This is a genomic window from Tropicibacter alexandrii (assembly GCF_003667315.2).
Taxonomy (GTDB): domain Bacteria; phylum Pseudomonadota; class Alphaproteobacteria; order Rhodobacterales; family Rhodobacteraceae; genus Tropicibacter; species Tropicibacter alexandrii.
This window is the reverse complement of record NZ_RCTZ02000013.1, coordinates 54380-143755: the sequence shown is the minus strand read 5'-3', so window position 1 is coordinate 143755 and position 89376 is coordinate 54380. Positions and strand designations below refer to the sequence as shown.

The following is an 89376-nucleotide window of genomic DNA, read 5'->3' as shown; positions in this document are numbered from 1 at the left end:
TTACAACGAAGAGCTCACGGCTAAAATAGCCGCTGAGTGACGAACTCCAACGTCTCCGGTAAACCCGGACTGGTTCAAAATCTAGCTCGTGCGCACGTTGAACAATTAGGCGCATTCAAGGCGCTCAGCACCGGTAGGCAAGCGTGGATGCCTTTTCCAGTGGCCCGAAGAGACTTTTAGCCCGGCGGGTTTTCCCGCCGGGCCCGAGGAGGAGACCCCGTTCCTCAGAACGGGATCTCGTCGTCGCGGTCGACCAGCTCGGGGTTTTCATTCTCGGCCGACTTCGGGCGGCTCAGGAAGTCGACCTTCTCGGCGATGATTTCGCAGCCGTAGCGGTCGTTCCCCATGCTGTCGATCCACTTGGTGTAGTGGATGCGACCGTGGACGAGGACCTTCATGCCCTTTTCGCAGTGCTCCGCGACCGTCTTGCCGAGACCGTTGAAGCAGGTGATGCGGTGCCATTCGGTGTCCATGACCCGGTAGCCGTTCTCGTCGCGCATCACACGGCCTTCCGAGAGGCGGGGGCGCGAGGTGGCGAGGCTGAAGTTGGTGATCTTGGTGCCGCTCTGGGTGGTGCGGACTTCGGGGGTCTGACCGATGTTGCCGGCGAGGATGACGATGTTCTGCATGATAAGCTCCTGTGTTTCCTGTCTTCGGGACCGTCCCTTCGACAAGACCCTGAAAAAGCCCGTCGGGTGATGCGTGCACGGTGGACAGTATGGACACCGGACACCCCCAGAGGACCGGGGTGGAGCGGGCAGGACGCCAAAGGCGGCCAACACGGCCCGGACTGACGCGGGGTTGCGCGCAGGAGACCGAACGGGATTAGGGGATTGTCAGTCGAAGGGATGGCCCAGGAGACAGAGAGATGCGGGGAGCCCATGCCAGACCATGTCCCCTTGCCAATCGGACTGTTTGACCCAAAGCCAAGCATCCCACCAGCGGCCAAAGTGGCGATCACCAGTTCTCGTCCCACTGCCCTTGCCTGCTGGGAAATGCAGGGCCCTGCCGCGACATGCTAGCGATACCGGAACATCCAGGACCCGGCACGCATCAATGGCTTATTACGATCTCGAGGCACTGTCGCTCGGCGAGCTGACGAAAATTCAGGAGGACGTCGCCAAGGCGATCTCCACATTCGAGGATCGTCAGAAGGCGGAGGCCCGCGCCAAGGCGGAAGCTTTCGCCCAACCCTCTAAGCGAGAGCGCCGAAGTCATCTTGCGACCGCACCGTAGCGATGGGGCAGAAGAGCCATTTGCCGTCGGTCGTGCGAGGAGCAATGTCAGGCTTGGTGCAAGCGCAAGCGACGGTTTGCCTACCGATGCAACTGCGCCGCAAATACCCTCGATAGCCGCAGCGATGGTTTCGAGACACGCACCGAACCGCCTCCCCTTCATCGCGAAGGGTAATCCGGCCACGTTCGATCACTCTGGCGTCGCGCCCGACTCTTCAGGGCCATGCGCCGCGGCATTGGCGCCCGTGGTTGGCTGTCGGCGAAAACCGTGACGAAAACCTGTTCCGCAATTGGTATTTTGGCATATTTACATCAAGTTACCTCTTTGGCACGCTCTGTCTGCGGTCGACGACCGAGGCAACGCGGGAGCGAACATTGGATTTCACCACCAGAGGAACTAATCCACAATTTCTCCCTGATGGCATCGAAATCCTCCTTGTTGATCATCTGCGGAAGATTTTCCGAGAGGATGAACGAGAACTCGAATCTCTTAACAAGCGCCTGGAGCAGGCTCGACAAGATGCCGAACGACTGAAGTCAAAGGCCAAAGACGCCGCCGATTTGCGGCTCCTAAAACTTCAAGCCTGCCTGGTTAAAGCCAACACCACCTGTGACCACGTCGCGGCGGAGCTAAGGAGCTTCGAGGGCAACCGGGAAAAGTGCCAAGACTTGATTTTAAGGGCGCGCGAGGGGAGGTGGTCGAAGACAGAAAATGCGATAGCGAAGGAATTTGCCGACGATGCGCTGTCAGATCTGAAGCAGGAGATCGCGCGAGCCGAGACGCAGATCGAGGATTTACGGAAACGACATGACGAGACGTCACAAGAGACACAGTTCCTGACGGAAGCGAAGAACGCTGCCGAGCAGCAATTGTTTCTCTTGCTGGGAGGGGGGACTCCACCGGCATTTCATGAAGCTCTGAGAAAGCGCGAGACAGATCTCGAAGCGGAATTTCAGGCGGAATCAGAAGAAAACGTGGATCTATTGAGGACGCGTGAAAGCGATGTTTTGACTGCGGAAGTCGATTTGAATCGGCTGAACGGCGAGATGGAGGCCGCTCGTGCACGGACCTCGCAAATGGCCTTGGCTGGGCGGATCGGGCGGATCGCACGAAATCTCGATCCGCGGAACTTGGTCTGGCGTAGTGAAGCTTCCATTCGAAAGGACATCGACACCCGACTGCAGGAATTGGACACTGCAAGCGCGGATGTAGAGCGTATCAGGAAAGAGTTGGCAGACCTGCGGGCCACTTACGAGACAGAGCTTGAGGCGCTGCCGGAGTCTCTGCGCGGAAAGCTGATCGACGAAACCAAAGCGAATTTGAGTGTTATCTCAAACAAGCTCGCGAACATCGAGCGGATGGTCCACGAAATCAAATCCGAACTGGAAGCGCACGAATCTGAACTTTCGAAATACCGAAAGGAATTTGAGGTCGAGCATCAGCGGCATGTGACGGCTCGCTTGGATAACATGCTCTGTCACGCACAAACTGCGCTCGACGAAAACGAAAAAGAGATAGACGACGCGGCCGGGCGACTGCAACGTGCAGAACAGATCCGAGCGCGCTTTTTGAGTATGATCGACGGGCGACGTGCAAGGCTGGAAGCCGCACTTGCTGATTGCGATGGTCGGGCCAGAGCGCATCTCGAACCGCTCCAGCGCGCCGAGGCTCGTTTGCGTCGCCGGCTTCAGGATCGTGCGCAAAAGGCGGGAATGGTTCATGACCCGAAGACTGGCACGTTCCGGGAGCAGGAGGTTCCTCAACTCGAGACTGCTGTTGCCCGACCGACCTATCGACGGCGCGGCGAGGCCTTGTCCTCTCTTGCGACCTTGCCGGTCTTGCTCCAGCGCCGCGAGCAAACAGGCTATGTGAGCAAGGATGATGAAAGACTTGCGACGGTCTTTGCAGCCATTCGTGACGAAGTGGAGCCAAGTGAAGCCGAGCGCCCCGAATTCATCGACCGTTTCTGCGACATTGTCTTTGGCGATGACGAGGAGGAACGGCCGTTTTTCGTCTCCCTGGTGTCAAAGAAGGATGAGCAGCTGCTTGTTCTGGTTCGACCTGCAGAAGTGCTGCCGCAACTGCAAAGCTGCTTGCCTGAGGCAATGTCGGTTTGCCTGCTTTGCCGGCTCGATTACGGCTCCAGAAATACGCCGGACAACACGACGCTTCTAGTTCTGGACGCTGCGGTAGTTCCGGATTGCGCGCCCCGCCCGTTTGAGGCAGTAGCTTCTTTTTTGCGCTATACATCGCGACGCTCGTTGCCAGCAGCGGCACCTGCACTTGATGAGATCCTAGAGCAAGCGCTAGCTCTACCAGACATGCTGGAGGAAGAGCTCCAGGATCGGTTGACTGACTGGCAAGGCTATCTGGACTGGGCCAACCGCGAGATTTCGCGCAAGGCGCCTTGGGCAGCATTGGGACCCGGCGAGTGGGAAGACAATGCCTGGAATGGTGTTGTCATTTGTGAAGGTGCTGCGGCGGTCCGCCATATTTCCGGTGCCCGCCTGACGAAGGACACACGCCGCAGTGTTGAGCTCTATCCATTGGAAGAACCCTGGAAGCAGGGTGATCGTAAGGGCCGCAACATCCGTTATCGCTGTACTGATTTCAAGGTAATCGGACCCGCTACACTCAGGCAGGATTTCTTGAAGGATTGCCCATGGCCTGACCCCAAAGCCATTCAGGTCCAGCTGAAATTCTCGCGCAAGGCTGATGTGGCTGCGTTGGCCAAGATGGCCGAAAGCACATCGCTTGGATTGAGAGATTTGAGCGAAGCAGCCGGCTCAAAGACGCAACTTGATCGTTACGGGTCAGCCCTGACACAATTGCAGTTCGGGGCGAGCGGTCGGCGGCAAGCCAACCGCTTGCCCGCTGCCCCCTATTTGATGGCGTCGCTTTTCAACGTGGCGCTGGCGGCAAAGCCATCAGACAGGCCTGATCGGCTTTTGAATGAGCAGATCGCCCAGATGTACCGGCTTAACGAGGATCAAAAAGCTGCCGTCGGCGTCATGCTGGCCGCGCCCGAAATCGCCTATGTTCAGGGCCCGCCGGGAACCGGAAAAACCACGATGATCGCTGCGGCTTGCGCGCACTTCGTCAGGTCGGGGCATCGCGTGCTGATTGCCTCGCAGACCAACCTTGCGGTCGAGAACGCCCTTGATCGCCTGAGGGATGACCCCGAGGTTCGACAGCTTTGGCTAAGCAAAAACGACGGAGAGGAAAGGAAATCGACAGCTGTCGCCGAGTGGTATGGGATGGCCGCAGAACATGTGAAACAGAAGGTGAGCGGGCCGCTCAAGTCGCTGACAGCAGAGGTCAAGCAACTGCAGATCTGGCTCGGGCGCGCCCAAAAGCTGGACGATGAACGAAGGGTTTCCGATGCGGACATTGCGGCGCGCAAGGATACGCTCAAGCGAGCCAATGCACGGCTGGACGAGGTGAAAGCGCTCCAGAAGGCGGCGTCAGAAGCTAACAGGCGTGCGGCATGGTGGGGCATGGCTCGCAACGCGCTTGCGAATTTGGAGGATTGGGATCCCTCCTGCTTTGGTCCTGAGCTCGCGCCAGATGTGGCCGATTTGCTCGCAGTGATTGCCAAGCACGACGGACGGAGGGCGCATCTTGACGTATCGGCGCACGCCCTGCATGGCCAAGTGCGAGAATTGATCTGCGACATTCAATCCCGGTTGAGGGACGAAGAAGATCAGGTTGGCCGAGAGAGGGCCGAAGGCGCAAGACAGCGGATACTCGATGCATGGCCGACTAAAGGGGCCCCCGAAGCGGAAGGATCCGGCGACGACGAGGCGAGTGCAAAAACCGAAGCAGAGGCCGATCGCGCGCGTCGGATTGCACAGCAGGCCCTGGACGATGCATGCAGCCGTGGCGATACGATCCATGAGCAGTGTGTGAAACTGTTGTCGGGGGCGAGTGAATTTCTCGATCTTCCGGCCGAATCGTCGCCGTCAGACCTTTCAGCCGCAATTGCCCAGATCAAGGGCATTCTGGACTTGCAAGCAAGCCGCCTCGCAGAAGCCAATCCACTTGAGGATTGGTTGCCTTTGCTGGATCAATGGGTTGGCGACCTGAAGCAGCAGGCAGAGAAACCCTCCGCCACGGATCGCATGGGCGAACGCTATGTGCGCAGCGCCAATGTCATCGGAATCACGTGCAACGCCGACTTCAGGATCCTGTCAGATAACGGATTTTCCAGCTTTGATGTGGTGATCGTTGACGAGGTCAGCAAGGCGACTCCGCTGGAGTTGTTGCGCCCGATGCTTCTTGCCCCCAAGACGATCCTTGTCGGTGATCACCGGCAGCTTCCTCCTACGTTCGAGTTTGCGTCTTTCTCGAACCCGGACACGGCTCCCACGGACGACGAGGATGCGGATGCTTTGGAGCGTGAGGCAGAATTGCTTCGTAAATACGAGCGTTTGACGACGGCATCGCTGTTCCGCGACGGCTTTGCCGAAATAGACCCCCGTAGCAGGGCAGCCCTGAACACCCAATACCGCATGCATCCGCAGATCATGTCGCTGATCAATCGTTTCTACGACGGGCGATTGCAATCCGGACTGACCGATCCGGATGGGTTGGATACCAGCGCCAGATGGTCATGGAGGACACATGGCCTAAACCTGAACTCGCGAACCGGCGGACAATATCTTACAGAAAGTCTTCATGCGCTGTGGATCGACAGTTCGGAAGATGAAGCCGGAAAGGTTGCCTACGAGGACAGCGACGGGACCGGCATCGGAAACAAGCTTGAGGCACGGCTCGTTGCCCAAGTCGTCGAGGACCTCGTCAATACCTGCGAACGGGAACACCGCACCAAGACCATCGCCGTCGCCACTTTTTACAACCGCCAGAAAAGGTTGATCCGCAAAGAACTCGAGTCCAGGCTCGGCCAGCGTTTCAAGGGCCTGCAAATAGACGTCGAGACGGTCGACCGATTCCAGGGGAAGGAGGCGGACATCGTGATCGTGAGCATGGTTCGCAACAGATCTCGGCGTTTGGGCAAGAACTCCAATCCGGCGAAATTCGAAAGGATCAATGTGGCGTTCTCGCGGGCGCGCGATCTCTTGGTGGTGATCGGAGCGCGAAAGACCTTCGAGCGATTTGAGGTTGCGATCGAACCTGTTGACGGTGGCGCGCCGCGACGCACCCCCGTCTATGGGCAGATCATCGGTGACATCAAGGAACTTGGCGGTCTCTGGCAGGCCAAAGATATCCTTGGGCCAAAACCGCTGCGCTCCGAGAGGAATAACCTATGAGGCTAGGAGAGGTATCTGTGTGGTTTCCGGTCCTGCACCTTTGTGCAAAGGTAACCTATCGCCTCCTTCCGGAACTCACTCCACTGCACCGGGCTCTGGAAGAGGCAGTGGTTCGGTTTTCGCAAAGCGACAACACCTTGGCCAAAGCACCGATCGGAAGCTTGTTTCGGGAGGTTTTTGGCGTGTCGGGCGCAAGGGAAATCTTGCCCGATGTGCTGGGCGATCTTATCGAACGCGGGCGCGTTCATCGGGTCGCAGAGCACGAAACCGACCCGTCCTTGCTCCGCCTTGTCGATCTTGCGCCCGGGCCCGAGAAGCCGAATGGTGCGTGTGCGGCGGAGCCGTCAGAGCAAGCCCGAAAATCGGCACAGGATCGAACAATCGAGCGGTTCTTTGATCCGGTGCTAGAAGAAATCGTTGAGGCCGGTGTTCTGCTGACCGAGCCCGAGGAGGGGAGCCGCTTCCGTATCCCTGTCGATCCTTTCGCGACCGATCCTCCTCGGCATTGGATCGACGGCGAACTCAGGGCTGAATTGCAGGACGACATGCAAGTATACAATGCAACCTGTGAGAAGATTGGTCATCGATGGCGCCGCAGCGACGCGATGCTTGTCCTCAATGACGGCGAGCTTTCCTTCGAATGCAGCGACCCGCGCGAGAGCGAGTACCTACGCGGTCTTCCGCAAACGGTGCGGCGTTCCTGGTTGTTGCCGGACCGCCAGGACGGATCGAACCACTCCCGCCTTGACGATGATGCCGAGGTCTCGCTCCATTGCCGTTTGCCCGAGAGGCTTGGTGGGCTGACATTGGTTCGTGGCTTGCCCGAGACTATATCGACTGAATTGGATTTTCCGTCATTGGCCGTCCTGGCCAAGCTCGATCCCGTGGCGGGGGTAACCGCGCCGACCTTCATTTCGCCGCCGGCCCGGGGGCAAGCCATGCGGGTGGCTTATCCGCGCGAAGACAATCCAGGTATCGCGGGTGTCTTTCTGGCGAGCGAGGGGCGCGAATACCTTAGGTTGCCCATCATATGGGAAGGATTGCACGCTGAAATCGGGGTGTTCCGCAGGACAGGTGGCTTTGCGCAGAGCGGTTCGGAATGGAGCGAACTGGTCGCGGCCCTTGAAAGCGAATGCCGGTTTTCGGAAGCGCCAGAGATATTTGTTCTGCCTGCATTTTGGCTGAAGCCAACAGAGTTTTGGATGGCGCTCATTGATCGGGTCAGGCATGAGCCGGGGTCGCAAACGTGGATGCAAAGGATTGTTGACGCGTTGGAAAATCTGCCGCGCCCTGTCATTGAAGGGCTGGTCGAAACCTTGGCGAGTGAACCCTCACTGGCTCAATTCCGACGTTCACAGCCTGAACTCGGCAGACTCGACCCCACGGCAACGGAACTTGCTTCCGAAATTAATGAGCAATCTCGGGAGGTCGGGCATATTCCGCCCGAATGCGACAGGGTCGTCGCATTTGATACCTCTGCTATTCTTGAGTTCGGCGACCTCGCCGATCACCTCTTGCCGACAGATTTTTTTGTTTTTCCGCAAACGGTTGCGGACGAAATCGAAAGGAAGAAAACACAGCGAGACGACTTCCGATGGAAAAGTCGGAAGAATTTGCGCGCAATTTCGACTCTTCCGAAAAATCAATGGACGGCACCTTTCCCTGATGTGAGCTACCTAAAGTCAGGCGACAATCGAAATGCAGATGGAGAGATTATTGCAGTCCTGATTCCGTACCGTCAGCCAGATCGCAAAATCATTCTCGTCTCGCAGGACCTGGATTTCGTGCCGAGGTGCAAATCATACGATATCGATGTGATGACGGCAGAAGATTTCATAGCCGAATCAAAGACACGGCGGAGGGACATCCAGAAATGAGCTTTGTGGCAGATAGGCGTTGGCGAATAGAAGCTCAAAAGCGAAGAGAGATGTATCTCGACCGCATCCGGGACACTACAGCGCGATATGCCGAACGAAATCTTGAACGCCTTGATGCCTTGGCTGAACAAGGTTTGGATGTTTTCGTTGCAAAAGATTACGGCGATTGCCGCAGGGCGCTTGCGCGGGTCGAACAATTGTTAAGAAGAGACCCGGAACAAGCGCGGGATGAAAACATCCGCTTGTCTGGCATGATGCGTGGCTTGAACGGCCGCGCCCGTGAAAACCGTCGCGCCGCTCAGGCCGCTGAGAGAGAAGCGGCAGCCGCAGCCGCCGAGGCCGAGCGAGAAGCCGCGCGCGAACGCCTGGCGGGCGAGCGCGATGCGCGGATCGCACGAAACGCACAGGAGCTGGCTGCACAGGACAATTTGCTCGATATGCTCCGCAAAGCCCGTGCGTCCTTGCCGAGCGCAATCGAGCGAGACCTCTGCCAACAGGATTTGATGGCGCTTCGCCGCGAGATTGAGAGCGCGCCAATCGAGCTTGCGGTTTATGAGCGTCGGCGTTCAGAGCTGGCAAGGCGCCTTGATGCGGTAATGGCGGGCGCCCGAGAGAAGGCCGAAACTCTCAAACTCGCCAAGCAACGCGAAGACGACCGGCGCGAGAAGGAAGCCCTGCTGGAAGACGCGCTGGCGGTCTATGCGCAGTTGGGCGACGATCTGGCCCAAGCAGCGATCAGCGGCTTGCGGCCGACCCTGACCGATGAGGGGCTTACGCTGCAAGACTTGGATGAAAGGCTTTCTGAGATCCGCCAGGCGGCCGATGAACGCGCACTGCAGGAGGCTGCACGACGGCACGTGGTTTCTGGTCTTCTGCGCGAACTGCGCAACGCAGGGTTTGTCGTTTCCGACCCGAAGCTCGAAGCGGGCGAGGCCGCCGCCGTGGTGATCAAAGCACAGCGTCCATCTGGCGCGCAGGCGGCTTTTCGCGTCGATCTGGATGGGATGACTTACAAATTCGATCACTATCAAGGGCAGGCTTGCCTCGATGACGCTGACAAGGTCTTACCTCGGCTGCAGGATATCTACGGGATCGAACTCGAAGAAGAGAAGGTTTCGTGGCGCAATCCGGACATGATTGGAAAATCGGCCAAGCAGTTGCCGGAAGGTTCGGAGGAGCGCAGGAAATGAAACCGGTTCATCATCCTGTATGGTTGCGTAGCTTGGAAACGCATGCGGGCCTGGTGTCTTGCCTAGTCGTTCACGGCGAGGTTCACGATCTGCGCCGCAATCCTTGGACGACAGAGTATCAGCGCGTACCCGAAATGGTCGCCGCGGCACTTCGCGAGGGCGCCTTCAAGTCCGTGATCGAATGGGATCCCGTAACGGGAGTCCACGGCCGCGATGCGGCGAAATGGGAGACCTTGGCCAGCTCGGCAGGGCCGGCCGAGGCTCGGGGTGCGACGTATGCTGTTGCTCCGGATGCGCGTTTCGACAGTGCGGAACCTTCGCCGGTTACCGTGGAAGATTTCGTCGCCATAGTGCTCAGGGTACTGTCCGACAAGACCGCGCAGCCGACGGCCTTTGTCGCCAATCTGGCGAACTTTGCGTTCTCATTCGGCCAGAATCCATCACAGAGTGAACGAGACCTACTTGCGCAACTTGCCAAGGCCATTGTCGGCGCGGCGCACCCAGAGGACGCAGGGCAAAAGAACCTGTTGGTTCTGATCACTCCCGCCGCCCACGCGCTTCCCTTGTCGATGCTACCGGGACCGGCGCATCTGCGCGAGGTCGTCGTGCCGCTGCCGGACCGGCAGGAGCGGTCCACTATACTTGGAGACCGGCTCCATCAATGGCGGCTGAAGAACCGACCCAAGGCCGGTCAGGCGGGTTATGAGGACCTGATTGATGCGCTCGACGGGATGTCGTGCCAGGATATTCTGAATATCGAAGGATTGTCTGTCCGATGCGCTGAAACCGAAGAGTTGACGGCAGACAGTCTGTTGAGCCTCTATCGTCATGGTATTCAGACCAGTGCGTGGGAGGCACTCAGCCGCGATAAGCTTCTCTCGATGCCGGCCATGTTGGAAGAGCGCGTCAAAGGCCAAACTCACGCGATCGAGAAAGTCACCGCTGTCACCATTCGAGCCTTTACCGGGCTTTCAGGCTTGCAGCATTCTAGGCGGCAACGAATGCCGAAAGGTTCTCTTTTCTTTGTCGGTCCCACCGGGGTCGGTAAGACGGAACTGGCAAAATCTCTCGCGGAGTTCCTCTTTGGGGACGAAGAGGCGTTCATTCGCTTCGACATGTCAGAGTTCAACCATGAACACAGCGATCAAAGACTCATCGGCGCGCCGCCGGGATACGTCGGCTATGAAGAGGGTGGGCAGTTGACAAATGCCATCCGAAAGCGTCCTTTTTGCGTCCTCCTCTTCGACGAAATCGAGAAGGCCCATGTACGAATTCTCGACAAGTTTCTGCAAATTCTGGAGGATGGCCGCCTTACCGACGGACGTGGTCAAACCGTGAGCTTCTCGGAAGCAATCATAATATTCACCTCAAACATTGGTGCAGCCGAGATAGCTCCGACATTGACCGACGAAGAGACGAGGAAGGCTTTCAACAGCAGCGTGCGGGATCATTTCGTTAGAGAAATGGGGCGACCTGAACTTTTGAACCGAATTGGTGACAATATCGTCGCGTTCAACTTTGTTCGTGACAGGAGCTTTCTGGCTGAAATCATGCGGAGCAAACTTGGTTCGCTTCGCGCGCAGCTCCAAGACAAATATGGTATTCGAGCCGTCCGGATCGCTGAGGAACGTGAATTTCTTGAGAAGGTTGCAGGCGAAATCGACCCCACCATGGGCGGACGCGGAGCCATCACCGCATTGACGAAATGGGTGATCGACCCGATTTCCACTTTTCTTTTCAACGAGGTGCCGGATCGGGCCATGTGTATTGGCCAAACGCTTGTTATCGAGTTGGCTGACGAAGATGTGCCTCGTGTGACACTTGAGGCGTCATGACCCGCTATTTGAACATTGCTTCCCGCATACCCTGCACGTCCGTTGAAGGGCCTGGCCTACGCTATGCGCTTTGGGTTCAGGGCTGCGACATCGATTGTCCCGGATGCTGCAATCCGGATTTGTTACCCTTCGTGCGCAGGCAGACCATTCTTTCATCGCGAATCGTGGACGAGATAGAGCAGGCCCGCGACCACTACGGCATTGAAGGGGTCACTTTCCTTGGAGGTGAGCCGTCCTATCAAGCACAAGGGCTAGCGGAGGTCGCCTCCTCCTGCCAGAGACTTGGAATATCCGTAATGGTATTCACCGGCTTCAGGCTGGAACAACTTCGTCGGCGAAATCTGCCGGGAGTTGAAGCGTTGCTTGACCACTCTGATATCGTGGTCGACGGCCCCTTCGTTGCTGCACTGCCGGATCAGAGGCGAAATTGGGTAGGTTCCTCGAACCAGAGGTTCCACTACATGACATCAAGATACGAGCGCTCGATTGAGACGTCATCTTTTGATCGCCCGGCTGTCGAAGTGCGTGTGGGTTTGGACGACCAATTGCGAATGAATGGATTTCCAATGATCCATTCTGCGGAGCCTCCCTTCAAGCCGAGTTGAGACGGAGACGGGTAGATATCGGGCATAGGCGGTCACTCCGCCGTCGATATGCCCAGGGGGCGCACCTGCGCCGCGCCCGGGGCCCAAGGGAGGTGAGGCCGAAGCCTCACCCGAAGGGGTCGTATTCCGAGACGATCACAACCTCGTCGCCATCGATTTCATCGGCGGGGACGGCGCCATAGGTTCCATCACCGGCCTGGAAGACGACGATCGAGACCATGAGCGTGGCGGCGAGGGAGGCGGCGAAGGCGTGTGCATCTTTGCGGGACATCTGTTTGGCTCCTGTCTTGGAGGCGGAGGACCATCCCCCGCGCGACAGGACCCCGCAGGCCCGAAGACTGGCTGACATCACCGGGTGCGTTCGGCTCGTCCGAATCCACTCGGCGGCACGGGTTCGCCCGTAGTCCGACCCCTCGCGGGTTGATCTCGAAGACGGGATTCGGGGCAAGGAAGGGAATGGCGAGCGGGGGATGGTGCGACGGCTGACTGGAGCCGGGTGTCCCGCTGATGCCATCGGTGCCAGCCTCCCAGGCAGGCTTTTCAAGGAATACGTCATTCCGTGTTGGATTGGATTCTATGGTGTCCCGCGATCTCGCGGGAAAGGGTCGTGATGGGTGAAAGGCCCGCGCTTTGGCGGGCCCCTTGGGCTCGTAATGGGCTCAGGCAGCAAGCTCCGCGCCCCCTGCCCTATCGCCGCCCTCGCTGCCGACGATCTCCAGCCGCGCGTTGCGATAGCCTTCTCTGGCGATCCAGAGTTCAGCAGCCGTGACAGACTCGGCCAGGTGGAGCAGCTCCGTGCAACCGCCGAAATCCAGCAGGACACGCACTTGCCCGGGCTGTGGTTCCTCAGCGACCTCGAAGGTCAAGGCGCTATCCGCCGAATGGGTCCGCATGATCGTCACGAGGATGACCCCGTCCGAGGAGAAGTTCCCCTCGTGCAGCGTGAACGAAGCCGGCGCCGTCCAGGTTGGATAGGGTCGCGGCGGCTCCTTTTTGACGAGACGGCCGACGCCGTTCGAGCGCTCCCAGGCCGCGAGCTTCTTCGTGAACCGCGCAGGCGGTTTCGGACTGTTGTCGGTGTAGCGAATGAGCGCCCCCAGGGGCGCAGTGTCGAGAATTGTGGTTGCAGACATGATTCCTCATCCTGAATGCGTCATTTTGCATCCATCATATTGATATTGTTGTATTTTATGTGATCGAGGACGGGTTTCCCCGCCCTCGGATGGCGCAGATCACTCCGCAGCCATCACCGATGCCTCATTGCTCGGCAGGTCAGCGGTGAGGAAGGCGGGAAGGTCGACATCTTCGGCTTGCTCAGCGTCGGAAACGAGCTCAGGCGCCCCCTGCCCTTCCGCGCCATCGAGTGCTGCCAGATCGTGACGGCGCAGAACCTCCGGCAACCAGCCGCTGCCTTTCAGCAGACGCTCGGCTTCACTCGCCATCTCGCCCTTCTTCAGGTGATCGAGGAGTTGCGCCGTCCCCTCCCCTTTCGCCTCGCGCACGGCCTCGAGGATTCGGGCCTTGGGCACACGGTTCAGATAAGTATCGACCGTCGGCTCCCAGCCCGCCTCGACCATGTCGAGTTCGACCGCCTGTGCGACCAAGTCGGACTGTGTCATCCGCTTGGTCAAACCGCCGGCGGAGATACCGGCACCATAAGGGTTCACCTTCTCATGGAGCGCGTTGACCCCGAAGCTGAGGCAATGCGCGAGTAGCGACAGCCGGCTCCCTTGATCAAGGCAGGTCAGGTAGTCCCAGAGCGCGGCATCGTTGCCGAGCGGCAAGTCGGCCTCCCACTCCGCGTGGCGATCGTCCACCAGCTTGGCCACCACGCTGTCCTTCAGGTCGCTCGCCTGCGCGGACATGTAGACGTGACGGACCGAAGCCTCGAGGCAGCTGCCCGCCGAACTGGATGTCCGGAAGGTGTCACCCACGAGCTTCAGAAGCAGCAGCGTCAACGCGACGTCGGGGGAGCGCCCGACAGCTTCGCGCAGTGCCAATGTCCGGTGCGCCGTCAACTCCATGATCAGACGCTCGGGCAACGGTTTCAACGCACCATCGTCCTCGTCGTCGGGCATGTTCGCGCCAAGCACTTGACCAGCAGAGGTGATCACCGTGCCATGGCCGATACCATCCACTTTGCTCCCCGTTGAAAGCTCAACGCCCTGCCCGTCTGCCGCCTGTTCACCGCTGTGGACGTCGGCATCTTGCCGAGGTTCATCCTCGGGCCGGACAAAGCCCCGATAAACTGCAAGCTCGCCATCGCGATCAAGCGTCACGAAAGCCCCTGCCCGCGCGATGTCCTCCGCGTCGAAGATCAGCGGCCGAGCCTCGAGCTTCTCCATCGCGACTTCCAAGTCGCCAAGACGCGCGTCGATCTCTTCAGGGAATTCATCCTGGCCCTCGTATTCCTCCTCGAGCGCCCGGTACTCGGCAAGCAGCTTGGCATGGGCCGCGCCTTCGTCATCCGTCATCGGCGCCGGGTCTCCGCTCAGCCGCCGCAAACCGTGGCTGTAGCCATAGGGCAGGTCGAGCGAGACCTCGATCCATTTCCAACCTTCGGTCGCGATGGCTTCGGCTTCGGCCTGAAGCTTCTCGCTAACCAGACGATCCAGCAGGGCCGGGTCTTCCAGCCAGCCGCCGTCATCGCCCTGGAAGAGGTCGTGCAACATGGTGCCGCCAGCAGCCTCATAGGCATCGACGCCGACAAAGACGGCACGACGATCGGAGGCCCGCACCGAGGTTTCCGTTAGCATCCGCCGGATCTGATAGGGCTCCTTGTTCCACGAAGACTTGATCGCCTCCCAGACCTGAACCTGACGCTCGTGATCCGGATTGACCGTGAAGGCCATCAGCTGCTCCAGCGTCATCTCGTCCTCGGCGTAGAGCTCGAGCAGGGCAGGGGCCACGGCGGCGAGTTTCAGGCGCTGCTTGACCACCTGCGGCGTGACGAAGAAGGCAGCTGCAATCTCTTCGTCGCCCTGACCCTTCTCCCGCAAAGCAACGAAGGCGCGGAACTGGTCGAGCGGATGCAGGGCTGCACGCTGCATGTTCTCAGCGAGCGAGTCGTCTTCGGCGAGGATCGCAGAATTGGCATCCCGTACGATGCAGGGAATGGGCGTCGTCTTGGCCAAGCGTTTCTGCTTCACCAGGAGAGACAGGGCCTGGAAGCGTCTGCCGCCAGCGGGGATTTCGAACTTGCCGGTCTCGGACCCGTCATCCGCCAGAACGGGCCGAACGCTCAGGCTCTGCAGCAACCCGCGGCGGGCGATGTCTTCGGCCAGTTCCTCGACCGAGATGCCGGCCTTGATGCGCCGTACGTTGGACTGGCTTAGCACGAGCTTGTCGAAGGGAATGTCCCGGGACGGGTACAGGGTGACTTTCTGGGCAGATTTCGGCATCAGATCTTCTCCACGACGGGCGCCGGAAGCCACTCTTCCGATCTCACTTCCCGTCACCCCTTTCACAGCCCATCTCTACCTCTCAACATGTCCACCGCGGTGGACATCATGCAGTAGCTGCCCCAGAACGAGAAAGCCTCTCCAACAACAGTGATGGGTTGAAGTCAGTTTCTCTGCGACCGAGCGTGATGCTGTGGAAATACGCTCCAAAGTCTCGGATGCGATTGCTCATCTGGAGAATTATGAAGATGGCGCATGATGCTTTTTGAGAGCCTATCTTCTTAGCAGCTTTTTCGAAGGTGCTTTCGTGGATTCCCATCATTGGAGCGAGCGTTCTCGCGTGGCTTTCAACATCGTGCCAGTTCCTAAGTGAGTTCGTTGCGAACGATGTAGCCTGGTCACAAACGGTTGTGAGCGTTTGCAGGGGAGGTGTTTGGCTGTTGGTCCCGCTTTCTAAATCTTTTTGTTCTTTTTTAGACTTAGAATGGTGGCGGACAGTTTGCCCGTCATTGGCGGGCAGTTTCATTGTTTCTGGTGCGTCCACCGCGGTGGACATCTGTTTGCATTGAGCCTCCAGTTCGCCGAGCAAAGTACGATACTCCGCGATCGAGAGCTTCCTTCGAAGAACTCGGCGTACCTGATGAGTGAGTTCGTTCTCGGGGTCAGCTTCGTCGATCTGAGCAAGTTTGGTTAGGATTTGCTTTCGCAAAAACACGCGATCCCGACGAGCGTTTTCCATCGCTTGGGCTGTCGCAAGTAGTTCGCCGGCACGCGCGAGCAACGGAGCCAGCGACAACCCATAGCTAATGGACTGACCCTCGGAGGACTTCACTCGGTATCTCTTGCGATTTGGGCTGTCGTGGCGCTTCATGAAACCGAGTTCAACAAAGCGATCGATGTGCCTACGGAGGGTTCGTTCATCGATTCCGCCAACTCGACGGCAGATCTCGTCGTTGGAAGCGAAGACTGTGTCTCCATGCCCAGGCTTGAGAAAGCTCAGCATCGCTTGGAGCGTTTGAACATGTCCTGGACGGAGACCGAACAGGCTGCGAGTATCTCTGAGCGCGCGGAAGACTGCCCAGATGTCGGTTTCAGGTGTTGACGTGGCGGGGGTGCCCTTGCCGACGCCAAAGGTCTGAACGGAAAGCTTTGTGAATGCCATGTTTGTTGAACGACGACCGTTGCGGCCCACAACTTCCCCGGCTCTTCCCGCTGTTTTTGGCGAGAAAAGGCAACAAAAAGACGTCCACCGAATCGGTGACTCTTGACCGGTATGTCGGAGATTGCTACATCACAGGTGCTAATCAGATGATGAGGGCTCTCCGGGGGAAACCTTGGGGGGCTCTTTTCTTTTTGGTCTTCGCCTTTCTCCTCTGCTCGTGTTTTTGGTTATGACCGGGGATCAGCTCCCCGAGCCTCTCTCATTCTGCCATTGTTCAAAAAGCTGTCGCAGCGTGGTTTCCGCGCGCTCTTCGAGCCATTGGCCGAATTCCGGGTTGTCCTTGCGGGTGATCTTGATAGCGATCGACTTGCCATCGACTGAAAGTGTGCCGACAGGGCTACCACTATTGTCCTTTACCACGGTCGTTTGGCCACGGGCGCTTTGGTCGGCCGCGCCACGCGCCTTGCTGGAGCAAGCAACATAGACGGCTTGAAACTTGTCCGAGCTTGGAGTGGTGTCAGGCAGAGAGGCAAGTGTCTCACGCGCAATGTCGACAAGCGGAACCTTCTCTGAAAGTGCAGCAAGATCACCCCATTGGCGTCGACCTACGCCATGAGCCGGGCCGATAAGCCGGACAAGTTCGTCAGGCAGCTGCTCGATGACTACACGATGGTTCGACACACCTTGCCGGGTGAGGCCTAGGGCGTCCTGAATGACGCCAGGCTTGTAACCGGCCTCCTGCATCTCTTTGATAAAAAGAGATTTTTCAATGAAGGACGGATCCAGCCGCAGGTTGTTTTCCTGACCTTGCGCGATCAGAGAAGCATCATCATCGAGCGTTCGAACGATCGCTTTGACGGTTCCACCAACTCTTCGAATGGCTGCAAGTCTGCGACGCCCGTAGATGATGCGGTATCGATCCGGTTGGTCAGAGGGGCGAACCATGATCGGCACTTGCTGACCATGCTTGCGAATGCTTTCGGCGAGATCTTCAATGCTACTATCTTCTAGGATCAGGCGATCCCGGAGGCCATCCATATCGATCCGGTCGGGTTCGATATCTCGGATTGAGTTGGCAGTGATTTCCCGGAGAGAGTCCCGCAATCCGCCAACCGAGCCAGGTAGCTTCGAGGATTTGACCGGGGCAGGGGAGGGGGCTGCCGACTCTTTCTCGTCTTTCGGTGGCTGGTTGAAGATATTTCGAGCCATCAGCGACGCCCCCATGCCATTTGGATTGTCTGCTCCAGCTCATCGGCAACGCTGTTCACGCTGGTCAAAGCCCGATCAATGGTCTTCCGAATGAGCTGGCTCGGGTCTACCTCATAGATGGTTTGCTGAGTCATGCCGGCGTCAGAAATGGCTGTCGACTTCAGCATCGGTTCAGTCATGACTTGGCCCGCAAGGATTGAACGTAGGTACCCGGCCATTTGCGTTTGTGGTCCGTCCGACGGCTCGTAGCGTGTGATCAGGAACTTTACGAAGTCCCAAGTGACATGTCGTCCAATCGCCTCTTCGACGGCTTTGACCGTTTCCGAAGCGAGTTTGAGGAACTGGCTCATCGAAGCGATGTCGAGCATGCCGGGGACGACCGTCACAAGTAAGCCCGTGGACGCTGCCAATGCTGTCAATGTCAGGAAGCCCAACTGCGGAGGGCAATCGATCAGCACGATGTCATAGTCTGAGTCGACTTCCTCTAGCGCCAGAGCAAGACGCTCTGCAAAAATCGGCTGAACCCTGCGCGCAAGGGCATTCGCTGTCTCGGTTTCGTACTCGGACAACATCAAGCCAGCCGGGACCATGTCGAGCTTGTGGAAGTATGTTTTCTGGATGACCTCCGAGAGCGGAACCTGATCATCGTATCTCAATGCGTCGTAGATTGTGCCGCCTTCGGCGAATTCGAGCTCAGGCCGGAAGCCGAAAAATGTCGTCAAACTGGCCTGCGGGTCGAGGTCCAGAACAAGCACGCGGTAGCCACGCAGGGCATACCTGTGTGCCAAATGGATTGTCGCTGTTGTCTTCGAGCTGCCGCCTTTGAAATTCACGACCGAAATGACCTGAAGACGGTCACCGTCTCGGCGGCCAGGTCTGTACGCGTCAGCATTTTTGCCTGTCCGCGCCAAAATGTTGCGGAGGTCGTCAACTTCTTCGGCCGTGTAGAACCTATGACCGCGACCGTCAGTGTGAACTTCTGGGAAGCTGCCATCTTTGTGGCGGTTGCGCAGGTTCGACGTACTAACGCGCAGCAACTCGGCGACCTCGGTCGAGCTGAAGCGGCGCAAGGACTTGCGTTCTTCTGGCTCGAACGCAACTTTCATCTGCCGGTCAAGCGACTCAGCAAGACTGTCTGCGAATGCTCCGATGTCAGAAGAGCCTATGCCTTGCGCGTAGCCCGTATTTCGATCATCCATGTTCTGCCGCCTCTCATGGCCTTTGCTAAGGCTCTTTGTCGTTCTGACGGTCGAAGCCACGTCTGACGCGTTTTGCCGTCAGAATGGAAATGCCACGAACATCTGAGTCCGGCAAGAAGAATCTAGATGTAGTGCAAAAGTTATCCACAGCACCAATTTGGCCGCGCGGGGCCCGCGCTATATAACGCATTGATTCCTAACGATAAAGGCCGCGTCTGGCGAAGCCGATACCCTTCGAGATATTTTCTGCTCGCGCGAACTAACCCCAAGGCTTTGTTGGATATTTACGTGGTTTTCGTCCAGTTGAGGCGATGATTCTGTAAGATTTTGGCCGAGTGACAGGAGTAGTTTGCCGACCATCGCCGCCTACAAAAGGCCGAGACGCTCTGCCCGCTCCAGCAGCATTCTGACTGAGGAAGGCTGCCAGCTGGTGCGACCGCGAGGGGTGCGCTCACGCATGGATTCCAGTCGGTCGCAGATTGCCTGCAAGGTGATCTCGGGGTCAGCACCTTTGATTGCGGCGACAATCGCAGGCAGGCGATCGTCGGTTTCGCGACGACCGGCGCGCCCAAGCACTTCAGCCGGCAGGAATCCGTCCGCCACGTATGCCTTCACGGCGCGGAGCAGGCGGCTTTGCGTCCAGCGCCGATCATGGGGCAGGGGGCCATTGATGATCCGCAGCACGTCTTCCCAAGCCATATCGGGGCGCAGGCGGCGCACATGGGGCACCCAATCCTGCGCGGTCTCGTTGAGGCGCTCCATGTAGCCATCCTGCCGCGCCAGCCGTACCTTGCGCAGCGCTTCAGGGTCCTTGGCGCGAAGACCTGGGTTGCCGCCGACGCGGCCCTTTGAGCGTGCCGAGGCAAGTCCGGCTTTGGTACGCTCGCGGATCAGAGCGCGTTCGAACTCAGCCGCAGCGCCCAGAACCTGCAACGTGAACTTGCCCTGGGGCGAGGCAGTGTCGATCGGGTCCTGGAGCGAGCGGAAGAACGCCCCCTTGCCCTCCAGTCTTTCGATCACCTCAAGCAAGTGCGACAGAGACCGCGCAAGCCGGTCGATCCGCACGACGACCAGCGTGTCGCCCTTGTCAATCCGCTCCAGCACACGTGCAAGCACCGGCCGCGCCCGATTGCCACCTGAGGCGTGCTCTTCAAAGATCTCTGCGCAACCCGCAGATTGAAGGGCCTCGGACTGGGGCAGGGGGGTCTGATCCTCTGTGGATACGCGCGCATAGCCTATCAGGGGCATGGAAAAGAGCCGTTTGCAATTTAAGATGTCGCTAATAAACGACCGTTTGTAAACGGATGCAAGGGCGCTGTCTGTGGCCCGCCTCAACGGAAAGCCCTTGGTTTCCATAGGCTGAGGGCGATGAGAGAGCCCTCGCCGACCATCGCCCGCGCGTGCTATATAGAGTGTGAGAATGCATTCCCACAAAACCCTTGGGTAAACTGCATAATAGCAGTATTTTGCACATATGATGCCTCAAGCCCCCGCCTTTCATGATGAATCTGATGCTCTCTTCCTCGATGCTGAGGAGGTGGAACAATCGTCCGAAGACGATCTTTGGTTCCTGCCCGGTCCGATGGAAGAGGAGCCGGATTATCTGCCGGTCGGACCAAGGGCAGAGCCACGTGAAACCGCAGTCCTCGACGATTGGCGGAAGGCAGAGGCAGGCAATGCCGCGCGTCTCGCCCGTGTGGCTAGCCGGATTGGCGCGCTGGACGACCGTCTGCGCCGCGGCACGGAAGGCTGGCGGCACAGGCTCGCGCTGATGGAGGCGGCAGACCTCAGCTGGTTTGTGGGCGACCGAATTGGCCCGGATCGGCTGGCGCTCTGGATATCCATGCGCTTGTCCGGGGTACAGGACGACACCGCAGCGCTCGCGCGTGTTGGATGGGCAGTGCGGCGTCTTACAGGCGGTCCCGGCCCAGAGATGGACCTATCTGCTTTCCTCGATCGCCGTGACCCTGAAAGCTTGGGCGTTGAAGCCGAACCCTTTGCGGATCGCGCGGGCGGTTGGCTTGACCTGATGGCGCAAGCCGCCGACCTGCACCCGATCACGCACGCCTGCATGGGGTTTCACCTCTGGAACCTTGCGGGCCTCGGGCAACACGGCGACCGGATGGAAGCGGCGGTCACTGCGGCACGCATGGCTGCCAGAGAGTGCAACGGGGCGGTCTTCGCGCCGCTGGCCATAGGCGGGGCAGGGGGGCTGCGCGCCAATGGTACGCCGATTGAGCGATTGATCCAATGGCTGGACGGGATGGAGGCCGCCATCATGAAGGTCATGCGCCATCTGGACGACATCGATGCTTGGTCTACTCGTGCGGAGAACGCGATGGCACCACTGTCGGGCCGCACTCCGCCAGCCTTGCGCAATGCGCTGACCGAATGGCCACTGGTCTCGGCCCCGATGACCGAGGCTTTGACGGGTGCCAGCCGCGCCGCCGTGCAACGGAACCTGAACTGGATGGAGGAACGGGGCCTGATCCGCGAAGTGACCGGGCAGGGACGGTTCCGCATGTGGCGAGTCACGGTCTAGCAAACTGTACAGTGCTGGTTAGAACGGGTAGTTTGAAATTCCATATTTATTTGCAGTGCTTTTCCGGAGCCCCGCAGGCGATGTTGTACAAAATGTTGTTACCGCAACCGGCCTCGAAACTCTTCGGGCTCGGGACACAGGGCGTTTTGCAGACCACTTGCTTTCACACATTGGTCTCGACTTGAGTTTGATACTTGATGTTCTGGTTCAACAGTCGCGGGACAAGTTCGGCAACCTGACAGACGCTTCAAACCCCGACTCTTGCCCCGGGCGCGGAGATGTCAGAACAAGCTGGCTTCCGATGCGCGCGGCGATCGCTGCGACGATAGCCAGGCCAAGGCCGCTGCCATCTGTATCTGATCCGGCCCGTTCGAAGCGGGCTGTCAAACGATCCAGGGTCTCTGGACCTACGACCGGTCCTTCGTTTGATACGCTCAAAACTCCGTTTGCCGCCAAAGCCACGTCAACTGGGTCATTTTTCGAACCGTGCCGCAGGGCGTTCTCGACGAGGTTCCGGCAAAGGATGCCGAAGGCGTCCGGATCCAGATCCGACATCACGGGGCCATCCGGCAGAGCCAACACGATGCGGCCCGGAGCTACAGTGCGCCGGATATCTTCGATCACGATTCTAGCCACGGCGCGCAGGTCCGACGCTTGATCCAACCTGAGACGACCGCCTTCAGCCCGGGCCAATTGCATGAGCCGTTCGGACAGGCGGGTCAACCGTTTCAGCGTCGCTTCGATATCGGCTGCCCGGGCCGATGCCGCCGGGTCTTTGGTCTCGGATTGCAGGCGCTGCGCTTGCGCGATGGCCCCGGCCAGCGGGGTGCGCAGTTCGTGGGCGGCATTTGCGGCAAAGCTGCGTTCGGCGTCGAAGGCGTCTTTGAGGCGATCCAGCAGGCCGTTCAGCGTCGTCGCAATCGGCTTGATCTCGGATGGGATGTCGTCAGCGGGAACCGGCGTCAGATCCTGGGCTGTGCGCGCTTCCAGCGTGGCGCGAAATCGGCGAACGGGGCCAAGGCTGGCCTGCACCGCCAGAATGATGGCCAGCAGTGCGACCGGGATCACGATGAGCAGCGGAAGCCCGAGACCCATCTGGATTTCACGCGCCACCTGCGCACGGTGTTCCAGCGGTTCAGCCACCGTCATGCGGATGCTGCCCTGCAAGGCATCCTCGTTGTAGAGCCGGTGGGTCGCGGTCTGCTGAAAGCCTGTTCCTTCAAAGGCAGGGAAAACACTAGGATCGGCCGAATGGGATTGCAGCAGGATACGCCCCTGCGCGTCACGCACGACATAGGTAAAGAACTCGACGTGGTCTCGGATCGCTCCCAGACGCTGGGTTACGCCATCATCCTCGCGTCCGACGATATCCACAACAGCCAGTGGCAACAGGCGCTGCGCGGTTTCCTGCAGCGCGCTGTCGAACACCTCGTCCATTTCATGCCGGAGGGTCACGGCGGTCAGCGACGCTGCCGCCACCCACAAAAGTGTCAAGACCACCCCGAGCGACAGACCCAAGCGCCCCCGCAGGCTGCGTGGCATCCTCATGGCGCACCCAGCCGATAGCCCATCCCGCGCTCTGTCTCGATGATGCCCGCGCCCAGCTTCTTGCGCAGGCGGCTGACATGAACCTCGATCGTGTTGCTCTCGATCTCGGCCCCGAAGGCATAAAGCTTGTCTTCGAGCTGCGCCTTGGACAGAAGCTGACCGGGGCGGGCAAGGAAGGCTTCGAACAGTGCCCATTCGCGCGCCGTCAGAGCCACCGGTTTACCGGCGCAGTGAATGCTGCGCGCGGCAAGGTCGATATCGAGCATGCCATGGGTGATGATCGGATTGGGATTGCCGGTGTAGCGGCGCGCGACCGATCCGATGCGCGCCGAGAGCTCTGCAAGGTCGAAGGGTTTGACGAGGTAGTCGTCGGCACCGGCGTTCAGCCCCTCGATCCGGTCCGACACCTGGTCGAGCGCGGTCAGGATGATCACCGGCGTCACATCTCCCCGCATGCGCAAGGCTTTGAGAAACGGGATGCCCCGTCCATCCGGCAGCATAAGATCGAGAAGCACCAGGTCATGGGAGGCCCCCGCCATGGCGTCTTGCGCCGCGTCCAGCCGCTGCACCCAATCCACAGACTGGCCATCGCCCGCGATCTGGTCGCGTATGGCGGCACCCAGAACGGCATCATCTTCGATCAGCAGGATACGCATGGCAGGCGAGTTTCCTTTCCTTGTCGAGGTACTCCTTGTCCAATCGGGCTGACGTGAAGCTGACGGTTTTGGCAGCCGGTCTTCAGGATCCCGTCAGGTTCAGGGCTGATGGTCTGTTCAAGACGGCCTCAAGTTGGAGTTTGCACCATGAAGACGACACTGACAATTCTGACCTTTCTTGCCGTGTTTCCCGCTGGGGCGGCGCTGGCCGAAGATGATTGCTTTGTGCCCATGGCGGATTGGCAACCACGCGAAGCTGTAACGCGTTTGGCCGATGAGAACGGCTGGACTGTCCGTCGCGTCAAGATCGACGACGGTTGTTACGAGATCGACGGTCGAGATGCCAACGGGCGTCGGATCGAGGTGACTGTGCACCCGTCCACATTGGAAATTCTCGAACTCGAATTTGAGGATGATGAGGATGACTGAAACATCGCAAAAGGCTGCCCGATCGGCTGCGCAAGGATCACTTGCAAAGGTTCGTGTCTGGGACCCCTTAATCCGCGTGTTTCACTGGAGCTTGGTGGCTGCTTTCGCGGTCGCTTATCTCAGCGCCGAGGAGCTCTCCACTGTGCATGAGGTTGCAGGCTACATCGTTGCGGGTCTGGTGGCCTTCCGCCTGGTCTGGGGCCTTGTCGGCAGCCGATACGCGCGCTTTACGCAATTCCTCAAGGGCCCATCTGCGACATTTGGCTATCTGCGTGATGTGTTCGGACATCGCGAGCGCCGCTACCTTGGCCATAACCCTGCGGGCGCTGCGATGACTGTGGCGCTGTTGATCACCCTGTCGGGCACGGCGTTCACCGGATGGCTGCTCGAGGACGAGACCCGCATCGCGATGTTGCCCGATCTCCCGCAGATCGTCGCACCTGCTTTTGCCGATGAGGACGATGAGGGCCGTGAATATGGCACTCGAGGCGAAGGCGGCGAAAGTGCCGTGGCTGAAGTGCATGAGGTGCTTGCCAACTTGATGCTCCTGCTGATCGCCGTTCATGTGGGGGGCGTCGTGCTGACCTCATTCCGTCATCGCGAAAACCTGGCCCGCGCCATGGTCACTGGCGAAAAACGCGCTCCCCAACCAGGCGACATCGCCTGAATGTTCCCCCGAGCCGATCTGTCCCGACGGCCCTTTCTGGCCCCGCCACAATCGGCGGGGCCTTTTTTGTTCCTGACAGCAAGCTGAAGCACGAATCGCCGCGGCGTCAGGAAGACATCAGGCAGCATCTCCAGATTGATCCCAGCAAACGAAAGGACCCTTGCCATGAAAAAGACCCTTGCCCTTCTGATCGCCTCGACGGCCTTGACCACCGCCATAGGTTTTCCTGCCTGGAGCGCCATGCGCGCACCCGGCGACACGTTCGCCCAGACCTCCGCCGCGGTGTTGGATGACGCCCAAGCGGCGCTGCCGCTCGTGTTCGTCAGCAGTGACGACGACGATGATGAGCACGAATACCGGAATGGCTCTCGCTATGACGACGACGATGATGATGACTGCGACGACGATGACGAATGCAACGGCAGCGCCCGCAACCCGGCCCCCGCTGGCACCGTAGCCCCGCCGCAGAACGGGCTTTTCGGAAATGGCGCGCCACCGCAGGTTCAAGTGAACTGAACCCGGTTTCTCTCTCAAATCTCGTACAAGGACCCAAGCCGATGAAATCCGTTCTCGCAACGCTCGCGCTGACCACGGCGCTTACACTCCCCGGCCTCGCCATGGCGCGGCCCGTCACAATGACCACGACCCTCAACACTTACGGCGGTGATGGCGCCTATCTTGCGCTCTATGTTACCGACGCCTCGGGCGCCTATGCCGGCAGCCTGTGGATGGCTGGCGGCAAGTCGAAATACTATGAGCACCTGACCGACTGGTACCGGGCGACCGGCGGCGACACGGCCCAGGTCAACGGCATCACAGGGGCAAGTGTCGGCGCGGGCCGAACGCTTGAGATCACGCTCGACCTCGCCGACGCCCTGTTCGATGCTGGTTACACCCTGCACATCGACGCCGCAGTCGAGGATATGCGAGACAGTCCGAACGAAGTGGCCGTCCCTCTTACGACGCAAGGCGCAGGCACCCCCGTGGCCGGTCGCCGCTATGTCGCCAACTTCGCCTACGATATGTGAGGGATAGAACCATGATCCGCGCTCTTCATCGCTGGCCGGGTCTTCTGGCTCTGGCTCTTGTCTCGGTGCTCGCGCTCAGCGGCGCGGCACTGTCGGTCTTCCCCGCTGTTGAGCGCCTTTCCGCGCCGCAGTCCGAGGCGGGGCTGATGGTGGCCGTTCTCGCGGACCGCATCCAGATGGTCTATCCGGGTGTCGAGCAGATCCGCCGGTCGCCCTCGGGCCGCATCACGGCATACTGGTTCGATCAGGGCACGCCGGGTGCTGCCGTGATCGATCCGGCGACCGGCGCGGGCGTGGCGTCGGCCGACCCGAACCAGGTCGAACGATGGCTCACGAACCTTCATCGCTCGCTGTTCCTTGGGGACGGCGGGCGCATCGCTATGGCCGCCGCAGCCGCGGCGATGCTGGTCCTATCGCTCTCCGGCGCGGCGCTGGTCGCGCGCCGGGCGGGCGGCTGGCGGCACTGGTTCGCGCATCTGCGAGGTCCGCTCGCGGGCCGGCTGCATGTAGAGGTCGCCCGGATCGCGGTGATCGGCCTTCTGCTCTCGTCCACCACGGCCCTATGGATGACGGCCTCCACCTTCGATCTGCTTCCTGACAGCGCCGCAGCGTCGGCCATGCCGACCGAGGTGAGCGGAGAGACGGGCTTTGTCCTCGACCAGATGGCCACACTGATGCAAACACCCGTCGCCGAGCTGCGCGAGCTGAGCTTTCCCTATCCAGGCGACGCCACGGATGTCTTCACGCTCAAGACAGATCGGGGCACCGGGTATCTCGATCAGGGCACCGGGGGTCTGCTGAGCTGGTCTGACCTGACCGGGTGGGAGCGTGTGTCAGAAACGATATACATGCTGCACACGGGCCAGGGTGCGGCGACACTCGGGTTGGTGTTGGGGCTGATGGCGCTCGGCGTGCCGATGATGGGGGTAACCGGCGTCCTGATCTGGCTGGCCGCGCGGCGCGGACGGCCACGCATCCGCGGCAACCAGCCCGCAGCGCGCGCCGAGACGATCCTGCTCGTCGGCAGCGAAGGTGGCAGCACCTGGGGCTTCGCCGCGACCCTCCACGCCACTCTGACCAAGACCGGGCAAAGCGTCCATGTCGGCCCGATGTCGGGCTTTGCGCCGGAGCGCTACGACCGTGCCAAGCGGATCATCGTGCTCGCAGCGACCTATGGCGACGGGGCTGCGCCCGCATCGGCGAGGAGTTTCCTCGACCGGCTAAACGCTGCCGATCCTCCGCCTCACATTCCCATAGCCGTGCTCGGCTTCGGCGACCGCAGTTTTCCGGCATTTTGCGCCTTCGCCAAGGCCGTCGCGGCAGCGGCGCAGGCGAAGGGCTGGCCCGAACTCATGCCGCTCGACACGATTGACCGCCAGTCGCCACAGGATTTCGCCCGCTGGGGCCGTGTACTCGGCGAGGCGCTTGGCAATTCTCTGGAATTGTCGCACCAGCCTGTCCTGCCGAAAACCGAGAAGCTGACCCTCGTCTCGCGCAGGGACTACGGCGCCGACGTGCAGGCACCGACGGCGATCCTGCGGTTCGCTCTGCCGCGCGCCACGCTCTGGCAGCGGTTGATCGGGAGCGGGTTCGCGCGGTTTACGGCCGGGGACCTGATCGGCGTCCTGCCCGAGGGCAGTTCCGTGCCGCGGCTCTACTCGCTCGCCTCGAGCCGCCGCGACGGCTTTGTCGAGATCGTAGTCAAGAAACATCCTGGCGGCCTCTGTTCGGGCCAGCTCACGGCGCTGGAGCCGGGCGACATGGTGACTACGTTTCTTCGGCGCAATCCCGGCTTCCAACCTGGCAAAGGCCAGGCGCCGCTGATCCTGATCGGCGCTGGAACCGGCGTCGGGCCGCTGGCTGGGTTCGTGCGCGGAAATGCAGGGCGGCGGCCCATCCACCTGTTCTTTGGGATACGTCACACGGACAGCGATTTTCTCTATGGCGAGGAGATGCCCACCTGGCTGGATCAGGGTCGCCTTGCCCGTCTTGTCACGGCTATCTCGCGCGGGGCGCGACCGCACTATGTCCAGGATGCCCTTAGAAACGATGCCACCGAAGTCTCCAGACTTATCCGCGACGGTGCCCGCGTCATGGTCTGTGGCGGGCGGGACATGGCGGCGGGCGTTGCTGACGCGCTGGCTGAGATACTCTCCCCTTCTGGGCTCACACCAGCAGTTTTGAAAGCGGAGGGACGGTATGTTGAAGATGTCTACTGAGAGCGCACGCCATGCGCTGAACGGGCCAACTATGGGCACGCGTTGGTCGGCACTGTTCTTTTCGAAGCCATGCTTTGACCCGGCGCCTGTCCACGCCGCGCTGCAGGCGGCCGTCGATGACGTGGATGCACAGATGTCCACCTGGAGGCCCGACAGCGACCTGATGAGGCTCAATGCTGTGCCAGCCGGGGAATTGGTTTCGGTGCCTGAGCGACTTAAGCAAGTCCTGCGCCTCGGCCTCGAGATTGGGCGCGCCTCGGCCGGGGCCTTTGACATCGGCATGGGAGACGCGGTGACGGCCTGGGGGTTCGGGCCGGAGGCCGCCGCGCCTGATGGCATCCGTGCCGCTATGAACGCCCCGCGCCGTCCGACGCATGAGGTGCTGGAGATCCGTGGCGAGCAAGTGCGCAAATCCGCGCCCATCGCGCTCGATCTCAATGGCATCGCCAAGGGCTATGGCGTGGATCGGCTGACCGAGACGCTGCGCGCCCACGGGATCAGAGACGCCCTTGTCGGGATTGACGGAGAAATGCGTGCGCTCGGCCTCCGACCGGACGGAAAGGCGTGGACCATTGCAGTCGAAGCGCCGGACCCGGAGCGCCGGACGCCGTATTCGATCCTAGCGCTGCAAGACGCCGCCGTGGCGACCTCCGGCGACTACCGCCACTGGGTCGAGGTGCAAGGACGACGCCTTGCGCACACGATGGACCCCAAGCGCGGCGCACCGCTGATCACCTCGCCCGCCTCGGTCACCGTGGTGGCCCGCACCTGTGCCGAAGCCGATGCCTGGGCGACCGCGTTCATGGTGCTCGGATCTGACAGAGGCGCCGAACTCGCAAGAAAACGCGGGCTCGACGCTCTGTTCCTTGTGCGCGATGATGAAGGGAAGGCAAGAGGCGTGGGAGTCGGACGACTTTTTTCCGAAGAGCCAGCGGCAATCGCCTCAGCCGGGGGAAGATAAGCCGCATGGAACACAGCAATACCGACCGCCTTAAGACAGCTATTCTGCTGTTGGCAGTATCAGGACTCGTCGTAGGTCTTGCGCTCTGGCTCGCTGGACGGGGCGATATGGCAGATCTCGTCTGGTTTGCCGGTGTCACACCCGCGCTCGCCGCGCTCGTCGTCGAGATCCTGCGCAGCATCGGGCGTGGCGAGGTCGGGCTCGACATCGTCGCGGCGCTCTCCATGACGGCTGCTCTGGTTTTCGGCGAGACCCTCGCGGCGGCGGTCGTTGCGGTCATGTATTCTGGCGGCACCTACCTCGAAAGCTTCGCCGAAGGCCGCGCTCGGCGCGAGATGCACGACCTCCTGTCCCGCGTCCCCCGGACGGCAACCCGGCACCGCAACGGCGGGCTGGAGGAGGTGCCCCTCGACGAGATCACACCCGGTGACCGTCTTCTGGTCCGGCAGGGCGACGTGGTGCCGGTAGACGGCACGGTGGCATCCGATACGGCCTTTGTGGACACCTCGGCACTAACCGGCGAATCTCTGCCTGTTCGGTTGGCGCACGGAGCCGACGCCATGAGCGGCTCCACCAACGCGGGCGAGGCCTTTGAACTCACCGCAACGCGCGAGGCGCAACACAGCACCTATGCCGGCATCGTCCGGCTGGTCGAGGAGGCGCAGCGCTCGAAGGCGCCGATGTCTCGCCTGGCGGATCGCTGGTCGCTGGGCTTCCTCTTTGTCACCGTCACAATCGCCTTCGCGGCCTGGTGGTTCTCCGGCGATCCGATCCGGGCCGTTGCCGTCCTTGTGGTGGCGACACCTTGTCCCTTGATTCTGGCTGTTCCCGTCGCGCTCGTCGCTGGCTTGTCGCGCGCGGCGCACTTCGGCGTGCTGATCAAGGGCGCGGGACCGCTGGAGGCAATGGCGCGCATCCGCACGCTGATCCTCGACAAGACCGGCACCCTGACGGACGGTCGCCCGCAGATCGTCTCGATAGACAGCCACGACGGCATGACAGAGGACGACATACTGCGTTTCTCTGCGGCACTCGATCAGGCGTCGAAACACCCTGTTGCGCAAGCCATTGTCGCCGCCGCGAAGGCGCGGGGCCTCGCATTGCCCATACCTTCAGAGGTGGCGGAAATTCCCGGCGAAGGGGTCGTCGGGTATGTAGAAGGCAAGAAAGTCATCGTTGGTGGCGACGACTTCGTTGCGAAGCGGGTCGGGCGTATGGAAGGCGACCATGCTTCCCTTGCGGAGGGTTCGGTTCTCGTGGCCGTTGCGGTAGAAGGCCACATGGCGGGGCATCTCGTTATGGCCGATCCCCTGCGCGATGGCACCGCTGCCATGCTGGCTGGGCTTCGTCGGCAGGGGATCGAGCGCATTCTGCTGGCAACGGGCGACCGGGCCGCGGTGGCCGAGCGTGTGACCGAGGGGCTCGGTCTCGACGGTCTGCGCGCTGGCCTGACGCCTGATCAGAAGGTTCTCCTCGTTCTCACCGAGCGAAAGAATGGACCCGTCATGATGGTGGGCGACGGCGTGAACGACGCACCCGCGCTGGCCGCGGCCGATGTGGGTGTGGCCATGGGCGCGCGCGGGGCGGCCGCCTCGGCAGAGGCAGCCGACGTGGTGTTGCTGGTCGACCGGGTCGACCGGCTCGGGCCGGGTATCGAGATCGCGCGCCGTTCGCGGCACATCGCTGTCGAAAGCGTCGTGGCCGGGATCGGATTGTCAGTCGCGGGAATGATCGCGGCGGGCTATGGATATTTGTCGCCTGTGCAGGGAGCCCTGCTTCAGGAAGTGATCGACGTGGCTGTGATCCTGAACGCGCTGCGCGCGCTGCGCATCAAACCCGAAGAGCCAAATGCTCCGGATGCGGCGACCGACGCTGGGTCTGGGACCATTAAATTGAAGGAGAACATCTTGTGAGCCGTCTTTCCCACTCCGAAACCCATATGGTCCACCGGATCGGCTGGCTGCGGGCGGCCGTTCTCGGCGCCAACGACGGTCTCGTTTCCACCGCCAGCCTTGTTGTCGGGGTTGCGGCCGCAGGATCAGGGCGCCCCGAGATTCTGATTGCCGGTCTTGCTGGTCTGGTCGCTGGGGCGATGTCGATGGCGGCAGGAGAATATGTATCAGTCAGTTCCCAGACCGACGCGGAACAGGCCGACATAGCGCGCGAAACCAAAGAGTTGAAAGAGACGCCTGAAGCCGAACTGAATGAACTGACGAATATCTATGTCCAGCGAGGTCTGGACGAAGAACTGGCGCGGCAAGTTGCAGTCCAACTGACCGAGAAGGACGCCCTTGGTACACATTCTCGCGACGAGCTCGGGATATCGGACACCGTGACTGCACATCCAGTGCAGGCAGCCCTAGTTTCTGCGGCGACGTTCGCCGTTGGCGCTGTGATTCCTCTGATCATCGCATCGCTTGCACCGACTGCGCAGATTGCAATCATCGTCGCGCTCACGACCCTAGTCGCGCTTGCCGTGCTCGGCGGTCTGGGCGCGTCAGCTGGTGGCGCTGGAATCGTCAAGGGCGCCATCCGCGTAACGTTTTGGGGCGCGCTTGCAATGGCGGCGACCGCAGCGGTGGGGATGGTTTTCGGTGTTACCGCAGCTTAAAGATAGGCGTGTGTCGCGTTGCCCTTAATTGAGGATGACCCCTTAATTGGGTTCTGCCTCAATCTGTGTGGCGCAGTGGCAGCATTCGGGCTCTGAGGAGTTCTGGTCCGGCGCGACCGTACATGGCGCGCTTGAGGGTCTTCAGGCGATTGACTTGGCCCTCAGCCTGACCGTTGCTCCACGGAAGTTCGATGGCATTGCGCACGGCCTCGATGTCGCGGTGCAGCGTGCGGGCAAAGCGCATGATTGGTGGGATGCCAGTCTCAATGGCCAGGTCGATCCATGCGTCCAGCGGGGCGGACTGGTCGCCGCGCAAAATGCCCTGAAACCGCATGGCAAGGCTCCGCATCGTGGCAAAGCTTGGCGATCCGGCCTTCAATGCATCTACCTTTTGGGCCTGGTCTGCGGTCAATTTGCGTCGCGGCTTGATACAGAGCGCCGCTGCGACAACCGGCGAAATGGCGTGACCGGTTTGCGGGTCCCGCACAGGCGCCAGGGGCAGCGGCGTGTCGGTCGGGCCTGCTAGAACGGTTTGTTCATCCCTTCGCCATCCGGCCAGCAGACGTTGCAAATGAGACAAGCTGCCCTCATAGCCATGGCGTTGAATTTCGACCAATAATTCCTGGCCGGACCGGATACCCTGTTTCCAGAGATCGGCCAGTATGCTCTCAAAATACCACGGCGACGTGGGCTTCAATGCAGCTCGGCGGCGGTCTGGTGGCGAGTCGGAGCTCAACCACTTCGCCACACTACGACGCGGGAAGCCGGTCCGACGTCCAATTTCGCTACAAGACAGCCCTTGATCACGAAGCGCATGGATGTTTCGGAAAATTTCCTCACGTGATTTCCGATGAGCAAGACGCGATCGCAGTAGATGATTGGCCGTGCTGATGTTTTCGGCATCTGACAATAGCGCCCGCCCGGTGGCGCGGCCATGCATATTCATCTGCTCTTCAATGGCCTGGCGCAGGTTCTGGACGAGATGGAAACGGTCTGCGACCTGCAGGGCTTGCGGTGCACCCTGACGTGCGGCCTTCGCATATCCGCCACAACGATCCCGACTGATGACTTCAATCTCAGGGTGCTGCCGCAGCCAGCTCGCACAGCTTTCAACGCTCCGATCCGGAAGAATATCAATTACGGTCTGCCGCTCGAGATCGACGATGATGGTTCCGTAAGTCTGCGACTTGCGCCAGCTCCAATCGTCGATGCCAATGACCGTTGGCGGCGGGGCGACGCTTTCCGCACACTTCTTGAGGTGTCGCAGCACCGTGTCATTGCTGACACCGACGCCTAAACGGCGCAAGAGCCGCTCGGCAGGCCGTCCACCCGTGGCGTGCCCCAGATGAACTACAATGTCATCAGCACGCGAAGTTCGACGTGCAAATGGACGCGCAATTGACGAGGTGTAGTCCGAAAAAGTCCGCCGCGGGCACGTGGAAGCGCGACATCGCCACCTGCAGACCCAGAGTGCGATTGTTACCTTGTCGCCAAGTGCAGGTAAATCCTGTAGCCGCCTTTGCCGCCACCCGTGACGACGCCGAGAATGCAAACCACAATCTGGGCAGATGCCTCTCGGTGCCAAAACACCGGATACAAGCCACCCGCCGGAATCACGTCGCTTAACGCCTTGAACCGAAACGTCGCTCCCGGGCGACCAGTGCTTTTTTGAAATCACGACTATCCCTCCCGAATGTTCCAAGCTCAGGATAGTTGCGCCACACAAATTGAGGCAGAACCGTATGGGCGACTTCGTGCCAGCGTTTCTCCAGCCCCATCGACCGGGCCTGGGCCTTGAGGTTGGTGAACTGCCCGCCGGGCTTCTCGTGCAGGTAGATCTCTGAGGCCGGGGCCTGCATGCCAGATTCAAACTCGACATACTGTCCGTGCACCGCCTCCCAGTAATCGCTGACCTGGCGGACCGTCTCGATATCCAGCCCGGTGTCGCGGTCGGTGTGCATCAGCGCCTCGACGATGGCCCCCAGCGTCGGCTGCGAGGTGTTGCCCGGCAGCGCATCCATCGCCGCATCCGCCGCATTGACACCCATCTCGGCGGCGGCGTGGATCGTCGCCCCAGCGATACCTGAGGCATCATGCGTGTGGAAATGGATCGGGATCGAGATCTTGTCCTGCAGCGCCTTGATCAGCACCCGCGCGGCAGAGGGCTTCAGGAGCCCCGCCGTGTCTTTGAGGCCCAACACATGCGCGCCGGCCGCCTCCAGCCCCTTGGCCATGCCGACATAGTACTTGAGGTCGTACTTGGCCCGGTCGGGGTGCAGGACGTCGCCGGTGTAGCAGACGGCGCCCTGCCCGGGGTCATCGCGGACAGCTGGCACCGCTGCCTCGGCTACGGGCTGGAGTCGACGGCCAAGCCCATGGACGCCGTGCTGTCCTACGCCGAACTGCGCGAGGCCCGCGCGCGCGACGCGGCCCTGATCGCCGTCGTCCGCCCCGAGCTGGAACTGCTGAGCAAGCAGATCGCCGGGACCAATTTCATGACGGTCTTCGCCAATTGCGATGGTGTCGTGCTGGACGCCTCGTATTTCGCGCGTCTCCGCCTGACCCGTCCCGCGCGGGCGTCCGGGCCCCAGCGATGCCGCTGACCGCCCGCGCAACCTGGTCGATCTGGAAACCCAGTTGCAAGTCCGCGCCGTGCGCTGCCCGAGCAATCCCGTGCGCGAGGCGAAGTGCCGCGAGATCAACCGCGCTTTCCGGCATTGCGGGTCGAATGTCGCACTGACCGCTCGCAAGATCGGCGTGTCGCGCAACACTGTCTATTCCCATATCTTGAGATGATCCCGTCCCGTCAGGCGCCAGACCCGGGCAGCGCCGCGCCGAGATCCGCCATGCAGCGGTCGGCATCCTGCTGACTCAGGAACCGCATGGCCGCCGGGTCGGTGCCGGAGCGCAGCACCATGCCCACGACCCGGCGGATATCGTCTTCGACGACGAACAGGCCCAGGTCGGGGCGGCGGCAGCGATGCTCTTCGATAAAGCGGCTGAGCGCCTCGGGGGAGGGCCAGCCCGGGTCCTCGCCCCGGCGCGGGAGAAGTTGGAGAAGGCCGGGCGCATCCTTCTGAGTCGCTGGGCGCACAGTCGCCGCGCCGCAGCTCTGGACCGGCGGGTGCAGGACCAGCCATTGCTCGGGCGTCATGACGTGATCGAGGCAGGGAAGTGCGCGGCCCTCGGACTGAAAGAACATCCGCCGCCCCCCCGGCCTGCGTGAGAACCCAAGCGAGGCCAGGACCGCACGAGAGGCGTCGTTGTCGGCGCGGCAGGTGGCCAGCAGCGGCGCGCCCTGCGCGGCGACATGTGCCATGATCGCCCCCGTCAGCGCGCGCGAGACGTGCCCCAAACCCCGGAACGCGGGGTCAATCCAGAACCACAGGTCCGGCACAAGGCAAAGGCAGCCGATCGGGACGCCGTCGCGCGCGATCACCCGAAGACGACGGTGCGGGTCCCGGGCGATCGCCAGGATCTCTTGTGCCTCGGCGGGCCCGAAAGGGTGTCGGACCGCCGCCATCCAACGGGCGGTCTCCACTGCGCCCAACTGACGCGTCACCGCTGGCACATCGCCCGGCGTCATCGGCCGCAGGCACAGGTCGTCGAGCGTCAGGATGTCCGGAAAGTCGTCCATGGCGGGGTCCCCGTTGGGTTGGATCGCCTGGCCAGCCTTTCCCGGATCGGGCCGCGAATCAACTGTCTGATTCGGTTTTCCGGCTTGCCCGCCACCATTCTGCGGCGCAGAAAAATTATTGTGGAACAGAGTGTTACGTTCTCCCTCCGGCGATTGTAACGATGCATTACAGATTCATGATTTTCGGCGGTAAAGCTCCGAAAACCGCAGGGATTCCTTTGCAGCGCGGGGGGCACTGGATAGATTCATTGGCACTTCATCAATCGGAGGCTCAGGGGAGGAGAGGCCGATGTCGCGATCAACGATCCAAGGGAGTCCCGGCGCCGGGCCGGCGGCCTCAGTGGGACCTTGGCGTGCCCGGCGCGTGGGGCAGCAGATCCCAGATCGCCGACAGGTCGCCGGCCATCCTGGCGTGAACCTGGGCCAGAATCCGGTCGCGCAGGTCGCGCGGCAGGGCATGGACGCCCTCACGCGCGGCCAGCAGATCCAGCGGCGCGCGGCTGTCCAGCGCCTTTCGGGCCGCCGCCTGGCACGGGGCGGCCTCGGGGCTGTCGGTCTCGGCAAGGACCTGGTGCAGGGCGGTCAGGAAACGGGCGTCGGCGGGGTCGAACATCGGGCTTGGGTCTCCGGTTGCGGCTGTCGGGCAGCGTTTGGGCCGGGATCATGACCGGTCAGCCGCGCAATATCCAGACCATCCTCGCGGCCCGGCTGGCGGTGATCCAGTCCATCTCGGAGGCCAACAGCGAAACCCTGCGGCTAAACCAGATCGCCAGCGGCATGATGATCCTCGACCAGAAGGACGCGGAAGACGGCGCCGATGTCGCGCCCGGCGCGGCAGAGCGTGCCGCCGTCGACGCCGCCTTCGAGACCTGCCGCGCCCGGATTGAAACGCTTGAGGCCGCTCTGGCCGAGCTGGACCGCGAACTCAAGGCAGCCACGGAGAGAAAGCCAGAATGACAAAACACGACGCCCCACCCGCCATGTCGCTGTTCGACCTGATCGCCCGGTCCTGGGACTTTGGCGCGCCTGTCCGCGACGTCCGGTTCAATGCGATCGGGTCGTCCGTCGCGGTCGGCCTGGACGACGGAACGCTGGCCTTCCTTCCGATGAAGGATGCCGAGGACCCCGAAACGCGGATGCGCGTCGAGGCGGACACCGGGCGCATGACGATCCGCCCGCGCAGCAAGGCGCTGCCGACACCCGTGCGGACCGACCAGCCGCAGGCCGCCGCCGGGCTGTGCCTGTGCCGCGTCGCGCAGCAGGGCTTTGCCTTTGTGCATTCGGACGGGGCCGAGGTCTGGCGGGCCACCGCGCGCGGCCAGACCCTGCGTGTGGCACGGGCGGGGCAGGGCCCGATCACCGCGCTGGCGACGCTGCCGGACCGGCAGGGCATTCTGGTCGCCCGGGGGCCGGAGCTGGAAATCCTGTCGCCCGAGGATGGCCTGTCCGTCCGGGCGACGGCGCTGGATCACGACACCCGTGCCATCGCGACCTCCTCCGATGCCGGGCGGATCGCCTGCTGGGGCCCGGGACGGGTCACGATCCTGCGCACCGACGATCTGTCGACCCTGGCCCGGATCGACACGGAGGGAGAGCCGGGCCCGCTTGGCTGGTCCCCGGACGGGCGCTGGCTGATCGGCGGATGCGGCGACAAGGCGGTGCTTCTGGTCGATACCGGGACGGGCGCGGCGGATCGCATCGTCGGTTTTCCCGCCCCCGTCGCGGCAGTCGGCTTCAGCCGCAGCGCCGGCGCGATGATGACCTCGGGCGCCTTCCGTGTCACCGGCTGGCGCCTGCCCGACCTGCCCTTCGGTGATCACGAGGGCACCCCGGTCGAAACCGGCAAGCCCGGGCTCACCATCGTCGAGAAGGTGGCCGTCCATCCGGCGCGCGACCTCTGCGCGGCGGGCTACGCCAACGGGCTGGTCACGCTGTGCCAGATCGGCCGGCGCGAGGAAATGATGCTGCGCGAGGGCGGGGGCGACCCGGTCACCGCGCTCGAATGGTCGGCCGATGGCGCGCATCTGGCCATCGGCACCGCCGGCGGAACGGCCGCCGTCGCGGCCTTTCCCAAAGCCATGTTCAAGTAACCCGACAGGAGGCTTCCATGACCCAGACACTGACCACCGAAGAGCAAAGCAAGGACGTCTATTTCCAGTCCCTGGCCAAGATCGCCGAAGAGATGATCGACGACCACGGCAAGGATTTCGCCACCGGCGCGCTGATCCTGGCCGCGCAATGGATCGCCCAGGGCCGCATCGGCAAGGCCGAAGACCCCATGCATTAGTGACCGGCGGCCCGGTCCCGGCGCTTCGGCTACGGGACGGGCGCGGTCAGGCTCTGGATCTGGCTGATCAGGATCGCGCTGAGCGGCGCGGCGAGCGGAGCGAAGGTGCCCGGCGCCGTGTCCGCAGTGCTGTCCAGCAGCGCAGTCAGCTTTGGCGTGACCAGCTGAGCATAGGCGCAGAATTCATGAATCCGAAACGTCGCGAAATAGAGGCTGTCGTCGTTCACCAGCACCTTGTCCCCCGCGGGCAGGTGCCCGGCGGTGCCAAGCAGGTGGCCATGCACAGCAGTGCTGAGGATCGTAAGGACGGATTTGCGCCACTTGGCGTAGTCGGTATCGGCGGAATGGTCGATGCCCACGCTGTACAGCTTTTCAGAGATCGCCTTGTAGGCGCGCCCGCCGGCGATGTGGCGGCGCCAGAAATCGTTGGCGTCCTCGGCGCTGCGGCACTCGGCCAGGCGCTGCGCCAGCTTGGGCCGGATCAGCAGGATCAGGGCCGTGTCCACGTCCTCGGACAGCGATCTGGCGATCTGCATCGCGGGCATCGGCAGTTCGGTCAGGGACAAAAGACGCAGCGCCGCCATCTGGTCGGTCAGCCGGGCAGTGACGCCAGCCAGCCCATGCCACTGCGCTGGGGTCAGGCCCGGGACCGCATGGCCATGGCCCGCGACCGCCGCCGCATGAATCGCCCGGACCCACAACAAGGCCTGATCGAACAGGAACACCAGATCGACGGCGGCGCTGTCGACCGGGTGATCCGGCCGGGGCACGGCACGAAAGCCCGGCAGCGACCGGATGCCGGCGTGCCAGCTGCGGTCGAAATCCAGCCTCCGCGCGGACCACAGCTGTCGCACGCGGGCCAGCAATTGTGGCGAAAGCCCGGGATAGGACATCTCGGGCGCGGTGTGGGGAAGCGGCGTAATAGCGCCCCTGGGAAGGGAGTCGGCCATGTCGTCGATCGTCCTTATGCTGCCGAGCAGAGACTAAACCGGGCCTTCGCGATCTGGCCAGATGTTTCCGCAGAGGGCCAGACATGACGCTTTCGACCCGGTTGCACCCCAGCCAGACGCAAAGTTTCCGCCTTGGCCATGTGACCCATGTGTTGCAGATGTCGGGCGAAGAGCTGGACGACCACCTCTACCGGACGGCCCGCGAGAACCCGCTCTTGATCGTGCGCCAGCGCCGCTACACCGCGATCCGCGCAGGCAGCGCGGCGGATCTGATCGACGCGGGCATGGCGAACCGGCCGACCAGCCTTTACGATCACGTCCTGCACGAGCTGGCGGGCCTGATCGGCCACGGCGGGCCGATGGAGCGGCTGATCCTGGGCCTTGTCGAAGAGCTTGAGCCTTCGGGCTGGATCGGCCGGCCGGTGCCCGAGATCGCGGACAATCTGGGCCTGGCTTGCCACCTGGTCGAAACCGCGCTGGCGCTGGTGCAGCGCCGGGTGTCGCCGGCGGGGCTGTTCGCCCGGGACCTAGCGGAATGCCTGCGGCTTCAACTGAAGGACAAGGAGCTGTGGGACGCGGAAGCCGAGGCCGTGCTGGCGCATCTGCCAGCGCTTGAGCGCGGCGGGCCCGCCGCGCTGGCTCGCGCCGCGGGGCTGGACGACGCCACCGTCGCCGCGCAGTTGGCCCGGTTGCGGCGGCTCGATCCCAAGCCAGGCGGGCAGTTTGCCGCCGATCCGACGCTGATGCGCGCGCCCGATGTCCGGATCGAGCCCGACGGCGACGGCTGGCGCGCGGTCTTCACATCGCGCTTTGCCACCGAGGTCGCCGTCCTGCCCCGTGCGGAGGCAGATGTGTCGCCCGACCTGCGCCAGGCCCTGGGCGAAGCGCGGGCGCTGAAACAGGCGATGGATCTGCGTCACAACGCCCTCAAGCACATCGTTCAGGTCATCATCGACGTGCAGGGGGCCTTCTTTCGTGGCGGCCCCGAGGCGCTCAAACCCCTGACGCAGGCGACCATCGCACAAAGGACGGGATTTCATATCAGCACGGTCAGCCGGGTCCTGAACGGCCTGCTGATCGAAGGGCCGAACGGCATCGTCGAGGCCCGGACGCTGTGCCCACGCCCCTCTGCGCGCGGCGGCGCCGGGGGCGCAGCCAAGCCCAGGGTGATCGCCCGGCTGCGCGCCCTGCTGGCCGCCGAAATGCCCGACGCGCCGCTGTCCGATCAGCAGCTTGCCGACCGGCTGGGGCGCGAGGGGCTGCGCGTCTCGCGCCGCGTGGTCGCGAAGTACCGGCAGGAACTGGGCTTTGCCCCGGTCGCACAGCGGCGCTTGCGGGCCTGATCCCATCCGGACATCCGCGCGGACAGGGGCCCTAGGGCCCCTTTTTTCATGGCCGGACCCCGCCGACCGGGCCGCGCATCCCGGCGCGCGCCATGGGTGTGTAACGCGGCGGTGTAACGTCCGGACCGGCCCTGTGTAACGCCCGGTGTAAAGGTTCGAAACACTCGCCGCCGAGCCCGCCAATGCTGCATCTGCATATCTTCTGCCTGAAATAAAAAATCTCGTAAAAACACCGCAATGTCAGTCGGTTATAAGAAAAACTCATGCTGCAGATGCACATTTAGCCTCTCTGGAACGGTCCTTGCAACAACAAGGGCACAACAGGCGGAACTCCAGGGAGGAGGATCGCCGAAGAACGAAGGACTGGGAGGAGAAACGCCGGACGTGGCCTTGCCCGACGCACCGCGCACCGCGTTTCAAATTTCCGCACCTTTGCCGAGAGACCTTGCAGCCGCCGCCCGGCGCGCTGTGCGTACCGAAATGGCGCAAGACGCCACATGTGGCCGGCGAACCGGCCGAGAGCTTTAAGGAGGCTCATCGCATGACTTTGACGCTTAACAAGATCACGTCTCAGCGTGGAATCTCGGTCGGGGAGGCGACCAAGAAGATTGCCGACCTCGGTTGGAATCCCTCCTATGTCCAGGAAGCGGCGACCTTCCCGACGGACTACAAGATCACCAAGGCGCCGCGCGACCCGATGAAGCAGGTCCTGCGGTCCTACTTCCCGATGGAAGAAGAAAAGGACAACCGGGTTTACGGTGCGCTCGATGCCGCACTGCGGGGCGACATGTTCCGCAACGTCGAGCCGCGCTGGATCGAATGGATGAAGCTGTTCCTGGCGATCATCCCCTTCCCGGAAATCTCTGCTGCGCGGTCCATGGCCATGGTGGCCCGCCTGTCTCCGGGTGAGGATCTGCGCACCGGCTTCACCATGCAGATGGTCGATGAATTCCGTCACTCCACGATTCAGATGAACCTGAAGAAGTGGTACATGGAGAACTACATCGACCCGGCGGGCTTCGACATCACCGAAGAGGCGTTTGGCAAGTGCTACGCCACCACCATCGGCCGCCAGTTCGGCGAGGGGTTCATCACCGGCGACACCATGACCGCCGCCTGCATGTATCTCACCGTGGTGGCGGAAACAGCCTTCACCAACACGCTCTTCGTGGCCATGCCGTCGGAAGCTGCGCGCAACGGCGACTACGCGCTGCCCACGGTGTTCCTGTCGGTGCAGTCGGATGAAAGCCGCCACATCGGCAACGGCCACTCGCTGCTGATGGCCGCGCTGAAGGAGCCGGAGAACCACCTGCTTCTGGAACGCGACCTGCGCTACGCCTTCTGGCAGAACCACGCGATCGTCGATGCCGCCATCGGCACCTTCATCGAATACGGCACCACCAACCGCGACAAGGAAAAGGAATCCTACGCGGAGATGTGGCACCGCTGGATCTTTGAAGACTACTACCGGACCTACATGCTGCCGCTCGAAAAGTACGGCGTGAAGATCCACCACGACGACGTGCAGGAAGCCTGGAACCGGATCACCAAGAAGAACTACGTCCACAAGGTCGCCCAGTTCTTTGCCGTGGGCTGGCCGGTGAACTTCTGGCGGATCGAAGCCCAGACCGACAAGGACTTCGAATGGTTCGAGCACAAGTACCCGGGTTGGTACGCCGAATTCGGCGAGTTCTGGAAGTGGTACGCCAAGCTGTCGAAGCCGGGCGAGACCGTCATCACCTTCAACCAGGACACCGGCTACGTCTATCCGCACCGCTGCTGGTCGTGCCTCGTGCCCTGCCTTATCCGCGAGGACATGGTGGTCGACGAAATCGACGGGCAACTGCACACCTTCGCTCACGAGCTCGACCGCTGGACCGCCGTGGAGGCCTTCTCTGACGAGTATCAGGGCCGTCCGACCCCGGCGATGGGCAAGTTCTCCGGCAAGCGCGAGTGGGAAACCGTCTATGACGGCTGGGACCTTGCCGATGCGATCAAGGACCTGAACTTCGTTCGCGAGGACGGCGAAACGCTGGTGCCGCAACCGCACCTGCGGTTCGACAACAAGGACATGTGGAAGTTGGAGCACGTCCGCGGGCACACCCTGCGCTCGCCGCTCAACATGCTGCGCTCCATGTCCGACAGCGAACGCGAGGCGCATGTCGCCGAGTACCGCCGCGGCTTCACGATCAACCCCTGCAACTGAAACAGGGACGGGAGCCGCGCCCGCGGCTCCCGGACATACGGCCGCGCCGGCGTACGCGCGCCGTTTAAAGGGAGGGAAGAATGACGGAAGTTTATACCGTCCGATTGGAGCCGGTGGGCGTCGAATTCGAGGTCGAAGAGGAAGAGACCATCCTCGATGCCGCGTTCCGCCAGGGCATCGCGCTGCCGCACGGATGCAAGGAGGGCCAGTGCTCGGCCTGCAAATGCGTTCAGCTCGACGGCGAGACGGAGATGCTCAAGTACTCCACCTTCGCGCTGAACGAGAGCGAGAAGGACAGCGGTCACATCCTGATGTGCCGGGCTGTCGCCTTCAGCGATGTCGAAATCGAACTGCTGAACTACGACGAGGAGGTTTTGTCCAAATCCATTCCCGTCCGTCAGTTCTCGGGCAAGATCGTCGATTTCCAGAAACTGACCCATGACATTCGAGGCGTTCAGATCGCGCTGGATGCACCACTCAAATTCTGGGCGGGTCAATATGTCGACATCACGGTCACGACGGAAGCGGGGGAGGAGATTACACGCTCGTTCTCCATGGCAAATTCGCCGAGCGAAGCCCAGGAACTCGGTTTCATCATCAAAAAGTACCCCGACGGACGCTTCTCGAACGAGCTCGACGACGGCGGAATCAAAGCCGGCGCAGACGTCAGCGTCGAAGGACCCTACGGGATGTGCTTCCGACGCGAAGGACGAGACGGACCGGTGATCCTTGTCGGTGCAGGTTCTGGCATGTCGCCCGTCTGGTCGATCCTGAACGACCATGTCGCAAGCGGCGAGGACCGGCCGGTGTATTTCTTCTACGGTGCCCGGTCGCGCGATGACCTGATCCTGCTGGACGAAATCGATGCCCTGTGCATGGCTCATCCGGCCGTCGAGTTCATTCCGGTGCTCAGCCATGCCGATGACGATGCCAACTGGACCGGCGAACGCGGCTTTGTACACGAGGCCGTCGACCGGCACCTGAAAGAGCTGGGCATCGACGGGGACGGCGACGTCTATGCCTGCGGTCCCCCGCCGATGATCGATGCACTGACGCCGGTGCTCTTCATGCACGACTTCGACACCGACCGCATCTTTTTCGACAGGTTCACGCCCACTTCCGGTTCTTCGGGCCACTGATACCGGCCCGAACGCTAGTGACGTGACTTCAACCAACCAAGGGAGGCTACAATGGTAGCAACATCCAGTTCCGTGGGTTCCGGTGCCGCGGGCGCCGCAGAATTCGTCGGCTCGAAAAGCCGCAAGTACAACTACTTCACCCCGCGCGGCAAGCGCGCGACCCATTACGAGGACGTCACCTGTGACGTGCAGCCCGATCCCGAACGCTACCTGATCCAGAACTGGATCATCGAGTTCGAGGGCGGCAAGGGCGGCGGGGCCTATCGCAAGGACAACACCGCGGCGCTGTCATCGAACTGGCACGCGTTCCGCGCGCCCGATCAGGAATGGGAACGGACGCATTACCAGCGCCAGTCCAAGATCGAGACCATGGTGCAGAACGTCATCACCAACGCCCGCAAGGCCGGCGCACACAAGGTGTTCGACAAGGTCTGGCAGACCGTTCTGCAAAAGCATCTGGGCGCCTGGAAGCACGCCGAATTCGGCCTAGGCACGTCGCTCATGCAGGCGCAGCGCTACGGCTACACCCAGATGATCAACAACGCCACGCTGACCAATTCGTCGTACAAGATGCGCCTGACGCAGGACATCACGCTGTACCTGGCCGAGATCGGCATGGACATCGACGGCTGGGACGACGAGCTGGGCAAGAAGACCTGGCTGGAAGACCCGATCTGGCAGCCCTGCCGCGAGGCCATCGAGACGATCATGGGCTCTGAGGATTATCTCGAGCAGTATTTCGCGATCAACATCGTGTTCGAGCCGCTGGTGGGCGAGCTGGTCCGTTCGGGCTTTTTCATGCAGGCGGCGGCGGCCAACAACGACTTCATCACCCCGCCGGTGATTTCCGCCGCCGAGGCCGATTACGAGCGCAACCTCGCGAACACGGTCGACCTGATCTACCTGCTCGCCAACGACGAACAGCACGCGGCGCACAACAAGGCGCTGTTCCGGTCCTGGCTCGCCAAGCATGGCGCGCTGGCCGAAAAGGCCGCCGACGCGCTGCAGCCGATCTGGTCGCAGCCGCATTCCAAGCCGGTCTCGTACCAGGACGTGAAAGAGGTCTCGCGCGAGCGCCTCGCTCAGATCCTCGGCGAGCTCGGGCTCAACTAACCATCCAGACAGGGAGACAGGGATGTCCAGCACAGCGCGTAACGCAACCAAGCAGAACATCTTCAAGTCGATGAAGGACATCGACCTCACCTCGCGCGAGGTCTCGCACCAGTGCGGCGTGACGATGAACGACAGCGTCGAGGCCCGCGCCATCGCGGAGTTCATGGAAGAGAACAACCCCAGCGTGACGGTGACCTACAACCCCGCCACCATCCGCATCGACGGTGAGGGCAAGCTGATCTTCAAGATGGACGAGATCACCGAATACCTCGGCCGCGAGATGACCGCCGAGATCTTCGAGGTGAACACCTCGACCCACTATGGCCGCATGGTCCGGGTCGACGACAACACGGTGATCCTCTTTGGCGACATGAACGAAGTGATGGAATACATCTGATCGTTTCTTTCGGTGGGTGCGGACCAACCGCACCCATCGTTCCCATTAATTTCAAGAGGTTGCCATGGCTACCATGATGAAGGCGGCGTGTTTCGTCGAAAAGGGACGCATCGTCCTCGAGGACAAGCCGATCCCCGATGTCGGTCCGAATGACGCGCTGATGCGCGTCACCACGACGACGATCTGCGGCACCGACATTCACATCCTCAAGGGGGAATACCCGGTCGAAAAGGGCCTGACCATCGGCCACGAGCCGGTCGGCGTGATCGAAAAGCTGGGCTCGGCGGTCAAGGGGTTCCGCGAAGGCCAGCGGGTGATCGCGGGCGCAATCACCCCCTCGGGCTGGAGCCATGCCTGCCTCTGCGGCTACTGCTCGCAGGACGGTGCGGGCACGAAACACGGATGGAAGCCCATCGGCGGCTGGAAGTTCGGCAACACCATCGACGGCTGCCAGGCCGAATACGTGCTGGTGCCCGACGCCATGGCCAACCTCGCCCCCATCGCCGACGGCCTGACCGACGAAGAGGTGCTGATGTGCCCCGACATCATGTCGACCGGCTTTGCCGGGGCCGAGAACGGCGGCATCAAGATCGGCGACACGGTTGCGATATTTGCCCAGGGGCCCATCGGCCTTTGCGCCACCGCCGGGGCCCGCCTGATGGGTGCCAGCCGGATCATCGCCGTCGACCGAATCCCCGAACGGCTGGCCATGGCACAAAAGATGGGCGCGGACGACGTGGTCAACATCGGCGCCTCGAACGATCCCGTGGGCGCGATCATGGAGCTCACGGACGGGCGCGGCGTGGACGTGGCCATCGAGGCCCTGGGCCTGCAGGCTACCTTCGAGGCGGCGCTGCGCGTCATCCGCCCAGGCGGCACCTTGTCGAGCCTTGGCGTCTATTCCAGCGACCTGACGATTCCGCTCGATGCCTTTGCCGCCGGGCTCGGCGAAAAGTCGATCCGCACCGCGCTCTGCCCCGGCGGCAAGGAGCGGATGCGGCGGATGATGGATGTCGTCCGCTCGGGCCGGGTCGATCTCAAGGGGCTCGTCACCCACCGCTACAGCCTCGACGACATCGAGGATGCCTATGACCTCTTCGGCAACCAGCGCGACGGCGTGCTGAAGGTCGCAATCACCACCTGACCCAAGACCGGTCATGCAAACCAGGGAGGAGAACCCATGTACAAGACACCTGACGGCAAAGAGATCTTCGTTCTCGACGGCCACACCCATTTCTGGGACGGAAGCCCCGAGAACCAGTCGAACGTCCACGGCAAGCAATTCATCGACTGTTTCTATGCCTATCACACCAACCTCAGCCCCGAAGACCAGCTTTGGGAGAAGTCGAAATTCGAGAAATACTCGGAAGAAGACATCTACCGCGATCTCTTTGTCGACGGGCCGGACGACATGGCGATCATTCAGACCACCGTGCTGCGCGATTTCTACAAGACCGGTTTCGGCTGTCTCAAGCGGGCCAACGACATGGCCGCGCGGCATCCCGAGCGGTTCATCGTCAACGGCTCCTTCGATCCGCGCGATGGCGAGAAGGCACTGGAATACATCCACTGGATGAAAGAGACCTACGACATTTCCGGCGTGAAGATGTACACGGCGGAATGGAACGGCGACAGCAAGGGCTGGGCGCTGAACGACCCGGCCGCCTACAAGTGCTTCGAGCTGTGCGAGAAGCTGGGCATCAAGAACATCCACGTCCACAAGGGCCCCACCATCATCCCGCTGTCCAAGGACGCCTTCAGCGTCGATGACGTGGATTATGCCGCGACCGATTTCCAGAACCTCAACTGGATCGTCGAGCATTGCGGCTTGCCCCGGCTGGACGATTTCTGCTGGATCGCCACGCAGGAAACCAATGTCTACGCCGGGCTTGCGGTGGCCATGCCCTTCATCCATTCGCGCCCGCGCTATTTCGGCGAAATCATGGCCGAACTGCTGTGGTGGGTCGGCGAGGACAAGATCCTGTTCGGATCGGACTACGCGATCTGGACGCCGCAATGGCTGGTCGAGAAGTTCTGGGCCTACCAGATCCCCGAGGACATCTCGGCCGAGCGCGGGGGCGTTCAGCTGACCGACGCGGTCAAGGAAAAGATCCTTGGGCTCAACGCGGCCAAACTCTACGGCATCGATGTCGAGGCGAAGAAAAAGCAGCTTGCCGGCGCCCCTGTGCAGATCGCGGCGGAGTGATCGGATGCTCGTAGCCCAAGTAATGGCCGAATGTGAACTCGAGGTCTGGGACTGCCTGTCGGCAGTCTCGGATCCCGAACTCGACGAGCCGATCACCGACATGGAGTTCGTGCAGGCGGTCGAGATCTCGGACGACCTGGCCGTCCGGGTCGATTTCCGTCTGCCGACCTACTGGTGCTCGCCCAACTTTGCCTTCCTGATGGCCTTCGGCATCCGCGCGCAGGTGATGTCCCTGCCTTGGGTAAAGGACATGACCGTGACCCTCATGGATCATTGCCTTGGCGACGAGGTCAACGAAGGCGTGAACAGCGGTCGGCCCTTCCACGAGATCTTTGCCGAGCAATGCGGCGGGGCCGTGCTGAAAGAGGTCGTGCAGACTTTCATGGCCAAGGCGTATGACCGGCGCCAAGAAGCGGTGATGCTGGGCCTGCGCGCGATGGGGCGCAGCGATGCCGAGATCGTCGGGATGACGCTGGGCACGCTGCGGCACCTGAACGTGGCCGGCGCCGAGGCGCAGCGGCAAATGCCGCGCTATCTCGAGATCCTCGGGGTGCAGGGGCTTGCGCGGGGCGACAGCGATCCTGCCTTCCCGACATGGGACGGCGGGCGGATCGCCGCTGCGGACCTGCCCGCGCATCTAGGCCGCCTGCGGGCCACCCGCATCAACATGGAGTTCAACGGTGCGCTCTGCCGGGGGCTGGGCAAGACCCGCTACAAAGAGGTCGAGATCGGCCCCGACGGCCCCACGCTGGTCGATTTCATCGCCGGTCGTGTTCCGCCGCGAGACATGCCGAAACCCGGCCCGCACTAGGGCCGCCAGCGTACTGACACAACACGACAAAAAGAGAGGAGGCCCAGGGACATCCCCTGGGTCCAAGGAGGAAGATATGGCTAAACTCATGGTGCATGGAAAGTCCGCCCGCAAATGCCTGGCGCGCGGGGTCGCGCGGCTGGCGGCGGCGGTGGAGCCGACCCTGGGTCCCAAGGGGCTCAACGCGATGGTCGACCGCCCGGTCGGTACCCCGCTGGTCACCCGTGACGGGGTCAGCATCGCCACCGAGATCGAATTGCGCGACCGGTTCGAGAACATGGGCGCCCAAGTGGTGCGCGAAGTCTCGATGCAGACCAACGACGTGGCCGGCGACGGCACGACCACCGCCATCGTGCTGGCCAATGCGCTGATCCAGAACGGGGTCGAGCTGACCGACAGCGGCGTGCGTCCGGTCGATCTGTGCCGGGGAATCGACCTCGCGGTGCAGACCATCGTCGCGGCCATCGACGCCTCGTCGCGCGACTGCACCGAAACCACGGATTATCTGCAGGCCGTCGCCCGCGTCTCGGCCACCGACCCCAAGCTGGGCGCGCTGGTCTCGGAGGCCTACAAGCGCGTCGGGCGAGACGGGGTGATCTCGGCCGATTTCGGCGTGACGATCGACACCACGATGGAAGTGGTCGAGGGCATGTCCTTCGAACGCGGCTACATCTCGCACCACATGGTCACCGACCGCGAGCACATGGAAGCCGTGCTGCGCCACCCGCTTATCCTCATGACGGACCAGAAGATCCTCAAGCCCGAGGTGCTCGACACCGCGCGGCGCATCGCCGACGAGGAAAACCGCCCGCTGCTGATCATTGCCGAAGAGATCGCGCCCGAGGTGGTCATCACCCTGCTCGAGAATGGCGGCGCGGGCAAATACCTGATCGTGCATCCGCCCGAATACGGCCATTGGCGCCAGGCCATGATGGATGACCTGGCCATCCTGACCGGCGGCGAAGTGCTGGCGCGCGATCTCGGCAAGAAGATCGAGAACGTGACCCGCGCCCAGCTGGGCGGGGCCGAGACGGTGCGGACCCAGGCCTCGCACACCTCCATTCTGCGCGGCGAGGGCGATCCGGAAGCGATCATGGCACGTCGCGCTCAGGTGCAGCGCCAGCATGACGTCGCCCCGCCGAACATCGAAAAGGACAAGCTGCGCGAGCGCCTCTCCAAGCTGACCGGCGGCAGCGCGATCATCTACGCCGGCGGCTTTACCCCGGTCGAGCAGAAGCGCACGATCCAGCTGATCGAGGACGCGCTGTGCGCGGTCCGCGCGGCGGCCGAGGACGGCGTGGTGGCCGGGGGCGGCACCGCGCTGGCGCAGATCGCGCCCTGCCTCGACACGCTGACCGTCAGCGGCGACATGGCCCGCGGCGTGGCGCTGGTGCGGTCGATCCTGACCCAGCCGGTGCGCCGGATCGCTCGCAACGCCGGGGCCGATGCCGACGCGGTCTGCGAACGGGTTGTGAACGCCGCCAAGGACCATGGCTACAACGCCGCCACCGGCGAATTTGGCGACATGTTCGAGGCCGGGATCATCGACCCCGCCCGCGTTCCCGCCAGCGCGCTGGTCAATGCCGCTTCGGTCGCAACGCTCATCCTCACCACCGAGACGCTGATCGGCGATCTTGATGAGGGAGAGGCCGACCCGACCGAAGGCCCCGCATTGGGCGGCGGCGCCGAACTTCTGGGCCGCAAGTAACCCGCAGGCGGCAGCCCCACCGGGTCGCCCGAGAGACGGCGGCCCGCCCCGTGACAAGGAAACGAGACAATGAAAGCAGCGAGACTCTACGAATACGATCCCGCGATGAACGTGCAGCTGAAGATCGAAAATGTGGCTCCTCCCACGATCACAGCTCCGGACGAGGTGATCGTCAAGGTCGGTGCGGCCGGTTTGTGCCGCACCGACCTGCATATCATCGAAGGTGTCTGGAAGGACATCATGGACGGCGAAGGCAACCTGTTGCCCTACATCATGGGCCACGAGAATGCCGGCTGGGTCGAGGATGTCGGCAGTTCCGTCACCTCGGTCAAGCCCGGCGACGCAGTGATCTGCCACCCGTTCAACGCCTGCGGCATCTGCCTGAGCTGCCGCTACGGCCACGACATGTATTGCGATCACGGCAAGTTCCCCGGTCTCGGGCTCGACGGCGGCTTTGCCGAGTATTTCAAGACCAACGAACGCGCGGTTATCAAGCTGAACACCGGCATCACGCCGCTCAGCGTGGCGCCGATGGCCGATGCCGGCATCACTGCCTACCGCGCCGCCAAGAAGGCAGCGAAGCTGCTGCACCCGGGCGGCTACGTAGTGCTCTTGGGCATTGGCGGGCTGGGCCATATCGCGCTTCAGGTGCTCAAGCACACGTCGGGCGCGCGGGTCATCGCCGTCGACCAGGAACCGGGCGCCCAAGCGTTGGCCAAGGAGCTGGGCGCGGACATCGTCATCGCCGGCGGCGCCAACCTTGTGGACGAGGTCAAGGACCTGACCGGCGGCGGCGCGCATGTGGTCATCGACTTCGTCGGTGAACACGGCACCGAGAACCTGTGCTGGAAGATGCTCCGCCAGGGCGGCGAGCTGATCATGGTCGGCTATGGCGGCGAGGTGCGGGTGCCCACGCTCGAGCTGGTCGCGAACGAGATCAAGATCGGCGGCAGTCTCGTGGGCGATTTCGTCGAGCTGGTCGAGCTGATGGAGATGAACGCCGACGGCAAGGTGATGATGCACCAGACCGAATACAAACTCGAAAACATCAACCAGGCCATCGCCGATTTCAAGGCACGCAAATTCACCGGGCGCGGCGTCATTGTCCCCTAGCCCCTCCGCCGACCGGTGAACTCCCAGCGGCCGGCGGAACGTCGGCCGCACCCCACCCTCAACGACCCAAGCGAGGACGACATGGCCAAAGCCATCCATTCCATGATCCGCGTGTTCGACGAGGCGCGCTCGGTCGATTTCTACGATCGGGCCTTCGGCCTCAAGGTCGCCGACCGGCTCGATTTTCCCGATTTCACGCTGGTGTATCTCAGCAACGCCGACTCCGGGTTCGAGCTTGAGCTGACGATCAACAAGGACCGCAAGGCGCCTTACGACCTGGGCGACGGATACGGCCATTTCGCCGTCTCGGTCGACGATCTCGACGCCGAACATGCGCGTTTCGAGGCCGAGGGGCTCGCCCCCCGCAAGCTGGTCGACTTCGCCCCGGCCGGAACCCGCGTCGCCCGCTTCTTCTTTGTCGCCGATCCCGACGGCTACCAGATCGAAGTGCTCGAGCGCGGCGGGCGTTTTTCCTGAAATCCAAACGTCTTTCCAGGAGGAGACACAGACCCATGACCCGTTCCCCAGATTTCCGGGCGCTGACCCGGCGCCAGCTTCTGACCCGCGCCAGCGCGGTCGGAGCCAGCTTCGTGGCGGGCGCAGGCTTCATCGCCGCGCCCGATGCGGCCTGGGCGGCCGAAACCAGCCACCTAGAGCCGTCCACCTTTGCCACGCTGGTCCAGATGGCGCGCGACATCTACCCGCATGACCGCATCCCCGACGCTTATTACGTGATCGCGGTCAAGGGCTACGACAGCGTCGAGGCCGCAGGCCGCGTCGAAGCCGGGATCGCCGCACTGAACGAGGCGGCGCGCGGGCGCGGTCACGGCCACTATCTCGACATAGGCTGGGAACGCGACCGCGTCGACCTGCTGCGGTCGATCGAGGGCAGCGCCTTCTTCCAGACAGTTCGCAGCGGGCTTGTCACCGGCCTTTACAACCAAAAGGCGGTCTGGCCGCTCTTTGGCTACGAAGGCGAGAGCTTTTCCCACGGCGGCTACATCGACCGTGGCTTCGACGACATCACCTGGCTTTGAGCAGAAGGAAAAGTACGCATGTCTGCACCATTTGACCTGTCCGACGACAGCGTCGTCGTGATCGTCGGCACCGGCGCCGGTGGCGGCGTCCTGGCCAACGAGCTTGCGCAAAAGGGGGTAAGCGTCGTCGCGTTGGAAGCCGGCGGGCGCTACCTGCCCGAGGATTACATCAACGACGAATGGGAGAGCTTCGGCCAGCTGGCCTGGACCGACGCTCGCACCACCAGCGGCGACTGGCGCGTGGCCCGGGATTTCCCCGGCCTGCCAACCTGGATCGTCAAGGCGGTCGGCGGCTCGACCGTGCACTGGGCGGGCGCCAGCCTGCGTTTTCAGGACCACGAGTGGAAGGCCGCGACGACCTATGGAGAGGTGCCCGGCGCGAACCTTCTCGACTGGCCCATCGACGGCGCCGAGATGGCCCCCTGGTACGATCTGGCCGAGAAGAAGCTGGGCGTGACCCGCACCAACGGCTGGCCGGGCCTGCCGGGGAACAACAACTTCAAGGTGCTGGAAAAGGGCGCCAAGGCGCTTGGCTATACCGAGGTGTCGACCGGACGCATGGCGATCATGAGCCACGAGACCGGCGACCGGACCATGTGCCAGCAGACCGGTTTCTGCTTTCAGGGTTGCAAGTGGGGCGCCAAGTGGTCTTCGGCCTATACCGACATCGAACAGGGCGAGGCCACGGGCAAACTCGAGGTCCGCACCAAGTGTCATGCCGCGCGCATCCTGCACGATGACAGCGGCAAGGTGACAGGTGTCGAATATTTCGACGAGACCGGCGCCCTTCAGATGCAGGCCGCGCGGGTGGTCTGCGTGGCGGGCAACTCCATCGAAAGCCCCCGCCTGCTGCTCAACTCGGCCTCGACCATGTTCCCGGACGGGCTGGCCAACAGCTCGGGCCAGGTCGGGCGCAATTACATGCGCCACACCACCGGGTCGGTCTACGCGGTCTTCGAGCAGCCGGTGCACATGTACCGCGGCACCACCATGGCCGGCATCGTGCAGGACGAGGCGCGGCACGATCCCGCGCGCGGCTTTGTCGGCGGCTACGAGCTGGAAACGCTCAGCATCGGCCTGCCGTTCATGGCGGCGTTCCTCGATCCCGGCGGCTGGGGGCGCGAATTCACCTCGGCGCTTGACGGCTACGCCAACATGGCCGGCCTGTGGATCGTCGGCGAGGACATGCCGCAAGAGGCGAACCGCATCACGCTCAGCCCCGACGTCAAGGACCAGTTCGGACTGCCCGCGCCCAACGTGCATTTCGACGATCACCCGAACGACATCGCGATGCGCAACCACGCCTATGCGCAGGGCGCAGCAATCTACGATGCGGTCGGTGCAGTACGGACCTTTCCGACGCCGGCCTACCCCTCGACACACAACCTCGGCACCAACCGGATGTCCGAGCGGCCCGAGGACGGTGTCGTGAACCGGCATGGCCAGACCCATGACATCGCCAACCTCTTCGTGTCGGACGGCTCGCAATTCACCACCGGTGCGGCCGAGAACCCGACCCTGACCATCGTGGCGCTTGCCATCCGCCAAGCCGAGTACATCCGCGGCGCGATGGCGCGCGGCGAGATCTGATCGCCCGATCACCCCGACCCGGCGCCCCGCGCGCCGGGCCGACCCCAATGACCCAAGAAGAACGACAGGGAATGACATGGACGGAAACGACATCAAGATGACCGGGGGCTGCCCGGTCATGCACAATGCCACCAACGTGGCGGGACGCACGAACCGCGACTGGTGGCCGAACCAGCTGAACCTGCGGATCCTGTCCCAGGGCGGCGGCGATCCGATGCCCGAGGACTTCGACTATGGCAAGGCGTTCGAGGCGCTCGACCTCGATGCAGTCAAGGCCGACCTCACGGCGCTGATGACTGACAGCCAGGAGTGGTGGCCCGCCGATTACGGCCATTACGGGCCCTTCTTCATCCGCATGGCCTGGCATTCGGCGGGCACCTACCGCACCGCAGACGGCCGCGGCGGCGCTTCGACCGGGACCCAGCGCTTCGCGCCGCTGAACTCTTGGCCGGACAACGGCAACCTCGACAAGGCGCGGCGCCTGCTCTGGCCGATAAAGGAGAAATACGGTAATGCGCTCAGCTGGGCCGACCTGATGATCCTCGCGGGCAATGTCGCCATCGAAAGCATGGGCGGGCGCACCTTCGGCTTTGGCGGCGGCCGGGCGGATGTCTGGGCCCCCGAGGAGGACATCTACTGGGGGTCCGAGGCCGAATGGCTCGCCACGTCGGACAAGCCGGGCAGCCGTTATTCGGGCGACCGCGAGCTCGACAATCCTCTGGCCGCCGTGCAGATGGGCCTGATCTACGTGAACCCCGAAGGCCCGGACGGCAATCCCGACCCGATCGCCTCGGGGCGCGACATCCGCGAAACCTTTGCCCGCATGGCGATGAACGATGAGGAAACCGTCGCACTGGTCGCGGGCGGCCATACCTTCGGCAAGGCCCATGGCGCGGGCGATCCGGCGCTGGTCGGTGCCGAGCCCGAGGCGGGCCCGCTTCAGGACATGGGCTTTGGCTGGCTGAACAGGCACGGCACCGGTCGCGGCGTGGACACCACCACCTCGGGCATCGAAGGGCCGTGGACGGCCAACCCGACCAAATGGGACATGGGCTATTTCGATGTCCTCTTCAGCTACGAGTGGGAGCTGACGAAAAGCCCCGCCGGTGCGCAGATCTGGCACGCCAAGGGGCTTGAGGACGACAACCGCGCGCCGCAGGTCGACGGGTCGGGCCAGACCGTGCCGCTGATGATGACCACCGCCGATATGGCCATGCGCATGGACCCTATCTATGGCCCGATTTCCAGGCGGTTCCACCAGAACCCCGAGGACTTCGCCGAGGCCTTTGCCCGCGCCTGGTTCAAGCTGACCCATCGCGATATGGGGCCCAAGCCCTGCTATCGAGGCAAAGAGGTGCCCGCCGAAGACCTGATCTGGCAGGATCCGGTGCCCGCGGTCGATCACCCGCTGATCGACGCCGCCGACATCGCAGCGCTCAAGGCGGAAATCCTCGACTCGGGGCTGACGGTGGCTGATCTGGTCTGGACGGCCTGGGCCTCGGCCTCGACGTTCCGCGGCTCGGACAAGCGGGGCGGGGCCAACGGCGCCCGGATCCGGCTTGCCCCGCAAAAGGACTGGGAGGCCAACGATCCGGCCCGCATCGCCCCCGTGCTGGACAGGCTGGACGGCATCCGCCTGGCCTTTAACGGCCGCGCGGCGGGCGGCAAGAAGGTTTCGCTGGCCGATCTGATCGTGCTGGGCGGAGGCGCGGCCATCGAGGCGGCGGCCAAGGCTGGTGGCCATGCCATCGCCGTGCCCTTCACTCCGGGGCGCACCGATGCGACCGAGGCCCAGACCGACGCCGAGTCCTTCGCCCCGATGGAACCGAAATCCGAGGGCTTCCGCAACTATCAGAGCCAGAGCTTCCGCTACCCCGCCGAGGCCCTGCTGGTGGACCGCGCCCAGCTTCTCACCCTGACCGCGCCCGAGATGACGGTTCTTGTCGGCGGGCTGCGCGCGCTCGGGGCGACCTGCGGCACGGACGGAGTCCTGACCGACCGCCCCGGCACGCTCAGCGCGGATTTCTTCGTCAACATCCTGGACATGGGCACTGAATGGGTGCCGGCGGATGACACGGAAACCCGCTTTGAAGGTCGGGACCGCAAGACCGGCCAGGTCAGATGGACCGGCTCGCGGGTCGATCTGGTCTTCGGGTCCAACTCGCAGCTCAGGGCCCTGTCCGAGGTCTATGCCAGCGGCGCCAATGCCGGGATGTTCGTCGCGGACTTTGTCGCCGCCTGGTGCAAGGTGATGAACGCCGACCGGTTCGACCTCGGCTGATGGGCCGGGCGCTGTCCCATGAACGACCCGAACGCCGCCCGGCGTTCGGGTTTGGCTGACTGTCGCCTTGGGCCCACGCGCGGCGCGGCCCGCCACGGTCAGCTAAGCGTGTTCATTAACTGGGCACATCGAAGAAAAGCGGCCATTTTTACGTAGCGTCGTTATGGCCGGAATGTTAATCTACACTAAGGAGGAGAACGCCTTGGATATCTTTTCAAAGCGTGAGGGATCGCGGTCGGAAGACGTGCGGGCCCGAAAGCTGTTATCGGAAAACGCCGGGACGATCCGCAAGCTTGCGGACCAGATCAGCAATGGCGGATTCACCAAGATGCGGCAGGACCAGGCTCGCCGGAAGGAAGAGCCGAAGCCCGATGGCCTCCTGATCTATACCATGTCGGCACCCAAGGTGACCGACGATCCCGACCCCCATGTCAGAGTAAGCCCGAACGGGCGCGTCGTACTATTCGACCGGACGTCCGGCCGACAGATCCAGCTTCTGGGACAGATCCTCAGGACCGGCGGATCGCGTCGCTTTGTCCTTGCGACGGAAGAGAACGGCTATCTCTCTCCTGTCAGCAGCGAACTCCACGCTCTCCTGGCCCCCTACGAGTCACGAGAGTTCGGCGCGGATTTCACGGAGGACGACATCGCCCGAACGTTCGGGATCTGCTTGGGGCTGGTGGAGACGCGGCCTTCAGGGGGCGGATCTCCCGCGCCCCGGACCGAGACAGAGGACGGCACAACCGAAGATGACTCGAGCGAGCTACTATAAAGCCGGCAAGGACGCTTCCATACTCAAGGCCTCTATCGCCGACCGGGCGGCGGAACGCGACGTCCGGATGGCCTGGGAAACCTTCGTGACCTCCGAACAATCCGACGAGCTGCGGACGGGCGCGGTCCGGGACGACATCCTGGCCTCGTGGCAGCGCAGCAAGGACCTGGGCGTCAACGCTGCCACGCAATCCTCTCGCATGATCCGGGACGAGAACGAGATTTCGTTGCGCCGCGAACGCAACGCCCATCTCAGACGCGCCGCCTCTGCCGCCTTCAAGCGGCTCGAACCCCACCTGAGCGATGCGAAGTCCATCCTCATCCTGGCTGATGACCAGGGCGTGATCATCGACGCGATCGGCGACGCGGCCATCCTTGACGAAGGTCAGGACATCCATCTGGAAATTGGCGGCCAATGGGATGAGAAGGTCGTGGGCACAAATGGCATCGGAACGGTCCTGCGCACCGGCAAGCCAATGTATGTCCACGCCGCCGAACACTTCGTCGAAGGCGTCCAGACCTGGACCTGTGCCGGCGCCCCGATCCGCAATCCGTTCGACGACACGGTGATCGGGGTGGTCGACCTGTCCGGCCCGCCCGACATCTTCCGCCGTCACAACGTGGCCCTCGTGCTGGCCGCCGCGCGCGAGATCGAGATCGCGCTGGCCGAACAGCAGCGGCAGGAACGCACCCTGCTGCTCGAAGCCTTCCTGCAGTCGAAATACAGCCACGGCGACAAGTCCGTCCTGCTGCTGGACCGCAACGGGCGCATCCTGTTTCGCCGCGGCGTCGACGACACCAGCTTTCCGGCCTCGAACCTGCTTCTGGTCGGACACAAACTGCTGCCCGATCTCGAGGCCTTCTCGGAAAAGGATTTGCCGAACCTGCTGCCGCCCGAGGTGAAGCCGCAGGGCCTCGAACGGCTGATGCTGGACAATGCCTATCGCGGCGCGGCGCTGTTCCTGCGCTCGGATGCGCCCCGGCCGCTGGTCCGAAAGGGGGCGGTGACCCTCCAACCCCGGCGCGACGTCCCGGAAGACACGATCCAGATCATCGGCACCTCGCCCAAGATGGTGGAAGCCATCGAACTGGCCGAACGGGCCGCGAAGGTGAACGTCTCGGTCCTGATCCAGGGCGAAACCGGTGTCGGCAAGGAATTGTTCGCGCGCCTGATCCACAGCCGCCTGGGCCAGACGGATGCGCCCTATGTACCGCTCAACTGCGCCGCCATCTCGGGCGACCTGATCGGGGCCGAGCTGTTCGGCTATGTCGACGGCGCCTTCACCGGCGCGGTGCGGGGCGGACGGGCGGGCAAGTTCGAACAGGCCGACGGCGGCCTGCTGTGTCTGGACGAAATCGGCGACATGCCGATCGAGTTGCAGCCCTACCTGCTGCGCGCGCTCGAACAGCGTGCGATCTACCGCATGGGCGACAGCAAGCGCCGCCCCGTCGACGTGCGCCTTGTCGGCATGACCAACCGCGATCTGCGGCTCGAAATCGAAAAGGGGTCGTTCCGCCGCGATCTGTTCTACCGGATCGGCGTGGTCACCATCATCGTGCCACCCCTGCGCGAACGCCGCTCGGACATCCTGCCGCTGATTGAACATTTTTCGTCCCATTACGCGCAGGAATTCGGCCGGTCCCGGATGCGCTTTGACAGTGAAGCGACCGAGAGCCTGGTCAGCTATCGCTGGCCCGGCAACGTGCGCGAGCTGCGCAACACGGTGCAGCGGGTCTACCTGGTGGCATCGGGCCCGGTCGTGACGGTCAAGGACCTGCCTCCGGAACTGCGCAGCGATTTCGACGAGCCCGAGGCGCATTCGCTGGAAAGCATCCTGAGCGGCAATTCGGGCGACTTGGAAAGCATCGAGGCGAGCGCGATCCGCCGGACGATCCTTGCGGAAAAGGGCAATCTGACACGGGTCGCGGCGGTTCTGGGCATCTCGCGGCCCACGCTGTACCGCAAGATGCGCCAGTACCGTATAGAGCGGGAGTGACGCGGCGCGCCGACCGCAGGCCAGGACGCGTCTTACCTGCCGCCGCCCGGTCCGGCGCGGACAGTGTCTTTGCCATCGCGCGGCGCGCTCGGGCTCAGGCAAGTCACCGGTAATTCCGATTTATGATATTGCATTCAGGCGTTGACGCTGCCCGGTCGGAACAAGAGCAATTGTTGCTGCGTACCGTGCCTGAACCCGGGTCGCGATCATGGTGCACGCTGAAAAAGCAACGCGTTCTTATGATGCAGATGCAAGCTGTGGCCTGCGTTTCAACCAACAGCCACGATCGCGTAATCTGGCGTCCCATCCCAAACCAGGTCCCAGGACGCGCCGGGGCGCACGTTCAGAATCGCGCGCGGCTCGAAGCACACCAGACAGTTTCCTCCCGGTGCGGGCGCCCGGGCCGAAGGGTTTCTCAACCGGCGCGATCCGTGTCGTCGTAGCTGCTGCGCAAGGCTCTGCCCCTCCGGGTAACCGATGGCGGGATCCGGGTTGAGTGCCGGACGAGTGGAGTCATCTGTGATGTCGTCAATCACCCCGATGAAATCCGCCAGCAACTCGACGTAACGTGCGCGATCCTCGAACCTACCCGTGTAGGTCAATTCGCGCGTCCGGTGAAACGCCACCTCGCGCACCGACACCATCACATTCCAGGCGCAATACCACGCGCCACGTTCGCCAGAGTTGAACCGGTTCACGCCTGTGCGGGTATAGGTGAAGGCCGCGTTCACATGGCTGTCGCCATAGATGCGCAGGTTCTGGCTGCGCCGCCGGCAAGCCAATTCTCGCAGGTCGATATGCGGTTTGCGCCCACGTTCGGCCTGCAAGCGCCCACTGGTCGGGCCCTCGATCTCGGCGAGGATGTCTCTTTCGTCATCGGTATCGACCAGACCGCGCAGAGTGGGTGGCTTGTGGTAGGTTGCCGGCAACAATCGAGTCAGGCCGCGATGTTCGAATTGTGCCCCGATGCCACGGTCTTCCGGGTCGATGCGCAGACCAGGTTCGGGGACGGCAAGCCGTTCTATCACCAGACCATCTACGCGCATGCGGATGAGGTCGTGCTGGAATTCTGACGGCGCGGCAGCGTCCCTCGCCTTCATGTCGCGATGCCCGGTCGGCCGGGGTCAGAACGGCATTTCCAGCTGAACCATGTCGCCGCGATATGTGACGAGGCCGGAATAAAGCAAAGCGCCTTCCGTCGTCTTGAGGCTGCGTGCCAGGCAGCCCACCGGCGCGTTCAGGGGGATGCCCAGCAGACGCGACATGTCCTGATCCGCCGAATCCAGCGTCAGCACCTGATGGCGCATCCGCGTCGGGAAAAAGCGTCACTTAGCGCTTAAATGGGTTCTGCCTCAATCTGTGTGGCGCAGTGGCAGCATTCGGGCTCTGAGGAGTTCTGGTCCGGCGCGACCGTACATGGCGCGCTTGAGGGTCTTCAGGCGATTGACTTGGCCCTCAGCCTGACCGTTGCTCCACGGAAGTTCGATGGCATTGCGCACGGCCTCGATGTCGCGGTGCAGCGTGCGGGCAAAGCGCATGATTGGTGGGATGCCAGTCTCAATGGCCAGGTCGATCCATGCGTCCAGCGGGGCGGACTGGTCGCCGCGCAAAATGCCCTGAAACCGCATGGCAAGGCTCCGCATCGTGGCAAAGCTTGGCGATCCGGCCTTCAATGCATCTACCTTTTGGGCCTGGTCTGCGGTCAATTTGCGTCGCGGCTTGATACAGAGCGCCGCTGCGACAACCGGCGAAATGGCGTGACCGGTTTGCGGGTCCCGCACAGGCGCCAGGGGCAGCGGCGTGTCGGTCGGGCCTGCTAGAACGGTTTGTTCATCCCTTCGCCATCCGGCCAGCAGACGTTGCAAATGAGACAAGCTGCCCTCATAGCCATGGCGTTGAATTTCGACCAATAATTCCTGGCCGGACCGGATACCCTGTTTCCAGAGATCGGCCAGTATGCTCTCAAAATACCACGGCGACGTGGGCTTCAATGCAGCTCGGCGGCGGTCTGGTGGCGAGTCGGAGCTCAACCACTTCGCCACACTACGACGCGGGAAGCCGGTCCGACGTCCAATTTCGCTACAAGACAGCCCTTGATCACGAAGCGCATGGATGTTTCGGAAAATTTCCTCACGTGATTTCCGATGAGCAAGACGCGATCGCAGTAGATGATTGGCCGTGCTGATGTTTTCGGCATCTGACAATAGCGCCCGCCCGGTGGCGCGGCCATGCATATTCATCTGCTCTTCAATGGCCTGGCGCAGGTTCTGGACGAGATGGAAACGGTCTGCGACCTGCAGGGCTTGCGGTGCACCCTGACGTGCGGCCTTCGCATATCCGCCACAACGATCCCGACTGATGACTTCAATCTCAGGGTGCTGCCGCAGCCAGCTCGCACAGCTTTCAACGCTCCGATCCGGAAGAATATCAATTACGGTCTGCCGCTCGAGATCGACGATGATGGTTCCGTAAGTCTGCGACTTGCGCCAGCTCCAATCGTCGATGCCAATGACCGTTGGCGGCGGGGCGACGCTTTCCGCACACTTCTTGAGGTGTCGCAGCACCGTGTCATTGCTGACACCGACGCCTAAACGGCGCAAGAGCCGCTCGGCAGGCCGTCCACCCGTGGCGTGCCCCAGATGAACTACAATGTCATCAGCACGCGAAGTTCGACGTGCAAATGGACGCGCAATTGACGAGGTGTAGTCCGAAAAAGTCCGCCGCGGGCACGTGGAAGCGCGACATCGCCACCTGCAGACCCAGAGTGCGATTGTTACCTTGTCGCCAAGTGCAGGTAAATCCTGTAGCCGCCTTTGCCGCCACCCGTGACGACGCCGAGAATGCAAACCACAATCTGGGCAGATGCCTCTCGGTGCCAAAACACCGGATACAAGCCACCCGCCGGAATCACGTCGCTTAACGCCTTGAACCGAAACGTCGCTCCCGGGCGACCAGTGCTTTTTTGAAATCACGACTATCCCTCCCGAATGTTCCAAGCTCAGGATAGTTGCGCCACACAAATTGAGGCAGAACCGATTTAAGGGCAACGCGACACTGGGCAAGGGCAGAGGGGGTTCACGCTGCGCGACTGGCAAGACTGGCTGGACGCCTTGGAGCTCTGGATGACCGGCTGCTGCGCGGTCCGGAAGGCTGGCGGCATCGGCTCGCTCTTATCGAGGCGGCGGATCTTAGCTGGTTCGCAGGAGATCGTGTGAGCCCCGATCGGCTGGCGCTTTGGTTATCCATGCGTTTGTCTGGAGTGCAGGATGACTCGGAAGCACTGGCCCGTGCCGGATGGGCCGTGCGACGCCTGACAGGTGGTCCGGAGCCAATGGTAGATTTGGCGGCCTTCCTGGATCGGCGTGATCCTGAGAAATTCGAGGACAATGCCGAGCGCTTTGACGAGCGTGTAGGGAGCTGGCTGGACGTGATGACAGCCGCGGTTGACCTCCACCCGATCACGCGCGCTTGCATGGGGTTTCAGCTCTGGAGTCTGGCTGGCCTCGGCCGATATGGAGACCGGATTGAGGCCGCTGTGACTGCTGGCAGGATCGCGGCCAGCGACGGCAATGGAGCCATCTTTGCGCCGCTGGCCATGGGCGGGGCAGGGGGCTTACGTGCGTCCGGCCGTCCAGCTGAAAGATTGGCCCGCTGGCTGGATGAGATGGAAACTGGTTGCCTGACCGCGATGCGACATCTCGACGATCTCGAAGCATGGTCAACGCGGGCGGAAGCTGAGACGGCCGCGCTCTCGGGTAAAACCTCGCCAAACTTGCTTGCGGCCCTGACCGAATGGCCCCTCGTTTCCGCTCCTATGGCCCAAACCTTGACCGGTGCCAGTCGGGCAGCGGTTCAGCGCAACCTCGCATGGATGGAAGCGCGAGGCCTCATCCGGGAAGTGACCGGGCAGGGGCGGTTTCGGATGTGGCAAGCAGCGACCTGAAGGTGATCCAGAACACGCATAAGCACGCATATGTTAAGTTGGCTCTTGGCCAAGAGTGCGCATGACTCGGGCGCACCTGGGACGAATACTTCTCGGGCGAAAGCGGCGCGCCTAAGACCCGCAGCAAGAGTTAAGTCCGCTATCCGCGTCGGACCCGGGGTCATGCCAGCCAAGTTCGCAGAACGTCAGAAGGCCGCAAGCATGTGGACTAGGCCTTTTTCGATGTTCTTCCACGGCTTCTTGCCCACGGTATGTAAGAACCAACATCTGGTACCGCAGATATTTTTCGTAAAGAACTGCATGAAGCGACAACAGATTTTGTGACCCACAGGCCTGGATCAAGGACTTATGGAACTCCCAGTCATATCGGAATCAGGATCGGAGCGACCACGCCCTGCGCCAATGGCTGCGGGAACTGGCGAATAAACGTCGCCGGTTCGGATATCGTAGTTAGGGCATCCTTTTGGCCAGAGAGGGTTTTGAAGTGAACCATTAGAAGCTTTTCCGTCTCTATCGCGAGGAAGGGCTGGCCGTGCGCCGCAGGTGATCACGCAAACGCGCACTGGGTACGCGCAGGCCCATCCTAGTGCCGGATCGCGCCAATCAGCGTTGGTCGTTGGACTTCGTGTCCGATGCCTTTGCTAATGGCCAAAGGTTCCGTGTGTTGTGCATCGTGGATGACTGCACGCGCGAAGCCTTGGCGGCCACTGTGGTGGATCGCTCACTGTCAGGTGAGCGGATGATCCGCGAACTGGATGACCTGATCGGGAGGCTGGGTCAGTTGACTTTCTGACCCACGATCAGATCAAAGCGATGACAACGGCCGACCGTATCGTCAACCTCGGCACTCGTCAGGGGTATGTTACCCCCTGGATCACGACGTCAGCGGAAAAGCGCCCTTAGGGGTGCCACAGCCTCTTGCCAGCTGTCACGCGCTTCTAGCCGGTCGATCCAACTCGCAACTCCTGGGTACTGGTCCAGTAAAATCCCCGCTTGATCGCGATACATGAAGGTGGTCGCAAGATAGAAGTCGGCAAGGCTGAGTGCGCCTGCGATCCAGTCCTTGCCGTCGAGTCCGGTTTCCAGAACGGCAAGGAACTGATCTGTGGCTTTTCGTTCCGCTTCGACCACAGTCGGATCGGGATCGCCCATGCCGAATTTCTCTTTGAGAAACAGCTCAAAGGACAATTTCTGCATCGCCGGGCCAAGGTGGATCGCTTGCCACCAGGTCCATTGATCGACGAGGGACCGCGCCTTGCGGCCCTCAGGATAGAGGCCCGCCTCGGGCCGAAGCCCCGCCAGATAGGCACAAATTGCCCGGGATTCCCAAAGCACGAAATTCCCGTCCTCCAAAACGGGCACCTTTGCATTGGGATTGCGAGCGAGAAATTCCGCCGCGCGGTTGTCCCCGGCCCGGATGTCGACCTGGACGATTTCGAGGTCCACGCCCAGTTCGTGTGCCACCGCCCGCACACGCAGCGCATTGGGCGAGAAATTCGCGTTGTAGAGTTTCATGATTTTGTCCGCCTCTATAGTTACTGCGGCGCCCGAAGAAGCACCGCCCGGTTTTCGGTCAGGAAATCGGTAACCGACTGTCCGGACTTGCCGGTGAGCGTCTTGAGATCGTCGCTGGCCACATCAAGGTAGCCTTCGGCGATTGCCTGGTCGAAAGAGACGAAAACACGCGCCATGAACTCGGGCAGGCCATTTGCGATCATCGCCTGCACCATGTCTTCGGCCGGCATCGGAACGTAGGGGATGTCCTTGCCGGCGATGTCCGACAAAAGCGCCGCGATATCGGCCTGGCCGGTGGATTCGGGCCCGGTGATGTCCAGGACCTCGCGGTCGGTCGCATTCATCAGCGCGGCAGCGGCGGCGCGGGCGCAGTCGGCGCGCGTGACGTAACTCGCCCGTCCGTCCCCTGCCGCGGCAAAGAGCTGCCCCATGTCGATCGCCTGCGGTCCGCTCATAAGCAACAGATCCGTGTAAAGGTTGTTGCGAAGGATCGTGTAGCTGGCGCCGCTTTGCTCGATCAGCTTCTCGGTGTTCTGATGATCCTTGCTGAAAGTGATGGGGCTTTCGGGTACCGGGCTGGCAAGCGAGGTATAGACGATGTGGTCGATACCCGCCTCGCGTGCGGCGGTGATCGCATTGGAATGAGCCGCGAGCCGTTTGCCCGGCTCCAGATCGTCGGTGGAGATGATCAGGATCCGCTTGCCGCCCGCGATGGCCGGACCCAGTGTTTCGGGCGCGTTGAAATCGCCTTGGCGAACATCCACCCCCTTGTCCCTGAACTCGGCGAGTTTGTCGGCGTTGCGCGTGACCGCGATGATCGGACCGGCGCCCGCCTCGATCAGTTGATCGATTACCTGGCGTCCAAGCTGGCCGGAGGCGCCTGTGACGATAAATGGTCCGTTCTGAAAGCTTGCCATGGGCGTATTCCTGTTCTTTGAGAGAGAGTCAGCCGTGGATGTGAACCTGCGCGGGGTTGGCCAGCTTGCCGCGGGCGAAGTCCCAGCTCGTTGTCAGGATTTTGATCATGACGTCGACCTCTGACCCATCGCGCGGCGCAAAGGCCATGACGGCATTTGCCGGGATGTGTCCGGCCGACGCCATCGGGTGCGGTTCGCCCCATCCCTTGGCGATGAGTTCATCGACCGCCGCCAGCGGCAGCATCATGTGCGACGAACCGTCATAGGAGGGATGCACATGGGCAAATTCGCGTCCGATCATGAAGGCTTCACGCGGGCCGCAGGCATGCGCCACCGGCAAGACCAGTGCTTCGGCGCCGGGCACCGAGATGCCCGACCGGCAGCGCTCGACGAAGGGCAGGGCGAAGGCCTTCTCCTTGAAAAATGCGTGGATCTCTGCCGAGGAGTTCTGCGACACCTGCTCATGCGGGGCGCAATCGGTGGTGTCGGGGCGCGGGCCCTGCCGCGGGGGAAGTTCGAAGCTCATGGTTGGTCCTATCCAAATCTGAACGCGCTTTCGACCGCGCCCAACACGTGATCCTCGAGGGTCTTCTCCCCCCGATCCGCAAGCGCAGCCCCGGCCACGACGTGCAACGGGATCAGATGTTCCTCGCGCGGATTGGCATCGCGTGCGCCGGGCGCCTGATCCCACTCGGCCAGCATGGCATGGCGCACTGCGGGGTCTTCATGGGTCACCGCACTCGTGAGCCATCGGTCAAAGTCTCCGCCGTTCACCGGGCCGTCCGGTCCGCCCCTCATCGCCCGCATCATCTTGCCCATGTTATGATAGGTATTGCCGGATCCGATGATCAGCACCCCTTCGTCGCGCAAGGGCGCCAACGCGCGACCGACGGCAAGATGCGCCTCGGGGTCGAGATCGTCGCGCAGGCTCAATTGGACGGTGGGGATGTCGGCCTCAGGAAAAGCCACCTTTAGTGGAACGAATACCCCGTGATCGAAGCCACGCGCAGCATCGGCCCCGGTTTGGAATCCCGCGTCTTCTAAAAGTGCGCGTACGCGGGTCGCCAGCGCGGGCTCGCCCGGCGCGGGCCAGGTTAGCTGATAGGTATGCTGCGGAAATCCCTGATAGTCGAACAGCAGAGGCGGGGCGGGGTTGGTCTGCAAGGTAAAGACCCGCTCTTCCCAATGGCCCGAGATCACGAGGAGCGCCTTGGGCCTTGCCGGCAGGCTCGCAGGCAAGTCCTCAAGGAATTTGCGGTGCCGATCCCAGGCGTCAGGCGGGTTCCAGTCCATGAAGAAACAGGGGCCACCCCCATGGGGAACAAACAATGTCGGCTGCTTTTCAGTCATGTTGTCGTCCTTTTAAACCCAAGTCCGAGGCTATGGGCACCCCCGTGGCAACTCCGCAGCAGATCAGATTGGCGCTGCCGGAACTGCCGGTGCATAGGCCGACTTGACCGCACGCACGCGATTGGCGGTCAGCCACGAGACGATCAGGAGTACCCAGGTCGCCAGAGCCGGCGACCAACCCGGATCGCCTGCGCCCACATGGGCCCCGAAGGCGAGCACCAGATGCCAGAACATTGCCGCATAGGCCCAATCTGCCAGCACCGCCGAAGGGCGCCAGAGGATCACAACGGCACCGACGATCTTCAAAATTGCGAGTGGCCAGATGATGTATGTGGGATAGCCCAACACCTCGCGATACATGCCCGCGACCATGTCGTGGGATGAGATGTAGAAGGCCGCCGCACCCAGATAGACCAATGCCACAAGGCCGGTCGCGATCCAGTAGACATATTTTGCCACGTTGTCACTCACTGCCGCTCTCCCGGTTTTCGGCGGGTTGTTAGGCTGCCGTTTTCCATATAGTATCATTAGGTGCCTTGCTTCATCAGTTAAAGTAGGCACTTAAAAGTAACTTACTTTCGTGGGCTGCGAGGGCTATCCACAATGAAAAGCGTCCAACCAGCTTCCTGCCCGATGGAGGCGCTGCTGCGTGTCATCACGGGACCTTGGACGATTTATATCCTTTGGGTTCTGTCCGAACAGGGTCCACAGCGTTTCGGCGCGACCAAACGGCTGGTGCCTGGAATTTCCACCCGGGTCCTGACTGAGAGGCTGAGAATGCTGGAACATGCCGGCGTGGTCTGGCGCGAGCAGGCCATGACCATCCCGCCCGCTGTCACATACGGGCTGACTGAACGCGGCGCGGAGCTGCGCGGTGTGCTGGACACCCTTGGATCCATTGCACGCCGCTGGGAGGCGGAGGGTGCTTTCGACGGGACGGCACGCTCGGCGGAATGATGACGTCCGTCCTGTTCGCGGAATAATCCCGCGCCAGAAAGCACCGCGAACGGAGCACGGCCCGAAGCTCATGACGAATTGAAAGCCGCGTTGGGTATGCCTGACAGGCGGCACTCACTCCGAACGATCCGCCCAGGTTTGCGGCTTGCCGCCACATAAAAATCAATTTACTGTACCGACTAGACGGTACAGTCAAGTTTGAAATCCCGCAATGCTGCACAGGACAGGAAGAGCGAGATGCGCGAGAGAAAAATGGCCGAGGTTTTGTTCGGCGCGCGGGAGGTCTTCTTCCGGTGCGGTTATGAAGGCGCCACCGTCGATGCCATTGCCGCCGAAGGGAAAGTGTCGAAGGCAACAATGTATTCGTATTTCCCGACCAAGGAGCAGCTGTTTCTGAGCGTCGTGGAATCCGAATGCGGTCGGCTTGCGGAAGAGATCCTCCGACCCTTGTCCGCAGGTCCCGAGCCGCGCGCCCAGTTGGAAAAACTTGCCCTGCGCATGATCGATCTCGTTCTGGACGAAACCTACATCCGCCTTCTGCGGACGTGTATCGGTGCCACCGAGATGCTTCCCGAGGTCGGGGAGGTGTATTTTCGTGCCGGACCGAAACGGGCACGCGAACTCATCAGTAAAGTTCTGGAACGCCTTTCCCGGGAAGGCGCGCTTGAGATCGACAACCCCCCGCGTGTTGCGGATCACTTCATACATCTTTGCGTTTCTGGACTGTTGATGCCACGCCTGCTGGCCGTGCAAAGAACAGTCGAGCGGGACAAGCATGCGGCCGATGCAGTCACTGCATTCCTGCGACTCTACGGGAGCGGACATAGAGTAGAGCTCTGAACTGACCTTGCTTTCCGACAACGGGGCAGTGCTCCAAATCTCTCAATAAAATTGCCGAATGGACAGTGAATAATGACCATACAATCCAAAATGCAGGCAAAGAATGCGTCACCAAGGATCCTCGGCGCTGCGCGGGCAATTGCGCACAGAGAGGGCGCGGGAAAGATTACGATCGACGCCGTCGCGCGTGAGGCCGATCTCAGTAAAGGCGGGGTCTTATACAATTTTCCGACCAAGAGAGCGCTTCTTGCCGGGCTGCTTGATGAGATGCTCGCAGAACATCACGAACGCCTGGCATCAGTCCCGGAAGATCGCAGATCCCGCACCCTGCGTGGGCACCTGGAAGCAATCGTGCAAGCCAGAGCCGTCGATGACGACCTCTCGATGGCGATTCTCGCGGCTGCCGCGTCAGATCCGCGGCTGCTCGATCCGCTACGGGCTGAACTGACCGGCGACCTTGAGCGTATCCTGTCCGACACACAAGACACTCCGGGTGCTATGGTTGTCGTCCTAGCGATCCAGGGACTTCGGTTCCAGAAACTTCTGGGCCTTCCCGACGGTGGCGCGGATCTCAGGGGACGCGTCATCGAGCAATTGAGGGCCATGATTAATGAACTCGAATAGAGAGACACGAAGTTTGAAGCGGATCGTTTTTGTTATTGCGGTAGCGGCCGTGTCGGCCGTTGCCGTCCCGTTTGTTTCGCCGTTCCTGACCGATGTGCTGGCCCAGACCGCGACGGACACCCTGGAGGCAGAAGTCGATACAAGGCCTGCAGCGAACGTGGAGCGACCAGTCACGGTCGAAGTGACCCGTGCGCTCAATCGCGTCGTAAGTCAGTCTCGCAGCATTGCAGGCCGCGTCGAACCTGCTCGAACGGTGGACCTTGCGTTTCAGATACCCGGGCAGATCATTCGCCTTGAGGTTGAGCCCGGCGACACGATTCGCGAGGGCGAGGTGATCGCGGAGCTCGACCAAATCGATTTCGAACTCGCCGTCGACCGGGCTCAGGCGTCCTACGACCTGGCGAATTCCGAACTCGCGCGCGCCTCGGACCTCGCCGATCGTGGCGTGGCGTCCGACGCGCGCCTCGACACGGCCCGCGCGCAGTTCGTCCAGGCAGAAGTCGCGCTCCGCGAGGCAGAGCGGCGCCTGTCCCAAACGAAAATCGTCGCGCCATTCGACGCGATTGTGGCGCGCACCTTCGTTGAAGAATATGTCAACGTCACGTCGGCCGCGCCTGTCGCGCGTCTACAGGATGTCAGCGAGATGCGGCTCGTGATCTCCCTGCCAGAGGAACTTGCGGCCATTGCGCGGTCGGCACCCGATGCCTTCGAGATCGTTGCAACTTTTCCGGCTGTTCCGGGTTACACCGCGCCTCTGGTGCTTCGCTCGTTTGCGACCGATGCCGACCGGACGGCGCAGACCTACGACGTGGAATTTGCGATCACGGGTGATATCGACCCGCGTCTTCTGCCCGGGATGACTGCGGATGTGCGCATCTCCATTGCCGCAGAAGCAGATCGCCCGCAATCCGTGATCGTTCCGGTTTCGGCGGTGGATACGACGAGCCGAACCGAACCGTCCATCTGGATCTACGAAGAAACGTCCGGCCAGGTCGCGCGCAGGGCGGTCCGTTTGGGTCTTCCGATCAACAATGAGATTGTCGTTCTGGATGGCCTGAAGGGCAACGAATTGGTTGTTTCCGGCGGCTGGTGGCGGCTCAGGGACAATCAGACCGTGACAGTTTCGGGGCTCTGATCCCGTTCTTTTTGACAGGACAAGAATAGAACCATGGCACTCAGCATCTCACGAGCGAGCATCGAGCGTCCTGTGGCGGTCTGGCTCACCATCATCTTTTGTCTCCTCGGCGGCTATTGGGGGCTGAACACGGTCGGTCGACTTGAAGACCCGAGCTTCACGCTCAAAACGGCGCTCATCTTCGTGCCGTATCCCGGCGCCACGGCTCTGGAGGTTGAAGAGGAGGTCGCCGACGTCGTCGAAAATGCGCTGCAGCAAATGAAGCAGCTCGACCGGGTGGAATCGAAGTCGATGCCGGGCATGGCGCAGATCACCGTCGAGATCGAGATGACCTATGGCCCGGACGAGATCCCGCAGGTTTGGGACGAAATGCGCCGCCGCATCAGCGACGTGGAGGGGGACCTTCCCGCAGGAGCGCGACCGCCCATCATCAATGACGATTTCGGCGACGTCTATGGCATGTTCTATGCGGTAACGACCGAAGGTCTGAGCCCATCGGAGCAGAGGGATTTGGCCACGACGCTCCGGCTCGGACTGGTCACTGTCGATGGCGTCGCCAAGGTCGAGGTTCAGGGCCTCTCCGAAGAGGTAATCACCATCTCGATCCCGTCTGCACGCCTCGAGATGCTGGGCCTTCCGCCGACCCAGATCCTGGGCATTCTCGCAGACGAAAACCAGGTGTTCACCAACGGCGAGATCACCGAGGGCCCTGCCCGGATCGGCCTATCGGTTCCGCCGGGCTATATTAGCCCCGAAGGGATAGAGGAGCTGCGGCTGGGCACGGCCGGAAATGTCGGCCAGATCGCTGTCAGCGACATCGCCAGCGTGACCCGCGAGGCGGCCGAACAGCCTAGCCAGATCATCCGGCAGAACGGCACGGCGGCATTTACCTTTGGCGTTTCCGCGTTGACGGACCAAAACGTGGTCGAAGTCGGTCAGGCGGTTTCAGCACGGCTTCAACGGCTCAAGTTGGGGCTTTCTGAAGGTGTCGAGATCATACCGATCTACGAGCAGCATGTCGTGGTGGACGAATCCGTTTCAAGCTTTCTCGTCAGCCTCGGACAGTCGGTCGCGATCGTGGTCGGTGCGCTGATGCTGACCATGGGTTGGCGCGCAGGCCTCGTGGTGGGCTCGACCCTCGGGCTCACCGTTTTCTCCACACTGTTCTTCATGTCAGTGTTCGGGATACAGATGGAGCGGATCAGCCTGGGCGCCCTGATCATCGCGATGGGGATGCTGGTCGACAACGCCATCGTCATCACAGAAGGGATGGTGATCGGCATGGCGCGAGGAAAAAGCGCGGAAGACGCTGCTGCCGAGACCGAAAGCGCCACGTCAATCCCCTTGCTGGGGGCGACCGTTATCGGGATCATGGCGTTTTCCGGTATCGGGCTGTCGCCTGACGCCACGGGCGAGTTTCTGTTTTCGCTTTTCGCGGTGATCGCCATCTCGCTGCTAACAAGCTGGGTCCTGGCAGTCACGGTGACGCCGTATCTCGGCAAGCTGCTGCTCAAGGCCCCCAAAAACATTTCGGATAATCCCTACAAGGGCGTGTTCTACGCGACATATCGCGGGATTTTGTGGATGGCGCTGCGCGTCCGCATTCCGGTTGTTCTGACGATCATTGGCATCACCGTTTGGTCCGTTATGGCTTTCGGACAGGTCAAGCAGGCCTTCTTCCCCGCCTCGAACACGCCGATTTTCTACGTTGAGTTCCAGATGCCGCAGGGAACCGATATCAACACGACCGACGAAGAGATGCAGCGGCTCGAGCGGATTCTCATGGATGAGGATGCCGTAACCGGGGTAACGGCCCTCGTCGGGCGCGGGGCAAGCCGATTCATGCTGACATACAACCCCGAGCAGGCGGATGCCAGCTATGGCCAACTCATCGTCCGGGTTGCGGACGCCGCAACGATCGCGACGATCGCGAGCAGACTTAACCAGGACTTGCCCGCCGAATTCCCCCACGCTCTGATCCGTGTCGAAGATATCGTGTTCGGACCGCCCTCCGGTGCCGATGTTGCAGTTCGTTTTTCGGGACCCGATCCGGTCATCCTGCGCCAGCTCGCGGATGATGCGATGAGGATTTACGAGGAGGCAGGAACCATCACCAATCCGCGCACCAATTGGCGGCAGCGTGAGATCCTCGTCGAACCCATCGTCGATGAGGCACGAATGCGGCTGGCTGGCGCAACGCGCGGAGCGATCGCGGATACCATCCGCTATGGAACGTCCGGACTGCGCGTTGGCGACCTACGCGAGGACGACGTGTTGATTCCGATCCATCTCCGGCTTCCCGAGAGCGAACGCGACGGAGTTGACCGCCTTCGTGACCTATCGGTGTGGTCCGATGGGGCAGGGTCCTATGTACCCATGGCCAACCTTGTCGAAAGGTTCGATCCCCGTCTTGTCGAGGCACTCATTCACAGGCGCGACCGAGAGCGGACAATCGCCGCCCTCGGCGGTGCCCGCAGCGATCTCACCGCGGATGAGGCATTCCGAAGCGTCCGCACCGAGATCGAATCCATCCCGCTTCCCGACGGTTATGCAATGGAATGGGGCGGCGAATTCGAAAGTGCGCAGATGGCTCAGGAGTCGCTTGGCAAGCAGCTTCCCCTGGGCTTCCTGGTCATGTTGACGATTTCGATTTTGATGTTCAACAAAGTCCGCCAACCGCTGATCCTGTGGCTCGTGGTGCCAATGTCCGTGACGGGCATGGTCCTGGGGTTGCTGTTCACCGGTCTGCCCTTCACATTTACGGCCCTGCTCGGCTTCCTGTCGCTTTCGGGAATGTTGATGAAGAACGCAATCGTTCTCATCGAAGAGATCGACTTTCTACGTGCACAGGGTGTGCCCGATTACAAGGCGGTGATCGACGGCTCAGTCAGCCGTCTTCGCCCTGTGGTGCTCGCCGCCGGCACGACGATCTTTGGCATGATTCCGCTTCTGCCCGATGCGTTTTTTGCCTCGATGGCGGTGACGATCATGGGCGGCCTCGCCTTTGCTTCGGTCCTGACGCTCGTCGCGGTTCCGGTGCTCTATGCGCTTCTGTTCCGGATACGGCCACCGAAACGGGACGCACAGTCGGACGGCCTAGCGGCGACCGCCTGACACAACGATCCTCCCTAAAATAGGATTTCGAGCCAATTTGAGGATAGCGGAATGGCCCAGAAAAAACAAAACCGGAGTGGATCGTCGCGAAGCTCCGGGAGTCCGACGATCCCAGGGCGCCTCGTGCGGTGTCCTATGGGACAAGCAGGTGGTGCGCCAGCGGCTGGCAGACTGCCAGACGAGGATCGCGGCGGGACGGCAGCTGGTCTATCATGCCGCAGGTCTGGACGCGGCGGGCCACGATTGCGTGCAAGAGGTCTCGATGGTCAAGGCCTATTGCGGCGAACTGGTAAACAGCGTGCTCTACGACTGCGTCCAGTTTCACGGCGGCATGGGCTATATGCGCGAAACCCCGGTTGAACGCATGTCGCGCGACGCCCGTGTTCAGGCCATCGGCGGCGGTGCGAGCGAGGTCATGCTGGAAGAAGTCGCCAAGCGCATGTGAGCTTCCCTATCCAGCAAATCAACGATCTACAGAAACAAGGACGAAACAGATGAATTTGGAAGCCACTCAACGCCAACCGGTCGCAAGACTGACCCGAGAGATCTCAATAATACTCATCGGCACAATACTTCTGACACTATCCGCCAAAATCGCGGTGCCGTTCTACCCGGTACCGATGTCAACACAAACCCTGGTGGTCTTGGGTCTCGGCCTTTTCCTGGGGCCGGTGCGCAGTAGTCTAGTTGTCGCTGCGTACCTTCTGGAAGGTCTGTTTGGCCTGCCGGTTTTCGCTGGCACGCCTCCCGCACCGGCGGGTCTGGCCTATTTTGCGGGTCCCACTGGCGGATTCTTGATTGGGTTTGCGCTCGCGGCGGCGGCTGCAGGATGGATGGTTCAAAAGCTGGCAGGGCTTCCGCCTTCAATCAGAGCATCTGTAGCGGTCCTCTCCGGTTCGATACTTATGTATTGCGCAGGGCTATTCTGGTTGGGTGGCTTTGTCGGCTATGGCGAAAAATTGCTGAACGCCGGGCTTTACCCGTTCCTGCTTGGAGACCTGACGAAGGCAGCAATTGCTGTAGTGCTGTATACAGGTTTCCATAATCGGGGTCACGCTTGACTGCTGGGCTTTGTTGCCTTGTTCCAGCGCCGGTTCTGACCGGCGCTGGACGCCAGCCCGAGGCTTCCAAAGCTATGCAAAGCAAAAGGCGGCTTTGCAAGTCCCAGACTTTTCACTGTCAGAAAGTGGTCGTATTCAATGACAAAACGCAGCATGTTTCACACAGAGCCGGAACCGTGTCGCGCGCGTGCAGAACAGGTGGCCGAGGGAATCCTGAGGATCGTTGCGAGCAATCCCGGGAAGATGACCTATCACGGGACGAACAGCTACATCATTGATACACCTGACGGTCGGTTCATTCTCGATCCGGGTCCAGCAGAAGACAGTGCACATTTCGAAGCAATTGTCGAGAATCTGGGAGGCAACCCGGCCGGAATTCTAGTGTCACACCACCATTCCGATCATTTCGGTGCCGTGCCGGGATTGCGCGAACGGACAGGTCTGCCCGTTTATGTTTCGCGTGCCTTTCCAGACGATGCATTTCAACCCGACGGGTTTTTGGAAGACGGGCAAAGGATTGCCGGTCTTACTGTCCTTCACACACCCGGTCACGCGAGCGATCACCTCTGCTTTGCGAGGCTGGATGGAGTGTTATTCACGGGCGACCACGTGATGAGTTGGAACAGTTCGATCGTCAGCCCCCCTGACGGCAACATGCGTGATTACTGCGACCAGCTTCAACGGCTTATTGATCGCGACGATAGGATCTGCCTGCCGGGTCACGGGCCCGTACTCCAGGATCCGCGCCCTTACATCGAACGGTTACTTGCCAACCGGATGCGCCGCGAGACCCAGATCCTCAAGCATCTCCTAAATACTTCCGATACAGTCCAGAATATCGCCGCTTCAGTCTACAAGAAATCTGACCCGCATATTGCAATGGCCGCCGAAAGGAATGTTGTGGCTCATTTACAGAAACTTCTTTCTGAATCGCGAGTGGCTCAGGAAGAAGGGATCTGGAGGGTAAATTAACATAAACTTCACTATCGGAACTTGACATCTGTAGCGGGGCTTTCATGGACTCCAAGTCCGAGCAAGCGAAGCTACCGGGATATCTCCCCTTCCAGCACCGCTCGTCCGTGCACCGCCAAGGTTGCTGAAAACCTCTGGCACCCAAACTTGCGGATCACATCGAGTACCCGCGCTTCGTAGGCAGCGTGTCCGATCAAGCGACACAAGTCGGACGCGTGGAACTGGCGGTTCGCAGTTGGTGCGGCTTGCATCTGTCTCAGCAATTCGCGCTCTTTGGGATCCGTTATTGGTCTCGCGGGCGGCTTGACCGCGGGACGAGTTGGAGTTCCCCACGAATTTCGCCATCGGCGCATGAAGCCAAGCAGGAAGCCGGCCGGCACCCTGCCGTTGCCTCGGGACCGATTGAAGGCGAGGAAGCGGTCCCAAATGACCTGGGTGTCGACGTTCCAGCAGGGCAACGTGGCCTTCGCTGCTTTGATGAGCTCTGCCCAACTGGTCTGAAAAACATTCGAACTCGCTGTGATGTCGATCAGTCCTGCGAAGATAGTTTTGTTATTATTATCTCTAGATAGTGATGTGTCACCTTCACCTGACACGAGATCATGGGTTTCACTCTCCTCGTCGAAGGCGGAAAACCGAAAGATCCAGGGCGCGAACTTGCCATTCGGCTTCGCCCGCTCGAGCTGCAACTCCGACGTCTCAAGTTCGCTCAGAAGAACCGCAAGATATTGTCGTGAGACACCCATCCTCTCTGCCAGGGCAGAGAGGGTGAAGGCTGCCGTTCCGCGCGACAAACCGTTGTAGCCATCCTTCCAGGCGATGGCATCGAGGATGAGGGTGGCAAGCTTGTGCGCTGCAACAGAGAGATTTGTCTGCGTGATCCGTCGCAGGATCAGGCCGGTCGTAGGTTCCATGGTCGAGGTCTCCTTGGAGATCCGACGCCATGTCGTGAGACAACAACATTCTTGCCAGCAAAACAACTTTGCTGGTTGCAGGTGTTTTGGCGGTGCGCTAGGAAACTCTTGTTCACGGAGTTTTCTAGCACGGCGTCAGGCTTCACGGTCTGGCGTCGTCTCCTTTTTGGGGGCTTTGCACAGCCTTTCGTGCGGGGTTGTGATGACGCGCGCGGCAAGACCGCGTGCAGATTTTGTCAGTAGCGAACTTCTTCAGAACCATAGTTCCCGGCGTGATCACGCCAGTCGACGAAGACGGAGCGGTAGAAGTAGCTGCCGCATCCATTCGGGATGCTCAGGCCAGATGCAGCCGGCACTTGGCCCACGTTGGATCTTGTCCATCGGTAGTCGCCCTGCACTCCGTAGGACCCCAATCGCGTGGAATCGGTGCGATTGCAGTCGCCATCTCGGTTTTCATGCTGGCGGTACTGAATGTGATAGACGCGAATGCTGCGCACGAAATCAAAGGCGTCGCCTGAGATGTCGATGTCGGCTTGTTCATCCGCCTGGACGCGAACAAGGGGTATCGGAGTCGATACCTGCGGTTCGGGCGGATCGCGAAACGTGATGTCATAAAGGCGTTCCATAGGCGACAACGGACTTGGTTCGTTGAACGACACACCCATCGGACACCGCCAGATTTGTAGGGGCGGCTCGATCGGCCATGGCGTGATCCGCCGAATAAAGACCGCTCTGGCATGGGCGCAGGGCGCGGAGGCAGGCCAGCCGCCCGCAAGGCACAGGAGGATCGCACAGTCCACTTGATAGGCCTGAGCCGGACCTGACGAGGCCATTAGTCCGGATATGCTTATTGCCGTGGCTGTTGCCACGCCGTGGATCACGTGCTTCATGATGCCGACTCCATCTATAATGGTGCAGCGATACGAAACAACATTACCGATAGCAAGGCGATTTGATTGATGGCGACTTGCGATTGTTCGCTTGTGTCGCGTGACGGCTTCCAAGATCTGATGACGGTTTGAGCTCTTGAGGCGTCCTGGAAGCGGCCAAAATTGCGGCCTCCTTTCACGTCCATTGCCAAACAAACAACTGTTACAAAAAGAAAATATGGCGTTCCAATACGGCCACGAAACCGGTCACGGAAGAACAGACCGCATGAGCCCGTCAAACGGCGTGTCGCAGCGCCCATGGTCCCGGGAAGGGCAGTGTCGGAAAACTGTCGAGCCCGGTTCTCCGGCTGGAATCCGGGAACGGAAGGGCGGGTGGAGCAACGATCCTGTGTTGTGGCCTATGTTGGGACCGAACATGACCTTGAAGATTTATGTCAGTATCTGATACGATTGAGCATGGATAGGAGAGTCTGATGCCAAACGTCCACCTGACCGAACCGATGCAGAAATATGTGCAGGCGCAGATCGAGTCCGGCGCCTACGCCAATCTGAGCGAAGTCGTGCGCGCCGGCGTAAGGATGCTGATGGAGAAGGATGGCGCGCGGCAGTTCTATGCCCTCAAGGCCGATCTCGAGATGGCAGCCACCCTGGCCGAGAATGGGGATTTCGCCGAGTTCGATGCCCAAGCCTTCGAACCGGATGCGTTTGATCGCTGACCCGAATGACGATTCGGCTTTCCGGACAGGCCAAGTCCGACCTTGAAGAGATACGCACCTACACCGTCGAAACATGGGGCAGGGACCAATGGCTCGTCTATTACCGCCAGTTGGTCACCGCCTTCGAGCGGATCACTGGGGATCCCGACGCGGGCCGGGACAGGAGTCTCTTTGTCCCGGGGATGCGGTCCGTCAATTGCCAGCGACACGTGATCTTCTACAAGCGGCTCGATGCGGCGGATGGCGCGGCAGTCATCCTGCGCATCGTGCATCAGCGCCGCAACATGCCCGCACTCGTCTACTACGAGGATCTCGACGGCGGTTAAGCCCATGCGGTTGCTCAGTCCAATAGCTCGATCAGTTTTCCATAGTCTTCACTGACCTCGCGCGCCTCCTGAAACGCCCGTTGGCGCTCGGCATCAAGACAGCGGAAGTATTCCTGAATGTCGGCAATGTAGTCCTCGAAATCAGAACGCAGCAGATCGGCATAGGCACGAATGTCTTCTCGCGACTGAGGCAAGAACGGTCGTTCGGGAGGTACGCAATCTGCTGCCGCGGCTATCGGCATGCTTCCAAGCAGGAACGCGAACAGCAACGGTGCGTTGCGCGCAATAAACAACCGCAGGGCAAAACTCCTTTGCCGCCTTTAAGATTATCATTCTGTCGGCTATCACCGTTATCGGAGCAAGGCGAACTTCGTCAACACGTTATTATTGTCTTGCTATCATTAATGTTGTTTTGTATCGCTCACGGTGTTGCGACCCCGTGGGCCTGATACTGCACCCAGGCAGAACAAGGACCCAAGGGAAGGCCATGATAGAAGAAGCCCCGAATGTGGTTACAGAAGACGGACTGCGCGGCTTGCTCGCCGAGGGCTACCTCATTGAGGTGGTCTGCAAGGAGAGAGCAGAGAAGCGCCATAACAGCTGGTACGGCTCGTGGGTCATCCGCGCCGTCGCCACTGATGGGCGTGACGATAAGATGCTCGTCACCAGCCGAAGCGTCCTCAAGCTCCGCGACTTCAAAACCATCGTTGGCCTTGTCAGTTTCCTGGCCGACATGGGCTGTACGACCGCTAGCATCCCACTTGAAGAAGGTGGCCGCGAACGCCACGCCGCGCCTCCGGTCAAAGGCAGCTGACCGCGCGACTGCGCTCGTCGTTGCTTTGGGTACAGGCGTTTGTTCCGCGCCCCCGGCCCTGGCCGACGGTTTCATCTTTTCGGTTGGCCCAGACGGCCAATTGATTTCCTCTTCTCAAGAGGCAAACGGGCGTCTTTTTCTCTTCGCAGAACCTCGCGTTCCTGACGCAACGAGCGAGACAGCGATCCCGGCTCGATCCGCCGCCCGCGCCACCCCAGAAATCCTCCATGCGATCGAGACCACGGCTCTGCGGTATGCCGGGCATGGTGCGCTGCGTCGCGCAGGGCTTTCAGTCACTGATTGGGCGCTCCTTTACCGGGCCAATATCGAAGTCGAAAGCGCATACAATCCGGCTGCACGTAGCCCTGTCGGTGCCATAGGCCTTGGCCAGCTTATGCCGGATACCGCCCGCGACCTCGGCGTAGACCCACATGACATTGCGCAGAACCTCGACGGATCAGCCCGCTACTTGCTGATGATGCTCGACCAGTTCGGCGAAGGCTCTCTGGCCCTTGCGGCCTACAACGCTGGCCCTGAGGCGGTCACACGCCACGGCGGCATCCCCCCTTTTCGAGAAACCCAAGGGCATGTGGCCCGTGTGACTGCCGTGTTTGAGCGGCTCAGAGGAGATCTTTCATGACATCGAGGAAACGTCAAAGCGTGCTCCGCACGCGGGCGATCACCGCGTTCGGCGCGATGGCCCTTATCGTGCTGGCGGGTCCAGCGCTTGCACAGAGCATCGACCTCTCGCCGGTACAGACCCTGCTTCAAGGAATTGTCGATGCGATCACCGGTCCCTTGGGGATCGTGATTGGCACGCTCGCACTGATCGGGGTGTTCCTTTCCTGGCTCTTTGGCATCCTCGACTTTCGTCAGGCGCTCTGGGTCGTGGTTGCAATCGCCGGCATCGCCGCAGCACCCACCATCGTCGCCGCCATCTGGACCACCTGAGCTCTATCCATGGCTGACCAGTCCCGCGTGTTCATCGGTCTTCTCAGGCCACCCAAGCTGATGGGCTTGCCGATCATGTACGCCATGGTCTGGCTCTTCGGCTCAACGCTTCTGTTCCTCTGGGTGCAGAGCTGGGTGGTGGCTGTGTTCGCGGGGCTGGCCTGGCCGGCGCTCTGGAAGGCCGCAGACTGGGATCCGAACTTCCTCGATGTCCTGGTGATCACCCTGCAGGAAACCCCGCCCACGACGAACCGCAAGCTGCACGGAGGCGACAGCTATGCCCCGTGATGGAATTGTCGATGAGGTTGAGAACGCCATCGATCCGCTGACCGCGCTACCCGCATGGGTCAAGGGCGAGAAGCGGCTCTCAATGATGCTGCCTTATGTGAGCCTCGTGAACGACCGAACGATCCGGACACGCGGCAACGAACTGATGCAGTGCATCCGCCTCGAAGGGGTGAACAGCACCACGAGCGAGGACGGGCATCTGGACCGGATCGGGGGGTTGCTGGCTGGCATCGTGGCGCAGGTCGGGACCGAGTTCTCATTCTACCTGCACAAGGTCTCGAAAGCGGTCGATGTGACCCTGCCGCCCGTTCCGGGCGAAGGGTTTGCGGCTGCCGTCGACGAACGATGGCACGCGCATCTCGGCCGCGCGGGTTTGCGCGACAAGACGCTGACCCTGACGGTGCTGAGGCGACCTGAGACCGGCAGCCGCTTGCCGTTCGGACTTGGGGCGTCTCGCTCGCGACACGCGGCCGACACCACCCGCCGCTTGCGCAAGCTCGACGAGGTTGTGGGGTTTCTGCTGTCCTCCTTCGATGAGCTGAAGCCCCGCCTGCTGGCTGCAAGCACCGGAGAGCTTCTGGGCTTCCTCGGTTCACTCAACACGGGCGAGGAGCACCCGCTCTTCCCCCGGTCGCGCCTCGGTGTGATCGCCGAGGACGTAGCAAATACCCGCGTCACCTTCCGCGGCACGACCATCGCACTCTCGGACGGTGCCGTCAGCGACAAGCTCGGGGCGATCTTTGCGGTGAAGAACTACCCCGCCAAGACAGATAGCCTGATGCTCGACGAGTTGAATCTGCCCGTCGACATGGTGGTCACACACTCTTTTGTGCCGATCAACGCCAACATCATGGCGGGCCGGATCAAGCGGCAGCTGCGGCTAATGCAGGCCGCCAATGACGGAGCCGTCAGTCTCGCCCAGGAACTGGAACTCGCGCAGGACGATCTGGAATCCAAACGCCTGATCTTCGGCGAGCACCACATGACCGTGGCCGTCTATGCCCGAACCCAGACGGCGCTTGACGACATCGCGGCCGAAATCCGCAACATCTCCGCCACCTCCGGCATCAACCTGATCTCGGAGGCCTTCGGGGCGCGGGCGCATTTCATGGCGCAGCATCCAGGGAATACCGGGGCGCGCAGCCGCAAGGCCGCGATCACGAACCACAACTTCGCCGATCTCGCGACCTTCCACCGCACGCCGCTCGGCAAGACTGGCCGGGAAGTGCCCTGGGGCGTGCCGATCACGCTTTTCCCGACGCCAGAGCGCAGCGGCTTCCGCTTCAACTTCCACGAACAGGGCGCACCGGATCGCGAGCCCACAGGTGGCCACACCCTGATCCTCGGCCGTCCCGGCTCAGGCAAATCCGTGCTGGCGGCTTTCCTCATGACCATGGCCCGGCGCGCAGGCGCGCGGCTTTTCGTGTTCGACTACCGCGCCGGCATGGAAATGGCGGTCCGCGCGCTTGGCGGCAGCTATTCGACGGTGCGGGCAGGGCGACCCACGGGTCTGAACCCACTCCAGACCGAGATCGATGCGCGCGGTCAGGCCTGGCTTGCCGACTGGCTTGCAAGCCTCCTCGAGCGCCGCGATCGGCCGTTGACCCCAGTACAGACCAACCGCCTGCAGGAGGTCGTGCGCCAGAATGCCACTGCGGGGAACTCAGGGCTGCGAAACTGGTCGGACTTTGCCTCGCTCCTCGTCTCGACCGATGACGATGGCGATCTGTTTGAGCGGATGCAGGAATGGACGGCTGAGGGCCGCTACGGCTGGATCTTTGGGGCGAACACAGACGACACGTTCCAAATCGGGGGCAGCACCGACGCTGACGTCGCAGGCTTTGATCTGACCGGCATCCTCGATTCCGAGAGCGAGCGGGAACGCATGGCGGTCTTGTCGTATCTCTTCCGTCGCGTCGAGCGGGTGATCGAGGACCGCAAGCCCACTATCATTGTCATTGATGAGGCCTGGAAGGCGCTCGACAACGCGTATTTCGCGGAGCGGCTTTCGAACTGGCTGGTGACAGCGCGCAAGCAGAACGCCGTCGTCGTGATGATGACCCAATATGCCAGCCAGCTCGAGCGCACGCGGACCGGCAAGACCATCGTGGAAGCCGTGCCGACGCAAGTTCTTTTGCCCAACATCCGTGCCTCGGCCGCGGATTACGCGATGCTCGGCCTCAGCGACAAGGAACTCGATGTACTTCTGGGCGTCGGCTCCGCCTCGCGGCTCGCGCTCGTGCGCGACGACCGTGGCTCGGTCGTGATCGATGCCGATCTGAGCGCGCTCGGCCCCCTCGTGACCATCCTCGGCGGCATGGAGAAGGGCGAGGCCCTTGTCGGCCCCGACTACCGTGACCGCCCTGATTTCTGGAGAGTGACATGACCCGTACCATCACCCGCAGCGTTGTGCTGCTTGGCCTTGGCCTGACCCTGACAGCTTGCGCGCAGCACAATCCCGCGCAAGCCAACTGCTTCAACTTCCGCGATGCGCCCGCACGAGGTGCAACCGCGACAGCCACGATCTCGACCATGGGGGCGGAGGTTACGCGCCGCGACACGGCCTGCGATTTCGTCCTCTTGGGGGCGGGCGGCTGAGCCAATGCGGACCTGGCTTCCTCTCTCGATGATCGGCTTTGCACTGGCAGGTCCCACACTGGGGCCAGCGGTCGCCCAAGGCGTGCCGACCTTCGATCTGCGCCTCTTCGCAGAGCGGCAGGCCATCCTTGAGCAGACCGATCGGGACCTGGCACTGCAGCAGGACCGGCTAAGCCGCGAGGAGGAACTGGCCGAAATCGAGCGCCAGCAACTCGCCTCCCTCGAAGGGCTGATGGATGCCATGTCCCTCGGCTCGGGCGATGTGGCTGGTACCGTCGCCGGACTTGAGGCGGGGCAGGGGGCGGTTGATGACGTCGAGAGCGCCGCCGCCAGCCTCTATGCGCCCGAGGACACCAATCCAGCGGCGGCGCGGATGTTTGGCGATGCCCGGGAAGGGATCGAGGAGCTGATCATCCGCGCAGCACGCGACACCCATAGTCTGCCCGGAGTCGGCCGCGCGGGCCTTTCGCTCGTGCAATGGCGCTGCCTTCTGCAGGCGCTGATCTGGCAGGAAAGCCGTTTCCAGATTGGGGCACGCTCACCCGTGGGGGCCTTCGGACTTACCCAGATCATGCCCGGTACCGCGGGCGATCTCGGGATCTACCCGGCCTATTACGACGATCCCTATCTGCAGGTCACCGGCGGTGCGCGATACCTCGCACAAATGCTGAACATGTTCGATGGCAACATTATCCATGCGCTCGCCGCCTATAACGCCGGGCCGGGCAATGTGCAGGATTATGGCGGTGTGCCGCCCTTCGCGGAAACCCAGCACTATGTCGTGGTGATCCCGCAGCAGTACAACAGCTACCTCGCGGCCGTAGGCGGCATCGATGCGCTCGGCACCATCGACCCTGTGCTCCTCGCCAACGCGAGTTTCAGCCTCTCGGCCCACGGCGCAGGGGTCTATGGCGACTATTCGCTGGTCTCGGTCCGTGCCGCCGCCCTGCGGGTGCAGGACATCATCACCCGCATTGGTGAGACCGAGGATCTCCACGAGGCCATCGCTCTCAACACCTATGCCCGGGCCGAACTGGCCCGGCTGGTTGCAATCCGGACCCGGATTAAGGCCGCCCGAACCGAGCCACTCAGCGCCGAGCAGATCGCCTTGGCGGCAGCGCAAGCTGCCGAGCGGCAATACATGGATTTTAGTCAGGAGGATTTGCGTTGAACCTGCGCCTGCCCCGTTCCCTTTTCGCCGGTAGCATCGCTCTCGCACTTGCCCTCAATGTCACCGGACCTGCCGGGGCACAGGGTGTGCCCACGGTGGACACCCAGAACATTGCCCAGGAAATCCGCCAGCTTCAGCAGATGCTGCAGGATTTCGGGATCCAGACCGATCTTCTGGACAATGCGTTGGAGCAACTGAACATGCTGCAAAGCCAGCTCGATCAGCTGAACGAGATGTATGCCTCGCTCACCGGGCCGCGCAGCATCCTCGGGCTCGCCATGGGCGGGGACCTCGACACCTTGCTTCAGGCCAACTTCGAAGACATCCCCAGTCTGATCCGAGGCATCCAGGCGGGCGATTGGAGCGCGCTTATCGGGCCCAATGCCGGGCCCATGCGCACGCAGATGGAACAGGCGCTGGCAAGTGCAGGGTTCGACGAAGATTCTCTCCGCGAAATCGCCACCAGCGGCAATCCGGGAGCTGAAGGCGTGGCCACCCGGGCAACCACAGGTGCTGTGATGTCGGCGGCGGCGCAGAACAGCCACGCAGAGGCGGAACAGTCTCTCGAACGAGTGGAACGTCTTGTCGAGATGATCCCGGACATGGAGGATCTCAAAGCCTCGATGGATCATAACACGCGCGTCACGGCCGAACTCGCCATCGCCATGACCCGGATGTGGGAGTTGGAAGCGATCCAAACCCTCGGCGCAGGCAATGCAGGCGTGGTTGATGCCGCCACCCTTGCCGAAGAACGCCGCTACATGGACTTCACCTTGCCGGTTCTTGAGCCATGAGTGGGGCAGGGGTGATGACTGCGCGCGAACTCGTGGAAGAGGAACTTGTCTACGGTGCCCTGCGCCGGGAACAGCTTTGGCGGATGATCGGCCTTTCCGGGGCAGGCTTCGGCGTATTTGGTTGTTTGACGGCTGCGGCTGTCGCGCTGATGGTCGAGACGCCGCCTCCCGTGGTTGTCCCCTACGATCCCGCGACCGGGGTGGCGCTCCCCAATGCCACGGTTGAAACCGTGTCCCTTGCCGAACGGCCAGCCGTGATCGAAGCACAAATCTACCGCTACCTTCTCGACCGCGAGACTTACAACCAGCTCGACAATGATCTTCGTGTCCGCCGCGTCCTGGCACAGTCTTCCGGGTCGGCCGAGGCCAGCATGCGCGCGATGTGGACATCGGGGCAGGAGAGCTATCCGCCGACGCGTTACGGGGCTGCGGCCGAGATGGCCGTTGAGATCGCCTCGATCACGCTGATCGGTGACAACCGCGCCCAGGTGCGGCTCAGAAAGCGCCTGACAAGCCCGCAGGGGGTACAGGATGGATCGTTCACTGCCACGTTGATGTTTGAATTTCAGCCGGAACGGACCCGCTCCCTCGACGATGTCTGGCAAAACCCTTTCGGTTTCACCGTCACTCAATATGCCATCCGATCGGACCGTTCTGAATGACTCGCACTGCAATCTCTACGCTGTTGGCCGCCAGCATTCTCGCGCTCGCGGGAACGACAGCCATGGCCGAAACCACGCCCCGCCCAGGCTCTCACGACAATCGCGTGCGCGTGGCGACCTGGACTGAAGGCCAGGTTTACCGTGTCGTCACGACTCTGACCCGTGTCACCACAGTCGAATTCGGTGAAGGTGAAACCATCCGCTCGATCATCGCCGGCGATACGGTCGGGTTTCAATTCGACGGTGTCCCGGGTGGCCGTGCCTTCGCCATCAAGCCGACAGCATCTGGCGTCGCCACCAACATCACCGTCTACACCAACCGCCGCTCCTACTACTTCCATGTCGTCGAAGCCCGGGAGACGCCGCATTATGTCGTGCAGTTCCGCTACCCTGAAAACCGCGTGCAACCCACCAGGGCGGTTGCGGCCGATGCGCCGAACGCGAACTATGCGGTCAGTGCCCGAGAAGAGTTCACGCCGACGGCCATCTGGGATGATGGTACCTTCACGTATTTCCGGTTCGCACGGAATGCGCCGGTGCCCGCCATCTTCCGATATTCGAACGGCAGGGAACGCGCGGTGAACAGCCAGGCCTTGAGTGACGGCGTCATCCGCGTGTCCGGCGTCAACCGACAATGGGTCCTTCGCCTTGGCGAAGAGGTGATTTGCGTCCAGGACGCAGGACAGGCCACATCATGACCGCAGGTACGGAAGACCTCGCCGCGCGCCTCGCGGCTCTCGAAGGCTCGACAGGCAAAGCGAAGGCCAACAAGCGGCCTGCGCCGCTTGCCGCGATCCTTGGGGTCGTCGGCATCGCGGCAGCAGGCGGTCTGGCGTGGGCCGCCCTGCAGCCGTCGGCAGAAGCGCCAATGGCGACCGCCGCGCCGGAGGAGTTCCAGAGCAGCGGCCCCGGATTCGGAGATCTGGCGCCGATTTCTGCCCCGGAGCCCAGCCAAGCCCCGCCTGCGGACACAGGTCCGAGCGAGTCGGAACTCGCGCTGATGGAAAGTCTTGCGACATTGAGAGCGGAACTCGAGGAACTGCGCGCAAGACCGGCCGAGGCCGCGGATAGCGGGGCGGAGCAGGCGATTGCGGACCTGACGGCGCAAATTGCCACCTTACAGGAAGCATCCGCCGAGGCTCAGCGTGCCCTCGAGCGGCAGCTGACCGAGCGGGACCGCGAATTGGATCAGCTCCGCATGGACTTGGAACTTGCACGGCTTGCACCACCAGAGCCGACCTCATTGGGACCAAGTGAAGAAGAATTGCGGCTGGCCGAACTCGAAAGGCGGCGCGCAGCCGAAGCTGAGGCCCGCGCAGAGCGTATCGCGTCTCCTATGATCGCGTTCTCCGGGATGGGCGCGGGTGCGGATAGGGAGAACACGCTGGAAGCCGCACGTTTGAATGCAGATGAAGCCTTTGTTCGTTCGGGCGCACAACCTGCGCAGGTGACACGTGCCGAAGTGATCGCGAACCCATCGAACACGGTTGTTCAGGGCACCATGATTCAGGCTGTGACAGAGACGGCCCTCGACAGCACACTGCCCGGCGCGATCCGCGCCATCGTCTCGGAAGACGTCCATTCTTTCGATGGAACGCGTATCCTGATCCCGCGCGGCGCGCGGCTGATCGGGCGCTACCGCTCCGATGTCGCACTCGCCCAATCGCGCGTCATGGTGGCATGGGACCGGATCATCTTGCCCGATAATCAGACCGTGCAGATCAGCGCCTTCGGTGGAGACGAACTTGGCCGTACTGGCACCACCGGGTTTGTCGAGACCCGTTTCGCGCAACGCTTCGGCTCCGCCGCGCTGATCTCCTTGATCGGCGCCTTGCCTGCGGCTGCAGCGGGTCAAATCGACAGCGAGGCGGCGGCCGATGTTGCGAGCGATGTCGGCACGGATCTGCGCGATAGCACGCAAAGCGTGATGCAGGACTATCTGGCGATCCGACCAGTGATACATGTCGATCAGGGTACACGGATCACGGTCATGGTCGATCGTGATCTCGAGATTTTCTGACATGGCTGCAAGTTATCTGGAAGCGTCGCTCGACCGTTTCGGCCCCGAGGTCCTGCGCGACGACACGATCGAGATCTGCATCAATCCCGACGGACAAGTCTGGGGCGAATTCCAGGGCGATCACTTCATGCGAGGTCTCGGCAGCCCGCTGAGCCAGACCGAGATCAAGGACCTCGGCAACCAGATCGCCTCCGCCGCCTCGACCACGCTCAGCACGAAGAAGCCCATTGTCTCGGTCTCGATCCTATATCGAGATCGCCCGATCCGCGCGCAGGTGATCCAGCCGCCGGCAGTCGAGGGCGGGTTCTCCATCTCACTTCGGCTCTTCTCCTCCCTGCCTCTGGAGGCCATCAAGCTTGGCTTCCTTTATGGCAAGGAGCGCAGCCTCGAAGGCCTGCGCCGTGAACGGAATGCCGCGCTGCGCGATGTGGTGGCCTCCGGCGATATCGACGCCGCCCTGCGGTTCTGCGTCGAGAACAAGCTCAACATGATCGTCTCGGGCGGCACCTCGACCGGCAAGACGGTCGCGGCGCGCAAGATCCTTTCGCTGATTCCGCCCGAAGAGCGGATCATCACCATCGAGGAGGCGGCCGAGCTGCGCCCCGAGCAGCCCAATGCCGTGACGTTGATCGCGGACCGGGACACGGATGCCCGCAGTGCCGATGTGCTCTTGGCCTCAACGCTTCGCATGCGACCCGACCGGATTGTCCTAGGCGAAGTCCGCGGTCGCGAGGCGATGACGTTTCTCGAGGCAATCAACACCGGCCACGGTGGATCGCTGACTACGCTGCATGCCGAGACCCCACAACTTGCTGTTCGCCGCCTCGCCATCGCCGCCCTGAAAACCGATGTGCCAATGACCTACGCCGACATGATCGATTATATTGAGGGCTCGATCGACGTGATCATTCAGGCAGGCCGCCATGAAGGCGCGCGCGGAATCACCGAGTTCTTCCTCCCAGGTCAAACCAGAGATTTGAACCTCGACATGGTCGACGGCAGAGGCAACAAGAGCCCCTCCGTTGCCGCTGAGTAAAAAAGGAACCCCCCAGATGCGAAAACCAATTCTCGCACTCATGCTTGCCGCCTTGGCGGGCCCCCTTGTGGCGCAGACTTCGCCTCAGGTCTCAAACGATCTCACAGTCGATATGTCGCCTCAACAATACCGGATCTGCAACGAACGTCCGGCGCGCCCGACCTGGATGGACGAAATCGACCCGCGGGACGCCTACAAGGCTCGAACCATGATGCGGCTCTATGAATTGCGTTCTTGGCAGGCGATCAAGTCATCAGGCGATTGTGGCTGTGAAATCCGCTTCCCACCATGGGATGCTGCCTCGGCGGAATATGAAGAACGTTTTGCGACAAGTACTCAGGCGGAACATACTCAAGCTCGGTTAGCGCTCAGGGACCAACAAAACCAGATCGCCCGTGAAGTGCAGGATATCTGCGAAGCGCAAGGGTCCTGGTAGTGGGTGTCGTCAGTTGGATGGTCGGAACCGCAGACGCGTTCCTTGTCGATGCGGCCGAATCCCAGTTCGGGGCTGTGGCAGGCAATGTCGGCGCGATCGTCCTGCTGATGGCCACTCTTTCGTTGATCGGCGTCTGCATCAACATGGCCTTCCAATTCCGCAGCATGGATGGGGCCAGCTTCTTTTGGTACCTGATAAAGCTGATGTTGATAGGGCTCTTCGCCTTCAACTGGGCCAACTTCAACGCGGTCGCGAATGCCATCATCGGCGGGCTCGACTATGTCGCTGGAGCCCTGATTTCTTCGGTCGGCGGTGGAGGGGCGGGGGCCACATACTTCGCGGCCGAGTTCGATGATCTCATTTCAGAGTTCAGCCAATACTTGAACGCCATCGGCAGCAACCTGAACTGGATGACAGGTGCGATCTTGGGCGGCATAGGGCTCGTTCTGTTGAGCCTTCTTGGCTTCATGACCGGCATCGTGCTCATATTCGCCAAGATGATGCTGACCCTCATGCTCGGCCTTGCTCCGATCATGATCGCACTGTCGCTCTTCGACGCGACCAAGGACTTCTTCCACAGGTGGGTCTCGACGACGGTCAGCTATGCCTTCTACCCCATCGTCATCGCCGCCATGTTCTCGACCGTGGTCGGCATGGCGAATTCGCTGCTGGCCCAGCTCGGCGACCCGAACTCAGCCACAAACATCGGCTCGCTGGTGCCGTTCTTCGTGATGGTGTTCCTGGCCAAGGGCTTCGTTGCGGCAACGCCCCTGATTGTGCGGGGGATCTCGGGCAACCTGATGGTGGCGGCAGCGCCCGCCGTATTCGCCGGATCGAGCGGGATCATGCGGGGGATCTTCAATACCGACGGCGTGAAGGGCAGGGCGCGGATCGGGACGCTGACGACGGGTGAGGCGATTGGGCGCGGGGCGGTGAAAACACCCGCCGTCGTGCGGAGCGCTGCGACGACGGCGAGCGCGCAGGTGGTCAGGATGGCCGAGAGGGCGAAAAGGCTGGGGCGGTGAAGCACAGCGCGACTGAGCAACGGCTGATGATCCAGCTAGAGACCTGCTGCCTCGTAGCGCGTGTACACCTCGGTGC

General features: G+C 61.9%; 87 protein-coding genes and 3 pseudogenes (1 of these 90 running past the window's edge). 61 read left to right on the top strand and 29 right to left on the bottom strand.

Features of this window, described 5'->3' with window-relative positions; genetic code table 11:
- Positions 1-224: 224 nt before the first annotated feature.
- The gene (locus D8Z78_RS16675; RefSeq protein WP_008335991.1) at positions 225-629 is read right to left on the bottom strand and encodes a single-stranded DNA-binding protein; all 405 of its coding nucleotides are present in this window, start codon (positions 627-629) and stop codon (positions 225-227) included.
- A gap of 427 nt (positions 630-1056) precedes the next feature.
- On the opposite strand from D8Z78_RS16675, the gene D8Z78_RS16670 reads away from it, so the two are divergent.
- From D8Z78_RS16670 to D8Z78_RS16645, 6 genes are all read left to right on the top strand, one after another.
- Complete coding sequence (locus D8Z78_RS16670) at positions 1057-1236, top strand: hypothetical protein (RefSeq protein ID WP_338064689.1); 180 nt, start codon at positions 1057-1059, stop codon at positions 1234-1236.
- 248 nt (positions 1237-1484) lie between these two features.
- Positions 1485-6506, top strand: coding sequence for an AAA domain-containing protein (locus tag D8Z78_RS16665; protein WP_128910828.1), 5022 nt, complete (start codon positions 1485-1487; stop codon positions 6504-6506).
- A 17-nt stretch (positions 6507-6523) separates the two neighbouring features.
- On the top strand, positions 6524-8383 hold the full coding sequence (locus D8Z78_RS16660; RefSeq protein ID WP_164932991.1) for a PIN domain-containing protein: 1860 nt from the start codon (positions 6524-6526) through the stop codon (positions 8381-8383).
- Positions 8384-8433: 50 nt separating this feature from the next.
- Entirely contained in the window at positions 8434-9573 is a 1140-nt protein-coding gene (locus tag D8Z78_RS16655) for a hypothetical protein (RefSeq protein ID WP_128910827.1), read from the top strand.
- The gene (locus tag D8Z78_RS16650) at positions 9570-11408 is read left to right on the top strand and encodes an AAA family ATPase (protein WP_121633933.1); all 1839 of its coding nucleotides are present in this window, start codon (positions 9570-9572) and stop codon (positions 11406-11408) included. The genes D8Z78_RS16655 and D8Z78_RS16650 overlap by 4 nt, the downstream gene beginning before the upstream one ends.
- Positions 11405-12013, top strand: a complete 609-nt coding sequence (locus D8Z78_RS16645) for a 4Fe-4S single cluster domain-containing protein (RefSeq protein WP_121633931.1) — start codon at positions 11405-11407, stop codon at positions 12011-12013. Before D8Z78_RS16650 ends, D8Z78_RS16645 begins: the two co-directional genes overlap by 4 nt.
- 106 nt (positions 12014-12119) lie before the next feature.
- Here the strand turns inward: D8Z78_RS16645 and D8Z78_RS24700 are convergent, their stop codons facing one another.
- From D8Z78_RS24700 to D8Z78_RS16615, 7 genes are all read right to left on the bottom strand, one after another.
- Complete coding sequence (locus D8Z78_RS24700; RefSeq protein WP_009574204.1) at positions 12120-12284, bottom strand: hypothetical protein; 165 nt, start codon at positions 12282-12284, stop codon at positions 12120-12122.
- Between the two features lie 388 nt (positions 12285-12672).
- Positions 12673-13146: a hypothetical protein gene (locus tag D8Z78_RS16640; RefSeq protein ID WP_121633927.1), complete on the bottom strand. Its 474-nt coding sequence runs from the start codon at positions 13144-13146 to the stop codon at positions 12673-12675.
- Positions 13147-13245: 99 nt separating this feature from the next.
- Positions 13246-15414 (bottom strand): ParB/RepB/Spo0J family partition protein, encoded by a 2169-nt coding sequence (locus D8Z78_RS16635; RefSeq protein ID WP_121633925.1) that lies wholly within the window; start codon positions 15412-15414, stop codon positions 13246-13248.
- Positions 15415-15520: 106 nt separating this feature from the next.
- Positions 15521-16576 carry a plasmid replication protein RepC gene (repC, locus tag D8Z78_RS16630; protein ID WP_038068692.1) on the bottom strand — a complete coding sequence of 352 codons (1056 nt, stop codon included), beginning with the start codon at positions 16574-16576 and terminating at the stop codon, positions 15521-15523.
- A gap of 240 nt (positions 16577-16816) precedes the next feature.
- Complete coding sequence (gene repB / locus D8Z78_RS16625) at positions 16817-17785, bottom strand: plasmid partitioning protein RepB (protein WP_233678008.1); 969 nt, start codon at positions 17783-17785, stop codon at positions 16817-16819.
- Complete coding sequence (repA, locus tag D8Z78_RS16620; protein WP_028288490.1) at positions 17785-18984, bottom strand: plasmid partitioning protein RepA; 1200 nt, start codon at positions 18982-18984, stop codon at positions 17785-17787. Before repA ends, repB begins: the two co-directional genes overlap by 1 nt.
- Positions 18985-19350: 366 nt before the next feature.
- Positions 19351-20232 carry a recombinase family protein gene (locus D8Z78_RS16615; RefSeq protein WP_121633923.1) on the bottom strand — a complete coding sequence of 294 codons (882 nt, stop codon included), beginning with the start codon at positions 20230-20232 and terminating at the stop codon, positions 19351-19353.
- A gap of 226 nt (positions 20233-20458) precedes the next feature.
- Here D8Z78_RS16615 and D8Z78_RS16610 point away from each other — a divergent pair, with 226 nt between their 5' ends.
- Entirely contained in the window at positions 20459-21526 is a 1068-nt protein-coding gene (locus tag D8Z78_RS16610; RefSeq protein ID WP_121633921.1) for a helix-turn-helix domain-containing protein, read from the top strand.
- Between the two features lie 207 nt (positions 21527-21733).
- Here the strand turns inward: D8Z78_RS16610 and D8Z78_RS16605 are convergent, their stop codons facing one another.
- Together D8Z78_RS16605 and D8Z78_RS16600 are read right to left on the bottom strand one after the other, a co-directional pair.
- Complete coding sequence (locus D8Z78_RS16605; RefSeq protein ID WP_121633920.1) at positions 21734-23074, bottom strand: ATP-binding protein; 1341 nt, start codon at positions 23072-23074, stop codon at positions 21734-21736.
- Positions 23071-23730 carry a response regulator transcription factor gene (locus D8Z78_RS16600; protein ID WP_121633912.1) on the bottom strand — a complete coding sequence of 220 codons (660 nt, stop codon included), beginning with the start codon at positions 23728-23730 and terminating at the stop codon, positions 23071-23073. Before D8Z78_RS16600 ends, D8Z78_RS16605 begins: the two co-directional genes overlap by 4 nt.
- Positions 23731-23877: 147 nt before the next feature.
- Here D8Z78_RS16600 and D8Z78_RS16595 point away from each other — a divergent pair, with 147 nt between their 5' ends.
- The 8 genes from D8Z78_RS16595 (at position 23878) to D8Z78_RS16560 (ending at position 31645) form a co-directional block, all read left to right on the top strand.
- The gene (locus tag D8Z78_RS16595; protein WP_121633910.1) at positions 23878-24159 is read left to right on the top strand and encodes a PepSY domain-containing protein; all 282 of its coding nucleotides are present in this window, start codon (positions 23878-23880) and stop codon (positions 24157-24159) included.
- Positions 24152-24826 carry a cytochrome b/b6 domain-containing protein gene (locus tag D8Z78_RS16590; protein WP_121633908.1) on the top strand — a complete coding sequence of 225 codons (675 nt, stop codon included), beginning with the start codon at positions 24152-24154 and terminating at the stop codon, positions 24824-24826. Before D8Z78_RS16595 ends, D8Z78_RS16590 begins: the two co-directional genes overlap by 8 nt.
- Positions 24827-24991: 165 nt before the next feature.
- Positions 24992-25342, top strand: a complete 351-nt coding sequence (locus tag D8Z78_RS16585) for a hypothetical protein (protein WP_121633906.1) — start codon at positions 24992-24994, stop codon at positions 25340-25342.
- A 41-nt stretch (positions 25343-25383) separates the two neighbouring features.
- Positions 25384-25854, top strand: a complete 471-nt coding sequence (locus D8Z78_RS16580) for a DUF2271 domain-containing protein (RefSeq protein ID WP_121633904.1) — start codon at positions 25384-25386, stop codon at positions 25852-25854.
- Between the two features lie 11 nt (positions 25855-25865).
- The gene (locus D8Z78_RS16575) at positions 25866-28073 is read left to right on the top strand and encodes a PepSY domain-containing protein (RefSeq protein ID WP_121633902.1); all 2208 of its coding nucleotides are present in this window, start codon (positions 25866-25868) and stop codon (positions 28071-28073) included.
- Entirely contained in the window at positions 28054-29034 is a 981-nt protein-coding gene (locus tag D8Z78_RS16570; protein WP_121633901.1) for an FAD:protein FMN transferase, read from the top strand. Before D8Z78_RS16575 ends, D8Z78_RS16570 begins: the two co-directional genes overlap by 20 nt.
- A gap of 5 nt (positions 29035-29039) precedes the next feature.
- Complete coding sequence (locus D8Z78_RS16565) at positions 29040-30947, top strand: heavy metal translocating P-type ATPase (protein WP_121633899.1); 1908 nt, start codon at positions 29040-29042, stop codon at positions 30945-30947.
- Positions 30944-31645, top strand: a complete 702-nt coding sequence (locus tag D8Z78_RS16560) for a VIT1/CCC1 transporter family protein (protein WP_121633897.1) — start codon at positions 30944-30946, stop codon at positions 31643-31645. The genes D8Z78_RS16565 and D8Z78_RS16560 overlap by 4 nt, the downstream gene beginning before the upstream one ends.
- Positions 31646-31703: 58 nt before the next feature.
- On the opposite strand, the gene D8Z78_RS16555 is transcribed toward D8Z78_RS16560, so the two are convergent.
- The gene (locus tag D8Z78_RS16555; protein WP_420824325.1) at positions 31704-33323 is read right to left on the bottom strand and encodes an ISL3 family transposase; all 1620 of its coding nucleotides are present in this window, start codon (positions 33321-33323) and stop codon (positions 31704-31706) included.
- A 61-nt stretch (positions 33324-33384) separates the two neighbouring features.
- Positions 33385-33954 (bottom strand): annotated as a pseudogene (locus D8Z78_RS16550) (pyruvate carboxylase); the annotation flags it as partial.
- Positions 33955-34020: 66 nt separating this feature from the next.
- Here D8Z78_RS16550 and D8Z78_RS16545 point away from each other — a divergent pair.
- Positions 34021-34248, top strand: a complete 228-nt coding sequence (locus D8Z78_RS16545; RefSeq protein WP_121634273.1) for a hypothetical protein — start codon at positions 34021-34023, stop codon at positions 34246-34248.
- Between the two features lie 203 nt (positions 34249-34451).
- Here the strand turns inward: D8Z78_RS16545 and D8Z78_RS16540 are convergent, their stop codons facing one another.
- Together D8Z78_RS16540 and D8Z78_RS16535 are read right to left on the bottom strand one after the other, a co-directional pair.
- A complete protein-coding gene (locus D8Z78_RS16540) occupies positions 34452-35282 on the bottom strand; it encodes a GNAT family N-acetyltransferase (RefSeq protein ID WP_121634275.1) in 831 nt (276 codons plus the stop codon).
- A gap of 337 nt (positions 35283-35619) precedes the next feature.
- Positions 35620-35895 carry a hypothetical protein gene (locus tag D8Z78_RS16535; RefSeq protein WP_121634276.1) on the bottom strand — a complete coding sequence of 92 codons (276 nt, stop codon included), beginning with the start codon at positions 35893-35895 and terminating at the stop codon, positions 35620-35622.
- Between the two features lie 5 nt (positions 35896-35900).
- On the opposite strand from D8Z78_RS16535, the gene D8Z78_RS16530 reads away from it, so the two are divergent.
- The 3 genes from D8Z78_RS16530 to D8Z78_RS16520 are packed head-to-tail and all read left to right on the top strand — an operon-like array spanning position 35901 to position 37569.
- Positions 35901-36239: a hypothetical protein gene (locus D8Z78_RS16530; RefSeq protein ID WP_121634278.1), complete on the top strand. Its 339-nt coding sequence runs from the start codon at positions 35901-35903 to the stop codon at positions 36237-36239.
- Positions 36236-37372 (top strand): WD40 repeat domain-containing protein, encoded by a 1137-nt coding sequence (locus D8Z78_RS16525; protein ID WP_121634280.1) that lies wholly within the window; start codon positions 36236-36238, stop codon positions 37370-37372. Before D8Z78_RS16530 ends, D8Z78_RS16525 begins: the two co-directional genes overlap by 4 nt.
- A gap of 17 nt (positions 37373-37389) precedes the next feature.
- Positions 37390-37569: a hypothetical protein gene (locus D8Z78_RS16520; protein ID WP_121634282.1), complete on the top strand. Its 180-nt coding sequence runs from the start codon at positions 37390-37392 to the stop codon at positions 37567-37569.
- A gap of 29 nt (positions 37570-37598) precedes the next feature.
- On the opposite strand, the gene D8Z78_RS16515 is transcribed toward D8Z78_RS16520, so the two are convergent.
- A complete protein-coding gene (locus D8Z78_RS16515) occupies positions 37599-38519 on the bottom strand; it encodes a hypothetical protein (protein ID WP_121634284.1) in 921 nt (306 codons plus the stop codon).
- A gap of 83 nt (positions 38520-38602) precedes the next feature.
- Between D8Z78_RS16515 and D8Z78_RS16510 the strand changes: the two genes are divergently transcribed.
- The 16 genes from D8Z78_RS16510 (at position 38603) to D8Z78_RS16435 (ending at position 58231) form a co-directional block, all read left to right on the top strand.
- Entirely contained in the window at positions 38603-39862 is a 1260-nt protein-coding gene (locus D8Z78_RS16510; protein WP_121634286.1) for an RNA polymerase factor sigma-54, read from the top strand.
- 541 nt (positions 39863-40403) lie between these two features.
- Entirely contained in the window at positions 40404-42068 is a 1665-nt protein-coding gene (locus D8Z78_RS16505) for an aromatic/alkene/methane monooxygenase hydroxylase/oxygenase subunit alpha (RefSeq protein WP_121634288.1), read from the top strand.
- A gap of 80 nt (positions 42069-42148) precedes the next feature.
- Positions 42149-43207 carry a 2Fe-2S iron-sulfur cluster-binding protein gene (locus D8Z78_RS16500; protein WP_121634290.1) on the top strand — a complete coding sequence of 353 codons (1059 nt, stop codon included), beginning with the start codon at positions 42149-42151 and terminating at the stop codon, positions 43205-43207.
- Between the two features lie 51 nt (positions 43208-43258).
- Entirely contained in the window at positions 43259-44320 is a 1062-nt protein-coding gene (locus tag D8Z78_RS16495) for an aromatic/alkene monooxygenase hydroxylase subunit beta (protein ID WP_121634291.1), read from the top strand.
- 22 nt (positions 44321-44342) lie between these two features.
- Positions 44343-44717, top strand: a complete 375-nt coding sequence (locus D8Z78_RS16490) for an MmoB/DmpM family protein (protein ID WP_121634293.1) — start codon at positions 44343-44345, stop codon at positions 44715-44717.
- A gap of 64 nt (positions 44718-44781) precedes the next feature.
- A complete protein-coding gene (locus D8Z78_RS16485; RefSeq protein WP_121634295.1) occupies positions 44782-45861 on the top strand; it encodes an NAD(P)-dependent alcohol dehydrogenase in 1080 nt (359 codons plus the stop codon).
- Between the two features lie 36 nt (positions 45862-45897).
- On the top strand, positions 45898-46923 hold the full coding sequence (locus tag D8Z78_RS16480) for an amidohydrolase family protein (protein ID WP_121634296.1): 1026 nt from the start codon (positions 45898-45900) through the stop codon (positions 46921-46923).
- A 4-nt stretch (positions 46924-46927) separates the two neighbouring features.
- Positions 46928-47734: an iron-sulfur cluster assembly protein gene (locus tag D8Z78_RS16475; protein WP_121634298.1), complete on the top strand. Its 807-nt coding sequence runs from the start codon at positions 46928-46930 to the stop codon at positions 47732-47734.
- A 76-nt stretch (positions 47735-47810) separates the two neighbouring features.
- On the top strand, positions 47811-49442 hold the full coding sequence (gene groEL, locus D8Z78_RS16470; RefSeq protein ID WP_121634300.1) for a molecular chaperone GroEL: 1632 nt from the start codon (positions 47811-47813) through the stop codon (positions 49440-49442).
- A gap of 69 nt (positions 49443-49511) precedes the next feature.
- The gene (locus tag D8Z78_RS16465) at positions 49512-50555 is read left to right on the top strand and encodes an NAD(P)-dependent alcohol dehydrogenase (RefSeq protein WP_121634302.1); all 1044 of its coding nucleotides are present in this window, start codon (positions 49512-49514) and stop codon (positions 50553-50555) included.
- Between the two features lie 81 nt (positions 50556-50636).
- Positions 50637-51032, top strand: a complete 396-nt coding sequence (locus D8Z78_RS16460; RefSeq protein ID WP_121634304.1) for a VOC family protein — start codon at positions 50637-50639, stop codon at positions 51030-51032.
- A gap of 35 nt (positions 51033-51067) precedes the next feature.
- Positions 51068-51592 (top strand): Twin-arginine translocation pathway signal, encoded by a 525-nt coding sequence (locus D8Z78_RS16455; RefSeq protein WP_121634306.1) that lies wholly within the window; start codon positions 51068-51070, stop codon positions 51590-51592.
- A gap of 18 nt (positions 51593-51610) precedes the next feature.
- Positions 51611-53182: a GMC family oxidoreductase gene (locus D8Z78_RS16450; RefSeq protein WP_121634308.1), complete on the top strand. Its 1572-nt coding sequence runs from the start codon at positions 51611-51613 to the stop codon at positions 53180-53182.
- A gap of 76 nt (positions 53183-53258) precedes the next feature.
- Positions 53259-55463, top strand: a complete 2205-nt coding sequence (katG, locus tag D8Z78_RS16445) for a catalase/peroxidase HPI (protein ID WP_121634309.1) — start codon at positions 53259-53261, stop codon at positions 55461-55463.
- Positions 55464-55635: 172 nt separating this feature from the next.
- Positions 55636-56235 carry a hypothetical protein gene (locus tag D8Z78_RS16440; protein WP_240672158.1) on the top strand — a complete coding sequence of 200 codons (600 nt, stop codon included), beginning with the start codon at positions 55636-55638 and terminating at the stop codon, positions 56233-56235.
- Positions 56213-58231, top strand: a complete 2019-nt coding sequence (locus tag D8Z78_RS16435; protein ID WP_164932990.1) for a sigma-54-dependent Fis family transcriptional regulator — start codon at positions 56213-56215, stop codon at positions 58229-58231. Before D8Z78_RS16440 ends, D8Z78_RS16435 begins: the two co-directional genes overlap by 23 nt.
- 269 nt (positions 58232-58500) lie before the next feature.
- Here D8Z78_RS16435 and D8Z78_RS16430 read toward each other — a convergent pair whose 3' ends face one another.
- The 3 genes from D8Z78_RS16430 to D8Z78_RS16420 are packed head-to-tail and all read right to left on the bottom strand — an operon-like array spanning position 58501 to position 61203.
- Positions 58501-59331 (bottom strand): RES family NAD+ phosphorylase, encoded by an 831-nt coding sequence (locus tag D8Z78_RS16430; protein WP_240672157.1) that lies wholly within the window; start codon positions 59329-59331, stop codon positions 58501-58503.
- 24 nt (positions 59332-59355) lie between these two features.
- Positions 59356-59538 (bottom strand): GntR family transcriptional regulator, encoded by a 183-nt coding sequence (locus D8Z78_RS16425; RefSeq protein ID WP_121634314.1) that lies wholly within the window; start codon positions 59536-59538, stop codon positions 59356-59358.
- Between the two features lie 45 nt (positions 59539-59583).
- Positions 59584-61203 (bottom strand): ISL3 family transposase, encoded by a 1620-nt coding sequence (locus D8Z78_RS16420; protein WP_420824325.1) that lies wholly within the window; start codon positions 61201-61203, stop codon positions 59584-59586.
- A gap of 83 nt (positions 61204-61286) precedes the next feature.
- On the opposite strand from D8Z78_RS16420, the pseudogene D8Z78_RS16415 reads away from it, so the two are divergent.
- Positions 61287-62174 (top strand): annotated as a pseudogene (locus D8Z78_RS16415) (hypothetical protein); the annotation flags it as partial.
- Positions 62175-62285: 111 nt separating this feature from the next.
- Here D8Z78_RS16415 and D8Z78_RS25365 read toward each other — a convergent pair.
- Positions 62286-62486, bottom strand: coding sequence for a hypothetical protein (locus D8Z78_RS25365; RefSeq protein WP_379575174.1), 201 nt, complete (start codon positions 62484-62486; stop codon positions 62286-62288).
- Between the two features lie 55 nt (positions 62487-62541).
- On the opposite strand from D8Z78_RS25365, the pseudogene D8Z78_RS16405 reads away from it, so the two are divergent.
- Positions 62542-62955: pseudogene (locus D8Z78_RS16405) on the top strand (transposase family protein); the annotation flags it as partial.
- A 101-nt stretch (positions 62956-63056) separates the two neighbouring features.
- On the opposite strand, the gene D8Z78_RS16400 reads toward D8Z78_RS16405, so the two are convergent.
- The 5 genes from D8Z78_RS16400 to D8Z78_RS16380 form a co-directional block, all read right to left on the bottom strand.
- Positions 63057-63689, bottom strand: a complete 633-nt coding sequence (locus D8Z78_RS16400; protein ID WP_027238702.1) for a glutathione S-transferase family protein — start codon at positions 63687-63689, stop codon at positions 63057-63059.
- A gap of 20 nt (positions 63690-63709) precedes the next feature.
- Complete coding sequence (locus D8Z78_RS16395) at positions 63710-64606, bottom strand: SDR family oxidoreductase (protein WP_037931965.1); 897 nt, start codon at positions 64604-64606, stop codon at positions 63710-63712.
- Between the two features lie 28 nt (positions 64607-64634).
- On the bottom strand, positions 64635-65132 hold the full coding sequence (locus D8Z78_RS16390; protein ID WP_037931962.1) for a luciferase domain-containing protein: 498 nt from the start codon (positions 65130-65132) through the stop codon (positions 64635-64637).
- Positions 65133-65140: 8 nt separating this feature from the next.
- A complete protein-coding gene (locus D8Z78_RS16385) occupies positions 65141-65956 on the bottom strand; it encodes a DODA-type extradiol aromatic ring-opening family dioxygenase (RefSeq protein WP_037931959.1) in 816 nt (271 codons plus the stop codon).
- 63 nt (positions 65957-66019) lie between these two features.
- Positions 66020-66427, bottom strand: coding sequence for a DoxX family protein (locus D8Z78_RS16380; RefSeq protein WP_157802081.1), 408 nt, complete (start codon positions 66425-66427; stop codon positions 66020-66022).
- A 162-nt stretch (positions 66428-66589) separates the two neighbouring features.
- Here D8Z78_RS16380 and D8Z78_RS16375 point away from each other — a divergent pair, with 162 nt between their 5' ends.
- From D8Z78_RS16375 to D8Z78_RS16340, 8 genes are all read left to right on the top strand, one after another.
- On the top strand, positions 66590-66913 hold the full coding sequence (locus D8Z78_RS16375) for a winged helix-turn-helix transcriptional regulator (protein ID WP_027238707.1): 324 nt from the start codon (positions 66590-66592) through the stop codon (positions 66911-66913).
- 237 nt (positions 66914-67150) lie between these two features.
- Positions 67151-67753 carry a TetR/AcrR family transcriptional regulator gene (locus D8Z78_RS16370; RefSeq protein ID WP_036540318.1) on the top strand — a complete coding sequence of 201 codons (603 nt, stop codon included), beginning with the start codon at positions 67151-67153 and terminating at the stop codon, positions 67751-67753.
- 72 nt (positions 67754-67825) lie between these two features.
- Positions 67826-68377 (top strand): TetR/AcrR family transcriptional regulator, encoded by a 552-nt coding sequence (locus D8Z78_RS16365; protein WP_224769550.1) that lies wholly within the window; start codon positions 67826-67828, stop codon positions 68375-68377.
- A 13-nt stretch (positions 68378-68390) separates the two neighbouring features.
- Entirely contained in the window at positions 68391-69512 is a 1122-nt protein-coding gene (locus tag D8Z78_RS16360; protein WP_240672156.1) for an efflux RND transporter periplasmic adaptor subunit, read from the top strand.
- A gap of 33 nt (positions 69513-69545) precedes the next feature.
- Entirely contained in the window at positions 69546-72626 is a 3081-nt protein-coding gene (locus D8Z78_RS16355; RefSeq protein WP_088635664.1) for an efflux RND transporter permease subunit, read from the top strand.
- Positions 72627-72702: 76 nt separating this feature from the next.
- A complete protein-coding gene (locus D8Z78_RS16350; RefSeq protein WP_074838771.1) occupies positions 72703-73071 on the top strand; it encodes an acyl-CoA dehydrogenase family protein in 369 nt (122 codons plus the stop codon).
- 49 nt (positions 73072-73120) lie between these two features.
- Positions 73121-73687: a biotin transporter BioY gene (locus D8Z78_RS16345; RefSeq protein WP_074838768.1), complete on the top strand. Its 567-nt coding sequence runs from the start codon at positions 73121-73123 to the stop codon at positions 73685-73687.
- A gap of 138 nt (positions 73688-73825) precedes the next feature.
- A complete protein-coding gene (locus tag D8Z78_RS16340) occupies positions 73826-74659 on the top strand; it encodes an MBL fold metallo-hydrolase (RefSeq protein ID WP_240672155.1) in 834 nt (277 codons plus the stop codon).
- A gap of 71 nt (positions 74660-74730) precedes the next feature.
- Here D8Z78_RS16340 and D8Z78_RS16335 read toward each other — a convergent pair whose 3' ends face one another.
- The 3 genes from D8Z78_RS16335 to D8Z78_RS16325 form a co-directional block, all read right to left on the bottom strand.
- On the bottom strand, positions 74731-75573 hold the full coding sequence (locus D8Z78_RS16335) for a hypothetical protein (protein ID WP_128910823.1): 843 nt from the start codon (positions 75571-75573) through the stop codon (positions 74731-74733).
- 236 nt (positions 75574-75809) lie between these two features.
- Entirely contained in the window at positions 75810-76463 is a 654-nt protein-coding gene (locus D8Z78_RS16330; RefSeq protein ID WP_074940749.1) for a hypothetical protein, read from the bottom strand.
- A 14-nt stretch (positions 76464-76477) separates the two neighbouring features.
- On the bottom strand, positions 76478-76762 hold the full coding sequence (locus D8Z78_RS16325) for a hypothetical protein (protein WP_128910822.1): 285 nt from the start codon (positions 76760-76762) through the stop codon (positions 76478-76480).
- 174 nt (positions 76763-76936) lie between these two features.
- Here D8Z78_RS16325 and D8Z78_RS16320 point away from each other — a divergent pair, with 174 nt between their 5' ends.
- Together D8Z78_RS16320 and D8Z78_RS16315 are read left to right on the top strand one after the other, a co-directional pair.
- Entirely contained in the window at positions 76937-77179 is a 243-nt protein-coding gene (locus tag D8Z78_RS16320; protein ID WP_008336111.1) for a type II toxin-antitoxin system ParD family antitoxin, read from the top strand.
- 5 nt (positions 77180-77184) lie between these two features.
- Positions 77185-77505, top strand: a complete 321-nt coding sequence (locus D8Z78_RS16315) for a type II toxin-antitoxin system RelE/ParE family toxin (RefSeq protein WP_017468227.1) — start codon at positions 77185-77187, stop codon at positions 77503-77505.
- A 14-nt stretch (positions 77506-77519) separates the two neighbouring features.
- Here D8Z78_RS16315 and D8Z78_RS16310 read toward each other — a convergent pair whose 3' ends face one another.
- Positions 77520-77747: a hypothetical protein gene (locus D8Z78_RS16310; protein WP_057821041.1), complete on the bottom strand. Its 228-nt coding sequence runs from the start codon at positions 77745-77747 to the stop codon at positions 77520-77522.
- 245 nt (positions 77748-77992) lie between these two features.
- Here D8Z78_RS16310 and D8Z78_RS16305 point away from each other — a divergent pair, with 245 nt between their 5' ends.
- From D8Z78_RS16305 to D8Z78_RS16240, 14 genes are read left to right on the top strand one after another with little or no spacing between them, the layout of a single operon-like run.
- Positions 77993-78319, top strand: coding sequence for a hypothetical protein (locus D8Z78_RS16305; RefSeq protein WP_010138156.1), 327 nt, complete (start codon positions 77993-77995; stop codon positions 78317-78319).
- Positions 78276-78959, top strand: a complete 684-nt coding sequence (locus tag D8Z78_RS16300) for a lytic transglycosylase domain-containing protein (RefSeq protein WP_128910833.1) — start codon at positions 78276-78278, stop codon at positions 78957-78959. The genes D8Z78_RS16305 and D8Z78_RS16300 overlap by 44 nt, the downstream gene beginning before the upstream one ends.
- Entirely contained in the window at positions 78956-79270 is a 315-nt protein-coding gene (locus D8Z78_RS16295) for a TrbC/VirB2 family protein (protein ID WP_009574150.1), read from the top strand. Before D8Z78_RS16300 ends, D8Z78_RS16295 begins: the two co-directional genes overlap by 4 nt.
- Before the next feature lie 9 nt (positions 79271-79279).
- Complete coding sequence (locus D8Z78_RS16290; protein WP_009574151.1) at positions 79280-79558, top strand: VirB3 family type IV secretion system protein; 279 nt, start codon at positions 79280-79282, stop codon at positions 79556-79558.
- Positions 79548-81944, top strand: a complete 2397-nt coding sequence (locus D8Z78_RS16285) for a VirB4 family type IV secretion/conjugal transfer ATPase (RefSeq protein WP_128910821.1) — start codon at positions 79548-79550, stop codon at positions 81942-81944. The genes D8Z78_RS16290 and D8Z78_RS16285 overlap by 11 nt, the downstream gene beginning before the upstream one ends.
- Entirely contained in the window at positions 81941-82156 is a 216-nt protein-coding gene (locus D8Z78_RS16280) for a hypothetical protein (protein ID WP_128910820.1), read from the top strand. Before D8Z78_RS16285 ends, D8Z78_RS16280 begins: the two co-directional genes overlap by 4 nt.
- A gap of 4 nt (positions 82157-82160) precedes the next feature.
- Positions 82161-83327: a lytic transglycosylase domain-containing protein gene (locus D8Z78_RS16275; RefSeq protein ID WP_128910819.1), complete on the top strand. Its 1167-nt coding sequence runs from the start codon at positions 82161-82163 to the stop codon at positions 83325-83327.
- Entirely contained in the window at positions 83324-84121 is a 798-nt protein-coding gene (locus tag D8Z78_RS16270) for a type IV secretion system protein (protein WP_128910818.1), read from the top strand. The genes D8Z78_RS16275 and D8Z78_RS16270 overlap by 4 nt, the downstream gene beginning before the upstream one ends.
- A 14-nt stretch (positions 84122-84135) precedes the next feature.
- Positions 84136-84783, top strand: a complete 648-nt coding sequence (locus tag D8Z78_RS16265; protein ID WP_128910817.1) for a VirB8 family type IV secretion system protein — start codon at positions 84136-84138, stop codon at positions 84781-84783.
- Positions 84780-85481 (top strand): TrbG/VirB9 family P-type conjugative transfer protein, encoded by a 702-nt coding sequence (locus tag D8Z78_RS16260; RefSeq protein ID WP_164932989.1) that lies wholly within the window; start codon positions 84780-84782, stop codon positions 85479-85481. Before D8Z78_RS16265 ends, D8Z78_RS16260 begins: the two co-directional genes overlap by 4 nt.
- Complete coding sequence (locus D8Z78_RS16255; protein ID WP_128910816.1) at positions 85478-86803, top strand: TraB/TrbI/VirB10 family type IV secretion system protein; 1326 nt, start codon at positions 85478-85480, stop codon at positions 86801-86803. Before D8Z78_RS16260 ends, D8Z78_RS16255 begins: the two co-directional genes overlap by 4 nt.
- Before the next feature lies 1 nt (position 86804).
- Positions 86805-87839 carry an ATPase, T2SS/T4P/T4SS family gene (locus tag D8Z78_RS16250; protein WP_058249008.1) on the top strand — a complete coding sequence of 345 codons (1035 nt, stop codon included), beginning with the start codon at positions 86805-86807 and terminating at the stop codon, positions 87837-87839.
- 16 nt (positions 87840-87855) lie between these two features.
- A complete protein-coding gene (locus D8Z78_RS16245) occupies positions 87856-88275 on the top strand; it encodes a hypothetical protein (RefSeq protein ID WP_128910815.1) in 420 nt (139 codons plus the stop codon).
- On the top strand, positions 88275-89300 hold the full coding sequence (locus D8Z78_RS16240) for a TrbL/VirB6 family protein (protein ID WP_128910814.1): 1026 nt from the start codon (positions 88275-88277) through the stop codon (positions 89298-89300). The genes D8Z78_RS16245 and D8Z78_RS16240 overlap by 1 nt, the downstream gene beginning before the upstream one ends.
- 35 nt (positions 89301-89335) lie before the next feature.
- Here the strand turns inward: D8Z78_RS16240 and D8Z78_RS16235 are convergent, their stop codons facing one another.
- Positions 89336-89376 carry the 3' end of a DUF411 domain-containing protein gene (locus D8Z78_RS16235; protein ID WP_036745186.1) on the bottom strand. Its footprint extends 445 nt past the window's final position, so the window shows 41 of its 486 coding nt (coding positions 446-486); its start codon lies beyond the right edge, outside the window — the gene reads right to left on this strand; its stop codon occupies positions 89336-89338.

Coding starts and splice junctions, on each gene's coding strand:
- D8Z78_RS16675 (WP_008335991.1), bottom strand. CDS start 629: ATGCAGAACATCGTCATCCTCGCCGGCAACATCGGTCAGACCCCCGAA.
- D8Z78_RS16670 (WP_338064689.1), top strand. CDS start 1,057: ATGGCTTATTACGATCTCGAGGCACTGTCGCTCGGCGAGCTGACGAAA.
- D8Z78_RS16655 (WP_128910827.1), top strand. CDS start 8,434: ATGTATCTCGACCGCATCCGGGACACTACAGCGCGATATGCCGAACGA.
- D8Z78_RS16650 (WP_121633933.1), top strand. CDS start 9,570: ATGAAACCGGTTCATCATCCTGTATGGTTGCGTAGCTTGGAAACGCAT.
- D8Z78_RS16645 (WP_121633931.1), top strand. CDS start 11,405: ATGACCCGCTATTTGAACATTGCTTCCCGCATACCCTGCACGTCCGTT.
- D8Z78_RS24700 (WP_009574204.1), bottom strand. CDS start 12,284: ATGTCCCGCAAAGATGCACACGCCTTCGCCGCCTCCCTCGCCGCCACG.
- D8Z78_RS16640 (WP_121633927.1), bottom strand. CDS start 13,146: ATGTCTGCAACCACAATTCTCGACACTGCGCCCCTGGGGGCGCTCATT.
- D8Z78_RS16635 (WP_121633925.1), bottom strand. CDS start 15,414: ATGCCGAAATCTGCCCAGAAAGTCACCCTGTACCCGTCCCGGGACATT.
- repC (WP_038068692.1), bottom strand. CDS start 16,576: ATGGCATTCACAAAGCTTTCCGTTCAGACCTTTGGCGTCGGCAAGGGC.
- repB (WP_233678008.1), bottom strand. CDS start 17,785: ATGGCTCGAAATATCTTCAACCAGCCACCGAAAGACGAGAAAGAGTCG.
- repA (WP_028288490.1), bottom strand. CDS start 18,984: ATGGATGATCGAAATACGGGCTACGCGCAAGGCATAGGCTCTTCTGAC.
- D8Z78_RS16615 (WP_121633923.1), bottom strand. CDS start 20,232: ATGCCCCTGATAGGCTATGCGCGCGTATCCACAGAGGATCAGACCCCC.
- D8Z78_RS16610 (WP_121633921.1), top strand. CDS start 20,459: ATGATGCCTCAAGCCCCCGCCTTTCATGATGAATCTGATGCTCTCTTC.
- D8Z78_RS16605 (WP_121633920.1), bottom strand. CDS start 23,074: ATGAGGATGCCACGCAGCCTGCGGGGGCGCTTGGGTCTGTCGCTCGGG.
- D8Z78_RS16600 (WP_121633912.1), bottom strand. CDS start 23,730: ATGCGTATCCTGCTGATCGAAGATGATGCCGTTCTGGGTGCCGCCATA.
- D8Z78_RS16595 (WP_121633910.1), top strand. CDS start 23,878: ATGAAGACGACACTGACAATTCTGACCTTTCTTGCCGTGTTTCCCGCT.
- D8Z78_RS16590 (WP_121633908.1), top strand. CDS start 24,152: ATGACTGAAACATCGCAAAAGGCTGCCCGATCGGCTGCGCAAGGATCA.
- D8Z78_RS16585 (WP_121633906.1), top strand. CDS start 24,992: ATGAAAAAGACCCTTGCCCTTCTGATCGCCTCGACGGCCTTGACCACC.
- D8Z78_RS16580 (WP_121633904.1), top strand. CDS start 25,384: ATGAAATCCGTTCTCGCAACGCTCGCGCTGACCACGGCGCTTACACTC.
- D8Z78_RS16575 (WP_121633902.1), top strand. CDS start 25,866: ATGATCCGCGCTCTTCATCGCTGGCCGGGTCTTCTGGCTCTGGCTCTT.
- D8Z78_RS16570 (WP_121633901.1), top strand. CDS start 28,054: ATGTTGAAGATGTCTACTGAGAGCGCACGCCATGCGCTGAACGGGCCA.
- D8Z78_RS16565 (WP_121633899.1), top strand. CDS start 29,040: ATGGAACACAGCAATACCGACCGCCTTAAGACAGCTATTCTGCTGTTG.
- D8Z78_RS16545 (WP_121634273.1), top strand. CDS start 34,021: ATGGACGCCGTGCTGTCCTACGCCGAACTGCGCGAGGCCCGCGCGCGC.
- D8Z78_RS16540 (WP_121634275.1), bottom strand. CDS start 35,282: ATGGACGACTTTCCGGACATCCTGACGCTCGACGACCTGTGCCTGCGG.
- D8Z78_RS16535 (WP_121634276.1), bottom strand. CDS start 35,895: ATGTTCGACCCCGCCGACGCCCGTTTCCTGACCGCCCTGCACCAGGTC.
- D8Z78_RS16525 (WP_121634280.1), top strand. CDS start 36,236: ATGACAAAACACGACGCCCCACCCGCCATGTCGCTGTTCGACCTGATC.
- D8Z78_RS16520 (WP_121634282.1), top strand. CDS start 37,390: ATGACCCAGACACTGACCACCGAAGAGCAAAGCAAGGACGTCTATTTC.
- D8Z78_RS16515 (WP_121634284.1), bottom strand. CDS start 38,519: ATGGCCGACTCCCTTCCCAGGGGCGCTATTACGCCGCTTCCCCACACC.
- D8Z78_RS16510 (WP_121634286.1), top strand. CDS start 38,603: ATGACGCTTTCGACCCGGTTGCACCCCAGCCAGACGCAAAGTTTCCGC.
- D8Z78_RS16505 (WP_121634288.1), top strand. CDS start 40,404: ATGACTTTGACGCTTAACAAGATCACGTCTCAGCGTGGAATCTCGGTC.
- D8Z78_RS16500 (WP_121634290.1), top strand. CDS start 42,149: ATGACGGAAGTTTATACCGTCCGATTGGAGCCGGTGGGCGTCGAATTC.
- D8Z78_RS16495 (WP_121634291.1), top strand. CDS start 43,259: ATGGTAGCAACATCCAGTTCCGTGGGTTCCGGTGCCGCGGGCGCCGCA.
- D8Z78_RS16490 (WP_121634293.1), top strand. CDS start 44,343: ATGTCCAGCACAGCGCGTAACGCAACCAAGCAGAACATCTTCAAGTCG.
- D8Z78_RS16485 (WP_121634295.1), top strand. CDS start 44,782: ATGGCTACCATGATGAAGGCGGCGTGTTTCGTCGAAAAGGGACGCATC.
- D8Z78_RS16480 (WP_121634296.1), top strand. CDS start 45,898: ATGTACAAGACACCTGACGGCAAAGAGATCTTCGTTCTCGACGGCCAC.
- D8Z78_RS16475 (WP_121634298.1), top strand. CDS start 46,928: ATGCTCGTAGCCCAAGTAATGGCCGAATGTGAACTCGAGGTCTGGGAC.
- groEL (WP_121634300.1), top strand. CDS start 47,811: ATGGCTAAACTCATGGTGCATGGAAAGTCCGCCCGCAAATGCCTGGCG.
- D8Z78_RS16465 (WP_121634302.1), top strand. CDS start 49,512: ATGAAAGCAGCGAGACTCTACGAATACGATCCCGCGATGAACGTGCAG.
- D8Z78_RS16460 (WP_121634304.1), top strand. CDS start 50,637: ATGGCCAAAGCCATCCATTCCATGATCCGCGTGTTCGACGAGGCGCGC.
- D8Z78_RS16455 (WP_121634306.1), top strand. CDS start 51,068: ATGACCCGTTCCCCAGATTTCCGGGCGCTGACCCGGCGCCAGCTTCTG.
- D8Z78_RS16450 (WP_121634308.1), top strand. CDS start 51,611: ATGTCTGCACCATTTGACCTGTCCGACGACAGCGTCGTCGTGATCGTC.
- katG (WP_121634309.1), top strand. CDS start 53,259: ATGGACGGAAACGACATCAAGATGACCGGGGGCTGCCCGGTCATGCAC.
- D8Z78_RS16440 (WP_240672158.1), top strand. CDS start 55,636: ATGTTAATCTACACTAAGGAGGAGAACGCCTTGGATATCTTTTCAAAG.
- D8Z78_RS16435 (WP_164932990.1), top strand. CDS start 56,213: ATGACTCGAGCGAGCTACTATAAAGCCGGCAAGGACGCTTCCATACTC.
- D8Z78_RS16430 (WP_240672157.1), bottom strand. CDS start 59,331: ATGAAGGCGAGGGACGCTGCCGCGCCGTCAGAATTCCAGCACGACCTC.
- D8Z78_RS16425 (WP_121634314.1), bottom strand. CDS start 59,538: ATGCGCCATCAGGTGCTGACGCTGGATTCGGCGGATCAGGACATGTCG.
- D8Z78_RS16400 (WP_027238702.1), bottom strand. CDS start 63,689: ATGAAACTCTACAACGCGAATTTCTCGCCCAATGCGCTGCGTGTGCGG.
- D8Z78_RS16395 (WP_037931965.1), bottom strand. CDS start 64,606: ATGGCAAGCTTTCAGAACGGACCATTTATCGTCACAGGCGCCTCCGGC.
- D8Z78_RS16390 (WP_037931962.1), bottom strand. CDS start 65,132: ATGAGCTTCGAACTTCCCCCGCGGCAGGGCCCGCGCCCCGACACCACC.
- D8Z78_RS16385 (WP_037931959.1), bottom strand. CDS start 65,956: ATGACTGAAAAGCAGCCGACATTGTTTGTTCCCCATGGGGGTGGCCCC.
- D8Z78_RS16375 (WP_027238707.1), top strand. CDS start 66,590: ATGGAGGCGCTGCTGCGTGTCATCACGGGACCTTGGACGATTTATATC.
- D8Z78_RS16370 (WP_036540318.1), top strand. CDS start 67,151: ATGCGCGAGAGAAAAATGGCCGAGGTTTTGTTCGGCGCGCGGGAGGTC.
- D8Z78_RS16365 (WP_224769550.1), top strand. CDS start 67,826: ATGACCATACAATCCAAAATGCAGGCAAAGAATGCGTCACCAAGGATC.
- D8Z78_RS16355 (WP_088635664.1), top strand. CDS start 69,546: ATGGCACTCAGCATCTCACGAGCGAGCATCGAGCGTCCTGTGGCGGTC.
- D8Z78_RS16345 (WP_074838768.1), top strand. CDS start 73,121: ATGAATTTGGAAGCCACTCAACGCCAACCGGTCGCAAGACTGACCCGA.
- D8Z78_RS16340 (WP_240672155.1), top strand. CDS start 73,826: ATGACAAAACGCAGCATGTTTCACACAGAGCCGGAACCGTGTCGCGCG.
- D8Z78_RS16335 (WP_128910823.1), bottom strand. CDS start 75,573: ATGGAACCTACGACCGGCCTGATCCTGCGACGGATCACGCAGACAAAT.
- D8Z78_RS16330 (WP_074940749.1), bottom strand. CDS start 76,463: ATGAAGCACGTGATCCACGGCGTGGCAACAGCCACGGCAATAAGCATA.
- D8Z78_RS16325 (WP_128910822.1), bottom strand. CDS start 76,762: ATGGGCGCTGCGACACGCCGTTTGACGGGCTCATGCGGTCTGTTCTTC.
- D8Z78_RS16320 (WP_008336111.1), top strand. CDS start 76,937: ATGCCAAACGTCCACCTGACCGAACCGATGCAGAAATATGTGCAGGCG.
- D8Z78_RS16315 (WP_017468227.1), top strand. CDS start 77,185: ATGACGATTCGGCTTTCCGGACAGGCCAAGTCCGACCTTGAAGAGATA.
- D8Z78_RS16310 (WP_057821041.1), bottom strand. CDS start 77,747: ATGCCGATAGCCGCGGCAGCAGATTGCGTACCTCCCGAACGACCGTTC.
- D8Z78_RS16305 (WP_010138156.1), top strand. CDS start 77,993: ATGATAGAAGAAGCCCCGAATGTGGTTACAGAAGACGGACTGCGCGGC.
- D8Z78_RS16295 (WP_009574150.1), top strand. CDS start 78,956: ATGACATCGAGGAAACGTCAAAGCGTGCTCCGCACGCGGGCGATCACC.
- D8Z78_RS16290 (WP_009574151.1), top strand. CDS start 79,280: ATGGCTGACCAGTCCCGCGTGTTCATCGGTCTTCTCAGGCCACCCAAG.
- D8Z78_RS16285 (WP_128910821.1), top strand. CDS start 79,548: ATGCCCCGTGATGGAATTGTCGATGAGGTTGAGAACGCCATCGATCCG.
- D8Z78_RS16280 (WP_128910820.1), top strand. CDS start 81,941: ATGACCCGTACCATCACCCGCAGCGTTGTGCTGCTTGGCCTTGGCCTG.
- D8Z78_RS16275 (WP_128910819.1), top strand. CDS start 82,161: ATGCGGACCTGGCTTCCTCTCTCGATGATCGGCTTTGCACTGGCAGGT.
- D8Z78_RS16265 (WP_128910817.1), top strand. CDS start 84,136: ATGACTGCGCGCGAACTCGTGGAAGAGGAACTTGTCTACGGTGCCCTG.
- D8Z78_RS16260 (WP_164932989.1), top strand. CDS start 84,780: ATGACTCGCACTGCAATCTCTACGCTGTTGGCCGCCAGCATTCTCGCG.
- D8Z78_RS16255 (WP_128910816.1), top strand. CDS start 85,478: ATGACCGCAGGTACGGAAGACCTCGCCGCGCGCCTCGCGGCTCTCGAA.
- D8Z78_RS16250 (WP_058249008.1), top strand. CDS start 86,805: ATGGCTGCAAGTTATCTGGAAGCGTCGCTCGACCGTTTCGGCCCCGAG.
- D8Z78_RS16245 (WP_128910815.1), top strand. CDS start 87,856: ATGCGAAAACCAATTCTCGCACTCATGCTTGCCGCCTTGGCGGGCCCC.